This is a genomic window from Natrinema salaciae, assembly GCF_900110865.1.
In the GTDB taxonomy this organism is placed as follows: Archaea; Halobacteriota; Halobacteria; order Halobacteriales; family Natrialbaceae; genus Natrinema; species Natrinema salaciae.
Window position 1 is genome coordinate 115,344 of sequence record NZ_FOFD01000007.1, and the last position, 113,148, is coordinate 228,491.

Consider the following 113,148-nt stretch of genomic DNA (forward strand, 5'->3'; position numbering starts at 1 on the left):
TATATTATTGACACCCGCGGCGGCGACCGAGCGGCGTGTGACCCGGCACGATCGCATCGAGCGGCGTCCGTCGCCCGTCGACCGATCGGCTGCAGTTACTCGACGAGCGCCCACTCGTCGTCGCCGACCGACTCGAGGAGTTCGCGTCGTTCCATCTCGCGCAGGACCTCCGACAGCCGGTCGGGCTGGGCGATCTCCATCTCGATCCGTTCGATGCCGTGGTAGTCGGTGAGGTAGTGGCGGATCGCCTCGTTCGTGAACGTCTCCTGGTCGGCTTTCTCCATCGCACTGGAGATCAGATCGATCATGTCCTCGATGAAGTTCCACGGGTAGACGATCCAGGACCACGCCTCGAGTCGTTCCCCGACGTAGTCGGGCTGGAACTCGCTGGTGCCGAGCAACTGGAGCGTCGCGGTGCGGACCTCGCCGGCATCGCGGTCGTCGACGTACTCGTAGGCGCGCTCGATCGAGCCGCCGGTGTCGGCGATGTCGTCGATGATGAGCACGTCCTTGTCCGCGACGCTGCCTTCGGGCATCGGATAGCGGACGGTCGGCTCACCGGACTTCTGGGCGGTGCCGACGTAGTGTTCCATCTTCAGGCTCGTCAGGTCGTCCAGCCCGAGGAAGTCACAGAGACACCGGCCGGCGAACCAGCCGCCGCGCGCCAGAGCGACGACGACGTCCGGTTCGAACTCGTCGTCGCGGATGTCGTCTGCCACGTCCCCACACAGGCCGTAAATGTACTCCCAGTTGGTAATCGTACAGTCGAAATCGTCCGGTAAGTCGGACATCTGATGGCCACCTACCCGGTGTCTCGAGCGCAGCCCCCTTAAGTTGGCTGAAACGAGCCGCACCCTCGAGCGATCGCCGCGGGCTGGAACGGAACCGCCGTGGATTTATAACCTAGTGATACAACCTAGTTATCCATGGCACAGACACAGATTCAGGCCGCCCGCGAAGGGACGGTGACGCCCGAGATGGAACGCGTGGCCGAGCGAGAGAACCGCGATCCGGCGTTCGTGCGCGAGCAGGTCGCCACGGGGCAGGCCGTGATCCCGACGAACCGACACCACGACGCGCTCGACCCGATGGTGATCGGCCGGGAGTTCGCGACGAAGGTCAACGCCAACATCGGCAACAGCGAGACGACCAGCGACCTCGAGACCGAACTGGAGAAGCTCCACACCGCGGTCCACTACGGCGCGGACACGGTGATGGATCTCGGCACCGGCAGCGACTTAGACGAGATCCGGGAAACCCACATCGAGCACTCGCCGGTACCACTCGGCACGGTCCCGCTGTACGAGGCGGTCACGCAGGCGGGCAGCCCCGAGGACGTCACGACGGACCTGTTGCTCGAGATCATCGAGAAGCAGGCGAAACAGGGCGTCGACTACATGACGATCCACGCGGGGATTCTCGCCGAACACCTGCCGTTGACCGACGGCCGGAAGACCGGGATCGTCTCGCGGGGTGGCTCGATCATGGCCAAGTGGATGGAGGAGAACGGCGAGCAGAATCCGCTCTATCAGGTGTTCCCGGAGATCTGCGAGATCTTCGCCGAGCACGACGTCACGTTCAGCCTCGGGGACAGCCTGCGACCCGGCTGTCTGGCCGACGCCTGCGACGAGGCCCAGTACGCCGAGCTCGACACGTTGGGCGAACTCACGCGGGTCGGCTGGGACCGCGGCGTGCAGGTGATGGTCGAGGGGCCGGGCCACGTCCCCATGCACAAGGTCGCGGAGAACGTCGAGCGCCAGCAGGCGGTCTGCGATGGCGCGCCCTTCTACGTGCTCGGCCCGCTCGTGACCGATATCGCGCCGGGCTACGACCACATCACGAGCGCCATCGGTGCCGCGATGGCCGCCGAAGCCGGTGCCGCGATGTTGTGTTACGTCACGCCGAAGGAACACCTGGGCCTCCCCGAGGAGGACGACGTCCGCGACGGCCTCGCCGCCTACCGGATCGCGGCTCACGCCGGCGACGTGGCGACCGAACGACCCGGGGCACGCGACTGGGACGACGCGCTCTCGGAAGCCCGCTACGAGTTCGACTGGCGCGAACAGTTCCGACTCGCGCTCGACCCGGACCGCGCCCGCTCGTACCACGACCAGACGCTTCCCGGTGACAACTACAAGGAGGCCCGCTTCTGCTCGATGTGCGGCGCGGAGTTCTGTTCGATGCGGATCGACCAGGACGCCAGGGACGGTGGCGAGATGGAGCGGATCGAGGGCGAGGAGCGGACCGATCTCGAGTCCTCGCCCGCCGCGGAGGTCAACCGCCCGCCGGTCGGGACCCACGCGTCCGGCGACCTCCCGCCCGTGGCGGACCACGCCGAGTCGCTCGAGGAAGCCGACGACGATTGACTCGACGCGCGACGGCCTTCGCATATCAGCGGTCGATACAGTCACGGAGAATCGACCTCGTCTTTATCTGATAGACCGTGGTCGGTCCGGTATCGATGACTCCCCGACGGCGGACCGTACTGGCAGCGGTATCGACGGCGACAGCGTCGGCAGCGGCCGGCTGTGCCGATCTGCTCGCCGATACGACGGACGACGAATCCGACTCGCAGACCGCCGACGACGCGGCGACGGCGTTCGTCGACGATCTCGCGAACGAGCGGTTCGAACGGGCCAGCGAGCGATTCGCCTCGGATAACCGGGACCGGTACGGCGACCCCGGCCGACTCGAGCGCCTCTGGATGGGATATCAGTCGGTCGGCGGCTCGTTCGAGGAGACCGTCGACACGAGCGTGACCGAGGGCGACAGTCGCAAGGCGATCGACCTGACGCTCTCGTTCGCCCGCGGCGAACACGCCTGCCGCATCGTCGTCGACGACGAGTCGCGCCTCCTCGACTGCGGCATCGCGGACAGCTACGAACGACCGTCGTACGTCGACTCGAGCGCGATCGCCACCGAGGACGTCACGCTCGCGGTCGACGGCGACGGCTGTTCGCTCCCCGGGGTCGTCACGACGCCAGCGGACGGTGGCGGCGACGCTCCCGGCGTCGTCCTGGTCCACGACTCCGGCCCGGTGACCGCGAACACCGCTCGCGGCGGAACGCAGTTCTTTACGGATCTCGCCGAGGGGCTCACCACGCAGGGAATCGCGACCCTCCGGTACGACAAGCGCGTTCCCGCGTGCGATGTCGAGCCGGCCGACTACACCCTCGATCGCGTCACCGTCGACGACGCGCTGAGCGCGATCGAGCGACTCCGGGGGACCGACGGCGTCGACGCGGACCGGATCGTCGTCGTCGGCCACGGTCTCGGCGGGCGAGCCGCTCCCAGAATCGCCGCTCGAGACGGAGGGGTCGCCGGCGTCGTCGGGCTGGCCGCGCCGGCGCGCCCGTATCACGAGCTGACCCTCGAACAACTCGAGCACAAGGTGTCGGTCGGCGACCACGAGTGGAGCGACCTGGCGAACGTGTACGACCGGTGGAGCGACCAGATCGAGTCGGTCCGCGCGGAGGAGTACAGCGCGGACGACGTCCTGCTCAACAAGCCCGGGGCGTTCTGGGAGAGCCTCGCAGCGTACGACCACGTTGGCACCGCGGCGGAGACGGACGTTCCGCTCCGCTTCCTCCAGGGGACGCGGGACTTCCAGGTCGACGTCACCGACGACCTCGAACGATGGCGGTCCGAACTCGAGGGGGCGTCGAACGCGACGTTCGAGACGTACGACGGACTCAACCACCTGTTCATGCCGGTCGACGGCGAGTCGGTCGAGTTCGAGTACGCCGTCCGAAACAACGTGACCGAACGGGTCGTCACCGAGCTGGCGAACTGGATCGACGGGCTGTAGCGTGCCGACGCTCCGCCGACCGAGGATTCATACGCCAGTCGTCCGATCCACGTCGTATGGAGACGATTCGGGTCCTGCAGGTCGACGCCTTCACCGACGAACCGCTCACCGGCAACCCCGCGGGAGTCGTCCCGGACGCGGACGGCCTCTCGGACGGACAGATGCGAGCGATCGCCGCCGAGATGGCCGTCAGCGAGACGGCCTTCCTTCGCTCGAGCGAGACTGCCGACCGGCGGGTCAGGTACTTCACGCCCACCCAGGAGGTCGACCTCTGCGGACACGCGACGGTCGGAACGTTTGCACACCTCGCCGACGAGGGGCTCGAGCCCGGGACGACGACCCTCGAGACGAACGTCGGAACGCTCGAGATCGACGTGCGATCGGACGGGACGGTGTGGATGACACAGGACGAGCCGACGATCCGCGAAGTCGACGCGGGGTACGACCGCGTCGCCGACGCGCTCGGCGTCGATCAGGCTGCGCTCGAGGGCGCGAGCGCCGACATTCCGCTCGCGGTGGCCTCGACGGGGCTGCCGTTTCTGATCGTCCCGATCACCTATCTCTCGGACGTCGGGAACGCCGAACCCGACATGGCCGCGATCGACGCGCTCGCCGACGACGTCGACGCCGCGGGCGTCTATCTCTTCACGTTCGACGCACTCGAGCGCGACTCGACGCTGCACGGGCGCATGTTCGCGCCGGGAGCCGGCGTCCCGGAGGACCCGGTGACCGGGACCGCGAGCGGGGCCGTCTGCGCGTACCTCGACCGGTTCGGCGCGTTCGACGACGACTTGCCCGAGGAGCTCCGCCTCGAGCAGGGTCACTACGTCGACCGTCCGGGGATCGTTCGCGTCCGCCTCGACGACGCGGTGCGAGTCGGCGGCCGGGGCGTGACCGCCCTCGACGGCTCGATCGTCGTCCCCGAGGCCGACGAGGACGAGATCCTCGAGGCCTGAGCGGACTCGTGCGAGCGGCTCGTCGCGGTCGTCGAGTACGCCGAGTCCGCCCTGCACGTCGCCGGCGAGGAAATCGATCGCGATCAGCGCCAGTCGACCCCGGCGGGGCGACCGCGATCCATCGATCGACGAACGGCGACCCGACCGAGTGTCGACGGTCGGCACCGGTGACAATAACCGTAAATTTACTGTGCCGATAGCTTATATATTTACTCGACGAGACGAGCGGCGGTCGCCGCCGCGACTGACGTGTGACGGCCGTTCGCGGTGCGATTTCGCAATTCGACCGGTTCCGTGATCCCCTCGAAAACGACCGTCTGCCGGCCGAAAGCGCCAGAAACTCATTCAGTTCCGAGTTGCGATTCGGCGCGACTGTTCGCAACCTTCTTTATTCGTTCCAGTGACCACCTCACTAGAGATGGCTGTACTCTGGCTGGACGAGATCAGTGCCGGCGACCTCGAGAAGGTCGGCGGTAAAGGTGCCTCCTTGGGCGAGCTCACGGGCGCAGGGCTGCCCGTTCCACCGGGATTCGTCGTGACTGCTGGGACTTATCGATCGTTCATCGAAGATGCCGAAATAGACGAGGAACTGTTCGAGGCCGTCGACGTCGACGTCGACGACTCGAGTGCGCTGGCCGACGCCGCGGACCGCGCACAGGAACTCATCATCGAGACACCGTTCCCCGACGAGCTCCGCGAGGAGATCCTCGAGAGCTACCGCGAGGTCGGCACCGGCGAAGCGTTCGTCGCGGTCCGGTCGTCGGCGACGGCCGAGGACCTGCCGGACGCCTCCTTCGCCGGGCAACAGGAGACGTTCCTCAACGTCACCGAGGCGGACCTGCTGGACCGCGTCCGGGAGTGTTGGGCGTCGCTCTTCACGCAACGGGCGATCTACTATCGACAGGAGCAGGGGTTCGACCACTCGGCGGTGAACATCGCGGTCGTCGTCCAGCAGATGGTCGACGCCGAGAAGTCGGGCGTGATGTTCACGAGCCATCCCTCGACGGGCGACGCGACGATGATCATCGAGGCCGCGTGGGGGCTGGGCGAAGCCGTCGTCTCCGGTGCCGTCTCGCCGGACAACTACGTCATCGACCGCGAGGACCGGTCGGTCGACGTCACCGTCGCCGAGAAGAAGGTGATGCACGAGAAAGACGAGGCGACCGGACAGACCGTCGAGCGCGAGGTGCCCGAGGACAAGCGCGACGCGCGGGTCGTTTCCGACGACGAGATCGACGCGCTGATGGACCTCGGCGAGCGCGTCGAAGACCACTACGGCCAACCGCAGGACGTCGAGTGGGCGATCGTCGGCAGCGACGTCTACATGCTCCAGTCGCGCCCGATCACGACGATCGACGAGGCCGGCAGTGACGCCGCGGACGCCACCGGCGGCGTCGACCCCTCGAAGGGGCTGACCGACGGCAGCGGCAGCGTCCAGCCGGCCGAGAGCGCCAGCACGGGCGGAGCCGGGTCGGGCTCGAGCGGCACCGGCGACGTCCTCGTCGACGGGCTCGGCTCGAGTCCGGGGACGGTCAGCGGGCCCGCACGGATCGTGAAAAAGCTCGACGATCTGGCCAAGGTCGGCGAGGGCGACATCATCGTCACCGAGATGACGATGCCCGACATGGTGCCCGCGATGAAGCGGGCCTCGGGCATCGTCACCGACGAAGGCGGCATGACCAGTCACGCCGCGATCGTCTCCCGCGAACTCGGCGTTCCCGCCATCGTCGGGACGACCAACGCGACGACCGTCCTCGAGGACGGACAGGTCGTCACGCTCGACGGTGACAAGGGCTCGGTGCTCGAGGGGTCGGCGGTCGATCCCGACGAGGAGACCGAACCCGTCGAGGAGGTCCGCCCGCAGTCGCCGGTCAAGCCGATGACCGCGACGGAGGTCAAGGTCAACGTCTCCATTCCGGAAGCCGCCGAACGCGCGGCCGCGACGGGTGCCGACGGCGTCGGTCTCCTGCGGACGGAGCACATGATCCTCTCGCTGAACCAGACGCCCGAGACGTTCATCGAAGAGAACGGCGAGGACGCGTACATCACGGAGCTCGTCCAGGGCATCCGCGGCGTCGCCGACGAGTTCTACCCGCGTCCCGTTCGCGTGCGCACGCTCGACGCGCCGACCGACGAGTTCCGCCAGCTCGAGGGCGGCGAGAACGAACCCGACGAACACAACCCGATGCTCGGCTACCGGGGGATCCGCCGCTCGCTCGATCGCCCCGACGTCTTCGCCCACGAACTCGAGGCGTTTCGCCGGCTCTACGAGATGGGGTACGACAACGTCGAGATCATGTTCCCGCTGGTCAACGACGCCGAGGACATCTATCAGGCCAAAGCGTGCATGAAAGAGGCGGGCATCGACCCCGAAAAGCGCCACTGGGGTGCGATGATCGAGACGCCCGCGTCCGCGCTCTCGGTCGAGGAGATGGCCGAGGCGGGCATCGAGTTCGCCTCTTTCGGCACCAACGACCTGACCCAGTACACGCTCGCGGTCGACCGCAACAACGAGCACGTCGCCGACCGCTTCGACGAGCTCCACCCCGCCGTGTTACGGCTGATCGGCGACGTCATCGAGACCTGTCGCGAACACGGCGTCGAGACCAGTATCTGCGGACAGGCCGGGTCCAAACCCGAGATGGTTCGGTTCCTCGTCAACGAGGGTGTCAGCTCTATCTCGGCGAACATCGACGCCGTCCGCGACGTCCAGCACGAAGTCAAGCGGGTCGAGCAGAAGCTGCTGCTCGATTCGGTTCGGTAACGACCGTCGCGCGCCGGGTTCGGTTTTTCCGGTCCGATCCGCCTCGGGTCCCTTCGCGAGACGCACTCACGGCACCGACGCCGCCGCGGACGACACGACGCCGACCAGGACGAGCCCAAGGCCAGTCGCGACGAGGATGGCCGCGATCAACGCGATCAGCATCCGAATCGACCGGCGTACGTCGGCCGGCACGTCGAGCCGTGGCGCGAGTCGCCGAGCGGCGACGAGAACTGCGATCCCGGCCGTCAACGTCGCCAGCCCGATCGCGAACAGTTCGGCGTCCATGCCGTCCGGCTACCACTGAACCGGTGAAAAAACGGTCGTCTGCAACGGGCGCTCACCAGAGCGAGGCGACCGCCGCCACAGCGAGAAACGCCGCGCCGACGACGACGCCACAGATCGCGATTACGAGTCCGAGCAACCGCAACAGATCCGTCATCAGCGCCGGGTACTCGGGCTGGGGCTCGAGGTTCGCGACGAGAACGTAGACGAACGCCCCGGCACCGACCGAGAGCAGCCCGAACGTCGCCGTCCCGACCCAGGTCATGGGTTCGATCGGACGGCCGGCTACCTATACGCTGTGGCCCAGGGAAAGGCCCATGACGGAGGGTGGCCTCAGTTGACATATGAGCGACCGCTCGGACGAGATCACCGAGAGCCGGAACGGAGATCCCCCCGCAACTGACGACCTCCTGGAGGAGACGGATCGCCTGCTCTCGGAGTCGGGTACGTCCGGCGACGCGGCCCGCTCGGACGCGTCCCCGGGCCAGGGCTCGGACCCAGAGTTCGATCCCGAACGGGACGCTGCACTCGAATCCGACGGGGCGTCCGCGGGCGATGCCGACGCCGGGACCGGTTCGTCGCGGTTGTCGCCGTCGTCGTGGCTCTCGCCGCTCACGTCCCGCCTCTCGCTCGGCCGGTACTTCTCGCCGAAGGCCTACTTCGCACTCGTCCTCGTGCTCGGGGCCGGCCTGCTGGCCGGCGCGACCGCGCTGCCGTTCGGCGGCCGACTGGTCGGCATGTTCGCCACCGCCTTCGTCGTCGGCCTGCTCGCGTCGAAGCGCCGCTACCTCGAGATAGCGACGGCCGGCGTGTCGGTCGGCGGCGTCGCAGCCGTCCTCAACTACACGGTCCTGGCCGTCGCCGGCTCCGGACAAGCGGTCGTCGCCGTCGGGGCGACCGTCGGCCTCCTCGCGTCCGTCGTGGGCTACTACTTCGGTCGCGATCTGCGCGACGGGCTCTCGAGGGACGTCGACTGAGCTACCCGTTCGTCGTCAACTCCCAGCCGCGTTTGGTTCGGCGAACGACCCCGTTGTCGGCCATCACCTCGAGCAACTCGGCGACGACCTCGTGGGGGGCGTCGATGTCCTCGCTGAGTTCGCCGACCGATTTCGGCTCCGAGCGGACGCTCGCGAGCAGGTCGGCGTAGATTCGACTCTCCGGACCGGCGCCGACCGACTCGGAGATGCTATCGAGCACGTCGTGGAGCCGGCCCTGTACCCACCGCTGTGCCAGCGAGAGCTCGTTCTCGAGTTGTTCGAGGTCTTCCAGGGCGGCGAGGAGTTCGTCGAGGTCGTCGGTGTCGTCCCAGGAGACGTCGAAGGAGAGGTGACGACACGTCGTGATGTCGAAACTGTTGTTCGACGGATACGCACTCTTGCTCGCGAAGCCATACGGCGAGACGTTTACCTCGAGCCGAACGTTCCGAGCGATGTGAAAGTACTTCCGTCGTTGATCGTCGACCCGGCTCTCGATCAGCCCGGCCTCCTCGAGTTTCCGTAGGTGTTCGATAACCGCTTTGGGACTCACACCGATATACTCCGAGATTTCCGTCACATAACAGGGCTTGCGGGCGAGCAACCGGAGGATCCGCCTCCGGTTTTCGTTCCCGAGTAAATCCAACAACGCGGCGGAGTCCATCGTGGGAGGGTTAGTGATCGCCGCTGAAAAGCGTGTCTGCTCGCCGGACTCGCGGTGCCGGCCGCGACCCTAGCTGCCGGTGGCGTCCGCGCCGCCGGTCTCGGTTCCCGCTCCGGCGGCCGATCCGCCGTTCGGTTTCTCCGCTGGCTGCCCGGGATCGTCAGGTGCCCCCCCTGCGGACCGCTCGGGAGTCCCCTTGTCCGCGGGCCCGCCGCTCCCGTCGTCGCTACCGTTTCCCGGACCGGGCTCGGTGGGCGGACCGCGGTCGTCCGGTGGTCCCGCGCCGTGACCGGGCGGAGTATCGGCCTCGGCCAGGCCGCGAGCGACCGCCGCAGTGCCGGGGCCGGCCTCCGCGGAGGCGTTTTGCCGCATCGTCGCCGCGTTCCCGCGGAGGGCCGCGAGCCGATCCTCGCCGACGCCGACCTCGGCGGCGCGGCGTTCGGCCCGTTCGATCGATCGCTCCAGGCTCGCGATTTCGACCGTCAGCGTCGCCATTCGCGACTGATAGGCCCCCCGAGAGAGCGCGCCCCGTTGTGCACGGAGCTCGTCGCGCTCGGCCTCGAGCCGAGACACCTGCTCCGCGAGTCGCGTTGCTCGGTCGCTGACGATCTCCTCCCGGCTCTCGTTGTCGGCGGACTCGTATGCTGCCTCGAACATGCCGGACTCGACCGTGTTCTTCGTGTCGGCCGCGTTCGCCTGCATCAACGTTCCGACTGACGCGTTCGTCGTTTCGGCGTCGGACTGATCGGACTGACCGGTCTGGGCCCCGGTCAACGGGCTCACCACGGTACCGCTCGCGAGCGGCGCGACCGTGAGCCCGACGACGGCGAGCACCACGAGGAGGGCGACCGACCGAGTGGTAGTCATTACGGTACCCGTCGGACGAATTTACTAAAAAGACGGACCTTCGTTCGAACCGTTTACTCCGTTCTATCGACGTCCGAGATCCGTTTTGAGCGTTCAAGACGGCCGCAGTTCCCGCGACCGGTCCAGTCCCACGAGAACGATCCGTCCGCATCGTACGCCCCACTTTCGAACCGGTCATTCGGGTCGTCCTCTCGAACCCGCCGCTCACGTGCGACGGGGCTTCGGGGGGCCAACGGGTGTCCGACCGGAAACGGTATTCGACTGCTAACTCGTTCCACGACAGTCACGGATGCGTTCGATCCGCGGACGTCCGACGGGCCGGAAACTGGTCTGATAGCACGACGGTTTAAATATATCCGGAAACAGTTATGTCGGTTCGTCCCTTGGTACTAGTTAGCATGTTCGAGGTGTTTTCGCGAAGCTATTATCTCGGACGTCTCTACGTGACCCCTGTCGACGGGGACCACGCCCTCATGCACAGCGAGCAACACGAACAGATCAACGAGGAGGTGTACGCGACCGGCGACGGGCTCGAGCGACTCGATACCCCGCTGGTGATGAAACTCGAGTCCACGCACTTCCCGGTTCACGGGTCGGCCGACGTCCCGACGAACACGCTCGCGATTCCGGAGTCGATGCTCGCGGGAACCGGCGTGCGGAATCCACCCTCGCTCCGGGAGGTATTCCTCGCCCGGCGGGAGCGGGCCCGACAGTTGCTCTCGTTCACCGGCGGCTGGCGGGACCCCGACGGCGTCGACCCGGCCGACGACGATCTGCCGAGTGCCGGAATCTAGAAGTAGGCTCGCTTCCCGCTTTCGGCCGGATGCTCGACGAGTTGCTCGGCCGCGCATCGCTCAAGGACCGAATCGACGAACTCGAGGAGGAAAACGAGCGGTTGCGGAGCCGCTACGAGGCCGAATCCGATCGCCGGGCCGAGGCCGCCACCGCGAGACAGGACGCCGAGGAGCGGGTCAACCGGCTCGAGGACCGGATCGCCCAGCTCGAGGGCGAACTCGAGCGGACGAGTGAGGACGAGACCGGACTCAGCGTCCGTCACCGCCACCAGCTGCGGGGCGGGCGGCTCGAGGCAGTGCTCGATCGGCTGGAATCGTTCCGGACGGGAGCGGAGGGGGCGCTGACCGTCGGCGTGAGCGACGGCGGACTCTCCGACCCCGTCCGCGCGGACCTCGAGCCCGTCCTCGGCGATCGCGTCGCGCTCGTCGACGACGCTGCGCCCTGTCTGTGCTGTGTCGACGACGAGGGCCTGCTCGCGGTGACGCTGGACCCACCGCTCGTTCCCGACCGGGAAGCGACCTGGCGGGATCGGTTCGCGCTCGAGCGCGAGTGGTTCCTCCCGACCGGCCGGCACGCGGTCGCACTGATCCGGACGGATCTGTTCGCGCTCGGCACTTACGAGGGCGACGAGCGCGTCGACTACCGCGGCTTCGAGAGCGACGTCAAGGGCAGCCACTCGAAGGGTGGCTTCTCCCAGGCCCGGTTCGAGCGGATCCGCGACGGGCAGATCGACGACCACCTCGAGCGCTGTCGAGACGCCCTCGCCGCGTACGAACGCGGCGGGGAGAACGCCGACGTGGCGCTCTTCCTCGCGGGTCAACGCGGCGTCGTCGACGCGCTCGTCGACGAATCGGCGCTCGAGCCGGCCGCGACGGCCGCCGTCGACGCGACCGGCGATCCGGAACCGGCGCTCGAAGACGCCGTTCGATCGTTCTGGACGACCGAGTTACGAGTGCTGTAGAACGGATCGACGGTGTCAGTAGCCGCCCCCGTTCTCGAAGCAGCGACCGCACCGGTTCGCGCCGGTGTCGGTGACCGCCCGCTCGACGGGAATCAGTCGGAGGTGCTCGTGTGCGACGTGGGACGTCGCTCCGCAGGTCGTCTGAAAGTCGGACCGGCCGGATTCGTACTTGTGGATCTTGTTCGTCGTCTCGTTCAGAACGCCATTCATGCTACTCGTTATCATTGTCCGTGCACATAAGCGCATCGTCCGTTTTTCCGCGCGTGTTGGGCCGAATCCCCACCGTTTCGGCGATCGAACGATCAACTGTTCGATGAGAAACGACCGGCGGAATGAAACAGACTGTTACCGGTCTCGAAACGGTACGGTGCCGGCGGGTCATTCGCGCTCACGGAAACGGTTTCGAGACGGGTTCCGCTCCGAACGGCGAACAGTCAATCGAGCACGTCCGACTTCGAAACCGTCACGTGCGAGCAGTGTGGTGGCGATTTCGGCGCGTAGCCGGACGCCAACGCGGCCGAGCGCGGGGTCTGCAGTCCCCCTGCGCCCTCGAGGCGAACTGCGCCGCGGTCGGCTTTCTCGCATCGACGGGGACCGATCGAGCCGTCACTCGTCGCGACTCGCCGACGGCATCACGTCCCCCACGTCCATCGCGCGTCGAGCACGTACCGATAGACGCCGCTGATCGCGATGGCGAACCCGTTGGCGACCAGATACGAGACGTTCACCACCTCCACGAAGGCGAAGAGGACGGCGATCTGGATCGGGATCGCCGTTCCCCGGACGACGTTCGTCTTGAGCAATCCGACGAGGTACTCGCCGGTGCCGGTGTTCCGATGCGCCCGAAACGTCCACGCGTTGTTGAGCACGTACGAGAGGACGATCGTACACTCGATGGCCAGCAGCGCACCCAGCAGGTAATGCAGTCCGGCGTTGTCGACGAACGCCCACAGCAGGACGATCTGGACCCCGGCCGCGACGATTCCGACGGCGACGAACCGCCGTAACTGGGGCGCGAACGGACCGTCGACCAGACTGCGGAGGAACGATCGGATCATCTATCGATAGCCGAGCGCCGATAATCGTGCCTCGAGATCCTCACCGACGTCCTCGTCATCCTCGTCGTCGGACGTCTCGGAACCCCCGTCGCGAATCGCGCTCGCGTGGTCCGCGACGATCGGCGCGAGCGATTCGATCACGTCCCGCTGCTCGGGCGACGGGTCCGTCGCGAGGTTCGTCTGCTGGGTGGGATCGTCGGGCCGGTAGTACAGTTCGCGCTCGTCCGTCGCCGCGTTTTCGAGGTAGGTCCAGTCTCGGGTCCGGGCGCTGACGATGAGGGTCCCGTCGGCAGGCGATCGGGGAATCGGCTGGGTCGTCACCGCGCCGTCTCGGACGGTGACCGAGACGACCGGCCGGTCGGCCGGGGACTCGTCGCCGACGACGCTCGGAACGAGCGTCTCGCCGGTCCACGCCGACGGGGCGTCGACGTCCAGCAAGTCGGTCACCGTCGGCGGGATCGCGTCGAGGCCGACTTGTCCGCTCACCCGACCGCCCTCGGAGCCCGGAACGTCGACGACGAGCGGGACCCGGATCAGTTCGTCGTACAGCTTCGGATAGTGCGCGAGGTGGCCGTGTTCCTGAAACTCCTCGCCGTGGTCCCCCGCCAGCACGACGGCCGTCTCGTCCGCAAGGTCGTTCGTCGAGAGCGTCTCGAGGAGTCGACCGATGCTCGCGTCGACTTGCCGGACCGACGCCTGATAGAGCGTTCGGAGGTCCGCCAGAGTTCGATCGCTGACGTCTCGACCCAGTCCGGTTCGGGTGTGAGCGAGCAGCATTCTGTGCGTGCCCACCCGAGTGTCCGAGACCTCGCGGATGTACCGCGGTGCGGGAGCGTACGGCGTGTGGGCGTCCATGTAGTGGACCCAGAGGAAAAACGGCGACGACGTCTCTTCGACGAACGAACGCGCGGCGTGTTCGACGTCGAACAGCCGCGACGTGTCCAGAAACGGCCGATCGTCGGTTTCTCCGCGAAGCCACGAGCCGACGCGGCGGACCGGCGAGGCGGCCAACTGGAGCCAGGCTTCGACGGTCGGATGGGTCGCGAGATACCGACTGTACACGCTGGACCCGACGGTCGCGACGAAGGAGTCGAACTCGTCGAAGCCGTCGTCGTATCCCCAGTGGGTCGTGAGAAAGCCGTTGGCAGCGTTGAAGCCGCCGGTCGAGACGTCCGCGTCGGACACCGTCTCGGCGAGCGTCGGCGACTCCTCGACGCCGATTCGGCCGGTATCGGTGAAGACGGGACGCGAAGACAGGATCGACGGAAACGAAAACGGCGTCCAGTTTCCGGTCGCGAAGGCCCGCTCGAAGACGGTCCCGCGGTCGGCGAGGGAATCGATCACCGGCGTCTGCCGGTCGGCGTCGTAGGGGGCGACCGCGTCCGCCCGCAGCGAGTCGACGGTGACGAGTACGACGTTCGAAACGGCGGTGTCATGTCCCATATCCTTCGTGCTCCCTCACGGGGTAGTTTCGCGCCAGCGTGATCGGTCGGTCCCACCCGGAACCGACGGAAGCGTCGAGTAACGGCCCGACACTGCCCCGCTCGAATCGGGAGGACACCGTGTTGCAACCGAATCGGGGAGTTATCGGAATGAGCGTTTCGGTATCGACGAGATAATAAAAATGTGTTGATATAAATCTCTTTCGAATAGTATTCTCTCGAATTAAGATAAGTCCGATCCGAGAGTACGTATCGGCACGGTCGGAACCGAGACGCAGATATCACCGGTACGGAGCACCGATCGGGGGTGATAGCTCGCACGAGTACGGGCTTCGAAAGGCGAGCGCTCACGGGCGGCCGCCCGCGGTATTCTCTCCGTCGGCGACCGTCATGTTCGTCGAACTGTCGATCTCCCATCATACAAGTTCCGTGTCTGTATCGTTAAGTCATCCCTCGTCTATGTCCGGGTATGCGCGTCGCGATTCTCGCCCACGAGAAGTTTCCCGATCGAGCCAAGACCGCCCTCGGTATCCTCCGATACGCCGACCACGATACCGTCGCCGTCCTCGATCGAGCGACCGCCGGCCAGCGCGTCGCAGACCACGTTCCCGACGTGCGGGACGCGCCCATCGTCGGCGAGATGGCCGACCTCGAGCCCGAGGCTGTCGACACGCTCCTGATCGGGATCGCACCGATCGGCGGCGGCTTCGACGAGAGCTGGCGCGAAGACGTGCTGACGGCCCTCGAGTACGGCTGTGACGTCGTCTCCGGGCTGCACCACTTCCTCGCCGAGGACGAGGAGTTCGCCCGACTGGCGGCCGAACACGACTGCGAGATTCGCGACGTTCGGAACCCGCCGGCCGATCTCACGGTCGCCGACGGCGTCGCGGACGAGGTCGACGCCGAGGTGATCCTCACCGTCGGGACCGACTGCTCCGTCGGCAAGATGACGACGACGATGGAACTGGCTCGCGACGCCCGCGACGCCGGCCACGACGCGGCCGTGATCCCGACCGGACAGACGGGGATCATGATCGAAGGCTGGGGCAATCCGATCGACCGCGTCGTCAGCGACTTCACGGCCGGCGCGGTCGAGGAGATGATCCTCGAGAAAGGCGACGACCACGACTACCTGTTCGTGGAGGGGCAGGGCAGCATCGTCCACCCGGCGTACTCGCCGGTCTCCCTGGGGATCCTCCACGGGTCGATGGCGGACACGCTGGTGCTCTGTCACGAGGCCGGACGCGAGGCGATTCACGGCTACGAGTCGTTCTCCCTCCCGTCGATTCCGACCTACGTCGACCTCTACGAGAGCGTCGCCGCACCGGTCGCGGCGACCGACGTCGTCGCCGGCGCGTTGAACACCGCCGGCCTCGAGGACGACGCCGACGCCCGAGACGCCGTCGACGACTACGCCGACGCGCTCGGCGCGCCCGCGACCGACGTGCTCCGCTTCGGAACCGACGCCCTGCTCGAGGAGCTGTGCTGAGATGAGCCTCGAAACGTCCGTCGAGCGGCGCTCGCTGCCGCTCGAGTACCCTTTCGGGATCGCTCGCGGGACGACGACCGAGCGCGACGTCGTGTTCGTCCGGGTCGAGGACGACGGGGGTACGACCGGCATCGGTGCCGCCGCCCCGTCGAGACACTACGGCGAGACCGCCGGGACCGTCGAGGCCGCCTTGCCGGCGCTGTGTTCGGTCGTCGAAACCGTCGGCGATCCCCACCGCCTCGAGCGGATCGAACGACGCATGCGCGAGACGGTCCGGCGGAACCCGTCGGCACGCGCCGCGGTGAGCATCGCCCTTCACGACCTCGTCGCGAAACGACTCGACGTGCCGCTCTATCGGTACTGGGGGCTCGACCCCTCGAAGACGCTCGCGACCTCGTACACGATCGGGCTCGACGACCGCGAGACGATGCGCGAGAAGACGGAGACGGCCCTCGAGAGGGGGTACGGGACACTGAAGGTCAAACTCGGCACCGACCGGGACCTCGAGATCGTCCGGACGATCCGGTCGGTCGCCCCCGACGTCGAGCTGTTCGTCGACGCGAACGAGGCGTGGACGCCCCGCGAGGCGGTCGGGAAGATCGAGCGGCTCGCCGAGTTCGACCTCGCGTTCGTCGAGCAGCCGGTCCCCGCGGAGGATCCCGAGGGACTGCAGTTCGTGTACGAGCGCTCGGCGCTGCCGATCGCCGCCGACGAGTCCTGCGTGACGCTCGCGGACGTCCCGCGGATCGCGGACCGGTGTGACATCGCGAACCTGAAGCTGATGAAGTGCGGCGGGTTGCGGGAAGCGAAACGGATGATCGCCACCGCTCGCGCACACGGTCTCGAGGTGATGTGCGGCTGTATGACCGAATCGAACGCCTCGATCGCGGCGGCCTGTCACCTCGCGCCGCTGCTCGACTACGCCGACCTCGACGGCTCGCTGCTGCTGGCCGACGATCCGGCCGACGGCGTCCCGATGCCCGACGGTCGGATCGACCTCGCCGGCCTCGATCGGCCGGGGACGGGTGCCGTTCTCGAGTCCGCGTTCGACTGACGGGGCGGGGCGGCCGATCCCCGCCGTTCTTCCGGGGGAGACAGTCACTCCGGCCCGCAACTGGGTTTCATATCGGTCGTCGGTGTGGAACGCGTTGGTATGCACGACAGTGACGGCCATCTGAACGTGTCTCGTCGGACGATCTTGCGGGCCTCGGCCGGAACGACCGCGCTCTCGGCCGTCGGCAGTGCGCGAGCCGACGACTCCGACGCATCCGACGGAGACGCCCTCGGCGTCCCGCGACTCGATCGAGACTGTCCGGACGCGACAATCGAGCCCAGCACGACTCACTGCGAGGGGGCGGAGACGGCGGGCTGTGCGGACGATCACCCGGCGACGACCGAACTCCGATCGGCGGTCGCGGACTCCCTCGAGCGCCAGTACCCGGACGCGGACGCGTTGATCGACGCGGGGTACAAGCCGTATTTCGACACGCTCGAGATGGGGGACGACAGCTGGTCTCACTGGCTCAATCCGGCCTTCATCGGCGACGACGAGCTCGTCGATCCCGAACGGCCGGAATCGGTGCTCGTGGACAACGACACGTGGCGATCGATCGGCGTCATGTTCATCGCGACGAGCGACGGGGAGCCGGTCGACTCCCCGGCGGTGTACGGCGGTGACGACGACGAACAGCTGTGTTCGCCGTGGCACGCTCACACCGGAGTTCCCGGCCGGTTCGCGTGGTGGTTCTACCGGCTGGCCTACGAACGGGACGGCGACGCGGAGCGCCTCGAGTTCCCCTGCCGAACCCCCTGTATGCTCCACGTATGGACCGTCGATCACCCGGAGAGCGTCTACGCGCACGACGCGCCGCCGGAGTCGTATCGCGACCAGCCGCCCGCCGACGATCCCGGGTTCGACACCGATGCCGCACCCGGTGAGGACGAACTCGGCTGGGACGTCCTGCCGTCCGAGGTCGTCCCCGACCGTACGCCCGACGAATTGCTCCCGACCGACCCGTTCGGGTTCGATCTCGGCGTCTAGCGACGAGACTCGCTCTCGAGCCCGCGCGCCTGTCCCCATCCCGTCCCCGGTTCTCGTCGCGAGCCGTCCGGTGATCGACCGGCCCGGCTAGTCGAGGGCCGTTTTCATGCAGATCGCCGAGGCCGGGCAAAGCGCCGCGAACTCGGTCGTCCGCTGGATACGCGGCGGAACGGCCGCCCGCTCGATCGCCTCGTATCCCGCTCGACGGAAGAACGCCGCCGCGGTCGTGGTCAACAGGTACAGCGACTCGACCCCGTTGGCTCGCGCGTACTCCTCGAGCGCGTCCACCAGGGCCGCTCCGTAGCCCCGTCCGCGGTTCGGTTCCGTGACGACGACCGACCGCAGGAGCCCGTGCGAGCCGTACAGTTCGACGCCGCCGATGCCGATCCACGCCGTCTCGGAGACCGCGACGAAGAAACACTCCGGCTTCGTTCGCACGTCCCGAGTGGGCAGCCCGTTCGCGTCCAACAGCGCTTCGAGGCGGTCGAGGTCGGCCGCCGTTGCGTCCCGAAGGGTGATCGAAGCGTCGGTCATGCGCTTCCCTCGGACGCCACTTGCGGAGGTCGGTTTCGATGACCGTGTCGGTGCGGCCGTCTGGTCGGCGACCCGAACCGGCGGCTACCGCGAGTCATCGGTGTGCGGGTTCTCGACGGTGATTCGGACTCGGCTCCCTCCGTCGAACGAGACCCCGCCACAGTCGCGGAAGCAGCGGGCCACGCTCCGGAGGCGTCGGACGCCGAGGAAGAGTCCGACGACGGACGCGAGGGCGACGGTCGCGGTCGCCGACCGGCTGACGGCCCAGAGCGCGAGGCGGAACGCCGGGACGAGCGCGTCGCTCGCGAGCAGGCGCTCCCAACTGGGCGGTCGATGGCTGTGCGGTTTCGCGGATCGAACGGTGGGCTGGACATCGGACGGTGATCGAGTTATCGGTGACGGGTCTGGCTGTGCCGATCGATACGGGCCACGGTGCTCGCCGCCCCTCGCGGGCCGGGGAGCGACGAGTTACTGAGCAGCTGCTGTACCCCTTGGCTTCTCGGCCTTGATCGTCGCCGCGACGACGTAGTCACTCGGGTCGTGCTCGTCGTCCCACTCGCGGATGAACGACTCGCTGTCGGCTTTCGGCTCGATCGCGACGCCGACGAATCCGGCGTCGGACAGCAGCTCCGCTAACGCGGGTACCGGAGCGGCGCCGCCGATGCACGCGGCCACCGACGCCGGATCGGCCCGCCGGTCGGCCGGGAGGTCGGCGCTCAGGACGACGTCGGAGACGGCGAGCCGGCCGCCCGGTCGCAGCACGCGGAAGGCCTCGCGGAACACCTGCGACTTGTCCGCCGAGAGGTTGATGACGCAGTTCGAGAGGATCACATCCACGGACTCGTCGGCGACCGGGAGGTGTTCGATCTCGCCGAGGCGGAACTCGACGGTCGTCGCGTCGTTCGCGTCGACGTTCTCGCGGGCCCGCTCGACCATCTCCGGCGTCATGTCCACGCCGATGACGCGACCCGTCGGACCGACCTCCCGCGCCGCGAGGAAGCAATCGAACCCGGCACCGGAACCGAGGTCGAGGACGGTGTCCCCGTCCTCGAGGCCGGCGATGGCGGTCGGATTGCCGCATCCGAGGCCCATATCGGCACCCGCGGCGACGGCCTCGCGGTCGGCGTCCGAGTAGCCGAGTTCGGACGACCGGTCGGTCGGTGCGTCGGCGCAGGAGTCGGTGTCGCCACAGCACGACGACGACTCGGACGCGATTCGCGCGTACCGGTCCCGAACGGCCGCGCGCTGTTCCGCGGGGTCGAGACGGCTCCCGTTCCCGGCGCTCGGTGTGCTCTCGTCAGTCATCGTCGAGCCCTCTCGTCTCGTCGAGCACGCGGAGCAGTCGATCCGCGCGCGGCGTCGCGGAGTAGTACCGCCATCGTCCCTCTTTCCGCCGATCGACCAATCCGGCGCTGAAAAGCCGCGAGAGGGCCTGACTGACCGCTCCCTGACTGACCCCGAGCGTCGGCTCCAGCTCGCAGACGCAGACGGCCTCGTCGGCCGCGGCGATGCGTCGAAGCGCCTCGTACCGGGTGTCGTTCCCGAGCGTCGCGAGCGTCTGCACGTCGGCGGCGAGTTCCTCGTCCGCCAGCGAGCGGCCGACCGAGCAACAGTCGGACGTCCGCCGGTCTGTCGACGGAACCGGCCCGTCTGTCTGTCGTTCACTCATTTTAGCAATTGCTAATATTAGGGTCTGCTAATATAATCGTTCTGGTCAGCGGCGTCGCGGTCTGTAGGGAACGCAGCGTCGATTCCGTCAGCGGCCGGTCGTCCGACTGGCAACCGACAGCGCGGCCGCTACGCACGATCGGGCAGGAAGACGCTCGAACCGTCTGCGGACGGTAGCGTCACTCGAGCCACGCCTCGATCGTGGCTACGATCCGATCGGCCGCGTCGTCGGGGCTACACCGGTCAGTGTCGATCTCCAGTTCGGCGTCGGGCTCGTCGAACTCCCGGTAGACCACGTGGACGCCCCGCTCCGCGATCGGGTCCGCGCGCTCTCGGTTTCGCTCGAGGCAGGTCTCGAGGCTCGCCGTCACGCGGACGAAGTGGACGTCGCCGAGCGTCCGAAAGCGGGTCTGCCACTTCCGGCGATAGAACGTGCCGTCGACCAGCGTGACGCCGGTCGCCGGTGTCTCGCCGACCTGCTCGGCCAGCTGGTCGTACGTGCGACTCGAGAAGTCGTCGGAGTGAACCGACCGAACCGGCCGGCCCCGCGCCTCGAGCCGCTCGCGAACGCGGGCCGTGATCGTGGTTTTCCCCGCCCCCGGCGGCCCGCAGATGACGACGATCACGGGTGCCGATAGCGGCCGGGGTCATACCAATGGCGGGGATCGTGACCCGCCCGCCCGGGACCGAGTGGCGGACGTCAGAACGCCGGCGACCGAGCCGTTCTCGCGGGGAGTTCCTCGAGGCACTCCCGGCAGTAGGTGTAGAAGCGGTCGTTCTCGGTCCGGCAGACGGGACAGGTCTGTGTAGGCGGGTCGGACGACGTCGACATGAACGGTAGTTGGGGTCGACGGGAAATAGCCCCGGTGCCCACGTCTGCAAGCGTCCACCGGGGCGCGACGGCTGCCGGAACTGCGGCGACTCAGCCCAGATCCTCGTCGCGCTGGGACTCGCGAAGGATGAACGGCCCCATCGCGAGGGTTCGCTTCGCGACTGTCGCGATCCGGAGGATGTAGACGATGAAGACGACGAACGGCGCGATGCCGACGACGAACCCCGCACTGGTCACCCAGACGAGGTTGTCGACGCCCAGCGTGGTTCCCGGGAGTGCGCTGGCGTCGACGTACATCAGCATGCTCCCCATCACCGTCAGCGCCGGCACCGCAATGTATAACAGCGCGCGCGAGAGGTTGATCAGTTCCCACTGGAAGTACAGCGTCTTGAAGTGTTCGCGGGCCGGCCCGAAGAACTTGAGAACGGCGATCATCTCGTCGATTTCGTGGTTGGCATCGTCCGACAGTTCGTCGCCGTAGTCGGCTCGAATCTTGCGCGCATCGTAGATCTTCCGCGAGTAGTTGAAGTTGAGCGCGTTCCAGATCACCTCGAAGGTTCCGAACTGAGCGTCCTCGAGGTTCTCCTTGACGGTTCTGGCGTTTTCGGCGACGTCGTCCACGTAGTCTCTGACTTCTCGCTGTAGGTCGTCGGAGTGGCTGCTGTCGCCCGTCACCGTCTCTTCGAAGTCGGTCGCTTCGTCCTCGATTCCGTCGACGAGCTCGTAGAGAAAGCCCGAGGGCTCGGGCGGGGTCACGTCCTCCTCGAGCTCGTCTTCGATGTCCCGTCGGAAATCCATCGCCTGCTGCATCCGCTCGCGCTGGTCGCCGACTGCGCCGAGTTCCTGGGAGAGCACCAGCTGGTTGATCGTGACGACGATCGACGTCCCCGTGATGATCGCGCCGATGAAGGCGGAGAAGATCCAGAAGGTGCCGTTGTTGGCCGCGACGATCACGCGCAGCGGGGGAAGACCGACCTGACCGAGCCCGACGAGGACACCGAACACGACTGCGAGCACGAGCGCCGTGAGCAGCCAGCGGTTCATCCGAAGCAGGAGGTACAGCCGCGGGCCGGCGAGCCGACCGCTTCCCTTCCCGTCACCGTTCGAGTTCAGAACGTCCATCCGGGTATCGGGTTCGACCACGACGGCGGGTAAAAACGTCGGGCCGGGAGACGATGGGTCGGTTATGAACGCCGTCACTCGTCCGTCCCGGGGCTCACCTCGAACGGCCCTTCGTCGGGGTCCTTCTGGAGGACCGACGGGCCGACCGACGCGGTCCGACGCGTGATCGTCGCGGTCCGGAGGATGTAGGAGACGAGGAGCGCGAGCGGCGAGAGGACGACGACGATCAGCACGCTCACGACGGTGGGGAGCACGGCGACGTCGACGCTGGGTCCGGTGAGGTCGGCGTACAGGAGGCCGACGAGGATCGCCGACAGAATCGACGGCACGCCGCAGTAGATCGTCAGCTGTGAGAACCGGGTGAGTTCCCGCTGTAGATAGGTCGTCTTGAACTGTTCCCGGGCCACGTGGAACAACTTCAGTGAGTCGACCAGTTCGTCGAGGCGCTCGTTCGCGGCCGGCGACAGCGAATCGGCGTACTCGCCGCGCAGGTGCGTGCCGACGTACAGGTGCCAGGATTCGTCGTACGTGATCGCCGCGGAAACGGCCGTAAACGTATCGACGTCGGACCGGTCGATCCGGTCCTCGATCCGAGCCGTCCGCTGTTGGACGCCGTTCGTGTACCGAACGACCGTTTCGCGGACCGCATCGTCGTCGTGATCGGCAACCGCATCCGCCAGCTCGTCGGCGTTGTGATGGATCGATTCGACGACCAACTCGAGCACCCGGGTGGGCGAGGCCGGACTCGCGGGGATGGCCGCGGCGTCGGCCACCTCCTGTCGGAATTCCATGACGCCCTCGAGACGGTTGCGGGCCGTGCCGGCCGCGCCAAACTCCTGTGAGAGGATGAGCTGGTTGACCGAGACGACCAGCGTTACCAGCGAGAACGTCCCCGCGATCATGCCGCTGGCGACGCGCGTCACGGAGTTCGGATTGGTAAACGAGATGATCCCGACCTCGTGGAGGGCGAGCAGGAGGGCGAAGACGACGGCCGAGAGAGCCACCGCCACGCCCAACCGGTTCCCTTTGACCAGCACCCACTCGTGGAACCGCATTAGCACTCCCATCCGGGTACCGATGTCGGCTCCGTAGGACTCGAGCGTCTCGTCGGTCTCGGGCGTCCCCATATCGATACGTGCAATGGTCCCGACAATAAGGGCCTGCGTTGCACACCGCCGGGCCGTCCTCGAGACGGTCCCGACCGGTAGCCGGCTCCGAGCGACCCCGCTCGCCCTCGAGCGCCGGGTGCTGTCGCTTCAAGGCCTACACTGAAATGCGTCCGCGATGTCGATCCGATACATGCTCGGTGAGGGAACCAACGTGCGGACGACGGCTCGGCGGCGATGACGCGATCGGAGTCGACGAGCCGACGGCGAGTGCTCGCGTCGCTCGGTGCGGGCGTCGCAGTCGCGGCCGCCGGCTGTACCGGCAGTGGCGGACTCGACGGCCAGCCGAGATACGAGGAGGGGACCGTCGGCGACCGAAACGCCAGCAACGTCTCCGAGCGGAACGCGACCCAGATGTCCACGGCCGCTGCGCTCGCCCAGCAGGAGCCCAGCAACGCGGTGACGCCGCTCGATCCGCTCGAGCTGGTCGAACACGAGTTCGTCGTCGAGGACGGCTATCTCGGCTCCACGGTTCAGGGAACCGTCACGAATACGGGAGCCGACCGTATCCAGGTCGTCGAAGTACGAACGCGCATCTACGACGACGCTGGCAACCTGCTCGGCAGGTATTTCGCCAGCACCGGTGACCTCGACGGCGACGAGACGTGGGCCTTTCAGGTCGTCGTGCTCGAGTCACCGTCGGACGTGGCCAGCTACGACATCACCGTTCTCGGAACGCCGACGTGACCGTGCAGCCTCGGCTCCCCGCCGCGATTGCGCGGCCCCCGTGAGCGGTATCCCCGGCCGCGTGGCTCAGTCGGATTTCCGGTCGAGAAGGGCGTCGTCGACGCCGTCGTAGACCGCGTCGATACTCACGCCGAGCGTATAGGCCGGTCGACCTTTCCCCGTCGGCGACGTCGTCGACGGCTCGACTTCGTCGACGAGGTCCGCGTCTTCGAGTCGGTACAGCGACCGGATGACGTCCGCTTCGGTAATCGTCCCGACGACCTCCGTGTCGGCCTCCGGGAGGTGCTCCCGACAGTATCGCCGCAGGTCGTGGGTCTGAACCGGCGTTTCGTCATCGCTGGCGAGTTCGGCGACGCCGAGCAAAATTACCTGATCGGTCAGCGAGATGGCCCCGAACAGTGACTCATCACTCATAGTTCATACTGTGTCCGCGAACGATGGTAATCGTTTCTCTCCCTTCCAGAGGGACGGAATCGAGAATAAACAGTTCCAAGACATCGACGGCTGCACCGGCCGCTGGTGGACCGCTCGATCGCAGCCGCCCCGGAGCGGTTCGAGCGGATCGATCAGGCGTTCTCTTCGTCCTGTAACTCGGCGAGTTCGGCCTCGACGTCTTCCTGATCCTCGCCCTCGAGTTCGGTGAGTTCCGCCTCGTCGGCCTCGCTCGCGGCCTCGGTCTCGGTCTCGGTCTCGGATTCCGGCTCGGTTTCGCTCGCGCCGACGTCGGACTTGAGCGTCTCGAGTTCCGCTTCGACGCCGCTGTCGGTCGAGAGCTGCTCGAGTTCGCGGTCGATGTTATCCTTGTCTGACATAACGTCCTCGAACGCGCCGGACTCGTGGAGTTCGTCCATCGCGGCGGCGCGGGCCTCCATGTCCTCGGTCTGCTCCTCGGCGCGCTCGATGGCACGGCCGACGTCCTCGAACTCTTCGCCGGTTGCCGTCATCGCCTCCGACACGGTCGAACTCGCCTTCGCGGCCTCGTGGCGGGCCTTCATCGTCTCCTTCTTGGTCCGGAACTCCTCGATGCGGCTCTGGAGTTCGTTCTTCTGTTCGATCAGCCGGTCCTGCTGGCCCTGCAGGTCCGAAATCTGGCGCTCCAAGTCCTCGATCTGGTTCATCTTCGTTTTCTTCTTCTCGAGGGCGCGCCGCGCCAGATCCTCCCGGTCCTGTTGGACCGCCGTCCGTGCCTGATCGTTGTGTTTCTCGACGTTCTCCTCGAGCCGGCGTTTCTGCATCTCGAGGCGCTTTTTCTGCGTGGTGAGATCGGCGATACCGCGTTTGACCTGCTGGAGCTGGTCCCGCATCTGCTCGTAGGAGTAGTCCAGCGTTTCGGTCGGGTCCTCGGCCTGGTTGAGCACCGAGTTGAGTTTCGACCGGATGACGTAGGAAGTCCGAGAGAGGATACCCATATTCGATACGTATTGCTCCCCGGCCTTAAAAATGTCACTTCAGAAATATCCAAGGTCGAACCCGGTCGGGACGACTCGCCGATTTCATTATCCGTGGCGGCGTGTACCACGCCATGAGCGACGTTCTGCTCCCCGGCGGCCGCGACGTTCGGGGGACGCTGGAGGAACCGGACGACGAACCGGCGGCGATCGCGGTCGCCTGCCCGCCGCATCCCCGCCACGGCGGCTCGCGCAGCGATCCCCGGCTCGTCGCCGTCAGTGACGCCCTGTGCGACGCGGGCATCGCCTGCCTCCGGTTCGATTACGGCTCGTGGGACGAGGGGTACGGCGAGCGGGAAGACGTTCGTAACGCCGTCCGGTGGGCCCGCGATCGGGATACCGAGCTCCCGGTCGGCGTCTTCGGCTACAGTTTCGGCGCGTCGCTGGCGCTGCTGGCGGCGGCCGACGTCGAGCCGGAAGCCGTCGCCGTCCTCGCGCCCACCGCACGGCTCGCCGACGATCTGGACGCGATCGAGGCGGTAGAGACGCTCGAGGCTCCACTCCACGTCCTGTACGGCGACCGAGACACGACCGTCGACTGGGAGCCGGTCGTCGAGCGTGCGCGAGAGCGTGGCGACGAGGTCACCGCGCTGGCCGGCGACCACTTCTTCCTCACCAAGCACGACGAAATCGCGACGACGGTCCGGTCGTTCTTCGAGCGAACGCTACTCGAGTCCGCGGACGATAGCGAGACGGCCGATCGACACCGGTGACACTCTCGGGGACGAGACAGTCACTGCCGGACCCGAGAACCGTTTTCCGCGTGCCGCGAGTACGCCCGCCGATGCGGCACCGACGCTCGACCGAGACCGGGACGCCCGTCCGAACCGATGTCCGCTGATTGCCACCCGTCGGTCCAGCGAGCCGAAACCTGGACCGAGCTCCAGCAGCTGATCACGCAGGAGATGTGGACGGCCGACATCGGCCGCCACCGCTCGCCCTACGTGTTCCGCGGCGTATCGGACCAGTCGTTCACCCTCGAGACGTCGATCAAGCGCTTCGTCGGCGACTCGGGAAAGTGGCCCCTCGAGCTCCTGTTGCTCCGTAACTTCGCCCAGTACGGAGCGAACGAGATCGACGAGCCCCGATCCGTCTGGCACCTGCTCTCGCTCGCGCAACACTACGGGCTGCCGACGCGGCTGCTCGACTGGTCGTTTTCGCCGCTCGTGGCGGCGTACTTCGCAACCGTCGCCGGCGACACCGACCACGACGGGGCGATCTGGGCCGTCGACTACCGGCAACTGCACGCCGACCTCCCGGACTACTACCAGGATGTTCTCGAGATGACGGAGACCCACATGCTCGACACGCACCTCCTCTCGAACGTGACTCTCGAGTACCAACTGCACGGGGATCGTCCCGACGGTGACGGACTCCCGCCGGTCCGGAGCCTCAACGACGTGTCCCGCGTCGACGAACTGTGGCAGGAGCTGTGGGCTCCCGACGACGCCCGCGACGAGTACGTCATGTTCTTCCGGCCGCCCGCGATCGACGACCGCATCGCCAACCAGGCGGCCGTCTTCTCGTTTCAGTCCGATCCGCGGCTGGTCCTCGACCGCTGGCTCGCGGACCGACCCGATTGCTATCGGAAAATCGTCATTCCGGGCGAACGCAAGCTCGAGTTCCGCGACACGCTCGACCAACTGAACGTCAACCATCGAACGCTGTTCCCCGGGCTGGAGGGGCTGGCAACCTGGCTCAAGCAGTACTATCAGCCACAGGCCGGCGAGTGACAGCCGTCTGCCAGACTCGGGCCGCCGTCGCCCCAGTGTCTCAGCGGCAGCCCGCCTGATCCGGAGTGCGTTGTAGTCGATGCGGTCTCCCGAACGGCGCTCGCAGTTCGTCGCGGCACGTCGACTACCCACGGGAGCCCGTGCGAGACGTCTCGCGAGGGCTCGTCGGGCCGTGACTACTCGTCCGAGAGCCGCTGGATGGGCAGTTCGGCGGCGGGCGTCCGAAGGGACGACTCGAGGTCGTCGAAGACGTCCATGAGCACGACCGATTCCCGGTCGTAGCTGACGACGTCGTGCTCGGCGAGCCGCGGTAGGTGGTTGTGAACGAGCGAAACGGTAACCCGTCGCTGGGTTTCTCGGCCGACGTTCTCCGGGCGCACGTCTTCCTCTCGAGCGGCGATCCGACGGGCGAGCGCGTCGATATTCCCCGTTCCCTCCTGACGCAGGAGTGTCAGCAGGTGCAGTCGCTCGGAATCGGCGAGCAGCGCGTGGGCAGTGTCTTCCGCGAGTTCGGGTGACATCAGTAACAGCGGGTTACGTCCCGCTCAAGTCAACACTTACTCCAACACGATTTGGATGTGTAGTCGTCGATCGCGCTCACAATACGTTGGTAATCTGAAACCGTCTCCGCCAGCGAGGAATGGTCCGCAGGCGATCGCGCACGCGACTGGACGCCGTCGACGGCTATTCAGCACACGTTCGGCGTCAGTCGGTGGCGACGTTACTCCGCGTTCGAGAGCTGCTCACCGATGTACTGGTCTTCCCACTCCCGGCGAGCCGCGAGTTCCCGCCGACCACGAGCTGTGACCGAGTAGTAATTCGTCCGCCGATCGACCTCCCCCTTCTCGACGAGCCCCTTGTCGACGATCGTGTCCAGATTCGGATAGAGTCGTCCGTGGTGGATCTCTTTCTCGTAGTACTCCTCGAGTTCCGCTTTGATCGCGAGCCCGTGGGGTTCGTCCTGTCCAGCGATCGTGTACAACAGGTCGCGCTGGAAGCCTGTGAGATCGTACATATTAGACCTAATTTCTTTAGTTGTATAAGGGTTCCGAGATCCAGGAAGAATGCGCGGATCGCTCGCGTTCGGGTCGGATCAGAGACCGGCGCGAACGGCTGACGACCGGTTCGTATCGTGGACCTGGTGGTACCTCGGCACGCGTAATGACAGACATTTGAATGGTTGTTTCGGGGGCATCCGCGTCGAACGGTGATTCGTCGTCAACAGGTGCCGCGAGGTGATCGACTCTGGCCCGCGGAGCGGGCGGATACTGCGCCGACTGACGGAGCCGGCTAATTCGACTTCACGAACCGAACTCTCGGTTTCAAATATAGTTATGCACTCCGAGATGTCGGACACTAATCGGCGTTGAAAGGCGATCCAGGGTCAGGGACACGAGTGCATCGACGGACCGCAGCGACCCGTCTCCGAATCGCGTTGCGGTCGGCGAAATGGGGGTGCGGGTCGGTAACCATCGCGAATGGCAGTATCCCACCGTCGATCCGGAGCCGGACCGGCACACACAATCGGCGGCGTTCGACGCGAAAGGCAAATGCGTGGAATGGGACGGGTACGGGCCGTTCGAGAAAAACGCCCTCGAGACGCTGGAATTCCGCCGGTAGCCCTCGGCGGACCCGGTCGACGACCCTGCCATCGAGGGGTTCGATTCAGGAGGAACGACGCGGGATCGAAACGCTGCCGAAAACATAGTAGATGAGAGAGAACGATTGACTTCTCAGATCACAACTAATCTATCTCGTACGATTCCATCGAGCGGAAGCTCGCGAATGCTGCCCTCGGCAACTGGGAGGAACACACGGATCGAACGCGGTCCGCAATTCGTGGGCTCCCCGTCTATCCAGCGCGCGCGGGCCGGCAGGCGAGGGGTCGACCGGGACGCCCGGTTCGAACCACCCCCGATCGCCGACCGCAACGAGAGCGCGCCGGGGACTGCGGAGCGACGCTGGTTCGCCCCTCTTTTTTGCAAAAGGCTGAATAACGATTATTGTCGTTATGGAGGTATGGACAGGGACCCTCTCCGAGACGCGCTCCAGAACGCGGGGCTGACCTCGTATCAGGCCGACGCCTACATCACGCTGCTCGAGCGAGGAATGATGCCCGCCGTGGAGGTCGCCAACCAGTGTTCCGTCCCGGTGTCCCAGATCTACGACGTCCTCCGCGCCCTCGAGCGGATGGAGTACATCGAGACGTTCGACCAGGATCAGCTCCACGCCAGCCCCACGGAACCGATCGGCGTCCTCCGCGAACTTCGGTCTCGGGGCCAGCAGATGAACCAGGCGGCGGATGCGATCGAGGATCGCTGGGAGCGGCCGGCGGTCAGCGACCACAAAGTCAGCGTCGTCAAACACGAGGAGACGGTCGTCGACCGGACGCGCGACCTGATCCGGGACGTGGAGAGCTCCATCGAACTATCGGCGACCGTCGACCAGTTCCGAGCCCTGACGAACGCGCTCGAGGACGCCCACGACCGGGGCGTCGTCACGAAGGTGGCCGTCTACGGCGCCGATCTGGAGGAGCGACTCGAGGACGCCCCCCTCGAGGGGACGGTAACGGAACTCCGCGCGTGCCGTATCCCGGGGCCGTTCCTGTTCGTTGCGGATCGCTCGCGGACGTGTTTCACGCCGAACGACTGGGCCAACAGGCCCTTCGGCGTCCTGATCGACGACTACATCCTCTCGCTGATCTTCCACTGGTACTTCCAGACCGGCGTCTGGGCCCTCTGGGAGACGGTCTACGAGGACACCGAACCGCCACACGTCTACACGACCCTCGAGGAGTTCGTCCGCGACGTGGCACCGCTGTGGACGGACGGAGCGAACGTCGCGGTGACGGTCGAGGGGACGTGGGTCGACACGAACGAACCCTGCGAGATCACCGGAATCGTCACCGATATCGTCTATCCGGGTTCCTACCGCTCCGAGGGCCGTCCGTCCTTCGAGGACCTGGCCGGGTTCCTGCAGGTGCATCTCGCCGCCGACGGCGACCTGTACGACGTCGGTGACTGGGGCGCGGTCTACGAGGACATCGAAGCGGTCCGGATCACCCTCGAGGCCATCGAGTTCGACGAACCGACGACTGCGGCGGGTCGCGTCGACGTCGACGGTGCGCTGGACACCGAGCGCGAGTCGGCGGACGACTGACCGTCGGTTCGAGGATACTCGATATTGAACGCTTAATTTTATAACCGTCCACGGAATCAGGTGTCGTATCTCCCGGCGACCCGCCTCGACCCCCCGGTGACCCGCCTCGAGCCACCGCGTCGGCGGAGCGACGGTCCGGAACGACTCGGGGCGAGACCGCGGTCCGTCGGGAGGGGACGAACGAGACACATGACCGAGCAACGACGACTGACACACGACACGAGCGAATCGAGCGGCACGAACATACAGCGCAGGCGATTCATGAGCGCCGCTGTGGCGGCCGCGGCGGGAGTCGGCCTCGCGAGTTCGGTCGGGAGCGCGGCCCCGGGAGACGTCGTCTTCGCGGTCAACGCCGCCGGCGGCGCCTACACGGCAGCGGACGGGACCGAGTATCAGGCCGACGCGAACTACAGCGGCGGCACCGCCGCGAGCTCGAGCGAACCGATCGCCGGCACCGACGACGACACGCTGTACCGGACACACCGGTACGGCGATTTCAGCTACGACGTCGAGGTTCCCGACGGGACGTACGACGTCGAGATCCACGTCGCGGAGACGTACTGGAGCGCGGACGGCGATCGGGTATTCGACGTCTCCGTCGACGGATCGGAGTCCATCACCGACCTCGACGTCCACGCCGAGGTCGGCCACAACGCGGCGCTGGTTCGGACGATCAGCGGCGTGGACGTCTCGGACGGGACCCTGTCCGTCTCGTTCAGCACCGACGTCGACAACGCGATGGTCAGCGCGATCAGGGTCGTCGAAGCCGGCGACGAGCCGGCCGGCAAGCAGCCGTACGGCGGGTCGGCCTGGCGGCTTCCCGGCCGGGTCGAGGCCGAGGACTACGACGTCGGCGGCGAGGGCGTCGCCTACCACGATACCTCGTCGGGCAACACCGGCGGTGCCTACCGGGACGACGACGTCGACATCGAGTCCTCGACCGAAGGCGGCTACAACGTCGGCTGGATCGAGCCCGACGAGTGGCTCGAGTACACCGTCGACGTCGACAGCGACGGGACGTACGATCTGGCAACCCGGGTCGCCTCCGCGTCCGGCGGTGGTCAGTTCCACGTCGAGGTCGACGGCACCGACGTTACGGGTTCGGTCAGCTTCGGCGGGACCGGCGGCTGGCAGTCCTGGACGACAGTCGACGCCGGCTCGGTCGACCTGACTGCCGGCGAGCACGTCGTCCGCGTCTACTCCGAGGCCAGCGGCTGGAATATCAACTACTTCGAGTTCACCGATTCCGGCGGCAGCGGCGAGGAGTACCCGGACGACCCGGGCAACCTCGACGGCCGGTCGTGGAACGAGATTCTGGCCGACCACTTCGACGGCGGCTCGCTGGACACCTCGCTGTGGACGGACCAGACCGGGAACGGTCACGACTACGGCATCCCCGGCTGGGGCAACAGCGAAGAGCAGTACTACAGCGAGGACAACCGCTGGGTCGAAAACAGCGACCTCGTGGTCGAGATCCGGGAAGAGCAGGTCTCGGACGAGTACGGGACCTACGACTACACGTCGGGGAAGCTGGTGACCGAGGGCAACTTCGATTTCCAGTACGGCCGCGTCGACTTCCGCTCGCAGCTCGTCGAGGATCAGGGTCTGTGGCCGGCCCACTGGATGCTGCCGGCGGGTGGCACCTGGCCCGACAACGGTGAGATCGACATCATGGAACTCGTCGGCCACGAGCCCGCGACGGTCCACGGGACAGTCCACGGACCGGGCTACTCCGGTGGTAACTCGATCGGCGGGGACTACCACCTCGACAGCGGCGTCTTCGCGGACGACTACCACGTCTTCTCCGTCGTGTGGGACCCCGGCGTCATCAAGTGGTACGTCGACGGCGAGCACTTCTTCACCGTCACCCGCGAGGATGTCGAGAGCCAGGGCAACGAATGGGCCTTCGACGACAACCCCTTCTGGCTGATCCTCAACTGTGCGGTCGGTGGCGAGTGGCCCGGTTCGCCGGACGGGACGACGACGTTCCCGCAGCAGATGCGCATCGACTACGTACGGGTGTTCAAAGAAGCGTAGGTTCGACGGAAGACCGACCTCACCACCCGGGCCACAATCGCGGCCCACGTCTGTCCCCACCATCTGACCGGTCGCACGCGGGCGCTCTCGTCGACCGGACTGGACGAGCGAACGTCGCTACCGCGTGACGACCGGTCGTGACCCCGACGAGGGGCTGCGCACCCGGCCCAGTACTCTACCGGGGCACCGATAGCTGCGGGACCGAGAATAAAATTATTTTAATATATAATAAAATAATTTTAAGTTATAGCCATACGAAGTAGTCTTTGATGGCGGAAGAGCGCATCAGCGGAGACCAGGACGGACAGTCGATCGGAAAACCATACCTCTCGCGTCGGCGGTTGTTGCAGACCACGGGGACACTCGCTGCGTTGTCGGGACTCGGCTCGACGGCGATCGCCTCGGAACACGACACGGACGACCACCACGTCGCCGACCTCGTACCGGCGTCGGATGCGACGCACAGCGCGACGACGAGTGGCTCGTGGACCGACCCGGCGACGTGGGACAACGGGGTTCCGGACGACGGCGCGCGCGTCCACGTTCCGTCCGGCGTCACGGTGACGTTCGACGCGAACCCCAGCGCGCGCCTGCAGTGGGTCCGGATCGACGGGACGTTCAGGGCCGCGACGAGCCGGACGGCCGAACTGCAGGTCGACACACTGATCACGACCCAGAACAGCACGATCCAGCTCGGCACGGAGAGCGATCCGGTCAGGCCCTCAAGCGAACTGACCGTCACCTTCATCGACCGCGGACCGATCGACGAGAGCTGGGACTCGGAGCGGAAGACCCGCGGACTGGTCGCGGTCGGCACCGTCGAGGTCCACGGCGCGGCGAAGACACCACACACGACGCTGGCGCACCATCCGACGGCGGGTGAGGCCGTCCTCGAACTCGAGGCGGCACCGACGAACTGGCAGGCCGGCGACGCGCTGGTCGTCCCGGGCGTCTCGCCGCGGGAGAACCAGGACGAGGAAGTGACCGTCGCGAGTGTCAGCGGCTCGACGGTCCAGCTGGCGGAGACGCTCGAGTACGACCACGTGCCGCCGGCGAGCGACCTCGATACGTACGCGCTCAACCTCGACCGACACGTTCGATTGCGCTCCGAGAGCACCGAGATAAAGCGCCGTGGCCACGTGATGATCATGTCGCCGGGTTCGACGATCCGGTATGCCGGCCTCTACGACCTCGGCCGGACCGACAAGAGCATCCCGTTCTCGAATCCGGCGTACAAGGAAAGCGAGATCCGGAACGACGGCGTGTTCGACTTGGACGTCAACGACAATCGACGGGCCCGGTACGCGCTGCACTACCACGAGACTGGACCCCGAACGGACGTGGAACCCCACGACGCGACCGGCTGCGTGGTCGCGCCGCGGACCGACGGGAACGGCTGGACGGGCAGTCCCGGGTGGGGCTTCGTCAACCACCAGAGCTACGCCCACGTTCACGACTGTGTGAGCTACAAAGTGTTCGGTTCGCACTTCCAGACCGAGACGGGCGTCGAACTCGGCAGCTTCGTGAACAACTTCGCGCTGCGCTCGACGGGCAGCGGCGACGACCCCGATTTCCGCGAAGTCGTCGCCTGGGCCGATCACGCCAACCGGCCGCTGATCGACGACTACGGCCACAACGGGGTCGGCTTCTGGCTGCACGGGCCGCTCGTGTTGAACGAGGACAACGTCGCGGCGGGCCAGCGCAACCACGGGTTCGCGTACTGGACCCGGGCGATCGGCGACTACGTGCCCGACGAAGTCGACGATCCTGCGGTCCCACCCGCCGAACTCGATCGCGAGATCGAGGAGTCCGACATTGGCAGACACCGGGGGACGATCCCGAACGTGCCCGCCCCGTACGCCGACGACCGGCCGTCGGAACAGCACAACGTGGCACCGGAGTCCGCCGGCCCGAACGTCGCTGAGTTCGCCCACGCGACCGACACCGCCGACGACGGGACGGTCTTCGTCGACGAGGGGTCGATCCCGCTCCGGGACATCGGCAACACGGCCTTCGCCTGCGGGAGCGGCATGGAGGTCATGAATCACATGCGCGGTGCCGGCTCGCAGATGAATGGGCAGACCGACTACTACGGGCTCATCGAAGACTACACCGCGTGGAACATCGGCCGACGCGACGGCGAGAGCGACCTTCCGGACACCCGGATTTACCAGAACGGGGATCTCAGCTTCGAGTTCCCGCGGGGGACCGGTATCGGCCTCGCGATGCGGTACGCCAGCCACCTGAAGGTCGTGAACCCGCGGCTCATCGGCGTGGGCGAGGGCGTCGGCATCACCCACAACATGCGAGCCGAAGGGCTGGTGATCGAGGACGCGACCATCGAGAACTGGAGCAGCGGCATCGGCGCGCTGACGGACGGGCGCATGGAGATCCGGAACCCGACGTTCAGCAACATCCGGAACTACGAGATCAACATCCAGGGCGAGCAGATCCTCGCGGGCAATCCCACCACCAAGCTGTGGGACGTCGACGCCGAGGACGAGATCTACATGAACCCGACGGACGACGTCGACACCGACTGGGACCGGGAGTACTGGCTCGACGACAGGCGGGTCTACTTCGAGGACGCCGCCCCCGGTGACACGGAGACCGATCCGCGGCTCGTCGGCGGGCGGATCGAACCCGGCTCGAGTAGCGACCAGGCGGCACCGAGCACGCCCGCGAACCTCTCGTCGCCCGCTCACACCGAATCCTCGCTCGATATCGACTGGGACGCCAGCAGCGACACCGGCGGTACAGGTCTCGATCACTACAACGTCTACGTCGACGGCGCGCTGGATCACTCCGTGGCCGCGGGCACCACCGCGACAATGGTCGGTGGCCTCTCGGGCGGAACGACTTACGACGTCCATGTGACGGCGGCCGACGGTGCAGGCAACGAATCCGCCGCCTCGAACACCGTCACGGTCACCACCGACGACGCTCCGTCGAGCCAGTCTGCGTACAACGGACCCCACCCGATTCCCGGTTCGCTTCAGGCACAGGACTACGACACGGGCGGCGAGGGCGTCGCCTACCACGACACCACGAGCGGCAACACCGGCAGCGCCTATCGCGACGACGACGTCGACATCGAGCCCTCGACCGAAGGCGGCTACAACGTCGGCTGGATCGCCAGCGGTGAATGGCTCGAATATACGGTCCAGGTCGAGAGCGCCGGCGACTACGACGTGGCCGCGCGCGTCGCCTCGAACTCGAGTGGCGGGGGTCTCACCGTCGACGCCGACGGCGACGCCGCATCGGCGAGTTTCGGCGCGACCGGCGGGTGGCAGTCCTGGACGACGGTCGACGTGGGCACGCTGTCGCTCCCGGCGGGCGAGACGGTCGTCCGCATCGCGGCAGACGCCAGCGACTGGAATCTCAACTATCTAACGTTCGCGAGCGCCTCGAGCGACGCCGGCACGGCAGAGACGGCGATCGACGTCGGTGGTTCGAGTGACACCGCCGGTGACGGGACGGAGTTCCGGGCCGATATCGCCACCAACGGCGGGTACACCGCGTCGACCGGGGATTCGCACGAGTAGCCGTTCGTCGATCCCCGACGGAGACTCGACATACCCGCCCGTCCGTCGTCCCCTGCCGAGTTCTCTCAGGGAGACGACGAGCGGACGGTCGCTTCCGGTCACACATACGGGTCCGTTCATGTATTATTTCCAATTGCGAATCCGAGAATCGACGCACTGCAGTCGGGTGGAACGATCACAGTTCTGTTTATTAGCGGGCTACTAGACAGGGATCGGACACGACTCCGTCGGGGACCGGATGCTGACCCGAGCGACGAACGGATACCAGCCACAGCGGTGCAAGACACGAGTTCCACGCATCGTCTGCGAACCGTCGACGCGCTCACGGAGCGGATCGAGACCACCGTCGATGCAGCGGGAACGGAAATTATGATTCGACCGACAGAAGTCGCGGCATACCTATGACACAACTATGTCTGTAAACGAACGGACGTCCGATCCGTCGAGTCCTCGTACAGCACCCCCTCGATCGACGCGCCGATCGGTCCGGCCGGGCAGTCCCTCGAGTCGCAGTGCCCGGCCCCAGCGATCGTCGCCTTTGCGCTCGAATTGGCAACAGCACCTGACCAAAGTACCACTTTTACATTCATATATTGAAGCTGCTAATTTTGGACCAAGTTGCGCAATCGACGAGAGACGGCCAGAGAGAGCAGCGTTGTATACACCTCGCGAGCCGAAATAACAGGTTCGTATGAGCAGCGATGAAATCACGATCGAACACCTCGACCGCCGGTATCGGCTATACACTGCTGTCGGTTCAGGACTGCACAGCGTGCCTATTCGGCTCGTTGCGACGGTCGGGGCGCACTTCACGGCCCTCCTTTCCGAGCGTCACCCGAGAACCGCCACCTCGAGCTCGCCATCCCTCTCGCCGACGATGCCAGACGTGTGCAGACGATCGCTCTGTATCGGAGCGCCGAGATCGGGATGGAAACGAGAACGAAACGATCGTTCCTGACATGTGTGTATTCCGATCGGAGCCCATAAATTATTGATTTCATACTATTTCTACCGGGCGAAGTCCGCGACCGTAGAATCGACGTGTGGACCGGTCGGTATCTCGTGGGAAGTGGGAATCGGTCCACGACGGAGTTGCGACTACGGGACACCTGGCGAGGCCAGCCCGATATCGCTGCGACCCGCCCGTCCCCCGGCGGGAGACGCGATGCGGGCGAAAAACGGGCGACACGCGAGCCGACGGAACGGACGCCTCTCCGTCCGCTTCGGCTGCCAACTGGCGGCTATCCGTCGGCGACTGTCGACGCGTCTCGACTCACGCACACGCCGCTACGACCTCTCCGCTCACTCGCCGGGTACCCGACGACGCGATCGCCGACGACATCGATACCGTCACGGCGGCGATCGAATCCGATGGCGACTGCGAGTGCGAACGGTTCCGTCGCCGGCACATTCCGGACGACGCAGGAGCACAAGCGCGGTTTCTGGCGCTCTCGAGCCGAGGTCGGACCGAGCGAACCGCACCGTCTCACGGAGTCCGGCCGTCGATCAGTCCCTGCCGTGCCGAGTCAGACACTTCGGGAGCCCGATCAGTTCGACCGGCTCCGAATTATCGGGCGAGTAAACGACCATCTGCCCTTTCTCCATGTAGGGCACCTTCGACTCGAGGTTGCTCGGAATGTTGACGCTCTTGATGGCGTCCTCGTCGCCGAGGTTGAGCACGACGGTGGTGTTGATCTGTTTGAAGACGGCGTCGTGGATGTCCTGGGGGTCCTGCGTGATGAGGAATAGGCCGAGGCGCTCCTTCCGGCCCTGTTTGGCCGCCTCGGTGAACTTGGTGATGACCTTCCCGGCCTGCACCGAGTCGGCGTCGGTCAGGAAGTTGTGGGCTTCGTCCATCCCGAGCACGAGCGGGGTCTCCTTGATCCGGTCGTAGGCCGGATCGTTCGAGAGTTTCTGATCGATGATGAGCGAGGAGACGGCGAGGACGATGGTCTCGGTCGCCCGACTGTCGTTGATGTGGTAGGTCGGAACGACGGTGAGCCCGCCCGGGCGGACGAACTCGTGGACCAGCTCGGTGATCGGGCGCGCGTCCTGATCGAAGACGTGGCCGAACCCGAGGACGCGTCGCCGGACGGCGTCGAAGGTCGCCTCGTGGACCCGACCCGACTCGTCGAGTTCCTCGCGCAGCGCGGGGTCGTCGAGGAACGTGGTGAACTCCTCGTACGTGCCGCCATCGCCGTACTGCTTCCGGAATCGCGGGAGGAGCACGGTGACGAGCGCGCCGTACTGGTTGTCGTTCAACCCGCTGCCGGCGACCAGCCACGGGTTGTCGTGGACCATCGAGAACGGAATCGTGAACTCGACCTGCTCCGCGCGGTGGTGTCCCGCCGCGTACGACGCCGAGCCGACCTTCGGGACGAAGGCGGTCGTATCGTCGTGGCCGCCGTACGCGATCCCCTCGCGCTCGAGTCGGCGGGCGAACTCGTCGTCGAGGTCGGGGTTGTCGTCGTGCATCTGTGCGTACTCGTCCTGCGGGTCGAACTGGACGACGGCGGGCTGGACCGCGCGACCGTCGTCCATCGGGTAGGTCCGCTCCGCGGCGAGATACTGCCGCAAGATGTTCTTCGCGCCGTGGGTCTTCCCCGACCCCGTCCCGCCGGCGATCAGGGAGTGGCGGAAGACGAGCGGATCGCCCGCGTCGTAGTCGTCTTTCAGCCGGTAATCGATGGTCGGTGGGGTGGCCGCCGTCCGCACCTTCTCGCCGCCGACCGAGAGATGACCGAGGAAGACCCCGTCGTCGGGCATCTTCAGTCCGGTCTTGATCTCCTCGGTGTCGTCCGCCTGCCGGATCACCGTCTGCGGTTTCGGGACCCGGTCGGTCATCCGCCGTTTCAGCTCCCCGTCGTCGTCGTAGAGAACGGCGACGGGCTCGAGATTCGCGACGAACTTGTAATCGGCCTCGTCGATCTCGTCGGTCCGCATCGCCCGCCGCGCGTGGATCTCCGTCGCGTCGTCGGCGCGGTACTGCTGGGCGTACTCGAGGCCGGTGATTCGACAGAACAGCGTCTCGCCGTCGGGATAGGGCGCGAGCAGGTAGCTCCCGATCCGGATCGACGAGCGGTTCCCCTGGGTGACGTAGGCCCGCAGGGTCGTCTCCTCGCCGTCCTCGGCGATGCGCAGTCCCTGGGAGACGCAGATCGTCCCGATACCGACGTCGTCGCCGCTGGGTTCGACCGGCGTCGGTTCGAACGCGTCGGCGGTTCCGTCAGTCGTCGAACTCCTACTCGCGTCGCGCTCGGACCCCGAAGACGACGTCGACGAGTCCGCTGCGTCGGCCGCCGCGCCGTCTCCGGTATCGGCGTCGGCGTCGAACTCGCCGAAGTCTCCCAGATCGGTCATATCAATCCCATCAGACCGGTTCCTAAAACACGTTTCCCTCCAGCTGCGCGGACTGTTTATCCGTGGCGACCGTCACCGCCGGTCGACGACAGAATCGACAGGAGTCCCACAGCCACGACGGCCGTGAGCGCGAGGCCGACCGTAAAGCCCGGAATCGGCTCGCTTCCGTCGGCGTCGTTCGGCTCGTCGGCCCCGGCCGAGTCGTTCGCGCTCGACGCCGCCGCGTCGCGGTCGATGTCGTCGGGATCGGGGTGGTCGAACGACGCGAGCGATTCGTTGCCGCCGTCGATGGCGACGGTCGCGGACTCGTCGACGACGGCGATCGGCCAGTCGCCGGTGAGGTCGATCTCGCTCTCGTCGAACGAGATCGTCGTCGTCCCGGGCGGCGCGTCCTCGGCGACGCGAACCGTCAGCGTCGCGATCGTGCCCGACCCCGTCGTCCCGTTGGCGGCCGGTTCGCGGCGCTGCTCGAGGATCGCGGTTCCCCGCTCGTGAGCGATCGTTTCCGCCGCGCGGACCTCGGTCTCGTCGCCCTCGAGCCACGGGCCGCGCCTCACCTCGGTGATCTCGAGGTAGTCGGGATGGTATCGAGCGATCAGCGTCGTCGCTTCGACGCCCTCGCCGCCGTGGCCGCCCTGGCTCCGGAGGGTAACGTCGAGCTCGATCGTCTCGCCGGGTGCGGCCTCGATCTGGGTCCGATCGGGCGAGAGGATCGCGACCTGATCGATCGCGACGGCCGTTCCGGCGACGCCAGCGATCGAGAGCGAAAGCGCGAGCAGGGCGGCTACCGTGGAAACACCGACGACTCGGGCGGCACTCGGCGCGGCGCTACCGGATCGGCCTCCGTCGTCACTCCCAGCCATCGTGTCGTTCGTCTCGCCGTACGGCCGCGAGGATGCTTATCGTTTCGGCAAGCGTCGAAGAGAACGGTGTATCGAGAAGTGCTCGGACGCGGACCGGCGGGTCGGGAGCCGCCGGTCGGGACTCGGACGCGGTCGACGCCTACTGGACGATCGAGACGACCTGGTCGTATCGCGTGACCAGCTTGGACTCGGGGTCGTAGCCGACGACGCCGATCTCCGCCATCGCGGGCAGGTGGGAGTGGTGGAGCGCGATCTGCGCGCGCTCTGCGTCGGCGAACGGTCCGCCGTCGTGGGCGCTGAGCCGAGCGGCGAGCTGCTCGAGCGAGAGCGGCTGGTCGCTCGTCTCGAGCGCCGAGAGGAGACGCATCCGGACGGGATCGACGAGCGTCTGGAGCAGCGTCTCCGCGTTCTCGTCGTCACAGAGGTCGAGGAGGACGGAGAGATCCGCGGGATGAACGGGCGGTTCGTCGACGAGGGCGACGCCGTCGTCGTTCCAGTCGACGATGTCGTAGTCCTCGAGTCGCGGGAGGTGGTTGTGCACGAGACTGATCCGAATCTCGTGACGAGCCTGCCCGTTCGAGACGTCGGTCGACCCGTCGGCCAGCTCCGTCGTCAGATCCGACAGCGAGAGCCGCGTCCGCTGGCAGCCGAGCACCTCGAGGAGGCGAAGCCGGCGCGGATGGCGGAGGATCTCGTAACACTCCGTCGGGACGTTCGCGAGTGGGTCGGTCGTGCTGTCGCCGCCGAGGTGAGCGTCCGAACTCATTACTCCACCCAACTCCTGCAATGGGGATAAGGCCGTTTCCAAAACGATTTGGGCCGAAAACTCTGCCCTTACTCACGTAATAGCCTGATAACCCGTTGAATCGCTCGAGAACGGGGGATGAGGGGAAATTGTCCTTGGTAATAGGTGCGACAGACCCACTGAATATGGCGATTCGACGACATACCGCGGATCGAGAATAGTATGTGTAATGATAACATACTGGTCGCCGTTCCTCGGTCGGCAGGGCGATAGCAGCCCGATTCCGGTCGTCCGCGTCGTCGTTGGGAGGCGGCGAGCGACTGCGGTGCTCGCACGACTGCGACCGGCGCGCCGGTATCGGCCGCCGTGACTGACCGACGCCACCGTGTCGCACGCATCGATCGATGCCACGACATTTTTGCGTCCGCGAAGCGTACGATAGCGTATGCTTATGGTACGCGGTCGCGCGGGGGGGACGGAGCTCACCGGAACGCTGTACGAACGGGGTGAACGAGCACCCTCGTTCCGCGGCGCTCCCGACGAAGACGCCGCGTACGTCTGGGTCTGCGACGAGTTCTACGAGGTCGACAGTGGCGGGACGACCCAGCTCGTCGACGGCCGGGAAGTCAACCTCGCCTTCGAGTCGCCAATGCCCCGCGGTTTCGACACCCGAGAACAGGCCCTCGAGGGGGCGAAAGAACACGTCCGGACGCAGTTCGCCCGAATCGGCGTCGATCCCGACGACGTCTCGCTCGAGGTCGAGAAAAACGACGGCTGAAACTCGCAGCGGGGACTTCGGTCCGCTCTCCCCGGAGACCCGTCCGGCCACTGACCGAGCGGAGACTAACGGTCACAACTATGCTACTGGCGTGCGTACGATTACCATGCTATCTGGAGTGACAAGCACGCCACTCGAGGACGTCGAGTTCCTCGCGCGATCGGACCACCGCGTCGCTGCGCTCGAGTCACTGACCAGCGGCCCGCGGAGCCGGGCCGAACTCCGGGAGACGACCGGCGTTTCGCAGTCGACGATCGGGCGGACGCTGCGCGAGTTCGAAGCGCGACACTGGGTCAGGCGGGACGGACACCGGTACGAGGCGACGCAGCTGGGGGCGTTCGTCGCGACGGGGCTGCGGGAATTGATCGAGCGGCTCGAAACCGAGCGGCAACTCCGCGACATCTGGCAGTGGCTGCCGATCGAGGCGAGCGGGTTCGCGATCGAAATGTGTGCCGACGCGGTCGTGACGGTCGCCGAGACCGACGATCCGTACCGGCCGGTGAACCGATTCGTGTCGCTGCTCCGGGAGACGGACCGGTTTCGGTTCGTCGGATTCGACCTGGCCTTACTCGAGCCGTGCAAGGACGAACTCGCTCGACGGATCGTCGACGGGATGCGGACGGAGATCATCGACCCGCCGTCCGTCGCCAGACACGTCCTCTCGACATACCCGGAGCACTGTGCCGAGCCGCTCGAGAGCGGCCATCTCGAGATTCGGCTCCACGACGACCTGCCGTCGTACGGCGTCGCCATCTTCGACCATCGGATCGGAATCAGCGGCTATAACCCCGAGAGCGGGACGGTTCGAGTGCTGGTCGACACCGACGCGCCGGCGGCGCGCGAGTGGGCGAAATCGACGTACGAGCGCTACAGACGCGAGTCCCGACCGCTCGCGCTCGAGCCCACGGTCGACTGAGCGTACTCGAGCGGCGACCGCGGTTCCCGGCCGATCGGCCGCTTGCGGCGACTGCCCGCCGGGCACCGGCTGCACGACGGTCACCGGCTGCACGGGACCCGCTAGATGCCTACACGACCCCTCGTATCGTCCCCTCGAGTGCGGGGTGGAGAAACCATGACTGAAGACCTGCAATCGAACGACAGCGTACCGGGGATACAAGTAGCGTGTGACACGGCGGTTTCGGGCTGTGTCTTCCGCATGCGGACCGAGGTGGACGACAGGGAACGACTGCTGGAGATAGCGCGCGACCACGTCAGGGAACAGCACGGGAAGGAGTTCGGCCTGGACGAGATCGACGCGCGCCACGTGGAAACGGTCGAGGTCGATCTCGAGGAGGAAGACCGGTGAGCGTAAATCGGGCGACGGCCGACCGACACCGGACCGATCACGAACTCGAGCGAGGCGGACGGATCGGGGCGCTCCTGATGGCGCTCGCGGGCGTCGCCTTCGTCGGGTACGGGGTCGTCTTCCTCGCCAGAACGTTCGTCGGAACTGGCTTCGAGCTCGGTGTCGCGACCCTGAACGGGGTGACGCCGGCCGAACTCGACGCGATCGATCCGGCCATCATGCACTACATCACTCACCTCCACGTGGCCACGGCGGCGTTTATCATCGCCACCGGAATCGCCATCGCGGCGCTCGCGTGGTACGGCGTCCGTAGCGGGCAACTGTGGGCGTGGGCGACGGCGATCGTCGCCGCCGTGATCGGACTGGCCATCGCGCTCCCGATGCACTACGTCGATCGCTTCGCGCACGACTGGGTGACGCACCTCGGCCCCATCTACCTCGCGACGATCGTGTTCGTGGTGGGCGCCGCGCTCGCCTACCGCGGACTCAGAGTCGGGGCTCAGACGGCGGAGCACAGCACGAACGCGGAGGCGTAGGACACCGTCTCGTTCGTGGTCGTCGGGCGCGCCACCGAACGGCGACCCGACAACCGGACGCGTCTCCGGGGACGGAGAGAGCGATCCGGGTCAATACGGCTGTTCGTCCCACCGGTGGTCGTCGTAGCTCCGATCCTGGGCGGCGTCGAACCGCTCCTCGAGCGTCTCGCGGAGCGACGCCTTCTCCGAGTTGCTGATTCGGGCGAGTTCGTCGGCTTTCTCGACGATCGTCGGCGGGCCGTGCGCGACGGCGACGTCCTGGAGCAACTGCAACGTCAGGCGCTCCCGGAGTTCGGGGTCCGCCGTGAACGCGTACGGTGCCTCGATCCGATACAGCAGGTCGTCGCGCGGGTCGTAGATCACGAAGAAGGTGACCTCGTAGGCGTCCCGCTCGAGGCGACGCTCGACGCCGAGCGCGTCGCCGTCCGCCGACAGCGGCCGATCGACGCCGCCCCGCGACCGGAACCAGTTCGTGTACGTCAGCGCCGACGTGTCCCGGTCCCAGCGCTCGCCGTCGACGTCGTCGACGTACTCGCCACGCTCGAGCAGGCGGGTGAACAGCGCCGAGTCGTCGCTCCACGGGACGCTGACGTCGACGTCTCGCTTCGACTTGAGGGTCCGCGTGAGCACGCGCGTGGCCGGGTTTTTGACGAAGCCGACGAGCGGGACGCCGCGCTCGACGAACGCCTCGACCAGCCGGATGTAGTTCTCGAGGACCGTCGTTGGGCGGGGATCCTCGAGCAGGAAGTCGGCGAGGTCGGGGTGCTGGTCGGCCCAGCGAAGGAGCCCCCGGGGATACAGGGGGCCGTCGAGGACGAGCAGGTCCGATACCGCGTCCGCGTGATCGCGAGCGTGGGTGCTCTCGGCGAGGTACAGCGCCAGCGCGTGGACGACGCCCTCGGCGAACCGCGGCAGCGGCGGAATCTTGACCGCCCGGCTCCGACTGTACCCCTCGTCGAACTTGCCCCAGTTCTCGTCGACCACCATCGTCTCGTCGTTCGAGTGGACCGTCATCACGGTCGTTCGCGACCGATGGAGGTCGAGATCGCTCGGGGTCGCGCTCATGGCCGCCTGTGCGATGTCGATGACGAGCCCGTTCCGAAACGTCGTCGGATTGATCGTCCCCGCGTCGAGGCCGTGCTCGGTCGGGAACTCCCGCTCGCGCAACGCGACGGCTTCGCAGTCGACGAGCCGTCGCTCCTGTGTCTCGAGCGGCTCGAGGACGATCCGCCCGTCGTGAACCAGCGGGTCCAGAAACGAATCCCAGACGGTCTCGGCGAACGCCCGACGGTCCCGGTCGTCGGTCCCGTGGTCGATCCGCCCTGCGAGCCGCGCGATGCCGTCGAAGTGGACCGGATCGAGCGTCATGACAGGTGGCTCCCACCGGACCCGCAAAAAGCCAGTGATCGGCGGTAAGACGATGTTAACTCGAGGGCGGGTAAATTACTATCAGAAAACGTATATATGGGCGCGTCGAGTGTCTCCATGTCTCGATGACCGAGCGCGAAACGGCCGCGACCACCCCCGACGATCGTGCGATCAACTGGCGACAGAACAGCGGCGGCGTGACCCTCTACGAGGAGGGGAACCCCGACGCCTGGATTCACGCTCGATTCGAAGCCGGTACCGCGCCGGAAGACCGTCTCTTCATGATCTGCGACGAGTGTGGTGCCGTTTTCGCGCAGCGGAGTAAGCCCGGAAACGGCACCGTCTGTGGCGACTGCGGGACGACGTTCGATCACCGGTACGACGACTAACGACCCGACTTCGAGGGACGAACACGCCGCGGGTTTTCCGGGAAGCGGTCCCGTCGCTCCGTCCGGCCGGGCCGTCCCTCGGACGTGACTATTCGGTGATACGTCGGCGGCGGGTCGGCGTCGTCACCCGACGTCGACGGGAACCAGTGACACGTGCCGACGCGGAACAACGACAGTTAGTTACGGCGCGCCGAGTTCCGAATTCGTATGGAAGCTGCGCTGATCGTCCTCGACGGCTGGGGACTCGGTGACGGCGGCAGAGACGCGGTCAAAGCGGCCGAGACACCCGTCTTCGATCGACTTTCGGAAGCAGGGTCGTACGGCCGACTCGAGGTTGCGGGCCGACGCGTCGGCCTCCCGGACGGCCAGATGGGCAACAGCGAGGTCGGTCACCTCAACATCGGTGCCGGACGGGTCGTCTACCAGGAGTACACGCGCATCTCGGATTCGATCGCGGACGGCTCCTTCCGGGAGAACGACGCGATCAACCGCGCGTTCGACCGAGCGCGGGAGAACGACGCCCGCGTCCACTTCCTCGGCCTGGTCAGCGACGGCGGGGTGCACTCGGATCAGGAGCACCTGCACGCGCTGATCGAACTGGCCGCCGACCGCGACGTCGAAGCCGTCACTCACGCGATCACCGACGGCCGGGACACCTCGCCGACCGGCGGCCGCAAGTACCTCGGAACGCTCGAAGACGTGATCGCCGAGCACGGGACCGGCGACGTGGCAACCGTCACCGGCCGGTACTACGCGATGGACCGCGACCAGAACTGGGAGCGGACGAAGCGAGCCTACGACGCGATCGTCGATCGAGACGCGGAGTGGACCGCCGACTCGGCCGTCGACGCGGTCGAAGAATCGTACGACCGCGACGTGACTGACGAGTTCGTCGAGCCGACGTTGGTCGCGGATCAGCCGGCGCTCGAGGACGGGGACTCGGTCGTCTGGTTCAACTTCCGGTCCGATCGGGCCCGGCAGTTGACGCGGATGCTCGCCGATATTCGGCCCGAAGACTGGGCGAACACCCTCGAGACCAGCCCGCCGGACGCCGAGGTCGTGATGATGACGCAGTACGACAAGACGTTCGACCTCCCCGTGGCCTACCCGCCGAACCAGCCGGAACAGGTGCTCGGCGAGGTGCTCGCCGACGCGGGCCGGACGCAGCTCCGGATCGCGGAGTCGGAGAAGTACGCCCACGTCACCTACTTCCTCAACGGCGGCCGCGAAGTCGAGTTCGACGGCGAGATTCGGAAGATCGTCGAGAGTCCCGACGTGCCGACCTACGACCAGCAACCCGAGATGAGCGCGCCCGACGTCACGGACACGGCGATCGAAACCATCGAATCGGACGACCCCGACGTGCTCGTACTCAACTACGCCAACCCGGACATGGTCGGTCACACCGGCGACTACGACGCCGCGATCGAGGCCGTCGAAGCCGTCGACGCACAGCTCGGTCGGCTCGTCGACGCGCTCGAGGACGCCGGCGCACACGTCCTGATCACCGCGGACCACGGCAACGCCGACGACATGGGGACCGAGGACGATCCCCACACCGCACACACGTACAACGAGGTCCCGCTCGTCTATCTCGCTCCCGACGGCACCGATAGTGGCTGGACGGTTCGCGAGGGCGGGACGCTCGCCGACATCGCGCCGACGATGCTCGAGGCGATCGGCCTCGACCAGCCCCCCGAGATGACCGGCGAATCGCTGCTCGAGTGAGCGCGGCGTCGAACGATGTGACGCTGTGCGATCGGCTCGCGGTCGCGCCCGTGTAGCCACAACACGGAAGTCACTGTACTCGTACCGTCCGTAGCATGGGAGTCGTTCCGTGGCCGGCGGCCGGGTCGCTACTGGCTGGCGGCGGAACGCTGCTCTTGCTCTCCTATCTCCGCCAACACCGCGGCAAACCGGGCGCGAACTGGTTGCTGCTCGCGCTCGTCGCGCAGGCGCTGTGGTGTTTTTCGTACGGGGTATCGCTGCTCGTCTTCGATCCCGCGGTACGGTGGGTCTTCGAGGCCCTGACCTGGACCGGTATCGTCTGGACCGGCGTGCCGTTTCTGGCCTTCGGCCTCGAGTACACCGGTCGCGGGAGCCTCGTCCGAACGCCCTGGTTCGGAGCGGTGCTACTCGTCCCGGTGATCACGACGCTGCTGGTCCTGACGAATCCGCTGCACGAACTCGTCTGGAGCGGGCTTCGGCTCGATCCCGTCTACGGCGCGGCGACGGTCTCCTACGAACCCAACGCGTGGGCCTTCTTCGCGATCGTGACCGGGACCGTCTTCGCCGCGTCGGGGACGCTGCTCCTGTTCGATACCGTCGTCAGTTACGGACCGCTCTACCGAACGGAGGCGCTCGCGGTGGGTCTCAGTACGCTGCCGCCGGGCGTCGCCCTGCTCGTCTGGCTCTTCGGGATCGGACCGGTCCCACAGCTCAACCTCTCTGCGGTCATGTTCCTGCCCCACGTGGTCCTCGACGCGTACGCGTTCGTCGGCGGTGGCATGTTCACGTACAGCCCCGCCGTCCGGCGAACGGCCGATCAATCCGCGGTCGAAGACCTCGAGAACCCGTTTCTCGTCGTCGATACGGATCGGCGGATCGTCGACTGCAATCCGGCGGCGGAATCCCTGTTCGACATCACGGAGTCGGCGATCCTCGGAGCGCCGCTCGCAGACGCGACCGGCCTGACGATCGACGGCGCGGACGCGCGGGTGCTCACGGACGCCGATCGAAACGACCACCGGGAACTCGCGGTGTCGACGTCCCGGCTCCGGAACGAAGCGGGGCGGATCGTCGGCCACACCGTCATCCTCCAGGACATCACCGAGCAGCAGCGACGCGAACAGCGCCTCGAGATCCTCAACCGGGTGTTGCGCCACAACCTCCGGAACGACCTGACCGCCGTCCGCGGCTACCTCGGTATCGCGGCGGATCGCGTCGACGACGACGAACTCGCGGCCATGCTCGAGGGGATCCACGACGACGTCGACGGCGTGCTCGAGACGAGCGAGAAGGCCCGCGACTTCGAGCGGGCGATCGAGTCGACCGGCCGGTCGCCGTCCCCGCTGGCCGCCCGTGACACGCTCCGTTCGCTCGCAGCCGCCCTCGAGACCGAACTCGAGGGCCGCGTCGACGTGGTCGTTCCGGACGACCTCGCCGTGCAGGCGAACGAGCAACTGTTCGAACTCGCCTTCGAGAACCTCGTCGAAAACGGACTCGTTCACACCGACGCCGACGAGCCCCGCGTGACGGTCGGATTCGAGGAACGCGGCGATCGAACCGCCGTCTTCACCGTCAGCGACGACGGTCCCGGGATCCCGGCACACGAACTGGCCGTCCTCGAGCGCGGCGAGGAGACGGCCCTGGAACACGGCAGCGGGCTCGGACTGTGGGTCGTCTCGTGGTCGGTCGGGGTCCTCGGCGGCGACCTCTCGTTCGAGACGGGGGAGAGCGGGACGACCGCAACCGTCCGTCTCCCCGAGAGCGTCGTTCCGGCGGCGACCGCGGCCGAGATGTCGAAACCGGAGCAGTCGGCGGAACGACCCCCGTGAGCCCCGCACCGCGCCGCACACAGTAGTCTCGGTATCGATCCGAACGGATCCCGAGAGCTATAGACGGCACATACGAAGGTTCAATGTCCCGATAGGAGTGGATTCCGCCGGGCCGTTTCGATATGTCCCAGTCCACACCTACCCCCGACACCGACGAATCAGTCGTCGACGCCTACGTTCTCGGCGTTCGCATCGTCGAGACCGACGCGGCCGACGGCGACCCGCGGTACCGATTCGAGGCGCCCGACCACACCGAGATTGCCTTCGCCGACCTGGCGGACGCTCGGCTCTACGCCGACGTCTACTTCGACGTCAACGGCTTCGTCGAGGAGAACACCGGCGAACGCGGCGTTCCACCCGAGGTCGTCCAGTCCGGCAAGGACACCCTCGCGGCGTATCTCGTCACGTGCCGGTGGGCCGACGTCAACTGGGTCGCCTCGTTCTACGGCACGACGCCAGAGACCATCGAGCGCTACTGTTCGTGGGTTCGCGACCGCGCCGACGAGATCCGAACGCGGGCCAGTACGGCCGATCTCGAGTAGGACGGCGGTTTCGGACTACCCCAGCCACGCTCCTCCCGTCGCTTTTCTCGGACCGACCGTCGTCGACGAGCCCTCGCCGAGCCACCGCTGAATCTGTCGCCCAGCGATCCCCTGACGGACCCGTCCGAGCAGGACGGGAGCGGAAACGCGAAGCGGTCGATCGTGGAACGACCGATTCCGGACGGACGGGACGGCTGACCGGGGACCGCCGGTCCGCTCGAGACGCCGATAGACCGAACAGTACGACAATAGACCGAACAATAGAACACATATCTCTCAGATCGCTCGGGAGCGGTCCGTAGCAGTTCTCGGCGTTCATTCGTCTCGATACGAATATTATAAAATCTAACTAAAACGCGGATGGTCGATCCCATCGCATGGTCGAATTTACCAGGCGGAAGCTGATGGCAACGTCGGCGGCGGCCGCGATCGGCGTCGGCGCGGTCGGAACGGCGAGTGGAGACGACGGGGACACGCCGGGTGCTCCGACGGTACGGGGGAGCCTCGATCGACTCGCGACGACGGCCCGCGGGGCGGAGGTCACTGGCCCGTTCGTCTTCGAGAACGGGGAAGTGCTGTTCAGCCTGCAACATCCGAGTCGGGAGAATCCGAGCCCGTACGATACGGCGGCGGTCGGCGTCCTCGCCGGCCACCGGTTCGAGTTCGACGGCCGGAACGACGAGTTCGACGAACTCGAGCCGCCGCGCTCGAACGAGGCCCAGGGCCGGGTCCAGGTCGCCGGCGGCGAGTACGAGATCCTCGTCCAGGAGGGCGACGAGATCAACGGCGGCGCGGAGCGATGGGGGCATCCCCAGACGCCCGACGGCACCGACATCGGCTCGTTCGTCGGCAGCCAGTACGGCGATGTCGGCTACAACCCCGACATGAACTTCTTCGTTCCGACCGACGAGGAGGGGCTCGAGGGGTACCTCTTTACGAACAACGAGACGAGTCCGGGCTGTATCAGCCGGACGCCGATCAGCCGCGGCGACGACGGCTGGGACGCCGATCCCGAGGGCGCGATGGAACTCGAGAACCGCGAGTCGTTCCGCGAGATCGGCGGGACGCGGATCAACTGTTACGGCGACCTGAGCCCGTGGGGGACCCCGATGTCCGCCGAGGAAGACTACAGTCACCCGCGCGTTTCGGGATCGGCGACGGTCGGCGACGTCGTCGAGGCCGGGAGCGGCGTCGGTCTCCGAGGCGCGGCGGCGTTCTGGAACCGGCCGAACCCGACCGAGATCACGGATGCGCTGGACGAGCTGTTCGACGAGAGCTGGTATCCGCAGGGGGGCTGGGCCCTCAGCGGCGTCGAGCTGCAGGCCTATTACCTCGGCGCCGACCCGGTCGATCAGGACGGCGAGACGAACACGACGGAGCCGATCGGCGACGGCTACCCCAACCGCTACCGGTACGGTTACATCGTCGAGGTGACCGAGCCCGCGAGCGCGGAACCGACGCCGGTCAAACACTACGCCATGGGCCGGGCCGCCTTCGAGTGTCCCGGGTTCATGCCCGACGAACGGACCGTCTACCTCACCTCCGACGGGGCGAACAAGGGCTTCTACAAGTTCGTCGCCGACGAGCCGATCCCGAGCTACGACGATCGGATGGACGTCCGCGGGACGCTGTACGTCGCCCGCGTGACCAACGAGGCGGCCGCAAAGAACGACCCGCCGGCCGAGGTCGACCTCGAGATCGAGTGGATCGCCCTCGGCACCGCGAGCAACGCCGAGGTCGCGTCCTGGATCGCCGACTACGACGATATCACGCAGATCGACTACCTCGAGACCCACGCCGAGACCGACTGGGAGACGGACCTCGAGACCGCGCTCGCCGAAGCCGACGAAACGGTCGCAATCGGGGGCAACCGGGACTACGTCACCGACGAGGAGGTCCTCGAGTGGGCCAGCCAGTACGAGGCGAACGGTCCCGACGGCGTCGACGAGGAACTGCGTCGGGTTCCCTTCCTCGAGACCCGCGCCGCGGCGAAGGCGGTCGGTGCGAGCGTCGAGTTCCGCAAGGCCGAGGGGATCGACGCGGTCGACGACGCCGACCCCGGCGACTTCCTCTACGTCGGGATCTCGGAACTCAACGACGGCATGGCGGACGAGAGCGGCGACATCCGGATGGACCGGGTCGACGGCGGCGTCGTCTACCGGGCCGAACTCGAGTCCGACTACGATATCTCGACGCTCGAGCCGGTCGTCGTCGGTCCCGACGCGACGGACCGCGAGTCGATCGTCGACGCCGCGCCCATCAACGTGGACAACCTGCTGGTACTGGACGACGGCCGCGTCCTCCTCTGTGAGGACAAGGGGAGCTTCGGCCGCTCGTACCCCAACGACGCCCTGTGGGTCTACGAGCCGCCGACGTCGCTGTCCGTCGACTCCGTCGCGGTCGGGCAGGAGGCGACCGGGACCGCCGAACTCACGCTCTCGTCGGTCCCGGACGGGCTCGCCGGCGGTCGCGTCACCGTCTCCCTCGAGCACACCGACGTCGCCGAAATCACGGGCGCGAGCTACCACGGCGCGATCGAACTCGCCGCCGACCCGACGATCAGCGCCGACGGCTCGACGGTCGAGTTCCAGTTCGCCGACCTCGACGACGAGATCCAACCCGGCGCGACGAACGTCCGGCTGGCGACCGTCGAGCTCGAGGGCATCAGCGCCGGAACGACCGATATCACGGCCGATATCCACGCGCTGGACGCCGACGACGGGAGCGCGATCGACACCCGGTCGCACACCGGTGTCGTGGTTACCGGACCGCCACCGATCGGCGACGGCTCCGGCGGCCGCCCCCCGACCGACGTCGACGGCGACGGACTGTACGAGGACGTCAACGGCAACGGCCGGCTGGATTACGACGACGTGGTGGTCCTGTTCGAACACATCGAGAGCGACTCGGTCACGCTCAACGTCGACGCCTACGACTTCAACGACAACGGCCGCATCGACTACGACGACGTCGCCGAGCTGTACGACGAGCTGTGAGGTCGATGGGACGACCACCACGACGGACCGCCCTGACGGCCGCCGTCTGCGTCGCGGTCGGTCTGGCTGTCGGCCTCGCGAGCCCGGGGATGGCCGCGAGCGGCGCGAGTGCCGACGCTGGGGCGACCCCGGCGGCGGCCGAGAGCCGCCTCGTCGTCACCGACGCGACCGTCGAACCCGGGGAGACGGCGAGCCACCGGATCGCGCTCACCGACGCGCCGAACGGACTCGCCGGCTTCAAGCTCACCCTCGAGCTGTCGACCGACGACGCGACCATCTCGGACGCCGCGTACCCCGACACGTACGGGAAGACGACCCCTCCCCACGTGAGCGACGACGGGCAGTCGGTGACCGTCGAGGCCGCGGATCTCACCGACGAAGTGACGGCGGGTGCGACCGACGTCACGCTCGCGACGGTCGAGGTACACGGGACCGACGCCGGCTCGACGGCGCTCGAGGTGACCGGGATGCAGGCCGACGCGGACGGCGGCGACCGTATCGCACCGTCCCTCGAGGCGGGGACGCTCACTGTCACCGATGACGGGTCCGCACCCACCGAGACCCAGAGCGGGCGATCGGCCGACGGGACTGAACGCGACGATTCCATCCCCGGCTTCGCGGCCGGAACCACGATCGTCGCGCTCGCCGCCCTCGTGGTCGCCCTGCTCGCGCGGTCCCGGCGCGACCCGCGGTGAGCCTTCGACCGGCCTCGTCGGCTCACGAATTCGATCGAGCCCTCGCGTTCGTATAGCCCGTTTTATACGATCGGCGGGGAAACCCGCACCTATGATCGAGGTCGCCACGCTGCTCCTGATGGCAACCGCCGGGACGGCGATCGTCTGGAAGGGAAGCGGCTGGCTCGAGGAGTCGGCGAACAAACTCGCGGTCGCGTACGGACTGCCGGCGGTCGTTCAGGGGGCCGTAATCGCGGCCGTAGGCTCGAGTACCCCGGAACTGGCGAGCGTCATTCTCGCGACGCTGATACACGAGGAGTTCGAACTCGGTGTGGGGTCGATCGTCGGCTCGGCGGTATTCAACCTCCTCGTGATTCCGGGGCTCTCGGTGCTCGTCGGCGGCGGGATCGACACGACGCGCGAACTGGTCTACAAGGAGTCGCTGTTTTACATGCTCGCAGTCGCGTCGCTGTTGTTGACGTTCTCGCTGGCGGTCATCTACAACCCGGCCGACGTGGCCGGCGGCCGAATCGGCGGGAGCGTCTCGAGACCGCTCGCCCTGTTTCCGATCGCGCTGTACGGACTCTACCTGTTTACCCAGTATCTCGACGCCACGGAGGCCGACAAGGCGGCCGACGCATCGATCGAGCTCGCCCGGGCGTGGTTCTGGTTCGTCGTCGGACTGGCGTTCATCGTCGTCGGCGTGGAGGCACTCGTCCGCGCAGCGATCGGGCTCGGTGCGGCGTTCGGGACGCCCACGTTCCTCTGGGGCATGACCGTCGTGGCCGCTGGCTCGAGTCTGCCGGATACGTTCGTCAGTCTCACGGCTGCGCGGGCCGACCGGCCGACAGTCACGCTGGCGAACGTCCTCGGGAGCAACACGTTCGACCTGCTCGTGGCCGTGCCGGTCGGCGTTCTCATCGCGGGATCGCGGACGGTAGACTTCGGCCACATCGTCCCGATGATGGGGTTTCTGGTGCTGGCGACGATCACGTTCTTCGCGATCTCGCGGACCGGAATGCGGCTCTCTCGACGGGAAGCGTGGTCGCTGCTCGTGCTCTACACAGCGTTCGTCTGCTGGCTCCTGCTGGAGAGTCTGGGCGTCGTCAGCGTGCTCGGGCTCTGAGAGAGCGGCTCGCTCCGTCCCGGATCGCCAGCCAGTCACCGATCGACGGTGTTCCTATCCGAACGGAATCTTCTAGTGGTTTTACTTAGACCGCCTGCAATGAGCCGGGTATGAGTGACGACTCGGACTCTGAGGGACACAGATTCGCCACGAACAGCATCCACGCCGGCCAGGAACCAGATTCGGCCACGGGTGCCCGCGCACCGCCGCTGTACCAGACGACGTCCTACGAGTTCGACGACACCGACCACGCCGCCGCACTGTTCGGGCTCGAGGAAGCGGGCAACATCTACTCGCGGATTATGAACCCGACGAACGCGATGCTCGAGGAGCGCATCGCGACGCTCGAGGGCGGCGTCGGCGCGCTGGCCACCGCCTCGGGAATGGCCGCGTTCGACCTCGCGACGTTCATCCTCGCGGAGGTCGGCGACAACATCGTCTCCTCGTCGTCGCTGTACGGCGGGACCTACACCTATCTCACCCACACCGTCGAAAAACGCGGGATCGAGACGAAATTCGTCGACACGCTGGACTACGACGCCTACGACGCGGCGATCGACGACGACACCGCCTTCGTCCACCTCGAGACGATCGGGAACCCCGCGCTCGTGACGCCGGATATCGAACGCATCGCGGATATCGCCCACGACCACGACGTACCGTTGTTCGTCGACAACACCTTCGCCACGCCGTACCTCTGTCGGCCGCTCGAGCACGGCGCGGACCTGGTCTGGAACTCGACGACCAAGTGGATCCACGGCGCGGGGTCGACGGTCGGCGGGATCCTCGTCGACGGCGGCTCGTTCCCCTGGGCCGACGGGGACTACCCCGAGATCGCCGAGCCGAATCCGGCCTACCACGGGATCAACTTCGCCGAGGCGTTCGGCGACGCCGCCTTCTCGGCCGTCGCCCGAACCCGCGGGCTGCGGGATCTGGGCAACCAGCAGTCCCCCTTCGACGCCTGGGTGACCCTGCAGAAACTCGAGTCGCTCCCGCTGCGAATGGAGAAACACTGCGAGAACGCCATGGCCGTCGCGGAGTTCCTCGCGGATCACTCGGCCGTCGAGTGGGTCAACTACCCCGGCCTCGAGAGCCACGAGACCCACGAGGAAGCGAGCGAGTACCTCGAGGGCGGCTACGGCGGCATGATCACCTTCGGACTCGAGGGTGGGTACGACGCCGCGGAGACGGTCTGCAACGAGGTGGAGCTCTCGAGTCTGCTCGCGAACGTCGGCGACGCGAAGACGCTGATCATCCACCCCGCGAGCACGACCCACCAGCAGCTCACCGAGGAGGAGAAGCTGGCCAGCGGCGTGACCGACGACCTCGTGCGCCTGTCGGTGGGGATCGAAGACGTCGACGACGTGATCGCGGACCTCGATCGGGCGATCGACCAGGTGTAAGCTCTCGCTCGACGGCCGCTTCGACCGCGGCTGCGACGGCGGCCGGGAGCAGTCGTGACCGGTGACGATTGCAGCTCGCTGTAACTAGCCCACGTCGTTAAGGTCACGGGGTTCGACTGTTTCACTATGCCGACCGGGATACTCACGTCAGAGGCAGCGGAGCAGATCGTCGCAACCTGTCGAACGGCCATCGGCGACAGCCTCCGTTCGGTCACCTACTTCACGCGCGACGACTTCGAGCAGGTCTACCTCCGCGAGGACCTGGAGCGCGACGCCGACCTCTCGACGTTCATCGGCCACGAGTGGCGCGGGTTCAAGACCACCCAGACCGCCTACGAAGGGTCGGAACTCGGCGCGTACGACTACACGATTCGCGTCTTCGACAACGGCTTCCTCATCCGCGTAACCAACGACAGCGAGGGCGTCTTCGTCACCACTGACGGGCTGACGGTCAAAGACTTCGAAGAGGTCGCGACGGCGCTCGATTCGTTCCTCAGCAGCCGCGAGATTTCGTAGTCGCGTCGTCGCTCGAGCGGTCGATGTCGCGGTCGTCCGCAGCCCGATCGTCTTCCTCGCCGTCGGCATCCCGCCCGCCGATGGGCAGGCCGGATCCCTGCTCGCCGTCGGTTCCGAGGAGGCGAGCGAAGCGACGGCGTTCCGCAGCGTGTCTGTCCAGACTCATGCCACCACTAGAGGCAGGTTTCCCTTGTAGTAATGCAGGCCGTTTTGGGGAGAAACACGGTACTTCCCACATGAAACGGTCCCGACGCAGTCTCGCGATTTTCGCGGTGTAACGGGTTCGTACGAATCGGCTTCCAGCCGACCGAACAGCGTAACACCCTTTTCCGCCACGCTCGTGGTGTCGACAATGACCGACCTTCCCGACGCCGTCGCACGCGAACTCGACTCTCACGACGCGTTCGCCCGGCGCGACGACGGCTACCGCCTCACGACGACCGTCTTCGAAACGACCGTGACGGCCGACGACGCCGACGGAAAGCGCGACGGCCGCTTTCGCATCACCGTCTTCCTCCCGACGCTCGACGCGGCCGTCGCCGACGAGGTCGTCGCCGACGTCGTCGAAGAGGGTTGGTTCGAGACGCTCGAGCGGCGACTGCGTGACGTGTTTACCGTCGCGCGCACGGACACGCACGACGACCCCGTCGTCGACCGGGACGCCGGCGAGGTCCGAGTTCGACTCGAGTACACCGCCTGGGACGCCGGCGAGGGCGTCGACGACGCCAAAGCCCTCATCGAGTTCGTCGAAGGGACATTCGCACAGGGGATCATCCCGGGCTACGAGTACCGCGGCGAGGCGGCAACGCTGCTCGAGAACGCCCAGAACAGAGGGCAGCAGGCTGCAGACGGCGACAGAAACGGAACCAGTGGCGGCATGCCGCTGTAAACCGAAATTTTACTCTGCGGTCTGCCGCGCTGGTGGCTTCGCCACACAGCGCGGCGTCCCTCGGTAAAATTTCGATCAAAAGCACTCCTCCTTCCCCTTCACACCGTTCCGGGTCAGTCGTCGGCCCGCTCGCTCACTGGCTCACGGCACTGCCGTTCGCCTTCCCGCGGCGCTTCGCGCCGCGCATCCGTTCACTCGCGGCGAGTGACGGTGAGTCGCCTGCCCTTCCCCGAGTCGCGGGGCTCTCACGTCTGCTCGAGCCCCGCTCCCGGCCATCGAAGTAGGTAACTCGTCTGATAGGACGAACACACTCACTGCGAGCAACTGATGGGAGCGAGCGTGTTGATCGTGAACCGATCATCAAGTGTTGTCTCAGCGAGCGAGCGGTTCGGAGAACCCGAGTGACGCTGTTCACCGAGCGCGTCGCGCTCGGGCCGACGAGCGACCAACGGGAGCGAGGAGTGCTTTTGATCGAAATTTTGCCGAGGGCGCGGCTTCGCCGCGCCCGCAGAGCAAAATTTCGGCACTAGTCCATCGCGATGTACGTTTGCGTGTCCTCGATGCCCTCGATGGCCTGGATGCGAGTGGCCGCGATCTCCTTTACCTCGGCCGGCGTCTCGACCTCGGTCTTCGCGATGAGGTCGACGTCGCCCGCGACGATGTGGGCCGACTGAACGCCGTCGATGGATTCGATGCTGTCTTTGAGTCGATCCGCCTCACCCGTGTTCGCCTTGATCATGATGAACGCTGTAACCATCAGTTGACACCTCCAGTGTCGGATTCGGACTCCCGATCCGGTCTCGAGTCCGAGTCCGCCTCGGAGTCCAATAGCTCCGCCGCCGAACTCGAGCCCGACCCTGCGTTTGCGGCCGCTCGGGTCGGCGACTCGCCGACCAGGAGCTGGCGCACCTGACTCAGGACGTCGAAGTCCGCGAGGACGACGAGCCGGTCGCCGTCCTCGATCGAAAGATCCTCGGTCGGGATCTCGAGGTGGCCCTCGCCCTTCCCGAAAGCGAGGAGGGTCGCGTCGGCGGGCAGGTGCAGTTCGCTGATCGTGTACCCGTTGACGGGGGCCGCGTCGGTGATCGTGAGTTCGACGACCTGCAGGTACGGGGCGATGTCGGCGATCGCGCGGATCGTGCCGCCCAGGAGGGCGTTTTTCGCGCCGATCGCGCCGAGCCGTTCGGGGTAGATGACCTCGTCGACCTGATCGGCGTACTTGCGGTAGATCCCCTCGCGGTAGGACTCGTCGATCCGCATGACCGTCCGACAGTCGTAGTGGTTGGCGATCATACACGCCGTGAAGTTGACGTTGAGGTCACCCGTGAGCGCACCGACGGCGTCGGCCTCGGTGACGCCGGCCTCCTCGAGGACCGTTTCGCGCGAGCCGTCGCCCTCGACGGTGGTGAACTCCTGATCGCGAGCGCGTCTGAGCGTCGGCTCGTCGCGTTCGACGATCGTCACCTCGTGGCCTTCGTCACGCAAGACGCGTGCTGTGCGCAGACCGACCCGTCCGGCCCCGATAATCACGAACCGCATGCAGAGGCGTACGCCGGCCCCAGTGAATAAGTTTGCCCCGAGTTACCGTGTGTCCAGATCGAACGGACGCGTGACTCGGACGACGACGGTTCCGGAAGAAGAGGCGATAAACGCCGCACTGACGGCCGCAGGAATCCGCAGCTAGTCGCTACGCCATCGCGATGTACGTCTTCGTATCGGTGACGCCACCGAGCCCCTGTAGACCCGAAGAGACGGTCTGGAGCACGTCGTAGACCTCCGGTGCGTCGATCTCAGCGATGATGTCGTAGTTGCCCGCGACGATGTGGGCGTCGGTGACCGATTCGAGGCCGGCGATCTCAGCGAGCAGCCCCTCGGACTTTCCGGCGGCCGTCTTCACCATGATGAACGCGTGGACCATCGGAGGTGTGGTACACTCTGCCACGACTAAAGCCTTTGCCCGAAGCCGACGTGCGGCGTCGGGCCATCGATCACCGACGGTCCGACACCCGCGCGGCCAGTGCGTCCGCCACGGCCTCGAGTACCGCCTTCGGCGACGCGGTCGCGTCGACGCGGACGAACCGGTCGGGGTCGCGCTCGATCAGCCGCTCGTAGTTCTCGCGAACCGACGAGAGGTACTCGGCCCGCTCGAACTTGTTCGTCGTTCCCGCGCGGGTCGCGGCGGTCTCGGGGTCGACGTCGAGGTAGATCGTCAGGTCCGGCTCGATCGAGAACGGACGGTGGACGTCGACGACGTACTCGAGCGGATCGTCGATGTCGTGGCCCGTGGCCGACTCGAGGGACGCACCCTGATAGGCGAAGCGGGAGTCGGAGTAGCGGTCGGAGATCACGAGGTCGCCCCGCTCGAGGGCCGGTTCGATCAGCCGCGAGAGGTGATCGGCGTGGTCTGCGGTGTAGAGGAACAGCTCCGCCAGCGGATCGGCGTCGTCGTCCTCGATCGAGCGGTAGACGGCGTCGCCGTACCACGAATCGTTCGTGGGCTCGCGCGTGAACACGGCGTCGGGGTACCGGTCGTGTAGGGCCTCCCAGACCGTCGTCTTGCCGCTGCCGTCCAACCCCTCGAGCGTGACGAGCATGGTCGCACCTCGTCGTGACGGGTACTACAATCTGTCGAGAGCCGCGAGCGGCCCTTACAGGGTAGCCGCCCACTATTTATCGTTGCGGAGTCATGTTCCGCGTATGAAGATCCTCGTCGCTGGCGGTACCGGCTTCATCGGGACGAACCTGTGTGCGGAACTGGCCGAGCGCGATCACGAGGTGACGGCGCTCTCTCGGTCGCCGACCAAAGCGGAGCTACCGGCGGGTGTCGAGTCGGCGATCGGCGACGTCAGTGCGTACGATTCGATCGTCGAGACGGTGGCCGAGCACGACGCCGTCGTCAACCTCGTCTCGCTCTCGCCGCTGTACAAACCGCCCGCGGGGACGAGTCACGAGGAAGTCCACCTCGGCGGTACCGAGAACCTCGTCCGGGCCGCCGAGGAGGGTGACGTCGACAGATTCCTCCAGATGAGTGCGCTCGGAGCCGACCCGGACGGTGCCACTGCCTACATCCGCGCCAAGGGGGAGGCTGAAACGGTCGTCAGGGAGTCGACCCTCGAGTGGACGATCGTCCGTCCGTCCGTCGTCTTCGGCGATGGTGCGGAGTTCCTCGAGTTTACGAAAACCCTGACGACGCCCTACGTAACGGGGCTTCCGGGGGGCGGACAGACGCGGTTCCAGCCCATCTGGATCGGCGACCTCGTCCCGATGCTGACCGACGCGCTCGAAGACGCGTCCCACATCGGCGAAACGTACGAACTCGCCGGGCCCCAGGTCGCCACGCTCGCGGACGTGACGGAGCTGGTCTACGCGGCCGAGGGGAGAGACGTGACGGTCCTCTCGATCCCGATGGGACTGGCGAAACTCGGGCTCTCCGCCGCCGATTCCCTGCCGTTCGTGCCGTTTGGCCTCGATCAGGCGCGCTCGCTCGAGTTCGACAACACCGTCGCGGACAACGACGCGACCGCGTTCGGGTGCGACCCCGCAGCGTTCGTGACGCTCGGATCGTACCTCGGACTCGAGGGGACCAGTCCGCGAAAGAAACCGGCAGAAACGGCCGGATAATCGCTGTGGAAGCGACCCACGCGTACCACCTCACTTCGTGGAAAACGTACTATGAAAATATAATCAAACGGAGTGAAAAACAGTTTCACTGGGGCAAAACGGGTCGTAGACCCCTTCAAACTCTCGATCAACGATAATACTAAATTAAGACGGAAAGTCAGTTTAGCACAAGACTTATATCCTCCATCGCACTGTTACCAATCCAACGGAGCCCCCTGACAAACAATGAAGCTGGCGATGATCGGATTCGGACAGGCCGGTGGCAAAATCGTCGATCGATTCCTCGATTACGACGATCGGACGAACGGCGGAATCGTCCGGGCAGCGATCGCTGTCAACTCCGCGAAAGCGGACCTCATCGGCCTCGACAATATTCCTCAGGAGAATCGCGTACTCATCGGCCAGGCCCGAGTAAAGGGCCACGGCGTGGGTGCTGACAACGAACTCGGCGCGGAAGTCGCCGAAGAGGACATCGACGAGGTCCAGAACGCCATCGACTCGATCCCGACCCACGAGGTCGACGCCTTCCTCATCGTTTCCGGGATGGGCGGCGGCACCGGGTCGGGCGGCGCGCCCGTCCTCGCGAAACACCTCAAGCGAATCTACACGATCCCCGTCTACGGACTCGGCGTCCTGCCGGGTACGGACGAGGGCGGGATCTACACGCTCAACGCGGCCCGCTCGTTCCAGACGTTCGTCCGCGAAGTGGACAACCTGATGGTCTTCGACAACGACTCTTGGCGACAGACCGGCGAGTCCGTCGAGGGCGGCTACGACCAGATCAACGAGGAGATCGTCCGGCGGTTCGGCATCCTCTTCGGCGCGGGCGAGGTCGGTGACGGACAGGAAGTCGCCGAAAGCGTCGTCGACTCTTCCGAGATCATCAATACGCTCTCCGGCGGTGGTGTCTCGACCGTCGGCTTCGCGAGCGAGGAGGTCGAACTGAACACCAGCGGCGGACTACTCTCCCGGTTTACCGGCGAAAGCGGCGGTTCCGACGACGACCTCGACGCCGCGAACACGACCAATCGCATCACGAGCCTCGTCCGCAAGGCCGCGCTCGGCCGACTCACGCTTCCCTGTGAGATCGAAGGCACCGAGCGCGCCCTGCTCGTGCTCTCCGGTCCCTCGGAGTATCTCAACCGGAAAGGCATCGAGCGCGGCCGCAAGTGGCTCGAGGAGGAAACGGGCAGCATGGAAGTCCGCGGTGGCGACTTCCCGCGAGAGGAGCCCGAAGTGGCCGCGGCGATCCTGCTGTCGGGCGTGACGAACGTCCCGCGGATCAAGCGCCTCCAGCAGGTCGCGATCGAGGCACAGGACAACATCGACGACATCCAGCAGGAGAGCGAAGAGAACCTCGAGGAACTCGTCGAGGACGACGAGGACGAGCTCGAGCCGCTCTTCTAGGCTCCCCTTCGTTCGGGATTTCACGGCGCGAGCGGCCGCACTCGTGTCGGGGGGCGCGAGACCGCCTGCGATCGCGGGACGGCGTCCGATCGCACGCGACTCCGACGTACTTTTGAACGCGCCCGGAGTACCGTAATTAGATTCAGATGCGCGTCGTCGTTCCGTTCGCCGCCGAGACGCCGAAGACTCGACTCGAGTCAGTGCTCACGCCGGCCGAGCGGTCGGCGTTCGCCCGCGCCATGCTCGCGGACGTCCTGCGTGCCGTCGTCGAAGCGGGCCACGAACCGACGGTCGTCTCGACCGCGCCGCTCGACCTCGCGGGCCTCGAGCTTCCGGGCGAGGTCGCTGCGTCGGCGTCGGTCACCGCCGACGACCGCCCGCTGACGGAGGCGGTCAACGCGCGGCTTCCGGGGGGCGACGCGGAAACGACCACGGACGAGCCCGCTCCCGTCGCCGTCGTCATGGCGGACCTTGCGCTGGCGACGCCGGATGCGCTCGAACGACTCTTGACGTCGACGGCCGACGTTGCGGTCGCGCCGGGACGGGGGAGCGGAACGAACGCCCTCGTCGTCCGCCACCCCGAGTTCCGCGTGGATTACCACGGAACCTCCTACCTGGACCACCGTGAGACCGCTCGCGAGATCGGTGCCACCCTCGAGACGGTCGACTCGTTCCGACTGGCGACCGACGTGGACGAGCCGGCGGATCTCGTCGAAGTGATCGTTCACGGGCGCGAGAGCAACCGTGCGCCGGCGTGTCTGCGAGAGTTCGGCTTCGCACTCGACGAACGGGATGGGCGGGTCGATATCGTTCGCAACGAGGACTGCGCGGCAGAGTAGTCCGACATCGGCCGGGTTGCCCGCGACGAAGTGAAGCCCTTATGTGCCGAGCGACGACATCCAGAGGTAATGTTCCCCGGGGCGAGCGAGTACGGTGTCGACATCGCGGTCGACGACGAGGCCGTCGAGGAACTCCTCCAGGTCAGCCCGAACGACGTCGACGCGCCTCCGGCGCTGACGTTCTCGCGCAACGTGTTCGTGCCGCTCACCACGGCCTGTCGCTACACCTGTACCTACTGCACCTACTTCGACCCGCCGGGGCAGGCCTCCCTGCTCTCGCTCGAGGAGGTTCGCGAGATCTGCCGGCGCGGGGCCGACGCGGGCTGTACGGAGGCGCTATTCACCTTCGGCGACGATCCGGACGACCGCTACACCGAGATTCACGACCAGCTCGCGGCGTGGGGGCACGACTCGATCCACAGCTACCTGCGCGAGGCCTGCGAGGTGGCGCTCGAGGAGGGGTTGCTCCCCCACGCGAACCCGGGCGACCAGACCCGCGAGCAGATGGCGACCGTCGCGGACGTCAACGCCAGCATGGGCGTGATGCTCGAGACGACCGCGGAAGTCGGGGCCCACGCCGGTCCACGACGGAAGGTGCCCGGCCAGCGGCTGCGGACCCTGCAGAACGCGGGCGAACTGGACGTCGCCTTCACGACCGGGATCCTCGTCGGCATCGGCGAGAAGTGGCGCGACCGCGCGGAGAGCCTGCTGGCGATCCGCGCGCTTCACGAGCGCTACGACCACATCCAGGAGGTGATCGTCCAGCCCGTCGTCGACAACGAGCGCTGGTCGGATGGCTCGCCCGATCTCGCGACGATGCGGCAGGTGACTGCGATGGCCCGCGTCGCCCTCCCCGAGGAGGTGTCCGTGCAGGTGCCGCCGAACCTCGCCCCCGCCGCGGATCTGATCGACTGCGGCGTCGACGATCTGGGCGGCGTCTCGCCGGTCACCGACGACCACATCAATCCCGACTACACGTGGCCGGCGCTGCGCGAACTCGAGGAGATCGCCGCCTCGGCGGGCTTGCCGCTGGGCGAGCGGCTCCCGGTCTACGAGCGGTTCCTTCCACCCGACCTACGAACGGACGGGTTCGACGGCGCGGTGGCCGACGGCGCGGACGGCGGCGACGGCCGAGCGTGGATCTCGTCGACGATCCGCGACGCGCTCGCAGCCGACGATTCGGCGGGCGAGCGCTATCGGGCGGTGCTCCGGGGCGAGACGGCGACTGCCCCGCGCTGAGTTCGCTCGCCGACGCGGTCTTCGGTCCACTGACAACCGGCACGAGAACGTCGGTTTCAGGCTCGACCGTTCAGTTTTCGAGGGGGTGATCGTCGAGACGCGTGATCGAGCTGATCGGCTCGTCGGGACGCTATCGTCACGACGCCCTGACAGACGCTACTACGAAGAATAGTTGTAAAATTCACAATTCGGATATATTCGAACGATAATATTATCGCCGGCAGACGCTGCCACCGGTATGCCAGACTGGAATCGCCGTTCGGTCCTCGCGACTGGCGCAGCGCTTTCGACCACCGGAATACTCGCCGCCGTCGGGTCGACGGTCGCCGAGGAGGACGCGTCCACGGAAGGAGTTGCGACTGGCGATCCGCCCGGTTGGTCCTCGGTTCACGGGAACGCCGCGAACTCCCGCTATCTGCCGCTGGACGATGGGTTCCCGGAACCGAACACCATCGCATGGCGGTCCGACACCTTATACGGCGTCAGCAACGACGGCGATATCGCCGTCGTCGACGGGCGAATCTACATCGTAGGGGAGTTCGAATCGACCGACTACGAGCAGACCGAACTCCGCGTGGCTTCCACCGACGACGGGACGCTCGAGTGGAAGACCGAAGTAACCGGGAGACAGCGGCCGACGGTCGCCGACGGAACGGTCTACGTCAGCGGCGTGGATCGCGTCACGGCGTTCGACACCGAGGACGGCTCGCTCCAGTGGGTTCGCGAGTTCGATTCCGAGCAGTGGATTTCCAACGCGACCGCTGCCGACGGGGAGATCTACGTCGTCACTGGCGGGACCCGCTTCAACGCCGACGCGACCCTGTACGCACTCGACGGCGAGGACGGGTCGATCCAGTGGAAACGCAAACAGGTCGAAGCGAGACAGGAGAACCGGGAAACGGCCGATCCCGCCCCGGTGGGGTTCAAATCGGCACCGGTCGCCGTCGCGAACGGATCGGTCTACGCGATAACGGGCGGCGGCGAATTCAAAGGAAGCGGTTCGAAACCCGGCCTCCAGTGGAACGGTGGAGTCACCGCACTCGATGCGAAGACGGGCGAGAAGCAATGGGGTGTCGTGCTCGAGGACGGCGCTTTCATAAAGATCATCGCGACCGACGCGTTCGTCTGCGTGCAGAATATGCCGGACGGGTTAGAGGAGACCGTCCTCGATTCCGAGACGGGTGAAACCGTCCTGACGTCGAATTCCACGAGAGCCGCAACGGCCGACGTCCGAGTGACCCACGACACGTTCCGCCCCAGTAGCGGCCCCATCACCGTCTCCACGTACGGCACCGATGATAGCTGGACCGCCTCCGACATATATTATTTCCCGCCGCTCATCGCCGGTGATACCCTGATAGCTACCCGCACCTCCGAGAGTTCGATCGTCGGATTCGACCTCGAGAGCGGGACGGAGAAGTGGAACTGGGAGTTCGACGGCACGCCCCACGCGCTCGCCGGTGTCGACGAGAACACGCTGTATTTCAAGTTATACAAAGCCGATAGGCCCACCGAGCTCATCGCGTTGCGTGCGTCTGACGACCGGGGCGAGGGACGAGAGGGCGACGATCGGGACGAAACGGAACCGGACGACGACACCGAGGACGGCAGCGACGAGAGCGATTCCGACTGCTGAACCACGGCGGTCGTCGCCTCGGCAGACCTACCGCCGGACGAGGGGCACCCTGTCTGGGAACGGTGCTCCCCGTCGGACCTGCGAACGAACGAATTCGACGCGATCTCCGCTGCGAAGTCTCGACCGACCGCGGGAACCAGCGGGATCAGTACCGACTGAAACGGGGTCACAGCGGAGTGCCAACGGTGCCTGACAGCGATCACATGGCGGACCGTCTCCGCACCCGCTCGGCTACTGAAAGTACGCCTCGTGGACCGCGAGCCCCTCGTCCTCGAGCACCGGCCCCTCCACGGTTGTCGACCCACCGGCTCGGTCGACGACCTCCTCGCAGGGAATTTCGATCACGCCATCGTTCCGCAGGGACGCGAGCGAGTCGACGGAGACGCTGTAGACGACCCGCCCGAGACCCGCGTAGACGATCGCGCTCGCACACATCGGGCACGGTTCGGTGCTGGTGTACATGGTACACGATTCCCGTTCGGCCGGCTCGAGTTCGCTCGCGGTCCAGCGAGCCAGCTCGAGCTCGGGGTGGGCAGCGATGTCGTCGTCGGTGAGGGTCGTGTTCTCGGCCGTCCGGATCACCTCGTCGTCGACGACGAGCAGCGAGCCGAAGGGCGTGTTGCCGTGCTCGACCGCCGACTCCGAGAGCTCGATCGCGCGCCGCACGTAGGATTCGTCCGTCGTCATGACGGAGTCTTCCGTCGCCGAGACCGAAATACGTCCTCTCGCCACCGGCGTTGGCCGTCTTCGAGGTAGTATCCCGCTCGAATCTTGAAGCTCGATGACCGCCCGAACGTACCGGATCCGGTCGGGAATCGACGGGTGCATGTGGTGGAACGTCGCCTACTACGGATGGAACGGGTTCGACCGATTCTCGGCGGAAAGACGGTTACGAGAGGACGCCAACGAATCGATTCGCATATATTATCGCCGGATACGTCGCGACGAACGGAAGGATGAATCCGTTTAGGCCCATGAAAATCGCCGCTCCAACGTGGAACGAGAACCCGAGGAGCAGGAACGCGAATACGTATTCAGACGGTGCAAGGAGAACCGATGGAAACAGACATTCGAACGCGATCGTCGCCCAACAACCGACAGTACCGAGTTGTGGGTAGTCCTGCAACCGCTCGTACACCCACTGGTGGCCGTAGATAGACGTTCCGAAAATGCCGGTCAGAGCGCCCCCATCTCGCCAGATATCGGAACTCGCTTTGCTCACTCCCGCGACGAGATAGGAGAGGATGGCCTGTGCAGCGATGAACAGGATGGCGAGATCCCGTTCGATGCTTCCCTCGGGAAACAGACTCGCGATAAACAGCGCGCTGAAAACGATGAACGACATCTGGAACCCGCCTTCGAGTCCGTACGGATGCCGAAACGAAATGGCGAACGTCGTGGCGACGATGCCAGCCAACAAAATGGGCGACTGCGTGCCAGAGAGTGCGAGGATCCCTGCGAACGCGCCCAGGAGTAATCTGCTGGCTAGCAGGCCCAGAAACCGAGGGTACGGAAATATCGCGTCCGATACGTGCGAAACGAACGGGTACGAAAATACCGGTCGCTGTTTCGAGACCTTCCAACTCAGAATGTCGTCGTCCTGCAGTCGGTCCCGAGCCGCGAGATACTCGGCCGACGACAGGACGACGTACCCACTGGCGAGGACAGTGATCGCTCGCAGAACCGTTTCGCTAGTTGAGAACAGCGCCGTCGTCATACTGTATGGTAGTCGGACGTGAATATCGGCTCTAGTGTCCCGTCGACACCGGCTTCTCGCATGATCAGAAACTGCGTCGCCACGCTCATTTCGGACCGCTGGACGGATGACACGTAGTTCAGAAGTACGATGTACGCCGTCGTGAGTTTGATCGCGTCGGATCGGACGGGCGTCAGTTCGCGTTCGTCGGATGATTCCGCGTCGTACTCGCTTTCGGTCTCGGGTTGGGACCGCAGTAGCTCCTGTGTCAAATCGAACAGCGCCTTCTTGCCGTGCTTGTCCGGGTGCCAGATGGGGGCTGTTACGTCTCGCGGCTCGTGGAATCTAGAAACCTCCTGCCACGGTCCGACTCCGCCGTCGACGAACGTATCGCGGTAGAGGAGATGATAGTCCGCTACACCCGGGTCCGGTGCGAAAAAGTTCCACCGGGGAATGAAATGGTGGACTTCACGCCCGCCGAGCTTTCGAAACCCCCACGGAGTGGAGTTGATCACCGTGGCGACGAGCCACACGCTCAACACAGTCCCGAGAGCGATCACGGTCCAGCTACCAGTCGCGGTCATCTCACGCGAACCCGTGCTCGTGCAGGACCTCCCGGCGCATGTCCAGTAACTCACCGACCGCGGCCCTGCTCCCGAGTTGGTTGACCGTATCGTCGGGCAGACTGACTTCCCGCAAATCCTCGTGGACCCCCGGCGACGTGGACGTAGCAACGGCTACCGCGACCACCACGGCCGCTACCAGAACGGCGTCACTCACCGGTCCGTTAGGGAGGATGTTTGCCTCGTCGACGTCCGACGGGATGGTCTCCATCGCTCGCCGTTCGATATCACTCATTTCCGGCGGCGATGCGACGACCAGGTAATCGTAGAACCCGTTCGGTGGGAACGGACCGTCTGGACCGTCAGGCCAGGGGAAATCGTCCGGCCACGGCGGCGATGGTGGACAGTCGGGTCCGCACGGACACTCCCGAATGGTGAACTCGTCCGGATCGAGTTCACCACCGGTGTACGGAAACGTCATCGCCCCCAGCGGGAGCTCTCTGAGTGCGAGGTTTCTGCCGAGTTCACGCGACCCGTAACTGAAATCGAAGATCGCCGGTGCCTCGAGTGCCTTCTCGACACCCTCGTGCGGAGTCGGTAACTCCCGGGACAAGAGCTCCTCGTTTTCGAGTAGCATCTCGCCGACCTCCGAGAACGCGTCGAGGTCGTCCTTGACGATCGCGGTTTCGATGTCGTCGATCAGATCGGTTCCGGTCGCGCCCCAAAAGAGCATGACGGTCCCCTGGGGTGGCCTGAAGGGATTGCCGTCAAGCGCGTCTTCATCCGGGTCGAAGGTAACCACTGGGGGGGTTTTGTGATGTGTTTCTCGGCGAGCCTTCGCACTCTGAATGGCTTCGAACGGATCGTCTTCTTCCTCCGGTATTCGAGTCGCTCGAGAGAGCTGTTCACCCACGTTTTCATCGAAGTCGATATCTCCTAATTGCATGTAGTCCGTTCCCACATTATTGGTAATGGTATTAAAATATGTCTATTGGAAATTATAAATAGGTTTGTTATTGCTTGTCTCCTGTTCCGAATACGACCCCTGAGGTTGACCCGTCGATCGATCGCCCACAGTGCCGGATGACGACCGCGATCGGACAGCGATCTCTACCAACTACTCGGTGCAGACGACCGGTGCGGGGACGCGGTTCTCGAAATCATCGGGACGGTCAATCAGCGCCGCTCGCGCCCGGAGGCGATGTCTCGCTCGAGCCATCGGTCCCGCTGATCTCACGGATGTACCGAATCCGGTCGGGAATCGGCGGGTGCGTGTCGCGGAAGGTGGCGTACAACGGATGCGGGAAGGGGTTCGCGAGGTGTTCGCTCGTGAGCCGGCAGAGCGCGTCGACCAGCGGCTCGCCGTCCGCCATCACGGCGGTTGCGAAGGTGTCGGCCTCGCGCTCGTGGGCCAGCGAAAGTCTGTTCTCGAGCGGGCTGGTGGGTATGGCTACCGGCTGGAGCCAGAGCGCACCCATTACGAGGCCGACGTAGGTGGTTTCCGGCAGTGCGAACAGCTCGTAGAGCCACGGTGCCTCGAGCAGGTACCAGAGGATGGTGAGCATCGCTCCGATTCGCACAAGCCCGGCGGTGAATCCCTTCCAGACGTGGCGTTTTTCCAGTGGGCGAGCTCGTGTGCGAGGACTGCCTCGATCTCGGCGAGCCCCATCTGGTCGACGAGCGTATCGAACAGGACTATCCGTTTGGTCCGGCCGAAGCCGACGAAGTAGGCGTTGGAGTGGGAGGACCGCTTGCTCGCGTCCATGACGGAGACGTGTCGCAGGTGAAGCCGGCGCGCTCGAAGACGCGCTCGACGGCAGCCCGCAACTTGCCGGCGTCGACGGGCTCGAAGTCGTTGAACAGCGGCGCAATCACCCGCGGGTAGAGCACGAGCATCGCGAGCGAAACGGCCGTGAACAGGGCGGTCGCCGCCAGCGGTCAGTAAGTCGGCAGGCGAACGACGACCCAGAGGACGGCGGCGAGAACGGCCGTGAAGACCGCCGCGAGAACCGTCCCGAGCAGGAGGTCCGTGACGAACAGCCCGGTGACGCCTCGTTGAAGTCGAATCGCTCCTCGATCACGAACGTCTCGTAGGCGTCGAAGGGGACCGAGACGAGCCGGATTCCGACAACCGCCGCGACGAAAAAGGCCGCCCCCGTCTCGATCGGCCCGTATCCAAGCCCCTCGAGCCACTCGACGGCCGTCGCCAGCGCGCCCGAGTAGAGGACCGCCAGTACGAGCGCCAGAATCACCCAGGGCTGTCCCTGCGAGAGTATCGTCGTCGCGCGTTGGTAGTCGACTACCCGGTCGGTGTCCTCGAGATCGAGCCGTTCGGCGACCCAGTCGGATTCCCGCTCGAGCGCCCGTCTCCCGTGGCGAACGTTGAGCACGGACAGGACGGTGAAGAACGCGGTTGTCCCGGCGAGCACGGCGAGAAAGAGCACGTGATACGCGAGCATATCCGTAGTACGGCGTGCAGACCGATTAACGGTTGCTCCGCGCTCGAGCGGGGACGGCGACCGACGGGGCCGATCAGGTACAGGAGAAGCCGCCGTCGACGACGAGCGCCTGGCCGGTGATCCAGTCGGCGTCGTCGCTGGCCAGGAACAGCATCGCGTTGGCGATGTCCTCGGGTTCCCCGAGGCGTTTGAGCGGGTAGTGACGAGCCATCTCCTCTTTGGTCGCTTCCCACTCCGCTTCGGTCTGCCCTTTCCGGGGCATCGGCGTGTCGGTCACGCCCGGGCAGACCGCGTTCGCCCGAACCCCGGCCGGCCCGACCTCCGCCGCGACGGTGCGGGTGAAGTTGACGACCGCACCCTTCGACAGCGAGTAGGCCCCGAGTTGCGGCGCGCCGATGACGCCGGCCAGCGACGCGGTGTTGACGATCGCGCCGCTTCCCTGTTCCTTGAAGTGGGGAATCACGGCGTGGCAGCCGTTCCAGACCCCCTTGACGTTCACGTCGATGATCCGATCGCGTTCGCCCTCGTCGATATCCTCGATCCGCGCACGCTGGTGGCTGACCCCCGCGTTGTTCACCATGATGTCGAGGCCGAACGTCGAGACGGCCTCGTCGACGGCCGCGTGGACTGCGTCGGCGTCGCGGACGTCCAGTTCGACGGCAGTCCCCGCTCGCCCCGCGTCCTCGACGCGGTCGATCGTCTCCTCGGCCCCCTCCAGATCGACGTCGGCCGCGACGATCGTCGCACCCTCGCCGGCGAACAGTTCGGCCGCTTCCCGGCCGAGGCCGGAGCCCGCTCCCGTGATAAACGCGGTCTTGTCTTCGAGTCGCATACCCACACATTGTCGAGCGGGAGTATAAACGCTGGTCACGGACGGGCGGATTGCCTCGAGCCGCTCGGACGCGAAACGGAGAAGCGACCGCCGGTGGCGATCCTTACTCGGCGAACTGCCGCTCGAGCAGCGTCGTCACCAGGTACGCGGCCAGCCGCGCCGTGTCGTCGGTCGGATCGTACGGCGGCGCGACCTCCATCAGGTCGGCCGCGCCGACAGCGGGGTGTTCGCCGAGGGTTTCGACGACGGCGAGCGCCTGCGAGGCCGAGAGCCCGCCGGGCTCCGGGGTACCGGTGCCGGGAGCGACCGAGGGGTCGACCGAGTCGATGTCGAAGGTGACGTAGACGGCGTCGGTCTCGGCGGCGGCGTGCTCGATCGCGTCGCGGACGACCGGTCGAACCCCGCGCTCCTCGACGTCGCGGATGGTGGACAGTCCGAGGCCGGTCTCCTCGGCGAACTCGAAGAACTCGGGGGACTCGTAGCCGCGGATCCCCACCTGCGCGACGTGCTCGAAGTCCGTGTGAGGCGATTCCGCGATGTGGTGGGTCGGCGATCCGTGGAAGTCGGTTCCGAAGACCGGGCTCTCGGCCGCGGTGTCGGTGTGAGCGTCGATCTGGACCAGTCCGACGGTATCGTGCTCGGAGCCCTCCGCGAAGCCCCGGAACGCGGGGAACGTACAGTAGTGATCGCCGCCGATGAAGAGCGGCATGACGCCCTGTGCGGCCACGGTCGCGACGTGGGCCGTGATCGACTCGGCGGTCGTCTCGAGGTCCATCGGGAAGACCGGAACGTCGCCGCAGTCGACGACCTCGAGCGAGCCGAAGTCGACCTGTTTGCCCGTTCGCATGTTCGTCAGTCCGCCCTTGTAGCCCGAGAGGTAGGCGAGCCAGCCGCTGGCGCGGCGGACGGCCCGCGGGCCGTACCGCGCGCCCGGGCGATTGCTCACGGCCCCGTCGTAGGGCGCGCCGAGGACCGCGACGTCGGCCCCCGCGACGTCCTCGATCTCGCCGGGGTCGCTCTTGAGGAACGTATCGAAACCGGCGTAGGCGAGTTCGACCTCGCTGCCGGGCGTCGACTCGCGGAACGCCGCCGCGCGGCTCCGGTCGTTCGCCGTCATCGGTCGTCCTCCAGTTCGGCGTCGATCGACTCCCGGATACCGGCGACGCCCCGCTCGAGCTGCTCGCGGTCGATCGAGAGCGGCGGCTGGACCCGCAGGACGTTCTTGTAGTAGCCGCCGACGCCCGCAACGATACCCCGCTCGCGGAGGCGCTTCCCGACGTGTTTCGCGAACTCGGCGTCCGGTTCGGGCGCGACGCCCGCCGGGCCGGTCCCGGCGTCGGGGTCGACGAACTCGAGGCCCCGCATCAGCCCGAGTCCGCGCGCGTCGCCGACGACGTCGTACTCGTCCTCGAGCGTGGCGAGTTCGTCGCCGAGCCACGCCCCCTGTTCGCGGGCGTTCGCGAGGACCGCCTCCTCGAGGCGGTCGATCGTGGCCAGCGCGGCGGCGCAGGCGACGGGGTTGCCGCCGAACGTCGAGAGGTGATCGCCCGATTCGAACGCGTTCGCGATCTCGGCCGGCGCGGTGAACGCGCCCAGCGGCAGGCCGTTCGCGATCCCCTTGGCCTGCGTGAGGATGTCCGGAACGGCGTCGTAGTGGTCGCTCGCGAAGAGCTTCCCGGTGCGGCCGTAGCCGGACTGGACCTCGTCGACGATCAGGAGCGCGCCGTGCTCGCGGGCGATCTCCTTGAGCCGACGCAGGTAGCCCGTCGGCGGAACGATGATCCCGCCCTCGCCCATCACGGGTTCGACGACGATCGCCGCCAGATCGTCCGCAGTGTGGGTGCCGATCACGCGCTCGAGGTCGGCCCCGGTTCGCTCGACGAAGGTCTCGTCGTCGGCCTCCCGGGAGGGGGAGCGGTAGCGGTACGGCGCGGGCGTGTGCGCGACGTCGTTGATCGTCGGGGCCATGTCGGCCTTGTACGCGTTGTTGCCGGTGAGCGCGAGCGAGCCGAGGGTGCGGCCGTGAAAGCCCATCTCGAGGGCGACGACCTCCTTCGAGCCGGTGTACTTCCGGGCGAGCTTGATCGCGCCCTCGACGGCCTCGGTTCCGGAGTTACAGAAGAACGACTTCTGCAGGTCGCCGGGGGTGATCTCGGCGAGCCGTTCGGCGAGTTCGGCGGCCGGTTCGTGGGGATGAACGTACGTGCACCCGTGGACGAACTCGTCGAGTTGGGCCTTCGCGGCCTCGACGACGGCGTCGTCACCGTGGCCCACGTTCGTCACGGCGATCCCCGAAAAGAGATCGAGGTACTCGTTGCCCTCGAAGTCCTCGAGCGTACAGCCCGAGGCGCGCTCGACGGGAACGTGTAGATCCTTCCAGATGGGCATCAGGTACTCGTCGTACTGGCCCGTGAGCTGTTCGTTGGTCGCGATCGCGTCTGTCTGGCGTGCCATGGTGAAGTGTGTGGCATGAGTATGCCACCCTTGTACGACGGTACGAGGTGCGGACCAAAAGCTTTGAGGTCTCGAATTCCGCGAATCAGATCACAACTGGCTCCCATCTCGAGTTCGCCGATCGCGTCTACTGGGCGGACGAGGCGGTAATATCTGGAAATTCTATTCCACCACAGAGGGATGCGGTTGCACCGGCCGGTCGACAGGAATTTTTATCCGGGGCGGGAAACCCCCGAACGAATGGTCCCGAACGACGACCGGCGTACCTACGACCTGCTGCGTCTGATCGGCGACAACGAGCCGATCGGAAGCATCCGACTCGTCGAGCAGATGCAGCGTCGCGGCTACTCCATCAAGGGCCGGACGATTCGACTCGTGCTCTCCGACCTCGACGAGGCCGGACTGACGGAGAAGGTCGCCGGAAAGGGCCGCCGACTGACCGACCGGGGTCGGGACGAGCTCGAGCGCGGCGACGTCGGCGGCCGGCTCGAGAGCGTCCGCGAGCGGATCGCGACGCTGACGAGCCGCGTGACGTACGACCCGACCGACGACGTCGGCGAACTGGTCGCCGGCACGGCCGTGGTTCCCGAGGCCGAGCTCGAACCGGCGTTCGACGCCCTCGAGCGGCTGCACGACTCGAGCCTCGGCCCGCTTCTGGTGTCGGTGACCGACGACGGGACGCGGGACGGCATCGAACTCGCCTTTCCCTCGAGTATCTCGGTGGACGGCGTCTTGCTCTCTCACGGCATCGACTCGCGACTGATCACGGCGGGGCTGGTCGAGTACGACGGCGAGGTCCGACGGTACATCGACGCGATCAGCGGTGAGAACGCGACGATGGACGTAACCAGTCTGCTCGTCGAGGCGGGACGGACCGACGTCGAACGGTACCTCGAAGGTGGAACCGGCGTATTCATCGTCGACAATCGGGAGTTCCCCGTCACGCGTTTCGAGGAGGGGCGAGACCTCGCGACCGCGACGTGCGACGCGATCGGCGGCGCGGTCGATCTGCGGCGACCCCGCGAGTCGGGGCCGTTTCCGGCGGGCAATCCGAGCTGGGACTTCGCCTCGCTCACGTATCTCGGAGCCAGCGAAACGGCGATCTCCCTGCTGTACGAACGCGGGCTGGCGACCGACTGGGAATCGCTCGGCGGGATACGACCGCGCAGCGCGTTCGAACCCGCGCCGACCGCCCGTCGGCGACCGTAACCGCGTCGCCCGACGCGGCAGCACCCGCCGTCGGCGACGGCTCGAAACGAGCGTCGGCGCTCCGATGCGAGCAAGATCCGTACAGACTGACGAAGACGACGGCGACGTGGGCGCGTTTGCCGAACCGTTCGGTGACGTACTCGCTGGAGTGCAGTCCCTGCGGGAAGCGGCGGGCATCCGGAGTGCGACGGGGATGCCGAGGATGTCCCCCGCCCACATCCACGTCGCCGCGACCGACGCGGTCGGCAGACCGACCTGCGCGCGACCGCCCAGAGGCCGAACGGTACGCACCCGATTCCCGGACTACTCGTCGCCGTCACCTCGAGGCCGAACCGATCCGGCGATCCCGTCCCCACGGTGGCATGTGTGTTCATCTCTCGCCCGACACATCGGGCCCGCCTCGGAGGGATTGTGGTAGAGAATATCGCACACTGTTATGCGTGTCGATCACCGGATACCGCGTATGGCCGTCGATCTGACCCACCCGATCGAAACCGGCATGCAGACCTATCCCGACGATCCCGCCGTCGCCGTCCGGCGACACGCGAGCCACGAGGACCACGGTGTCCGCGTCGACGCCCTCGAGTGTGGGAGCCACACCGGTACGCACGTCGATGCACCCGCCCATACGGAGCCGGACGGGAAGACGCTCGAGTCGTATCCGGTCGAGCGATTCGTTTTCGACGCGGTCCGGGTCGATTGCCGCGATTTCGTGGCCCGCGAGCCGATTCCAGCGGCCCGAATTCCGGACGCGGACGTCGACCTCGTGGCCTGCTGGACCGGCTGGGACGACCACTGGGGGACCGAGACGTATCTCGAGCATCCGTACCTCTCGCCGGCGGCGGCCGACGCCTGCGCCGACCGGGGATTCGACGTCGCCGTGGACGCGCTCAATCCCGATCCGACCCCGACCGAGAACGCCGCCGCGGACGAACCCGAGGGGTTCCAGGTCCACCACGCGCTGCTCGGCAACGACCTGCTGATCCTCGAGAACCTGACGAACCTCGGAGCGGTCGGGGATCGGTTCGAACTCCGGGCGTACCCGCTGGCGCTGGCGAGCGACGGCGCGCCGGTGCGGGCCGTCGGCGTCGAACACGTGGAATAACGCTTCCACCCGTTCGCGCCGTTCGCGGCGTCGGAGCGGCGACGGATCGACTGTCGACGTCGACGAGAGACGCCGGGACGCGTCGACGCGGAACGGCCGCTCGCTGCTCGCGTCAGGCCGGTCGAAACCCGCGGCTACGCGTCGCGGAGCAGCTGTCGAACGGCGGTGGCCGCGTCTTCGAACGCGTTGACGTCCATGCTGTCGATCGTCAGGAGGACCCCCGCATCGCCCTGTAGCACCCTGACGACGAACCCATCCTCGTGGAACCGGACGGTGAACTCGTACGGGCCGATTTCCGACCCGTCTTCCCGGTCAGTGATCGCCGTTCGAACCGGACGCTCCGCAAACCCGACCCGCTCGAGTTCGACGAGCTGCGTCTTCGCCGGCCGAGCCTCTTCCATCGAGTCGTAGAGGCCCTGACGGAGGTACAGGATCTCGAGCGCCGACGGCGTGAAATACACGACGCTCCGGAGGGTGTCGCCGAGGCTGGTGCGTGCGGCGCTGACGATCCCGGTCGCCAGATCGTCGCCAATTTCCGTACTGAATGTGTCGGTGCTCATCGGAGTCTCTAGACGCGGTGCGATATCAAGCGTGTCGGTCGTCGCAGCCGTTCCGCGATACCGCCCGCCGGCCATCTCGAGAGCGGCCCGGGTACGCGAGCGGACGATGACGAGAACGCCGAGGGGGGACGAGCCGCTCAGTCGTCGGCGGGAACGGCCCGCGCGTCCCGCTCCTCTCGAGTCAGCAGCGGCGTTCCGTCGGCGTTCGGCCCGAGCCGCGGACCGAACGGCGGTTCGTCGGGGTCGATGACGCGCCGGGTCTCGTAATCGGTCGACCGTTCGACGGGGACCCGACCGATCGAGGAGATCATTTCGACGTAGTCCTCGAACGACCGGAACTCGCCGTAGCCCCCGCCCGCCCGCTTGGTGATCTCTTCGGAGAGGATCGTCCCCATGTAGTCGTCGGCCCCACACGAGAGCATCTTCAGTCCCTGCTCGTCGCCGTACTTGACCCACGAGGACTGGATGTGCTCGACGTTGTCGAGGAACAGTCGCGAGACGGCGATCAGCAGTTCGTCCTCGTCGATGCTCGGGCCGCCGCTCACCACGTCGTGTTCGAACAGCGGCGTGTTCTGGTGGACGAACGAGAGCGGCACGAACTCCGTAATCGTCCCCGTCCGATCCTGCAGGTCGCGGACCCGTTTCAGGTGCATCGCGCGGTGGGCCTCGTTCTCGACGTGGCCGTACATGATCGTCGCCGTCATCCCGAGCCCGACGTTCGCGGCCGCCTCCATCGCCTCGAGCCAGCCCTCCGTACTGATCTTGCCGGGACAGATCACCTCGCGGACCTCCTCGACGAGAATTTCCGCTGCGGTCCCGGGGACCGTATCGAGTCCCGCGTCTTTCAGCCGGCGGTAAACTTCCTCGTAGGACCAGTCGGTACCCCGCCGAGCGTGGTAGGCCTCTTCGGGCGTCATCGAGTGGACGTGGACCCCGTCGACGCTCATCGCCGACAGCTGAGCCGCGTAGGTGCCGGGATCGGTCTCGTAGACCGCAGGTGGCTTGTAGTTGACCGCCTTCGGGTTCGGGTGGTCGTCGAGGATCTCCCGGTGTTCCTCGTCGAGCGCGAACGCGGGGTGGAGACCCGAGACCGACGTGACCTCGTAGATCCCTCGTTCGACGGCGTCGGCGACGATTTCGCGCGATTCAGCGGGCGTCTTCGTAAAGCCGGCCGTCTCGCTCTCCGCGTCGCTCTCGAAGGTGTGGGCGGCGTCTTTGAAGTTACAGAAGAGACAGCCCACGTTGCAGGCGGTCGTGACGTTGTTGTTCAGGTTCGCGACGAAGGTGACCTCCTCGCCGACCATCTCGGCGCGACGGCGGTCGGCCGCCTCGAGGACGCGCTCCTTGCGCCGGCGGTCGATCCCCTCGCTCTCGGTTCCCGTCGTGAGTAACTCGATCGCGTCGTCGACCGCGAGCCGGTCGCCGTCGCGCGCCTTTGCCAGTGCGTTCTCGAATGACTGGTCGGTCTCGGGAACGTGGTCGAACGTGAGGTCGGCCTCGGTCACCGGTCGCTCCATCGGCGTAACGATACCAGTACAGCGAGAAAAGCATGGTGGATTGAGAGCCCCGGTGCGCCCGCACCGGAGCGCACGGACGCCGGACGCCGGACGCTGGAAGCGTGCGTCGCCCTCGCGGCGTTCGTGACGGGCCGGTGAGAGTCGACGCTTCGCGAACTCGTCGACGTCGGGTCGCTCGAGGCCTCGCTCCGTCGGGACGCGGACGGGACCCTCGAGTCCGTCGAAACCGGCCGAGAGCGGGCGGGTATCGATCCGAACGCGGGGGGACCGCTCACCGACCTCGGGCCGGTTACCCGATATTGAAACCTTCTTAGGGTCCGGCCACGGCAACTGGAGTATGAACTGCGGCGGCGGACACGTCCCGAGGTGTCTCGAATGACGAGCGTCAAGGAGTTCCGCATCGAGGAGCCGGCGACCGACGAGGAGTTCGGCCGCGGCGCGTTCGTCTTCACCGACGATTACTCGGTGTTCGACTGGGGGAAGATGCCCGACCAGATCCCCCAGAAGGGCGCGAGCCTCTGTACGATGGGCGCGTTCAACTTCGAACTGCTCGAGGCCGAGGGCGTCCCCACCCACTACCGCGGCGTGGTCGAAAACGGCGACGTCGTCTCGCTCGAGGACGCCTCCCACCCGCCCTGGGAGATGGCCATCGACCTCACGCAGGTACCCGACCTGCCCCACGAGGGCCGGGAGTACGACTACGACAGCTATCACGACGCGGCCGGCGAGAACTACCTGATCCCCCTCGAAATCGTCTTCCGCAACCGGGTCCCCGTCGGCTCGAGCCTGCGGGATCGAACCGAGCCCGCCGATCACGGCCTCGAGTTCGATAGCTGGCCGGACGAGGCCGTCGACCTGGCGGAGCCGATCGTCGAGTTCACCACGAAGTACGAGGAGAGCGACCGCCAGCTCGAGCGCGACGAGGCCGACGCCATCGCCGGCGAGGCGTCGATCGACGACCTCGAGTCGACCGCCCGCGAGGTCAACCGGATCGTCACCGAACAGGCCGAGTCGGCCGGACTGGTCCACGAGGACGGCAAGATCGAGTGTTGCTACTACCGAGGCGAGATTCGCGTCGCCGACGTCGTCGGCACCTTCGACGAGAACCGCTTCAGCTACGAGGGGGTCCAGCTTTCGAAGGAGGTCCTCCGCCAGTACCACAAGCGGACCCAGCCCGACTGGGTTCGGGCCGTCGACGCCGCCAAGACCGAGGCGAAGCGAGCGGGCGTCGCCGACTGGAAGTCGCTCTGCGACGCGGAGCCCGCCCCCCTCGACGAGGCCGTCGTCGAGACCGCACGGGACCTGTACTGTGCCGGTGCCAACGCCTACACCGGTCGGGAGTTCTTCGACGCCCCGCCGCTCTCGAGCGCGATCGGTGCGGTCCAGCGGCTGTAAGGTCACGACGGGCCCGCGACAGCGGCCGCGATCCGATCGAATCCGGTGACGCCCCGCTACGCTACCTGGTATCGAGCCGCATCCGCGATCGCACAAAGTAACCCTCATATGGAGGGGGTCGCCACATTCGGACGACCGCAAATGAGCCTCGCCACCAGTGGAGCCGCAGCGGGTATCGTCCTGTTCAACCTCACCACCGGGATCACGGCCGTCGCGGGCGTCATGCTGACGGTGTTCGTGCTCGTGATGCTCGCGTTCGCCGTCGCCCCGCTGTTCTCGTCGACGTGGATCGGCCAGCAGGACGTGGCGTCGACTGCCGGGTCCCGCGCCGAGCCGAGCGACGACTAACCCACGACCCCTTCTCCGCTCGCCGTTCACCCCTGCCGGAGCGCCGGCCAGATACTTGTGCGGACGAGCCGAGTATCGACCATGGAGACCGAGGTCACGGTGTACGGCCCCTTGCGGAGCGCGACTGGGGCGAAAACGATGACGCTCGAGTGGTCGGGCGGGACCGTCGCCGACGCGATCGCGGCCGTTGTCGACGCCTACCCCCGAGCGGAGCCCCACCTGTACGACGGCGACGACGTTCGGCCGAGCGTCAGAGCATCGCTCGACGGCGGCCGCGCCGGACTCGCGGATCGGGTTCCGGATGGAGCGTCGCTGTCGATTGTTCCTGCGGTGCAGGGCGGAGCCGAGGAGGGGACAGGGGAGACGGACGATCGGGGTCCGGGTGCGAGGGCGAGTGGTTAGGAAAACAACTATTGTTCCGGCGACCGGCTACGTGGGATATGCCCTCCGGAGTACACCGAACGCATCACCTCGAGTGCGACGGCTTCGCCGAGGAGTGCCGATCCCTCCTCGAGTCGGTCCTCCCGGACGCGACGACTGCAGTAGTCTGGCTTCAGGAAGACGAACTGGAGATGGAGCCGGACGGCGACGACTGCCGGCGGACGTGGACCGCCGTTCGCGATCGGTTCGAGCGGTTCCCCGGCGCGGATCGAAACGGCACCACCGCGTGGCGCGTTCCGACGACGACCGCCCCGGGACGGGACGCGCTGTTCGAGCTGGTCGCACTCACGGACGGGATCGCCGGCTCGCACTTCGTGTTTCGGTTCGAGCTCCGCGACGGTGACACGCCGGTCCTCGACGCGATCCCGCATCACGCGGACGCGGGGGTGGACGCGACGCTGCTCGGCGACGAGATCCGATCGGGCGAAATCGTCGGACTGTCGGAACACGACGCGTGTCTGGTTCCGACCGAGACACGGTTCGAATGGGTCGCCGAGGATCGGCGGTGGGCGATCCGGGGCGGCTCACTGTGCGTCGAGACGCTCGACGGACGGACGGAGAGTTGCTACGGATTGACGAACGTCGAGGGGGCGAGGATCGGCGACGACGGGACGGTGCTGGCGCTCGCCTGGGACCCGGGTGAGTTGCCGGACGACGCCGTGGGGACGCTGCTCTCGTGGATCGCGGACAAGCTGTACAATCCGCCGCCGGCGGTGTCCTGCGAGACACTCGAGCGTGCGAGGGCGGTCGAAGCGTATCTGCAGGAGTTGCTCGCGGCCTACGACGGGCGTGAGATCTAGACGAACGGCGAACACATCGGACTGGCCGACGGGCGCGCGGCGGAACGACCGATCCGCACTTACAGATCGTACTGCTCGCGCACCAGGTGGTCGATGCCACGTTCCTCGAGCACGGCCATCGGCGCGAGCACGTCGAGCTGGACGACGCCGGGGAGCCGACCGATCTGGACGCCGCCGGTGAACGTACACCGAGAGCGGACCTCGCCCTCGCTCATGTCGAGCAGTTTCGTGGCGCGGTCGAACGCGTTCTGCGTCGCGTCGTTGACCGTCGCGCCGGAGCCGATGACCTGGATCGGTCCCATCTCCGTTTCGACGTCGACGCCGTGTTCCGCGCCGAGGGCGCGCCCCGCCTCGCGCTCCTCGTCGCTGTAGGGGCTGCTGATGAAAGGCAGGTCCGCTTCGTTCGGCAGGAGGACCGGCCCGTCGAGCTCGAGCCCCTCGATGACCTCGACGTCCATCCGGACGGTGCCGCTCACGTCGGTCGTGTGCAGGGAGAGTTCGCCGTCGCCCTGGTTGGCGTGCAGGTCGCCGACGTAGACGCCGGCCCCGTCGACCTTGACCGGGCAGATGAGCGTCGCGCCCGGCCGGACCTGCGGGACGTCCATGTGGCCGTCGGTTCGGGCCTCGAGGTCGGCCTCACTCTCGACGCCGTAGTCGTGTTCGGCCCCAATGAGGTACTGGCCGAAGTCGCCGGCGTTGTGCGAGTCGGGCATCGTGACCGGCGGTGTCGTCCCGACGTTTCCGATGAACGGACGCAGCCGCCCCAGCGTGCCGGGCATCTCGCCGGGTTCGTACAGCAGGATGGGGTGCTGGCGCGAGTGGTCGGGGATGTCCATCACCTCGTCGGCGTCTTCGGCGAGTTCGTGCGCACCGTCCTCGTCGAGCGTGATCCCGACCGTGTGATCGTCGTCGAAGGCGACGGTGTAGCCGTACTCGAAGCCGAAAGAGGAGGCGTTCGCGCCGCACTCGGCGCACGTGATCGATTCCGGACCCGTGCCCTCGACGACCGTCTCCGGCCACTCGGTGCCACACTCCGGACAGCGGTGATCGACGAACGGGTCGTCACCGAAAGCCCCCTCGCGTTCGGCCATCGACCCCGTGCTCGTCGCCATGCTCGTCACGTCGACGTCCCGGATGTGGAGCGCGACGGCGTCGCCGACCGAGGCCCCCTCGACGCGGATCGGCCGGGTCACCTCGTGGCCGCCGCGGAACTCGGGCGTGATCATCGGACCCCAACAGCCCGGCGGCGTGTACGTCTCGATCGTCCCGCCGTCAGCGACGGTCCCCGCCCACTCCTGATCGGGGCCGACGAGTCCGAGCGTGTACTGGTCGACGGACAACTCCTGTTCGATTTCTTGTTGTGCCATAACATACCAATGTACGACGGTGCCGGCGATAAGGTTGCTGTTCGCGGGACCGGCGGGGGCAGGCTCCGGACCCGAACCGATCTCGGAGCCACGTCGGCGCTCCGGCCGTCGTTCGCTTCGGGTTCGGAGCGAAGACCGAACGAATCCGTTCGCCATCCGTGGCCGAATACGCCGCAATGGATTCGTTCAAGTGGGTCTCGTCCCACCTGTCAACCGATGACTGATTCGACGGACGAGGACTCACCGGAATGTCGAACGTGCGGCGACCCCGTTGGACCGGCTTCCGAACAGCGCGTCGTGACGACAGTCGAAGACGGGGCGGCCGTCTACCGCTATTTCTGTACCGACGACTGCCGCGAGCAGTGGGAGTCGTCGAACTCCGCCTGAGCCGGACACCGGTTGCTCGTACGGCATCGGCCGGAGGATCGTGCGACGGCGTCGTTCCGCGCTGGTTCTCGGGACGGACGACGGGTGTCAGCCGCGCTAGCCATCCGAACAGTCAACCGTCTGCGACGCGCACCGCTGGATATGACGCCCGACGGGACCCACACCGTGACCGAGATCCCCGTCGACGAGGTGACGCTCGAGGGCGAACTCGTCGTGCCGCCGGAATCGACCGGGCTCGTCGTCTTCGCCCACGGGAGCGGGAGCAGTCGGCACAGTCCGCGAAACAACTTCGTCGCCGAGCGGCTCCGCGAGCGCGGGCTCGCCACGCTCCTGTTCGATTTACTGACCGAGGTCGAGGATCGGCATCGGGAGAACCGGTTCGACATCCCGCGCTTGACCGACCGCCTCGTCGCGACGACCGAGTGGGTCCGCGAGCGGCCGGAGACGAGCACGCACTCGATCGGCTACTTCGGCTCCAGTACGGGTGCCGCGGCAGCCCTCCGCGGTGCGGCCCGGCCGGAAACGGCGATCGACGCGGTGGTCTCGCGCGGCGGCCGGGTCGACATGGCGGCCGATATCGTCGACGACGTGACCGCGCCGACGCTGCTCGTCGTCGGCGGCGAGGACGAGTCGGTCCGGAAACTGAACCGAGAGATCTACGAGGCGCTCGCCGTCGAGCGGGACCTCCGAATCGTCGAGGGCGCGGGCCACCTCTTCGACGGACCGGGCGAACTCGAGACGGTCGCCGACCACGCCGCGGACTGGTTCACGACGCATCTCGAGTGACCGGTTCGAGCAGGGTGGTAGTACCGAAGCGTAACACAGATCTTTACCGCTGGAACGTAACTGCTGGGACGATGGCTACCGAGGCGACGTTCACGATACCGTCCGACCAGTTCCCGCTCGGGAGCGTGTTCGAACAGTTGCCGGGCGTGACCGTCGAACTCGAGCGGATAATTCCGGCACGGGACGTGGTAGTGCCGTACTTCTGGGTTCGAGGGACCGTGGTCGACGACATCGAGAGCGCGTTCACCGATCACCCGGGTGTACGGAATATCAAATTCGTCGATTCCGTCGCGGACGAGTATCTGTTGCGCGTCGAGTGGGCGCTGGAGCACGACGGCGTGTTGAGCACGCTGACCGAGACGAAGGTTCCGCTCGTCAAAGCGGTCGGCACGAGTCAGCAGTGGACGTTCGACGTTCGCGGGGACGCTCGAAGCGACATCGCCGCCTTTCAAAATCGCTGCCGAGAGCTGGACATTCCGATCACGCTGACGAAACTCAACGCGCTCACGCCGATCGGGACGGATACCGGAGCCGCGCTGACCGAACCCCAGCGGGAGGCGCTGGTACTCGCCCACGATCGCGGCTACTTCAATTCGCCGCGTGACGTGACGATGGGAGAGCTCGGCGACGAGCTCGGGATCACACAGCAGGCGGTGGCGTCTCGGCTCCGACGCGGTATCGATCGCGTGCTCCGGAGTACGCTCCCGGAACTGTCGGGCTCGAGTCAACAACCCTCTTAAAGGAGTTGTATATTAAAAAGCGCCCCTGAACAGGCTCGCCGGTCATGTGAGACGTAGTGGTTGGGAACTCCAGTCGGCTCGGCGAGAGTCTCGAATCGTACGTGCGCAAACTGAGCCGCTGGCACGGCGCTATCCCTGCACTGGGTGTGCTAATTCTTCTCGGTGCAATGGGGAAATCGGTCCACACGTTGGGTACCACCGGTATCCTCCTGGAAGCGATACTCGATTTGATCCTGATCGGCGCGCTCGGAGTCGTACTGGTATCCGTCTGGAACTGGTTACCGAACAGTGACGTTCCGCCGAGATTCTATCCCCGTATCGTAACGCGAGTCTTCGGGGGTATCGCCGTCATGGCGGTCGTTTTCGGCCTGCGTGTCCTCCATCCCGGCGTTACCGTTCAGTTCACGTTCGGGACGCAGGCGGTCCTGCTAGCGATCGGCACGATCGCAGGGCTGGCGATCGGCGTTTACGAGACCCAGACGCTCATTCAAGCCGAGCAGCTCGAAGCGCAAAACGACGAGTTGAAAGAGGCCGAAGAGCGCCTCGAGGAGGCGGTCATCGAGCTGGAAGCGTCGAACGAGCGGCTCGAACAGTTCGCGTACGCCGCCTCGCACGATTTACAGGAGCCGCTTCGGATGGTGACGAGCTATCTCCAACTCGTCGAAGACCGATACGGCGACGAACTCGACGAGGACGGGGCGGAGTTCATCGAGTTCGCGGTCGACGGGGCCGACCGGATGAAGGCGATGATCGACGGACTGCTCGACTACTCGCGGATCGAAACCCAGGGCGACCCGTTCGAGGCAGTCGACCTGGACGGGGTTCTGGACGACGCGCTCGTGGACCTTCAGTGTAAGATCGAAACGACGGACGCCGAAATCACGCGAGAGTCGCTCCCCACCGTCGGCGGCGACGAACGGCAGCTGTACCAGCTCTTCCAGAACCTGCTGAGCAACGCGATCGATTACAGTGGCGACGACCGCCCCCGAATACACGTGTCGGCAGCACGGGAGGGGGACGAATGGACGGTTTCGGTTCGCGACGAGGGAGTCGGTATCGCTGCCGACGATACGGACCGTGTTTTCGACATCTTCCAGCGCCTTCACTCGAGCGAAGAGCAGACCGGTTCGGGGATCGGACTGGCCCTCTGCAGGCGGATCGTCGAGCGCCACGGAGGAGACATACGAGTCGACTCGGAACCCGGAGTGGGTTCGACGTTCTCCGTTTCGCTTCCGCCCGGTGACGAACCGCCGGAAACTCCGGAGATCGTCACTCGGCCGGCGGAAGCGAACGGTCGAGCCGAAAACTAACGCGCCCGAGAGCGACCGATCGGTGACGGTACCGGTCGTCCTGCGGGGGGAGAGAGAGAGAGCCGGTCGGTCCCAGCGCGGCTACTGGTCCTCGGCGACCGCGCTGCCGATCCCGTCGACCGGTCGATCGGGGGTGAATTCCTCGATCTCGCCGGGCAGGCCGAGCTGGTACTGGGTGCCGTTCTCCCGAACCGAGGTCCGGCCCCGGTGGACCGAGACGTCGCCGTTCAGGTGCAGTTGGACGGCCTCGAGCAGGGCGTCGGCTTCCAGCGGCTGGCCGCGGCGTTTCATCTCGTCGAGGTCTGCGTCGTCGGGGACGTCGAACGCGCGCTGGGTGATGATCGGGCCCTGGTCGAGGTCGGTCGTGACGTAGTGGGCGGTGACGCCCGCGACACGGACCCCCTCCTCGACGGCCTGCCGGTAGGCCTCCGCGCCGGGGAACGCCGGCAGCAGGGACGGATGGACGTTGATGATACGGTCCTCGTAGCGGAAGACGACGTTCGGGCTGAGGATCCGCATGTACCGCGCGAGGACGATGAGGTCGACGTCGTACTCGGCGAGCAGATCGAGGAGTTCGTCCTCGTTTTGCTGGCCGCCCTCGTCGCCGATGTCGTGGAAGGGCACGTCGTAGTGCTCCGCGAGGGGTTGCAGGTCGTCGTGGTTGCCGATGACGACGCCGATGTCCGCACCGAGGTCGTCGTTCGCCCAGGCTTCGAACAGGGCCTCGAGGCAGTGGCTCTCCTTCGTGACGAGGACGGCGATCTGCTGAGTCTCGCGGTCGGCGGGGAACCGGACCTGGACGTCCAGTCCGAGGTCGTCGCCGAGGTCGTCGAGGTCCTCGCGAAGCGTCTCCTCCGTACAGACCATCTCGGAGGTGTCCACGGCGAGGTACATCCGGAAGACGCCGTCGCGAACCGCCTGATCCAGGTCCTCGATGTTGATTCCGCGCTCGAACAGGAGGCTGGTCACGTTCGCGACCAGTCCGGTGTCGTCGTCTCCGATCACCGTGATCTCCGTTACGTCGGTCGTCACCGCTGCCACCTCCGCTCGAGCGAATGTCGATCCATCACGACGGAGTGCAGTTTACCGGCGGCTAAAAGTCCTGCTTTCCGAGGAGGTGCGTGCGAATCAGTCGCACAGAATTTGTTATTATACATTACGGCTGAAAAATTACGCCAGGGAGAAATGAAACTGACGATCAGTTCGACCGCGACCGATCGACAGTCCCGATCGTCGCCGATCGCCTCGGTCGAACGTATGACGACCGCTCGCCGCCGACCACCCGCCCGTCCCGGAAACGCGTTTATTTTGTCCTACAACCCGATGTAATATGTCTGACAGGGTTTTATACACGGGACTGTCGTACGGCTGTTCAGTCACGCACAGTGACAGTCGCCAGCCGACAGGTGAATACGATGACGGTAACTTCCGACGACAACGGCCGATCACGAATCGATCGCGAACGAAAGACGGCGTTCGTCTCACACGACTGGGCAGACACCGACTCGCTGACGTCTACCATCGTCTCGACGGTCGCAGCGCTCTCCGGGAGCGATCCGACCGAGGTCGAGCGGCTGTACGACCGAATCGATCCCGAGAGCCTCGAGACGCTGTTCGCGCCGACGAGCGGACCCGCGACCCGGAACACCGGACAGGTGTCGTTCCGGCTGGACGCGTACACGATCACCGTCCACGCGACGGGGGACATCGTCGTCGTGCGAGCGGCGTGATCGGTCGCCGAGCGACTGCCGGCTCGCGAACGGCGGCGAGGACCGCACGGAGCGAGGGTCGCGGTACGGCCGGCCGACGGCGGGGCGAGCATCGGTCGCGATCCCGTCGCCGACAGCAGTATCCACGAACGTGCATTACGGAGCCAAGGCGAAAGCGTTTTTGAGCACGGTTACGGGGTATCAGGTGATGACCGCGTACACCGCGACGGTGACGGTTCGACTCAAACGGGGCGTGCTGGACCCCGAGGCCGAGACCACGAAGCAAGCCCTCGAGCGGCTGGGCTTCGAACTCGAGGATCTGCGGTCGGCCGACCGCTTCGAGGTCGACCTCGAGGCCGACTCCGCGGACGGCGCGCGCGAGCGCGCCGACGAGATGGCCGAACGGCTGCTGGCGAATCCGACCATCCACGATTACGACGTGGAGGTCGACGAGCGGTAGATGACGGTCGCAATACTCCGATTCGGCGGTTCGAACTGCGACCGCGACGCCGAACGCGCCCTCGCGCACCTCGATATCGACGCCGAGATCGTCTGGCACGAGGACGGCCTCCCCGCAGACGCGACCGGCGTCGTCCTTCCCGGCGGGTTCTCCTACGGCGACTACCTCCGCGCGGGAGCGATGGCGGCCCGCTCGCCGATCATGGCCGAGGTCCGCGAGGCTGCGGCCGAGGGCGTTCCCGTCCTCGGTATCTGTAATGGCGCCCAGATCGGCTGCGAGTCGGGGCTGACCGAGGGCGCGTTCACGACCAACGAGAGCGCGCGCTTCCAGTGCGAACACGTCTTCCTGCGCGTCGAGCGCGCGGACACACCTTGGACCGCCGCCTACGACGAGGGCGACGTCATCGAAGTCCCGATCGCCCACGGCGAGGGCCGCTACGAGATCGACGACGAGCGACTCGACGACCTCGAGGACGATGACCGGATCCTCTTCCGGTACTGTGACGAGGACGGCGAGACCGGCCCCGACGTCAACCCGAACGGCTCGAAACACAACGTCGCGGGCGTGCTCGGCGACCGCGAGACCGTCGCGGTGTTGATGCCTCACCCGGAGCGTGCGACCCTGCCCGACGTGGGGCCAACCGACGGACAGGGAGTCCTCCGTGGGTTCGAGTCAGCATAACACATCGCACAGGCTCGGAAACGGCCGTTTTCGGGCCCTGTGCGAGCCGCGATCGCCACGACTCAGTTCGTGAGTCGAATCGAAGAGTAATAGTACCGGGGTTCGTTGGACTCGACCGGAATACAGGGGATGGGCACGAACATCGGACCGAACACCACTGTCGTCGCCGTCGGTTCTGACACCGGGGGCGTCGTCGAACGCGCCCTCGAGGAGCGTGGCGTCACGACCGAGTCGGTTCGGACGATCGATGCGTGTCTCGAGCGGCTTTCGAACGCCGATTGCGTCGTGGTCGGGAGTCCCAGTCCGGACGGCGATCCCGTCGACTGTTGCAGACGGATTCGGAGCCACCGATCCGACGTCCCGGTCGTCGTTTTCCCCGACGACGGCAGCGAAGCACTCGCAGGCGCGGTCGTCGCGGCGGGAGCCGACGGGTACGTTCCCCGTTCGCAAGGCGTCGAGACGCTTACGGAACGGCTGCGAGCGTTGCTCGCCGAGCGACGGACTGACGGCTGCGCCGGAGACGCGCGTCCCGACGCCACCGACTCTCGTGCAGCGGCGTCGACGGACGATCACTCGGACCGGCTCGAGTTACTCGTCGAACAGTCGCCGCTCGCGATCGTCGAGTGGTCCCTCGAGTTCGAGGTGCAAAGCTGGAATCCGGCGGCGACCGAGCTGTTCGGCTACACCGCCGACGAGGTCATCGGGGAGTCGATTGTCGAGTTGCTCGTTCTGGACGAAGACCGGCAAGCGGTACGGGAGTACCGGAACGATCTCGTCGACGGTGAGACCGACGGCGAGCCGTTTCGGCGGGTGCATCGTACCGTCCGCGAGGACGGCACAACGGTCACCTGCGAGTGGTTCAACGCGCCGCTGATCGAGGACGGGGAGGTCGTCAGCGTCCTCTCGTTCGGACAGGACGTCACGGCAGACGTCAAACGGGCAAACGCGCTCGAGGCGCTGCAGGAGACGAGCCAGGCGTTACTGCGAGCCGAGTCGACCGACGAAATTGCCGACATCGTGATGGCGGCGACCGAGGACGTGATCGACCAGCCGCTGGCCGGGATTCGATTCTACGACGAGCGGACGGAGACGCTCGAACTCGCGGGGGTCACGTCGACGCTCAGCGAACACGCCGATACCGTCGCGTCGGTCGGGTCCGGGGAGTCCGTCTTTTGGGACGCCTACGCCGCGCAGGAACGGACGATCGTCGAGACCGTCGAGACGGAGCGGATTCCGTACGATATCGCGGCCGAAGTCGGGCCGACGATCTTCCAACCGCTCGGTCGTCACGGGCTGTTGACGGTTGCGTCGTCGGGCGAGACGGCTCTCGACGACGCCGAGATCAACCTCATTCACGTCCTCGCCGCGACCGCGGAAGCGGCGCTCGATCGGGCGGCACGCGAGCGCGAACTCGAGCGGACGCGGACCGTCGTCGAGACGGTCGGCGACTGCGTCTACCAGCTCGACCGAGAGGGTCGGTTCGTCACCGTCAACGAGACGATGATGGCCGAAACCGGCTACGACCGCGGCGACCTCCTCGGCGAACACGTCTCGCGGATTCTCACGCCAGAGAGCGTCGAACGCGGCGCCCGTCACATTCGGTCCCTCACGGCCGACAACGAGCAGCGGGTCGCGACCTACGAGATCACGTTGATCGGTGCCGACGGGACGCGAACGCCGGCCGAGGTCAGCATGTCGTTGTTGCACTCCGACGGCGAACTCGTGGGGACGGTCGGCATCGCTCGCGACATCAGCGACCGCAAGCGCATGGAGCGGAAACTGGTCAGCCGGAAGGGGAAAATCGAGGGGCTTCACGACGTCGCCTCCCGTCTCGATAGCTGCGAGAGCCACGAGGAAATATACGAAGAGACCGTCGAAGCGGCCGAAGACGTGCTCAATTTCGACATCTGTTGCGTCGATAGGGCCCGCGGGAAGGAGCTCGTCACGCAGGCCATTTCGTCCAGCCTCGAAGCGGACCCCGACGGGACGCTGGGAATCGACGAGAGTATCGCCGGAAAGACCTACCGGACGGGCCGGTCGTATCGAACCGGCGACGTCACCACAGACGACGACGCGTCGCCGGCCGTCGACGGCATCAGATCCGTGCTGAGCGTGCCGATCGGCGACCGAGGCGTGTTTCAGGCCGTCTCGACGGAGCCCGACGCGTTTACGATCGCCGACGAAGAACTGGCGGAGCTGTTGCTGTCCCACGTTACCGACGCGCTGGATCGGATCGACTTCGAAAAACGGCTGCGGACCGAACGCGACCGGTTCGCGGCGCTGTTCGAAAACGTTCCCGACGCCGTCGTCAGCGTCACGCAACTCGCGGACGGCCCGATCGTCGAGGCGATCAATCCAGCGTTCGAACGGATATTCGGATACGACGAAGCGGAGCTCGTCGGAACGCCGGTCGACGAGACCATCGTGCCACCCAACAGGACGGCCAATGCGGAGACGCTCAATCGACAGGGGAGCCGCGGCGAAATCGGGACGGCCGAGGTCAAACGGCGGACCGCGGACGGGTTACGCGATTTCAGGCTCCGCGTCGTTCCGATAGAGACGGACGGCTCGTCGGATCGGGCCTTCGCCCTCTATACCGACATCACCGCCCAGAAACAGCGACAGAAACGGCTCGAGATCCTCAATCGGGTCCTGCGTCACGACCTGCGCAACGGCATGAACATCATCAACGGCTGTGCCGAGATACTCGCGGACGCCGTCGACGGCTCGGATCGCCAGTACGTCGAGACTATCCGGAATCGGGCGAGCGAACTCACCGGGCTCGCGGAGAAGACGCGGTCCGTCGAACGGGTGCTCGACCGCGACGAAATCCCGGCCGGCCCGATCGATCTCACCACGGCCGTCGAGCAGGCAGTGACCCGCCTCGAGAGCACCCACGACGTGGACGTCGACTGCTCGCTCCCGGACCGAGCCTTCGCTCGCGCCGACGAGTACCTGCAGGCGGCGCTCTTCCAGGTGCTCGAGAACGCCGTCGAACACAACGACCGATCGCGACCCGCCATCGACGTGACGCTGCGCGATCGGCCGGACGACGACGTGCTGACGGTGACGGTGGCCGACGACGGCCCCGGCATTCCCGAGGAGGAGCGCGAACTCCTCGAGGGGGATCAGGAGATTACGCAACTCCGCCACGCCAGCGGGCTCGGGCTCTGGCTGGTCAACTGGGTCGTCACGCAGGCGGGCGGGACGCTCTCGTTCGTGGACAACGAGCCCCGCGGGACCGTCGTCAGACTCGACATCCCCCGTGCCGACATGGAGTCGGTTCGGTCGACGTCGGACGGGACCGCCGCCGGCGACTAGGCGCGTCTAGCGACCCCATTCGTAGAACCACCAGCTACCGCCGAGCAGCATGAGTCCCGCGCCCAGCGCGGAGGTCGCGGGCTCGGGAAAGACGAACAGCAGGAACCCGACGACGATCAACAGCGTCGGTTCGAGCTCGTTCCAGTAGTCCGAGAACGACGGGAGTACCATGTAGGAACTGTCGTTCGACAACACCGTAAGTACCCCGAAGTCCCGCCGCGCGGCGCACGGCGCTATCGAGTCAGCGGCTGGTTGAAGCTTCGTTCGCGCTCGACGACGGTCTCCCAGGTCAGTTCGCACTCGCAGGAGACCTGCTCGAAGACCGACGGGTCCTGCCGAAGGTCGAAGTCCTTGATCGCTTTCTGGACGTTGTCGTCGCACTCCTGGCAGTTGTGCGGGCCTCGATCCGAGCCGTGACCGACCGGGTCCGAGACGACGATGGCGTCGACGTCGGCCGTCTCCTCGAGGATGTGGGCGACCGACCAGAGCCACGGCGGCCGGTAGCCGTCCTCGAAGTAGAGGTCGTCGACCATCGTGTAGCGCTGGACGTTACAGGGGTTCATCGAGACGGTGTGACAGCCCGCGACGGCGGCACAGCGCTCGATCGACGAGATCATGTCGTCGACGGCCTCCGATTCCGTGAGGAACGGCGGTTTCAGCAGGAGGTAGGCCTTGATCCCGGCCGCGGCGTCGCTCGCGGCGTCGTCCGCAGCGGCAGCTTCAGCACAGGCGTCTTCGAAGTCCGCGAAGTCGAAGTACTTGTTCACGCAGTCGTGGCGCACGCGGTCGGTCGCCGTCTCGAGCCCGATCGCGACGTCCGTGTCGATGCCGTGGCGGGTGAAGTCGGCGATCTTCTCGCGGTCGACGAAGTCCGGCAGCGACTCGACGACGAAGCGCTCGCGGTCGGCGAAGGTGTCGGCGATCGCCCGACGCGTTTCGGCGCCGACCTCGCGCTCGTCGAGGAACGAGCCGGAGGTGTAGATCTTGATGAGGTCGGCGGGCTCGTCCGCGTTGTCGGCCTCGTGGGCGAGACAGACGTCGATCTGGTCCATCAGGGCGTCGTGGGAGACGGAGCCGCCGTCGACGCTCTCCGCGACGTAGCCGCACATCGTACAGCCGCCGGCGCGGGCCCACCGGCAGCCGCCGGTGTTCAGGATGATCGTCAGGCTCGATTTGACGCCGTCGGGGGTGTTGTCCTCGTCGAGCCAGACGCGGGTGGGTTCGTGCGGATCGTAGCTGGCCTCCTTGCGCGAGCGAATCTCCCGCATCGCCTGATTGTGGGCGTCCATGCCCTTGCCCTGCTCGTACACGTCGGGCGTGGGTTTACTCATTACCGCTCGGTAGCCTCCCGATCGGTAAAGGCCCGTCGCCCTCGCCCGGACAGTTCCGTAGGGACACGTCTCATCGGCAACGAGAGACGTCAGATAAATATGTTGTGTCGATAATCACCTATTGAAGTACTGTTTAGAAATAGGTACTATTATTATTCGTGAACTATTGGTTTTGGATGATGTCGGAAGACAATCGTGACGGTAATATTGCTCGAGAACAGCTGACGACTCGACGCGGTGCGCTCGCGACGTTCGGGACGGCCGCAGGTGTGCTACTCGGTACGAGTGGGACAGCTAGCGCAGCGAGCAGTGACGTGACGATTGCGGTCGATCCGACCCAACCAGTGGTCGGTGAAGCAGTATCGTTTATCTGTACGAGGGCATTCGCAGAGTACGAGTGGGTCATCGTCGGTCCGACCGGCTTCGAACAGTACACCGGTCAGACTGCCTCTACTACGTTCGAAGAAGCCGGGGAGTACACGGCACACCTCACGATTAAACGGTCCGATGGAGAATCGACGTACGTGAGCAAAAGCGGTCAGGTGCTGGACTCACGTGACACGACTCCGACCGCAGAGATCGACTTCTCGCCGCAGGACCCGGTGTACAATCCGATCGAGTTCGACGCGAGCGGATCCACGACCCCAACGGGCGAAATCGAGAGCTACGACTGGTACTGGCGGAACATCGACGCAAATCCCGACTGGGATGTCTTCGACGGGGAGCCGTCCCTTTCCGGCGAGACGGTCGAGGAGAGCTTCTCCGAACAAACTACCTTCAAAGTCGGGCTCGAGGTCACCAACACGGCCGGTAACACCGACCGAGACACGGTAGAGTTTACCCCACAAAAGAACCCCGACGCACCGACACCAGTAATCAACATCTATCCGGACGAAATCACCCCGAAGAACCCGGTGACACTGGACGCAAGCGAGTCGACGACGCCCGTCGGCAGCATCGAGAGCTACGACTGGTTTATCAACAAATATGACGACAGCGGGGGCAAGACCGAGGAACTCCAGCGGTCCGGGGAAGTTGTCGAAGAACACTGGGAGACCGACGTCTTACACACTGTCACGCTTCGCGTCGAGAACAGTGAAGGCGTGAGCTACCAAGCAAACGATAGCTTCCGTCCGGAAGAATAGTCGCTGTGGGTTTGCTCGACTGAGAGCGGCACTCCCGGTAGTGTCACGAATACACATCCGATTTTCTGCGGTCGAAAACCGTCACGACTTACGTCCGACGGTCCAACTGCGGGTCAATGCGCGAGTCCTTCGAAGTCCGGGACACCGACGCCGGCGGCCGCATCGGCGAACTCACCGTTCCCCGTGCGGAGACCACCGTCGAAACCCCGGCGCTGCTACCGGTCATCAATCCGAATTTGGACACGATCAGCCCGCGCCGACTCGACGCGGAGTTCGGCGCGGAGATCCTCATCACGAACTCCTACATCATCCACGGCGACGACGATCTTCGGGAACGAGCCCTCGAGGAGGGGCTGCACGACCTGCTCGAGTTCCCGGGCGCGATCATGACCGACTCCGGCTCCTTCCAGCTCTCGGAGTACGGCGAGATCGACGTCACGACCGAAGAGATCCTCGCCTTCCAGCGCGAGATCGGCTCCGACATCGCCACGCCCGTCGACATCCCGACCCCGCCGGACGTCTCCCGCGAGCGCGCCGAAGCCGACCTCGAGACCACGCAGGAGCGACTGCAGGTCGCCGAAACCGCCGAGACGGGCGAGATGCTCGTCAGCGCGCCGGTGCAGGGGTCGACGTATCCGGAGCTGCGCGAGCGGGCCGGCCGCCACGCCGAGGGGACCGACCTCGACGTCTTCCCGGTCGGCGCGGTCGTGCCGCTGATGAACGAGTATCGGTACGACGACATGGTCGACGTCGTCGCCGCCGCCAAACGCGGACTCGGTGCCGACGCGCCGGTCCACCTCTTCGGGGCCGGCCACCCCATGATGTTCGCGCTCGCCGTCGCGATGGGCTGTGACCTGTTCGATTCGGCCGCCTACGCGCTGTACGCCCGCGACGATCGCTACCTGACCGTGCGGGGCACCCGGGCGCTCGACGACCTCGACTACCTCCCCTGTTCCTGTGCCGTCTGTACCGACTACTCGCCGGACGAACTCCGCGCCCTCCCGGACCGCGAGCGAGAATCCGAACTCGCCGCGCACAACCTCCACGTTACCTTCGCCGAGATCCGCCGGATCAAGCAGGCGATCCGCGCCGGCAACCTGCTGGAACTCGTCGAACAGCGCGCCCGCGCCCACCCGACGATGCTCGACGGGTACCGCACGCTGCTCGATCACGCCGCGCAACTCGAGCGCTCTGACCCCGTCTCGAAGGGGTCGTTCTTCTACACCTCCCACGAGAGCGCCCGCCGACCCGAAGTCGTTCGCCACCACCAGCGCCTCGAGCGGCTCTCGGTTCCCGACTCGCTGCTGCTCACGGAAGGCAGCGCCCCACGGAGCGACGAGTTCGACGACGCCTGGCGGGTCGAACCGCCCTTCGGCCCCTTCCCGCGGGCGCTCTCGAAGACCTATCCGCTCACCGCGGAGGTGCCCGAGCGGACCGACCAGGCGGCACTCGCGGCCGCGGCCGACGGCGTCGCTCGCCTCGTCGAGGTGAATCCGGACAGTACGTTCACGGTCGCCCACCGTGGCTGGCCCGCGGCCGTCCTCGAGCGCGTTCCGGACGGCGTGTCGCTCGTCGATCTCACCGCCGAGTGAACGCGAGCCGTCGCTGGTCGGTCGCAGGCTGAACGGCGAAAATCCGCGCGTCGACGTCAGCGGGTTGCGGTGACGGGCCGGTCAGGCTTCGGTTAGGAACCCGTTTTCCGATCTGGCGACCGAGTCGACGACCGGCGACCCGTCGACGGTGATCGACACCTCGTCGCCACAGTCGACGACGACCGCGTGACCGTCGTAGGTGAACTCGAGGCGGCCGCGACGGGGCCCACCCGTTCGCGTGGGGGCGAAGAGTGCATCCAGCGCGTCGGGATCGACCCACTCGTAGAGGGGCGGCAGTTCGGTCGGATCCAACTCGCGGTGTGTCGCAACCGCGTTGACGACGGTTACGCTCACCGACTCCGAGACTCCGTCGCTGGATGATCCGCTGACTGAATTACTCACGATGTACCCCAGCGGACGAGCAGATAAAAGGGTGCCGGCGACACCCACGGTACCGAAATCGTGCGCCAGTACATTTAGCTATCCGAAATCCTCGGCCTCGAGAGTTCGGATACCGCTCCGCGGGGGCGGGTTCGGATCGGGAGCCGAATCGCGACGAGCACTCGACGACCGACTCAGTCGCCGGCGGTATCGGCCCCGAAGTGATCGAACGGCTGGCGGTGCTCTGCCTTGAGCAGCTCCTGTTCGCCGACGTCGATCCCCTGCCGTTGCAGCCGGCTCACCGCCGCCGTGATCTCGTCGGTGTCGCCGGCGACGAGGTCGATTCGGAGATTCCGACGGCCGGTCATCACTTCCCGCACTGCGACGACGCCGTCGATCGCCAGCGCCGTCTCCGCCAGCTCCTCGCGTTCGTGGATCGGGACCGTACACTGGACGATCACGTGCATCGACTTGTCGGTTCGCTCGTAATCGATGACCGGGACGTAACCGTTGATGATCCCCGCGTCCTCGAGACGGCCGATTCGATTCCGGACCGTGTTTGGGGTCACGTCGACTTCGTCGGCGATGTCCGTCGCCGTGTTGTGGCGCGCGTCCTGCTGGAGCAGGTGCAAAATCCCCCTGTCGACCGAATCGAGCTCGAGCCCCATGGCGACCCGTTGGACGCCCATCGGCAAGCGCTTGCTGGTTCGGGATCGACGGGCGACGGCGGCGCGGGTCCGCGTCCGCCGAGACCGGAACAGCGAAGGCCCGGGCGATGCCCGGTTGCGGTATGTTCGGGCCAGCAGTACTCGGCGGCGGCGCGCTCGTCGTCCTCGTCATCGGATCGTGGCTGTTCAGGCGGGTCCGCGGTGGGTCGGCGGCCGAACGGCAGTCCCGGAACCGCCACAGGGAGGCCCAGGAGCGGGAGCCGCCGGTCGACATCGGCGACGTCGAGACTATCGCGATCCGCGAATTCACCGATCACCACTCCGGCGAACGGCGGGCGGTCGGCAAGGTCGAGGGGTTCGTCGTCTTCGTCGAAGACGTCCCCGATCGGTGCGAGACGACCGACGTGATTCGGGTGAAGATCCTCTCGTTCAACCGCGGGGAGACGTCCGCGACGGCGACGTTCCTCGAGCACGCCTAGACGGGACGGAACCGACGCGGAAAAAAGACGGTCGCGGCGACTGCCGAAATCGACCAGCGGTCGTTCGACAGCCGTTACGCTCGCCGTCGGATGGCGACCGTCGCCAGCAGCCCGGCGATCGCAGCGATTCCGACGCCGGCTCCGAAGCCGGGAACGCTGTCGGATTCGTCCTCGTCCGTGTCGGCGGTGGTCTCGAGACCGAGGTAGCGCTGGATGCTCGCCGTGTCGACCTCGGGGAACTCCTCGTCCCACTCGCCGGCCTGGTGAACCGTCGTCTCGCCGTCGACGACGCCGAGGTGCTCGATGTCGGATTTCGTCGCCGACGACGCGTCGACGTCGCCCATGGAGTCGACGTAAACGTACGTCGACGCGTCGTCGGTGTCGGTCGCGATACCGCCGATTGCGACGGTGTCGCTAATGCTGTCCGTGACCGCGCTCATGTTCTCGAACTTCGCCCCGCCTTCGACGCGAACCGTATCGTCGGTAATGCTGGCGTCGACGCGGGCGACTTCGAGTTCCGATTCGGCGACCGTCGAGACGAACTGGTTCGCTTCAGCGGTCCCCGACCCGGCCGTCGGACTGCTTCGCGTGGACTGCGCCATCGCTTCGACGGCCTGAGTCGCGAGGTCCTCGGCCTCGAAGTCGAACTGGCCGTCGACCGCGAGCTCGTCACCGTCAGTTTCGGCCGTCACGCTGAACGTGACGTCGTTGGGGGTCTCGATATCGTTCGCCTCGAGTTCGTCGATGTACGCCGCCCAGTTCTCGGTGTCGCTCGTGAGTTCGGCGTCGAGCTCGAGCGTCCCGGACGACGTCTGCTCGATCGACCCGTCCCAGTTGAGTTCCCAGGTGAGGTCGGCCGCCTGCTGTGCCTCGATGGTCGTCCGAGCCGTCTCGATGTCCGCCTGTCCGAACCCGCCGTCCGCGGCGGACGATTCGGCCAGATCGAGCATCGCGAGAGTGAGTTCGTCGTAGTTCGCGATCGCGAACTCCCACTCGACGGTCATCGAGCCGTCGCTCTCGCGCATCGTGAATTCGAGGGTCTCGATCTCGAGGTCCGTGACGCTGGTCGCGATCGACTCGGCTTCCGACCGACTCAGATCCATCGACTGATCGGTCGCGAGTTCGTCGGCGAGTCGCCGCTCGACACTGTCGTCGATCCCGGAGTACTCGACGGTGAACGCGATGTCGAGCCGGTGTTGGCCGGTGGCTCGCTCCTCGAAGTCGTACCGCGTGATCCGTACCTCGCTCGTTCCGCCGAGTTCGGTCGAGAGGTTCCCGTACTGGCGCTGGAGGGTTCGTTTCGCCTGGTCTCGAGTCTCCCAGTCGCCGGCCTGCCAGTCGAAGAGGGTTCGTTCGCGGGCCACGTCGACGACGTAGCCGTCCGCCGTGTCCTGCAGCGAGACGTTCATCGACGTCCCCTCGCCGGAGAAACTCGTCGACGATTCGACGGAGACGGTGCCGGCCGTCTCGAGCCTGTCCGGCGTGGCGGTCACGTAACCGTCCGTGCTGACCGACCCGGTGGAGACGGCGTCACTCTCGAACGTTCCGGTGGCGGTCGCCTCGAACTGGTTCGTCTCGTCGGTGACTTCGCCGTTGATGTCGACGGAGAGGTCGTCGACGCCCTCCGGTCGTTGCGCGACGAGAGAGCCGTCGCCGGAGAGTCCGCTCTGGTCGAGGACTGCGGAGAAGTTCGCCGACTCGACGTCCTCGCTCCCGCCCTCGAGGTCGTCGGCGACGAGCATGTGGATCAGTCCTTCGTTGGCGTCCATGCTCAGGTCGAACCGGTCGACGTCGGACTCGTCGCCGTTGTCGTAGCGGAGGACGGCACCGCCGTCCTCGCGGAGGTAGACCTCGTCGGCCGCGCCGAGTTCCGACTCGGCTTGCGCGACCGTCTCGTACGATTCGACGGACGGCCCCGCCGCGTCGGCGGTCGTCGTCATTCCGCCGTAGACGGCCGGCAGGCCGATCGACGCGATCCCGACCGCTGCAACGATCACAACGGCGAGAAGCGTTTTCGTTCGATCTCTCGATTCCTCGTTCGACGATGGTTCCCCACCCATATCTTGAGTCTTCGACTAGAGCGGCATAAAGGTTAGTTTTCCATAATGTGGTAGACTGAATCCGTCGTGAGCGCGGACTGAATACGGACGGCGACGATCACGACGAACGACGGCTCTCGGCGAGGCCTCGATCGCCCGCTATCGACAACCTCTTTCGCTCGCCCCGGTCATATCCAGTATGACCGACTATTTCGAAGTACACGAGCGCGACGGGGCCGCGCGCGTGGGCGAACTCCGCCTCTCGTCGCCGCGTTCGACGCCCGCACTCGTCGACGACGTCCTCGAGGACGCGGGCTCGCTCTGGAGCGGCGAGCGCGAACTCCCCGAGGGGGACGACTCTCGGCTCACCGTGCTCCCGCACCGGGCGTTCCCCGGCGGCACCGCCGACGAAGTCCAGGAATCGTTCGCCGTCGACTACCCCGACGTCGACTACCCCAGCGTGGCCGTCGTCTCGAGCGAAAGCGCTTCGGCCCATGAGACGGACGCGTACGCGGTTTCGAACGTCCAGTCCGTGATGGGCCACGGGGCGGCGCTCGTGGACGCCGTCGTCTCCGTCCGCGACGCGATCCCGGCCGACACCGCCCTGCTGTTCTCGGGGGTCGCCACGCCCCGGAACGTCGCACTCCTTGCCTACGCCGGCGTCGACCTGTTCGACGAGACCGCCGCCGTCGTCAAGGGCACCGACGGCCGCTATCTGACGACCGACGAGGCGTACTTCCTCGAGGACCTCGACGAACTCCCCTGCTCGTGTCCGGCCTGCCAGAAGCCGCGCGAGGAGTTCACTCGCGAGGACTGCGCCGAGCACAACGGCAACGCCCTCGCGTCCGAACTGGCGATCGTCCGCCGGCGGATTCGAGACGGCCGGCTGCGGGACTACGTCGAAGGCCAGGCTCGCCACGACCAGTGGCTCACGGCGGCGATGCGCGAACTCGACGCCCAGTGGGGGTATCTCGAGGAGCGGACGCCGATCCTCCGCGACGCGCGGATCGACGCCGCGACCGCGGATACCCTCCGTCGGGTGGAGATCCAGCGCTTCGCCGACCGGGTGACGACGCGGTACCGCAACCGCTTCCAGAACCCGCTCGTGCTAGTGCCCTGTTCGGCTGCCAAGCCCTACAGCGAGTCCCAGAGCCACCGCCAGTTCCACGACGCCATCCAGTGGCGCGCCCACCTCGTCTCCATGACCAGCCCCATCGGCGTCGTCCCGCAGGAACTCGAGACGACATACCCCGCCCAGCACTACGACACCGTGGTGACGGGGCGCTGGTCGGAAGACGAGAAGCGGTTCGTCAGCGAGGTGCTACAGCGCTACCTCGAGCGCAACGACTACCCGTCCGTCATCGCGCACGTCCCCGACGAGGGCTACCGCGACATCGTCGAGCGCGTCGAGGAGCGGCTCGAACTCGATATCACCTACACCGTCGCACAACACCCGACCGACGACGAGTCGCTCGCGAACCTCTCCGAGGCGCTGTCGGGCGAGCTGAAGTACTCCAAGCGCGAGCGCGAACACAACACCGTCCGCGCGATCGCGGACTACCTGCTCGGCGACGAGGCCGGCGACGACCTCTTCGCGGACATCCGGACGACCAGCCGGTACCCGAAAATTCAGGTTCGCGATCCCGACGACACCCAGCTCGCGACGATGGTCCCGCAGTACGGGACGCTCTCGTTCACGCTCGCCGGCGCGCGTCGCTGGGTCGAGAGCGACGCGCCGGAAAAGCGGGTCGAGATCGACGGCTTCGTCCCCCACGGCAGCGTGCTCGCGCCCGGCGTCGTCGACGCCGACGAGGACATCCGCGTCGGCGACGAGGTGATCGTCGAGGGACCGCAGGCCTTCGCCGTCGGCCGCGCCGAGATGTTCGGCCGCGAGATGGCCGAGAGCACGCGCGGCGTCGCCTGCGAGATCCGCCACGTCGAGGAGAAGTAACCAGTACGGACGGCGGCTACCGCTCGTCCACCCCGCACCGACCGTCGGACCGATCGAAGACGAATTCCCGACAGGACGGACACCGATCGCCGTTCACGAATCCGTTGACGGACCGGCCACACTCCGGACACTGCCAGAGTCTCGCATGCTGCCTCACTGTCTCCCGGTAATTCCGACGAGACGGAAAGCTGTTTTCCCGGGTCTCATCGCGTGCAACCGGCCGCCCAAAACCGCGTTGGAGACGGCCGACTCGAGCCTCGAGAACGGGTATCCGCGAATCGACGCCTCGCTCACCGACCGGGACAGGCCTTGAGCAGGTGTTCGCGATAGACCGCTTCGGGGACCCGCTCGCCGCAGAGTTCGCAATCGCGGTGGTCGCCATCGCCGCCATCGCCGTCGTCGGTCACGATCCGACGTTCGCACTCCGCCCGAATAACGGCCGCGCTTCGGTGGTCGCCGTCCTGCGGTTCGTCCGCCGTCTCCCCGCGCTGTCTCCCCGCTCGAGTCCGCCGCGACCGTCCGTTCGTCCGGGTTTCGGACCGGTCCGTTTCCGCGAGTTACTGTCAAACCATCTACGTGTATTATATACTGAGACGACGTACGTAGTATCGGTGAGTTCAATGAGCACTACTTCCACATCCACAGACGGTGTACACGACGAGGAATACTCCCTCGAGAACGAATGGCGCACCCTCGCGCTCGCGGGCGGGGTCGTCGGCCTACTCGGGCTACTCGCGATGACGATTCCGTTCGCGACGGGGCTCTCGATTTCGATCGCGCTCGGGATTCTGCTCGTCGCGGGCGGAATCGTCCACGGCGTTCACGCGTTCGCCGCGGGCGGCTGGCGCGGGACGGCCTGGCAACTGGCCCTCGCGATCGTCTCGGTGATCGCCGGCGTCGCCGTGATCGCAGCACCGACGATCGCGCTCGTCACCCTGACGCTGGCGCTCGTCGCCTACCTGGTCGTCGACGGGCTCGTCGAACTGGGGACGGCCGTCCGGATGGCCGGCACGCCCGGTCGGCTCTCGGTCGGCGTCAGCGGTGCGATCTCGCTCGTCCTGGCCGGGCTGCTCTGGATCGGCTTCCCGGCCAGCGCGGTCTGGGCGATCGGCCTGCTCGTCGGCGTGAGCCTCCTCATGACCGGCCTCTCGATGGTGGCCGTCGCGATGGCCGCCCGCCCGATCGACGACGTCGCGCCGCCCGCGACCGAACCTCGCGGCGCGTGAGCACTTTTTTGCCTCGGCGTTCGACCCGTTTTCGCACCGCTCTCGAGCGGCGCGGAACGAACGGTTATTCAGCGCGTATCTCCAACCGCCCGGTGTGAATCTCTCGATCGTCGATCTCGCGCCGGTTCCGGCGGGCGGTACCGCGACCGATGCCTACGAGAATACGCTCGAGCTCGCGCAACGCGCAGAGGAACTCGGCTACTCGCGGTTCTGGGTGGCCGAACACCACGGGATGGCCGACTCGATCGCGAGCACGACCCCGGAGACGCTGCTCCCCTATCTCGCGGCCGAGACCGACCGGATCAGGATCGGCTCCGGAACGATCCTGCTCAACCACTACCGGCCGTTCAAGGTGGCCGAGACGTTCAGTTCGCTCGACGCGCTAGCCCCGGGCCGCGTCGACCTCGGACTCGGTCGGGCGACCGGAATTCCGGCCGCCGACCGCGCGCTGGGGACCGACCGGACGAAACGGAACCCCGACGAGGACCACGCCGAGAAGATCGAGGCGACCGTGACCCACCTCGCCGACGGCTTTCCGGACGACCATCCCTACGCCGAACTGCAGCTCCCCCGGTCGGGGAGCGACGGTCCCGAGGTGTGGGTCCTCGGTTCGAGCCCATCGAGCGCCGAAATCGCCGGCCGACTCGGCCTCCGGTACTGTTTCGCCGGATTCATCAGACCGACTCTCGCCGAACGCGCGTTCGAGACGTACCGGGACGAGTTCGAACCCTCGCCGCTCGGCGCGGGGCCGGACGAGCCGACGGGGATGCTCGCGACGAACGTCGCCTGCGGTGACACCGATCGGGAAGCGGCCAGGCTCCGGGCGAGCGCCGAAGCCTCCTACCAGCGAATGCGACGCGGCGTCGTCGGCTCGCTACCGCCCGTCGACGAGGCGATCGACGAACTCGGCGGCGTGCCGGAGCCGACGCCGAACCCGCTCCCCGACGGCGAGTGGCCGCGCGCAATTTCCGGCAGCCCGGAAACGGTGGCCGCTCTGCTCGAGGAGCTGACCGATCGGGTCGGCGTCGACGACGTCGTCGTCCAGAACCTCATCGCGGACCACGACGACGTGATGCGGTCTCACGAACTGCTCGCGGACGGCGTCGGTCTCTGAAAACGGCGACCGCGCTACTCGCCGAATACCGAGTTGAAAAACTTCCGCTCGGCCGTCCGGAGGTGCTGATTGAAGGTCGCGGGCGCGATACCGAGGCGTTCGGCGATCTCCTCGCCGGTGCTCCCGCGGGGCCAGTCGAAGTAGCCCGCGAAGTAGGCCGTCTCGAGAGCGGCCCGCTGCTTGTCGGTGAGTTCGTCCTCGAGCACTGACGTCGACCCGGAGTCGCTGCGGTCGCTGCGTTCGGTGGTCCGCTGGGCGAGGTAGGTGACGTCGTCGCGCTGGGAGCGGATGAGTTCGATTATCCGGCGGGTGTCCCGGCCCCGCGGGAGTTCGACGACGAACCGGAACTCCCCGTCGGTGATCGTCGCCGACGCGACGCGGCCGCCGTGCGTGGCGATCGTCTCGAACAGCGAGACGGCCGCCGGCGCGACGAGTTCGAACTCGAGTTCGTCGCGTCTGACCGAGAGGAACCGAACGTCGTCGATTCCGCCGGTTTCGTCGATGGCGTCGCTGAACGCCTCCTGTGAGACCCCGTGTGCCGAGCCGTAGGCCAGCAGCGATTCGTCGCCGCTGACCAGTTGCTCGAACTCGATCGTACACGACTCGCTGGCCGAGAGTTCGACCAGCTCCTCGGCCATCGACTCGACGCGGAACTCGAGTTCGACGACGGCGTCGCTGACCAGCGCGTCCTTGCGTTCGATCGCCGTGATCGCGTGGGCGATGACGTCGCCGATCCGGGCGAGGACGCTGGTCTCCGGGCCGTCGAACGCTCGCGGTGACGACGAGTAGATGTTCAAGACGCCGTAGACGAGATCCTCGTGCACGATCGGGATCGCCGCCGACGACCGATACCCGCGGGCGCGTGCCGCCTCTTGCCACGGCTCGAAGTCGGAGTTCCCCCGAACGTCGCTTACCACCTGCACTCGCCCGGCCCGGATCGCCGTTCCCGCCGGACCCCGGCCGCTCTCGTCGTCTTCGTCGGCGCTGATATCGATCTCGTCGAGATAGCCGTCCTCGACACCGGCCGCCGCTTTCGGGACGACGCGGTCGCTGCCCGGATTGACGCCACCGATCCACGCGAACCGGTAGGCGTCGGACTCGGCGAGCCGGTCGCAGACCTGCTGTTCGAGCTCCGCCCGCGTCTCGGTCGTGATCACCGCGTGGGTGATGTCGTGACCGATCCGATTGAGCCGGTTGAGCGCCTCGAGTTGCTCGCGTTGCTGCCGGCGCTCTCGCTCCTGTCTGGCCCGCTCGATCGCGTGATGGATCGTCCGCACCAGCAGCTCGCTGGTCACCTCGTCTTTGACGAGGAAGTCCTGGGCACCGCGCTGGATCGCCTGAACGCCGACCTGCTGGTCGCGGACGCCGGTCAGGACGACGATCGGCGTCTCTCCCGCCTCGGCGTAGACCGTCTCGAGGGTCGTCAGCCCCTCGCTGTCGGGAAGGTTCAGGTCGAGCAGGACGATGTCGGTGCCGTCCGATTCGATCGCCTCGAGTCCGTCCTCGAGTCGCGTTTCGCGCGATATCTCCGGTGTCTGGCCGGTCGCCTCGCCGGGACTCACTCGCTGGGCGAGCTCCTCGGTGTCCCGGAGCATCTCCTGAATCAGACGGGCGTCGCCGGGGTTGTCCTCGATGAGGAGTATCCGGAGCTCGTCGGCCGTCTCCGCGCTCTGCTCGCTCTCCGTTTGCGTGTCCGTCTCGCTCATGAGTTATCGACCTCGGGCGGGAGCCGCACGACGGAGAACCAGAACTTCTCGAAGGCCCGGACCGTCTCGATGAACTCGTCCGGATCGACCGGCTTCGTCAGGTAGGCGTTGGCGTGGAGCTCGTAGGACTTGACGATGTCTTCCTCCGCCCGCGAACTCGTCAGCACGATCACGGGAATGGAGCGCAGCGACGAGTCGTCTTTGAGCTCGGCGAGAACCTCCTCACCGTCCTTGCCGGGCAGGTTGAGATCCAGCAGAATGAGGTCCGGCCGCGGGGCGTCGGCGTACTCGCCGCGCTGGGAGAGGAAGTCCAGCGCTTCGGTGCCGTCGGTGACGACGTACAGGTCGTTCTCGATTCGGCCCTGTTTGAACGCCTCTTTCGTCAGGCGGACGTCGCCGGGGTTGTCCTCGACCAGGAGGATCTGTGCCGGCTCGCCGCGGAAGCTCTCTGATTCACTCATCGGTCGGTGTTTCCGCGGCCGCATCGGTCGCGGCGTCGGTCTCGTGACTCGTCGCTGGCTCCGTCTCCGCGTCCGACACCGCCGGTAGCGTGACCGTGAACGTCGATCCCTCGCCGGGTTCGGAGTCGACGGCGATCTCGCCGTCGTGGCGCTCGACGATGCGTCGACAGAGCGCGAGCCCGATCCCGGTGCCGGCGTACTCCTCGTGACTGTGGAGTCGGTCGAACACCCGGAAGATGCGATCCGCGTCGTCCGGCTCGATCCCGATCCCCCGATCGCGAACTGAAACCGTCCATGTTGGCCCATCGTTCTCGGCGAATACGGATATACGTGGGGTTCCGTCACCTGAATAGGTAATCGCGTTGTCGACCAGGTTCTGGAACAGCTGCCGGAGCTGTCCGGGATCGGCGTGGACACGAGGCAGCGGGCCGACGTCGATCTCGGCGTCGGTCTCGTCGATCCGCACCTCGAGGTCGGCCAGCACGTCGTCCAGGACGGCCTCGCAGTCGACGGCGCGGAACGGATCGCCCTGCGTGTCGACGCGGGAGTAGTCGAGCAGCCCGTCGATCATCTCCTGCATCCGGTCGGCCCCGTCGACCGCGAACTCGATGAACTCCGCCCCGTCCTCGTCGAGGGCATCGGCGTACCGGCGCTCGACGAGCGTGAGATAGCTCGAAACCATCCGTAACGGCTCCTGCAGGTCGTGGGAGGCCGCGTAGGCGAACTGTTCCAACCGACGGTTGGACTCCTCGAGATCGTCGACCAGCCCCTCGAGCTGGCGCTGGTACTCCCGCTGATCGGTCACGTCCCGGCCGATTCCGGTCACGACGGGATCGCCGGCGGGGTTCTCGAGCGTCGACGCGACGAACTCGTAGGGGATCCCCGTCCCGTCTTTCGTCTGGACCGTCGCTTCGACGCGCGTGCTCCCCGTCTCGAACGCCTCCGCGACCGCGGTCGCGATCCTGTTCGCGTCCGCCCCCTCGAAGAACTCGAGGGCGTGCATCGACTCCATCTCGGCGTCGGTGTAGCCCGTCACGTCGGCGAGGGTCTCGTTCCATCGGTTGAGATCCCCCGTGTCGTCGAGCACGTAGAACACGTCGTCGACCGTGTCGAGCACGTCGTCGGTGTACTGCTTGAACCGCTCGAGGCGGGCCTCCCGCTCGCGCAGCTGGCGCTGTTTCCGCTTCGCCTCGGTGACGTCCTGGACCATGAGCATCCCGGCGAACACGTCGCCCCGGTCGTCTTCGACCGGGACCGCGTGCGCGTTCCACTCGCGGTCGTGCATGCTGAACTCGAACGAGCGGTGCTCGCCGGCGAGCGCGGCGTCGAAGTTCGTCTCGAACGTCTCGCGGGTCTCCCCGTCGTACCGTTCCCGTACCGTCTGCCCGACGAACTCCGAGACGGAGAGATCGATCTCCGCCAGGATCTCCCCGCCGGCGAGCGTGTACGCCATGTCCGCGTCGAACAGCGCGACGATTCCGTTCGGGAAGTGCTCGACGAGCGTCCGGTATCGCCGCTCGCTCTCCTCGAGATCGCGCTGCCGGGCCTGTCGCTCGAGTTCGTAGCTGATCCACTGGGCCGCGAGTTCGACGAACGAGCGCTCCGCCGGCGTAAACGGTTCCGAACGGGGCGACGCGTCCTCGAAACAGAGGGTGCCGTACGGTTCGCCGTCGACGGTCACACGTCCACCGAGGTACGCGTCCAGCTCCCACTCCGCGTAGGCGTCCTCGTCGATGCCGTGCGCGAGCGGCGAGTCGGTGAACGCGAGCAGGTCGTCGGTCGCGACGGTCCGCTTACAGTAGGCGGTCGACAGCGACGCGACCGTTCCCGGCCGGAGCTCATCGTTCGGTCCGCTCGCGTGTGTCACCTCGAAGCGATCGGCGTCCTCGTCGATCCGGGCCAGAAAGCCGCCCTCGAGCCGGAGTCGGTCCCGCCCGAGCGCGAGCAGGTCGTCGATCTTCTCGTCGAACGTCCGCTCGCTGTCGGCGGTGATCGCGTAGAGGCGCTGCAAGGTGCGATTGGTCGCCGCCAGTTCCCGCTCGGTTCCCGTTCGATTCGTTCCGTCCCGGAAGATGACCGACAGCCCCGTCTCCGAGGGGGAGGCGTGGACGTCGTACCACGCCTCGAGTGGCGGGACGGACGCGTCGAAGCTCGTCGGCTCCTGCGTGACCATCGCCCGCCGGCACTCCGTCTCGAACGTCGAGCCGACCGCGGCCGGAAACGCCTCCCAGAGGGGCTCGCCGACCAGCCCCTCGTCGTCGGGATCGAGCAGCGCCCGCGCCCGCTCGTTGACGTACGTCACGGTCCACTCCGCATCCAGTCCCAGGAAGCCGTCCGCAACCCGGTCGAACGACGGCTCGACGATGCCGTCCGTGACCGCGCCGGCCGCCGGACCGCGCTGCCCTGCCCGATGGTTCTCGACCGCCGCTGCGAGGAGGTCCGCGACGCTCGCGACGAAATCGAGCTCGCGGTCGGTGACCTCTCGGTCCGTCCCGCGGACGTCGAGCGTCCCCCACGGCTCGGTCGGCGCGTCGATCGCGGCGGCGATTCCCCCGGCCCCGCCGCCGTCGGCGAGCGAACCGCGGTCGGCGGAATCGGGTGCTCGGTCGGCGCGCCCGAGGTCCGTCACGATCGGGTCCGCGGACTCGAGGACGGCGTCGACCCACGAATCGGCGTCGGTCGGCACGGTGACCGACCCGACGGCGTCGTCGCGCCACCCGGCGTCCGCACGCAACACCGCTGCGTCGCCGTCGGGCCGGAGTTCGAAGACCGAACAGGCGTCGGCCTCGAGCACGTCCCGGACGGTCGCGGCCGCGTCGGTCAACAGCCGGTCGAGGTCGCTCGACTCGAGGGCCAGCTGGCCGAGATCCGCGACGGCCTCCTGATATCGAACGCGGGAACGGAGAGAGTCTGACGAAGAGTCGGCGGCAGCCATAGTACCGTCTAAAAGATCGGCGATCGGTGTAAAGCTAGCGTTCAACCGTCTGTCACGACACACTGTCAGCGCAGCGTACCGGTTGCGAGACGGGAGCCGCGCCGGCGGCCGTCAGTCGGTGAACGTCGACAGCCGAACCGTCCGTCCGTCGCGCAGCGACCGCCGAATCCGTGCGCGATCCCAGCCCAGCGGCGACACGACGCTCTCGCAGGCGCGGACGAGCAGCGTCGCGTAGTAGTCGGCGTCGTACCCGCGTGGCTCCTCGAGCAGGAGTCGGACGCGCTCGGGGCCGCGGGCGTCGTCGTCGACGACGACGTACTCCACCGACTGTCCGGGATGGCGGTCGATCCCTCGGCGCTCGTATCGCCGGAGCGCCGCCGTCGTGTGCGTCCGCTGGTAGTACGCTCCGAGGGGCTTCGAGACGCGTTTCGTGATCGCGAGGGCGGTCGGCTCGACCGCCCCCGATCGGAGGTCGGTCAGTCGCCGGCCGAGGACGTCGCAGACGGCCTCGGGATCGCGCTCGCGGTCGAGCGCCTCGACGAACGCGCGCTGGCTGTCCGCGACGAACGCCGGCGTCTGCCGCTGGCGCAGTTCGATGCCGCGGAACGTGTACCCGCCGTCGGCGCGCTTGCCGAAGTACTTCGTGAGCGCGCCCGCCGATGCGGTCGCTCCCGCCGGATTCGTGTCGGCGACAGCGCTGCCGACGGCGTCCCGCAACGGGACGAAACACACCCACTCGTAGCTGCCGTCGTGCTCGAGCGGAACGCCGACGGCCTCGGAAACCTCACCGATCACGTCCGCGAGCGGCTCCGGCTCGTCGACCCGCGGCGTCACCCAGAGGCTGTCGACGATCCCGTGGACGATCCGCCACCCCGCGTCCTCGAGCCGGCGTTTGGCCGTCAGGGCGATCTCGCGAGCGTAGGCGTTGATCGCCTCGTGGCACTCGATTCGGCCGAACGTGGCGTTGCGATATCCCTGGTACCCGAACGAGGAAACGAGCACCCACTTGATCGCGCCCGACTCGGCACGGAGCCGGGCGGCCGCCGGTTCGGGCGGATCGGCCTCGAGTCGGCGTTTGATGGCCGCGCGATCGGCGATCAGCGGCTCGAGGACGGCCGGGAGGAACCCGTCGGCGTCGCAAATCTCGTACTCGAGTTCGGGGACGCGGCGGCTGCCGACGGCGTCCTCGCCCGTTCCGTCGCCCGAGTCGCAGTCGCAGCCGACCGTCTCCGGACTCACGTTTCGTTCGCAGATGAGCCGCGGATACAGCGAGGCGAAATCGATCTCGTGGACGTCCGCGTGGAAGCCGACCACGGGCGCGAACGTGAACCCGCCGCGGTCGGCCGCGTGCAGCGTCTCGACGTCGGTGAACCGCTCGGGCTCCCACTTGTTCCACGGGGCGAGCACGCCCCGTTCCCGACGTGCGAGCCGAACCTGTCGCGACGTCAGTAGCGTCCCGATGCTCCCCCACGCGGCCTCCTGCAACGGGCGGCCGGTCCGCTCGACCATGTAGCGAATCCCCGCCAGCCCCGACTGGTGCCAGAGGAAGCTGTTCGACGCGTCGACGATCGCCCGCCCCGGCACCCGATACCGCGCCGGCGAGTGGCCCACTCGCCCGTCACTCGCGTAGGTGTTCTCGCTCGCCAACTGCGTCCACCCCGGCCGCCGACCGAGGTGCCAGTCTGCCAGTCCCAGCGCCGCGGCCCGTCGCTCGAGCAGCGGGACGAGGGCGGCGTGGCTCACCGCGAGGACATCCGGGTCCCGCCGCTCGAGTCGCCGCCGGAGCGTCCGAAGCGTTCGCGCCGCATCACCGTCGACGGACTCGCCCGCGATCGAAAGCGCCGCGACGTCGCCGTCGGCCAGCGCGGCCTCGTCGAGTTCGAGCCGGAGCGTCCGGAGTTCGCGGGCCGGCGTGGGATCGATCCCGCGGTCGAGGCAGTACCGAAAGCCCGGCGCGAGATCCGCGTCGAACAGCCGGAACGTTCCGGGGGCGTGGCTCTCGCGCTCGTGGACGCCCCGAACGTCGCGGGCCAGCGACCGACACTCGCCGACGCGCTCGAGGTCGACGCGCAGCACGCGGGACCGCTCGCCGGCGTGGGCCTCGTGGAGGCTGGTCGCCCACCGCTCGAGCCGCGTCGCCGTGACTTTGGGGTCCGTCTCGAGGCGCTCGCGCAGGTCCGCCAGCGCGTCGTCCGGGCCGGCGACGAACAGCGACGGCGCGTAGTCCGCGACGGTCGTCGGCTCGGCGCTCTCGTCGGTCAGCGACCACTCTCGGACGAGCCCGTCCTCGAATTCGAACGCGTACGGACTCATCGCGCGTGATCCTCCTCGCCGCCCGCACTCCCGTGGTCGCCACCGTCGGACGGGCGGGGACGGCCGTCACTCACGGCGGTCACGTCGTCGATCTCGCGGGCCGCGCGCTCCTCGCGCAGCCGCCGCAGTTCGACCTCGTGAGCGAGCAACAGCGACAGCAGGAGGGCTCGTTCGGGGTCCGGCTGATTGGCGTACCCCGCCGCGTCGGCGAACGACCGCGCCCGGTCGAACAGCCGGTCGAAGTCGTCCTGGTGCGCCCGGCGGAGCGCCCGTCGCATCGGCTCCCACTCGGACTCGAGCCGCCGGAGGGCGTCGCGGTAGGTCGGGTTCGTTCGCCCCATCAGCCCTGCACCTCGAGGAGACCCCGATCGTGGGCGGCGACGACGGGATCGACCGCGTCGACTGCCCCGCAGATGTCGACCCAGTAGGGAATCGTCGTCTGCCAGTCGGTCCCGTGCCAGTATCCCGCGGTCGCGTCCCCGTCGCCTGCACGCTCGAGCCGAAGCCCTTCGCGCGTGCGAACGCACTCGAGGACGGTGTCGGCGTAGTCGGCGGCCGGTCCCGAATCGGCCGCGGTATCGCCGTCGCCGGTCGTCGTGAGCAGAACCGGACAGCCCAGAACCCGCCCCAGTTCGGCGAGGACCTCGAGACTCGCGATCAGCAGCGTCTCGCGCTCCCAGCACGCGAGGTCGTCGTCCCGGTAGAGGGACGCGACGTTCGGCGCGACGAGCAGGGTCGTCGCCGGCTCCGCCCGCCGGGCGACGTCGCGCACCAGCGAATGGTGCTGGTACGCGGTGAACGCCCGCGCGATCCGCAGGCGCTCGAGGGTTCGCCGGCTCCCCGCGCACTCGTACAGGGCGTGGGTCGACGCCGCCGCCCGCGCGTCGATCCAGTAGGCCGCCCCGCCGGCGTCCGCTCCGGCCGTCAGGTGCTCACAGACCAGCCGGTGGACGATCTCCGATCGCGGCGACGGCACGTTCAGCAGCGTGGTTCCGGGCTCGAGTTCGAACTGATGCATAGGCGATCTCTCGAGCGATCGAGCCATAAGCGACGGAACCCGGTTTCCGACAGTTCCGAAACAGGCTCGACTGCCCGTACCGGTCGCGACGGCGGTTCTCGAGCGCCGATTCGGTTTCCGACGGGGATTCCGAAACGAGCGCGGCCGTCACTCCGTGGCTCGGATTCGGATCGCGATCCCGTCCGGGTCCGCGACCTCGATGCCGCCGTCGACGTCGCCGACTGCCGCCTCGCTCCCGCGCAGTCGCTCCCGGACGGTCTCCACCGCCGCCGGCTCCGGAACGACCAGTTCGAACCACGCCAGTCCCAGCCCGTCCGCCGGCGTCGACCGCTCGTTCCAGACGTTCGCCCCGACGTGGTGGTGGTAGTCGCCCGCCGCGAAGAAGAGCGCACCCGGCGCGTACGACATCGTCACGTCGAGTCCCAGCGTCTCCGCGTAGAACTCCCGGGTCGCCTCGAGCGAGGATACCTCGAGGTGGACGTGGCCGACGGTCGTCCCGTCGGGGACCAGTTGCGGACCCGTCGGCGTCGGATCGGCCGCCGCGGTCGCGAGATCGGCGAGGGCCAGCGGCCCGCCGGTCGCTCGAACGGATCCGTCGTCGGTCCGCGGCCACGCACCCCGTGGTCGGTCGCGATAGATTTCGACGCCGTTCCCCTCGGGGTCCGTACAGTAGAGCGCCTCGCTGATCCCGTGATCGGAGGCCCCGTCGAGCGTCCACCCGTCGCGAACCCGCTCGAGCGCGGCCCCGAGCGCCCCGCGCGACGGAACCCTGAACGCGGTGTGGTAGAGTCCCGTTTCCCGCTCCCCACGCGGGTCGGCGTCCGAGT

General features: G+C 66.6%; 110 protein-coding genes (1 of these 110 cut by a window edge). 56 read left to right on the forward strand and 54 right to left on the reverse strand.

Annotated elements, in window-relative coordinates; genetic code table 11:
* Positions 1-95 precede the first annotated feature (95 nt).
* Complete coding sequence (locus BMX07_RS20490) at positions 96-791, reverse strand: phosphoribosyltransferase (protein ID WP_090621686.1); 696 nt, start codon at positions 789-791, stop codon at positions 96-98.
* A 135-nt stretch (positions 792-926) separates the two neighbouring features.
* Between BMX07_RS20490 and thiC the strand changes: the two genes are divergently transcribed.
* The 4 genes from thiC (at position 927) to ppsA (ending at position 7,528) form a co-directional block, all read left to right on the forward strand.
* Positions 927-2,366, forward strand: coding sequence for a phosphomethylpyrimidine synthase ThiC (gene thiC / locus BMX07_RS20495; protein WP_090621688.1), 1,440 nt, complete (start codon positions 927-929; stop codon positions 2,364-2,366).
* 95 nt (positions 2,367-2,461) lie between these two features.
* Positions 2,462-3,808, forward strand: coding sequence for an alpha/beta hydrolase family protein (locus tag BMX07_RS20500; RefSeq protein WP_090622134.1), 1,347 nt, complete (start codon positions 2,462-2,464; stop codon positions 3,806-3,808).
* 56 nt (positions 3,809-3,864) lie between these two features.
* Positions 3,865-4,764 (forward strand): PhzF family phenazine biosynthesis protein, encoded by a 900-nt coding sequence (locus tag BMX07_RS20505; RefSeq protein WP_090621691.1) that lies wholly within the window; start codon positions 3,865-3,867, stop codon positions 4,762-4,764.
* A gap of 418 nt (positions 4,765-5,182) precedes the next feature.
* Complete coding sequence (ppsA, locus tag BMX07_RS20510; protein ID WP_090621694.1) at positions 5,183-7,528, forward strand: phosphoenolpyruvate synthase; 2,346 nt, start codon at positions 5,183-5,185, stop codon at positions 7,526-7,528.
* A 66-nt stretch (positions 7,529-7,594) separates the two neighbouring features.
* On the opposite strand, the gene BMX07_RS20515 is transcribed toward ppsA, so the two are convergent.
* Together BMX07_RS20515 and BMX07_RS20520 are read right to left on the reverse strand one after the other, a co-directional pair.
* Positions 7,595-7,813, reverse strand: a complete 219-nt coding sequence (locus BMX07_RS20515; protein WP_090621698.1) for a hypothetical protein — start codon at positions 7,811-7,813, stop codon at positions 7,595-7,597.
* 52 nt (positions 7,814-7,865) lie between these two features.
* Positions 7,866-8,075 carry a hypothetical protein gene (locus BMX07_RS20520; protein WP_090621702.1) on the reverse strand — a complete coding sequence of 70 codons (210 nt, stop codon included), beginning with the start codon at positions 8,073-8,075 and terminating at the stop codon, positions 7,866-7,868.
* Positions 8,076-8,154: 79 nt separating this feature from the next.
* On the opposite strand from BMX07_RS20520, the gene BMX07_RS20525 reads away from it, so the two are divergent.
* A complete protein-coding gene (locus BMX07_RS20525) occupies positions 8,155-8,787 on the forward strand; it encodes a hypothetical protein (RefSeq protein ID WP_090621704.1) in 633 nt (210 codons plus the stop codon).
* 1 nt (position 8,788) lies between these two features.
* Here BMX07_RS20525 and BMX07_RS20530 read toward each other — a convergent pair whose 3' ends face one another.
* Together BMX07_RS20530 and BMX07_RS20535 are read right to left on the reverse strand one after the other, a co-directional pair.
* A complete protein-coding gene (locus BMX07_RS20530) occupies positions 8,789-9,448 on the reverse strand; it encodes an ArsR/SmtB family transcription factor (protein ID WP_090621706.1) in 660 nt (219 codons plus the stop codon).
* Between the two features lie 69 nt (positions 9,449-9,517).
* Entirely contained in the window at positions 9,518-10,315 is a 798-nt protein-coding gene (locus tag BMX07_RS20535) for a hypothetical protein (protein ID WP_090621708.1), read from the reverse strand.
* Positions 10,316-10,713: 398 nt separating this feature from the next.
* On the opposite strand from BMX07_RS20535, the gene BMX07_RS20540 reads away from it, so the two are divergent.
* Together BMX07_RS20540 and BMX07_RS20545 are read left to right on the forward strand one after the other, a co-directional pair.
* Entirely contained in the window at positions 10,714-11,109 is a 396-nt protein-coding gene (locus tag BMX07_RS20540; protein ID WP_090621711.1) for a DUF5802 family protein, read from the forward strand.
* A gap of 29 nt (positions 11,110-11,138) precedes the next feature.
* Complete coding sequence (locus BMX07_RS20545) at positions 11,139-12,071, forward strand: Vms1/Ankzf1 family peptidyl-tRNA hydrolase (protein ID WP_090621714.1); 933 nt, start codon at positions 11,139-11,141, stop codon at positions 12,069-12,071.
* A 15-nt stretch (positions 12,072-12,086) separates the two neighbouring features.
* Here BMX07_RS20545 and BMX07_RS20550 read toward each other — a convergent pair whose 3' ends face one another.
* From BMX07_RS20550 to BMX07_RS20560, 3 genes are all read right to left on the reverse strand, one after another.
* Positions 12,087-12,281, reverse strand: a complete 195-nt coding sequence (locus BMX07_RS20550) for a hypothetical protein (protein ID WP_090621717.1) — start codon at positions 12,279-12,281, stop codon at positions 12,087-12,089.
* 422 nt (positions 12,282-12,703) lie between these two features.
* A complete protein-coding gene (locus BMX07_RS20555; RefSeq protein ID WP_090621721.1) occupies positions 12,704-13,129 on the reverse strand; it encodes a GtrA family protein in 426 nt (141 codons plus the stop codon).
* A complete protein-coding gene (locus BMX07_RS20560; RefSeq protein WP_090621724.1) occupies positions 13,130-14,572 on the reverse strand; it encodes a sulfatase in 1,443 nt (480 codons plus the stop codon). It abuts the gene before it with no gap.
* Positions 14,573-15,040: 468 nt separating this feature from the next.
* On the opposite strand from BMX07_RS20560, the gene BMX07_RS20570 reads away from it, so the two are divergent.
* The 3 genes from BMX07_RS20570 (at position 15,041) to BMX07_RS20580 (ending at position 18,101) form a co-directional block, all read left to right on the forward strand.
* The gene (locus BMX07_RS20570; RefSeq protein ID WP_090621728.1) at positions 15,041-16,060 is read left to right on the forward strand and encodes an N-acetyltransferase DgcN family protein; all 1,020 of its coding nucleotides are present in this window, start codon (positions 15,041-15,043) and stop codon (positions 16,058-16,060) included.
* 1 nt (position 16,061) lies between these two features.
* Positions 16,062-17,114: a dipeptide epimerase gene (locus tag BMX07_RS20575; protein ID WP_090621730.1), complete on the forward strand. Its 1,053-nt coding sequence runs from the start codon at positions 16,062-16,064 to the stop codon at positions 17,112-17,114.
* Between the two features lie 99 nt (positions 17,115-17,213).
* Positions 17,214-18,101: a hypothetical protein gene (locus BMX07_RS20580; RefSeq protein ID WP_090621733.1), complete on the forward strand. Its 888-nt coding sequence runs from the start codon at positions 17,214-17,216 to the stop codon at positions 18,099-18,101.
* A gap of 87 nt (positions 18,102-18,188) precedes the next feature.
* On the opposite strand, the gene arsN2 is transcribed toward BMX07_RS20580, so the two are convergent.
* The gene (arsN2, locus tag BMX07_RS20585) at positions 18,189-18,635 is read right to left on the reverse strand and encodes an arsenic resistance N-acetyltransferase ArsN2 (protein ID WP_090621736.1); all 447 of its coding nucleotides are present in this window, start codon (positions 18,633-18,635) and stop codon (positions 18,189-18,191) included.
* 102 nt (positions 18,636-18,737) lie between these two features.
* Between arsN2 and BMX07_RS20590 the strand changes: the two genes are divergently transcribed.
* Entirely contained in the window at positions 18,738-19,019 is a 282-nt protein-coding gene (locus BMX07_RS20590; protein ID WP_090621739.1) for a hypothetical protein, read from the forward strand.
* A gap of 84 nt (positions 19,020-19,103) precedes the next feature.
* On the opposite strand, the gene arsM is transcribed toward BMX07_RS20590, so the two are convergent.
* From arsM to BMX07_RS20615, 6 genes are all read right to left on the reverse strand, one after another.
* Positions 19,104-19,940: an arsenite methyltransferase gene (gene arsM, locus BMX07_RS20595; RefSeq protein WP_090621742.1), complete on the reverse strand. Its 837-nt coding sequence runs from the start codon at positions 19,938-19,940 to the stop codon at positions 19,104-19,106.
* Positions 19,933-20,304, reverse strand: coding sequence for an ArsR/SmtB family transcription factor (locus BMX07_RS20600; protein ID WP_090621745.1), 372 nt, complete (start codon positions 20,302-20,304; stop codon positions 19,933-19,935). The genes arsM and BMX07_RS20600 overlap by 8 nt, the downstream gene beginning before the upstream one ends.
* A 178-nt stretch (positions 20,305-20,482) precedes the next feature.
* Entirely contained in the window at positions 20,483-20,929 is a 447-nt protein-coding gene (locus BMX07_RS20605) for an ATP-binding protein (protein WP_090621748.1), read from the reverse strand.
* Between the two features lie 74 nt (positions 20,930-21,003).
* Complete coding sequence (locus BMX07_RS25505; RefSeq protein WP_281246986.1) at positions 21,004-21,135, reverse strand: DUF7577 domain-containing protein; 132 nt, start codon at positions 21,133-21,135, stop codon at positions 21,004-21,006.
* 90 nt (positions 21,136-21,225) lie between these two features.
* A complete protein-coding gene (locus tag BMX07_RS20610) occupies positions 21,226-22,257 on the reverse strand; it encodes a DUF7972 family membrane protein (protein ID WP_090622136.1) in 1,032 nt (343 codons plus the stop codon).
* Between the two features lie 74 nt (positions 22,258-22,331).
* Positions 22,332-23,384 carry a DUF7972 family membrane protein gene (locus tag BMX07_RS20615; protein ID WP_090621751.1) on the reverse strand — a complete coding sequence of 351 codons (1,053 nt, stop codon included), beginning with the start codon at positions 23,382-23,384 and terminating at the stop codon, positions 22,332-22,334.
* A 216-nt stretch (positions 23,385-23,600) separates the two neighbouring features.
* On the opposite strand from BMX07_RS20615, the gene BMX07_RS20620 reads away from it, so the two are divergent.
* Entirely contained in the window at positions 23,601-24,110 is a 510-nt protein-coding gene (locus tag BMX07_RS20620) for an FxLYD domain-containing protein (RefSeq protein ID WP_090621754.1), read from the forward strand.
* 66 nt (positions 24,111-24,176) lie between these two features.
* Here BMX07_RS20620 and BMX07_RS20625 read toward each other — a convergent pair whose 3' ends face one another.
* On the reverse strand, positions 24,177-24,524 hold the full coding sequence (locus tag BMX07_RS20625; RefSeq protein ID WP_090621756.1) for a hypothetical protein: 348 nt from the start codon (positions 24,522-24,524) through the stop codon (positions 24,177-24,179).
* A gap of 152 nt (positions 24,525-24,676) precedes the next feature.
* Positions 24,677-25,519, reverse strand: coding sequence for a PspA/IM30 family protein (locus BMX07_RS20630; RefSeq protein ID WP_090621759.1), 843 nt, complete (start codon positions 25,517-25,519; stop codon positions 24,677-24,679).
* Between the two features lie 113 nt (positions 25,520-25,632).
* On the opposite strand from BMX07_RS20630, the gene BMX07_RS20635 reads away from it, so the two are divergent.
* On the forward strand, positions 25,633-26,271 hold the full coding sequence (locus tag BMX07_RS20635; protein WP_090621761.1) for an alpha/beta hydrolase: 639 nt from the start codon (positions 25,633-25,635) through the stop codon (positions 26,269-26,271).
* A 117-nt stretch (positions 26,272-26,388) separates the two neighbouring features.
* Entirely contained in the window at positions 26,389-27,291 is a 903-nt protein-coding gene (locus tag BMX07_RS20640) for an FRG domain-containing protein (protein WP_090621763.1), read from the forward strand.
* Positions 27,292-27,467: 176 nt separating this feature from the next.
* Here BMX07_RS20640 and BMX07_RS20645 read toward each other — a convergent pair whose 3' ends face one another.
* Together BMX07_RS20645 and BMX07_RS20650 are read right to left on the reverse strand one after the other, a co-directional pair.
* Positions 27,468-27,812 (reverse strand): DUF7344 domain-containing protein, encoded by a 345-nt coding sequence (locus BMX07_RS20645; protein ID WP_090621765.1) that lies wholly within the window; start codon positions 27,810-27,812, stop codon positions 27,468-27,470.
* Between the two features lie 200 nt (positions 27,813-28,012).
* A complete protein-coding gene (locus tag BMX07_RS20650) occupies positions 28,013-28,306 on the reverse strand; it encodes a PadR family transcriptional regulator (protein ID WP_090621768.1) in 294 nt (97 codons plus the stop codon).
* Positions 28,307-29,310: 1,004 nt separating this feature from the next.
* On the opposite strand from BMX07_RS20650, the gene BMX07_RS20655 reads away from it, so the two are divergent.
* From BMX07_RS20655 to BMX07_RS24925, 3 genes are all read left to right on the forward strand, one after another.
* Complete coding sequence (locus BMX07_RS20655) at positions 29,311-30,450, forward strand: TrmB family transcriptional regulator (RefSeq protein WP_090621772.1); 1,140 nt, start codon at positions 29,311-29,313, stop codon at positions 30,448-30,450.
* A gap of 261 nt (positions 30,451-30,711) precedes the next feature.
* Positions 30,712-32,487: a malectin domain-containing carbohydrate-binding protein gene (locus tag BMX07_RS20660; protein ID WP_245742180.1), complete on the forward strand. Its 1,776-nt coding sequence runs from the start codon at positions 30,712-30,714 to the stop codon at positions 32,485-32,487.
* Between the two features lie 269 nt (positions 32,488-32,756).
* The gene (locus BMX07_RS24925) at positions 32,757-36,032 is read left to right on the forward strand and encodes a carbohydrate-binding protein (RefSeq protein WP_090621779.1); all 3,276 of its coding nucleotides are present in this window, start codon (positions 32,757-32,759) and stop codon (positions 36,030-36,032) included.
* Between the two features lie 1,506 nt (positions 36,033-37,538).
* On the opposite strand, the gene BMX07_RS20670 is transcribed toward BMX07_RS24925, so the two are convergent.
* The 3 genes from BMX07_RS20670 to BMX07_RS20680 form a co-directional block, all read right to left on the reverse strand.
* On the reverse strand, positions 37,539-39,392 hold the full coding sequence (locus BMX07_RS20670; RefSeq protein WP_090621781.1) for an ATP-binding protein: 1,854 nt from the start codon (positions 39,390-39,392) through the stop codon (positions 37,539-37,541).
* Positions 39,393-39,448: 56 nt separating this feature from the next.
* A complete protein-coding gene (locus BMX07_RS20675) occupies positions 39,449-40,255 on the reverse strand; it encodes a cohesin domain-containing protein (protein WP_090621784.1) in 807 nt (268 codons plus the stop codon).
* 139 nt (positions 40,256-40,394) lie between these two features.
* Positions 40,395-41,021: a DUF7344 domain-containing protein gene (locus tag BMX07_RS20680; RefSeq protein WP_090621787.1), complete on the reverse strand. Its 627-nt coding sequence runs from the start codon at positions 41,019-41,021 to the stop codon at positions 40,395-40,397.
* 424 nt (positions 41,022-41,445) lie between these two features.
* Here BMX07_RS20680 and BMX07_RS20685 point away from each other — a divergent pair, with 424 nt between their 5' ends.
* The 4 genes from BMX07_RS20685 (at position 41,446) to BMX07_RS20700 (ending at position 43,620) form a co-directional block, all read left to right on the forward strand.
* Complete coding sequence (locus BMX07_RS20685) at positions 41,446-41,778, forward strand: DUF7113 family protein (RefSeq protein ID WP_090621790.1); 333 nt, start codon at positions 41,446-41,448, stop codon at positions 41,776-41,778.
* A 106-nt stretch (positions 41,779-41,884) separates the two neighbouring features.
* The gene (locus BMX07_RS20690) at positions 41,885-42,694 is read left to right on the forward strand and encodes a helix-turn-helix transcriptional regulator (protein WP_090621793.1); all 810 of its coding nucleotides are present in this window, start codon (positions 41,885-41,887) and stop codon (positions 42,692-42,694) included.
* A 156-nt stretch (positions 42,695-42,850) separates the two neighbouring features.
* Entirely contained in the window at positions 42,851-43,084 is a 234-nt protein-coding gene (locus BMX07_RS20695) for a DUF1059 domain-containing protein (protein WP_090621796.1), read from the forward strand.
* Entirely contained in the window at positions 43,081-43,620 is a 540-nt protein-coding gene (locus BMX07_RS20700; protein WP_090621799.1) for a hypothetical protein, read from the forward strand. Before BMX07_RS20695 ends, BMX07_RS20700 begins: the two co-directional genes overlap by 4 nt.
* Positions 43,621-43,710: 90 nt before the next feature.
* Here BMX07_RS20700 and BMX07_RS20705 read toward each other — a convergent pair whose 3' ends face one another.
* A complete protein-coding gene (locus BMX07_RS20705) occupies positions 43,711-44,988 on the reverse strand; it encodes a DNA double-strand break repair nuclease NurA (RefSeq protein WP_090621801.1) in 1,278 nt (425 codons plus the stop codon).
* A 125-nt stretch (positions 44,989-45,113) separates the two neighbouring features.
* Here BMX07_RS20705 and BMX07_RS20710 point away from each other — a divergent pair, with 125 nt between their 5' ends.
* The 9 genes from BMX07_RS20710 (at position 45,114) to BMX07_RS20755 (ending at position 56,191) form a co-directional block, all read left to right on the forward strand.
* Positions 45,114-45,377 carry a hypothetical protein gene (locus BMX07_RS20710; RefSeq protein WP_090621804.1) on the forward strand — a complete coding sequence of 88 codons (264 nt, stop codon included), beginning with the start codon at positions 45,114-45,116 and terminating at the stop codon, positions 45,375-45,377.
* Between the two features lie 207 nt (positions 45,378-45,584).
* Positions 45,585-47,105, forward strand: a complete 1,521-nt coding sequence (gpmI, locus tag BMX07_RS20715; protein ID WP_090621807.1) for a 2,3-bisphosphoglycerate-independent phosphoglycerate mutase — start codon at positions 45,585-45,587, stop codon at positions 47,103-47,105.
* 95 nt (positions 47,106-47,200) lie between these two features.
* Entirely contained in the window at positions 47,201-48,934 is a 1,734-nt protein-coding gene (locus tag BMX07_RS20720; protein WP_090621810.1) for a histidine kinase N-terminal 7TM domain-containing protein, read from the forward strand.
* Between the two features lie 122 nt (positions 48,935-49,056).
* Positions 49,057-49,476, forward strand: a complete 420-nt coding sequence (locus BMX07_RS20725) for a hypothetical protein (protein ID WP_090621813.1) — start codon at positions 49,057-49,059, stop codon at positions 49,474-49,476.
* 377 nt (positions 49,477-49,853) lie between these two features.
* Complete coding sequence (locus BMX07_RS20735; protein WP_090621818.1) at positions 49,854-52,472, forward strand: alkaline phosphatase PhoX; 2,619 nt, start codon at positions 49,854-49,856, stop codon at positions 52,470-52,472.
* Between the two features lie 5 nt (positions 52,473-52,477).
* Complete coding sequence (locus tag BMX07_RS20740) at positions 52,478-53,167, forward strand: hypothetical protein (RefSeq protein WP_175480228.1); 690 nt, start codon at positions 52,478-52,480, stop codon at positions 53,165-53,167.
* A gap of 91 nt (positions 53,168-53,258) precedes the next feature.
* On the forward strand, positions 53,259-54,272 hold the full coding sequence (locus BMX07_RS20745; protein ID WP_090621820.1) for a sodium:calcium antiporter: 1,014 nt from the start codon (positions 53,259-53,261) through the stop codon (positions 54,270-54,272).
* A 110-nt stretch (positions 54,273-54,382) separates the two neighbouring features.
* Entirely contained in the window at positions 54,383-55,675 is a 1,293-nt protein-coding gene (locus BMX07_RS20750) for an O-acetylhomoserine aminocarboxypropyltransferase/cysteine synthase family protein (RefSeq protein ID WP_090621823.1), read from the forward strand.
* A 126-nt stretch (positions 55,676-55,801) separates the two neighbouring features.
* Positions 55,802-56,191 carry a DUF7522 family protein gene (locus BMX07_RS20755; RefSeq protein ID WP_090621826.1) on the forward strand — a complete coding sequence of 130 codons (390 nt, stop codon included), beginning with the start codon at positions 55,802-55,804 and terminating at the stop codon, positions 56,189-56,191.
* On the opposite strand, the gene BMX07_RS20760 is transcribed toward BMX07_RS20755, so the two are convergent.
* Positions 56,169-56,357, reverse strand: coding sequence for a hypothetical protein (locus tag BMX07_RS20760; protein WP_090621829.1), 189 nt, complete (start codon positions 56,355-56,357; stop codon positions 56,169-56,171). The genes BMX07_RS20755 and BMX07_RS20760 overlap by 23 nt on opposite strands.
* 186 nt (positions 56,358-56,543) lie before the next feature.
* Here BMX07_RS20760 and BMX07_RS20765 point away from each other — a divergent pair, with 186 nt between their 5' ends.
* Positions 56,544-57,080 (forward strand): DUF5813 family protein, encoded by a 537-nt coding sequence (locus BMX07_RS20765; RefSeq protein WP_090621832.1) that lies wholly within the window; start codon positions 56,544-56,546, stop codon positions 57,078-57,080.
* A gap of 526 nt (positions 57,081-57,606) precedes the next feature.
* On the opposite strand, the gene BMX07_RS20770 is transcribed toward BMX07_RS20765, so the two are convergent.
* From BMX07_RS20770 to tmk, 4 genes are all read right to left on the reverse strand, one after another.
* Complete coding sequence (locus BMX07_RS20770; RefSeq protein WP_090621835.1) at positions 57,607-57,837, reverse strand: Lrp/AsnC family transcriptional regulator; 231 nt, start codon at positions 57,835-57,837, stop codon at positions 57,607-57,609.
* Positions 57,837-58,619 (reverse strand): potassium channel family protein, encoded by a 783-nt coding sequence (locus BMX07_RS20775; protein WP_090621838.1) that lies wholly within the window; start codon positions 58,617-58,619, stop codon positions 57,837-57,839. The genes BMX07_RS20770 and BMX07_RS20775 overlap by 1 nt, the downstream gene beginning before the upstream one ends.
* Positions 58,620-58,767: 148 nt before the next feature.
* Positions 58,768-58,998 carry an Lrp/AsnC family transcriptional regulator gene (locus BMX07_RS20780; protein WP_090621841.1) on the reverse strand — a complete coding sequence of 77 codons (231 nt, stop codon included), beginning with the start codon at positions 58,996-58,998 and terminating at the stop codon, positions 58,768-58,770.
* 70 nt (positions 58,999-59,068) lie between these two features.
* Complete coding sequence (gene tmk / locus BMX07_RS20785) at positions 59,069-59,674, reverse strand: dTMP kinase (RefSeq protein ID WP_090621844.1); 606 nt, start codon at positions 59,672-59,674, stop codon at positions 59,069-59,071.
* A 103-nt stretch (positions 59,675-59,777) separates the two neighbouring features.
* Here tmk and BMX07_RS20790 point away from each other — a divergent pair, with 103 nt between their 5' ends.
* The 5 genes from BMX07_RS20790 (at position 59,778) to BMX07_RS20810 (ending at position 65,822) form a co-directional block, all read left to right on the forward strand.
* Positions 59,778-60,701 carry a complex I NDUFA9 subunit family protein gene (locus tag BMX07_RS20790; protein WP_090621847.1) on the forward strand — a complete coding sequence of 308 codons (924 nt, stop codon included), beginning with the start codon at positions 59,778-59,780 and terminating at the stop codon, positions 60,699-60,701.
* Between the two features lie 225 nt (positions 60,702-60,926).
* Positions 60,927-62,108 (forward strand): tubulin/FtsZ family protein, encoded by a 1,182-nt coding sequence (locus BMX07_RS20795; RefSeq protein WP_090621853.1) that lies wholly within the window; start codon positions 60,927-60,929, stop codon positions 62,106-62,108.
* Between the two features lie 146 nt (positions 62,109-62,254).
* Positions 62,255-62,947 (forward strand): 2-phospho-L-lactate guanylyltransferase, encoded by a 693-nt coding sequence (gene cofC / locus BMX07_RS20800; RefSeq protein ID WP_090621856.1) that lies wholly within the window; start codon positions 62,255-62,257, stop codon positions 62,945-62,947.
* Positions 62,948-63,016: 69 nt separating this feature from the next.
* A complete protein-coding gene (gene cofG, locus BMX07_RS20805; protein WP_090621858.1) occupies positions 63,017-64,186 on the forward strand; it encodes a 7,8-didemethyl-8-hydroxy-5-deazariboflavin synthase subunit CofG in 1,170 nt (389 codons plus the stop codon).
* A gap of 238 nt (positions 64,187-64,424) precedes the next feature.
* Positions 64,425-65,822 carry a PQQ-binding-like beta-propeller repeat protein gene (locus BMX07_RS20810; protein WP_090621860.1) on the forward strand — a complete coding sequence of 466 codons (1,398 nt, stop codon included), beginning with the start codon at positions 64,425-64,427 and terminating at the stop codon, positions 65,820-65,822.
* A 231-nt stretch (positions 65,823-66,053) separates the two neighbouring features.
* On the opposite strand, the gene BMX07_RS20815 is transcribed toward BMX07_RS20810, so the two are convergent.
* The 10 genes from BMX07_RS20815 to BMX07_RS20850 form a co-directional block, all read right to left on the reverse strand.
* Positions 66,054-66,509 carry a nucleoside deaminase gene (locus BMX07_RS20815; RefSeq protein ID WP_090622139.1) on the reverse strand — a complete coding sequence of 152 codons (456 nt, stop codon included), beginning with the start codon at positions 66,507-66,509 and terminating at the stop codon, positions 66,054-66,056.
* A 202-nt stretch (positions 66,510-66,711) separates the two neighbouring features.
* Positions 66,712-67,539 (reverse strand): hypothetical protein, encoded by an 828-nt coding sequence (locus tag BMX07_RS20820; RefSeq protein WP_090621863.1) that lies wholly within the window; start codon positions 67,537-67,539, stop codon positions 66,712-66,714.
* A complete protein-coding gene (locus BMX07_RS20825) occupies positions 67,536-68,102 on the reverse strand; it encodes a hypothetical protein (RefSeq protein WP_090621866.1) in 567 nt (188 codons plus the stop codon). The genes BMX07_RS20820 and BMX07_RS20825 overlap by 4 nt, the downstream gene beginning before the upstream one ends.
* A 1-nt stretch (position 68,103) precedes the next feature.
* Positions 68,104-68,883, reverse strand: coding sequence for a hypothetical protein (locus BMX07_RS20830; protein WP_139210972.1), 780 nt, complete (start codon positions 68,881-68,883; stop codon positions 68,104-68,106).
* Between the two features lie 370 nt (positions 68,884-69,253).
* Positions 69,254-69,646, reverse strand: a complete 393-nt coding sequence (locus BMX07_RS25320; protein WP_281246987.1) for a M48 family metalloprotease — start codon at positions 69,644-69,646, stop codon at positions 69,254-69,256.
* Positions 69,559-69,846, reverse strand: coding sequence for a M48 family metalloprotease (locus tag BMX07_RS25510; protein WP_281246988.1), 288 nt, complete (start codon positions 69,844-69,846; stop codon positions 69,559-69,561). Before BMX07_RS25510 ends, BMX07_RS25320 begins: the two co-directional genes overlap by 88 nt.
* 106 nt (positions 69,847-69,952) lie before the next feature.
* The gene (locus tag BMX07_RS25325; RefSeq protein WP_245742181.1) at positions 69,953-70,540 is read right to left on the reverse strand and encodes a M48 family metalloprotease; all 588 of its coding nucleotides are present in this window, start codon (positions 70,538-70,540) and stop codon (positions 69,953-69,955) included.
* A 73-nt stretch (positions 70,541-70,613) separates the two neighbouring features.
* Positions 70,614-71,372: an SDR family NAD(P)-dependent oxidoreductase gene (locus BMX07_RS20840; protein WP_090621872.1), complete on the reverse strand. Its 759-nt coding sequence runs from the start codon at positions 71,370-71,372 to the stop codon at positions 70,614-70,616.
* A 103-nt stretch (positions 71,373-71,475) separates the two neighbouring features.
* Positions 71,476-72,489 carry an agmatinase gene (gene speB / locus BMX07_RS20845; protein ID WP_090621874.1) on the reverse strand — a complete coding sequence of 338 codons (1,014 nt, stop codon included), beginning with the start codon at positions 72,487-72,489 and terminating at the stop codon, positions 71,476-71,478.
* Positions 72,486-73,826, reverse strand: a complete 1,341-nt coding sequence (locus BMX07_RS20850) for an aspartate aminotransferase family protein (protein ID WP_090621877.1) — start codon at positions 73,824-73,826, stop codon at positions 72,486-72,488. The genes speB and BMX07_RS20850 overlap by 4 nt, the downstream gene beginning before the upstream one ends.
* Positions 73,827-74,066: 240 nt before the next feature.
* Between BMX07_RS20850 and BMX07_RS20855 the strand changes: the two genes are divergently transcribed.
* Positions 74,067-75,035 carry an NrpR regulatory domain-containing protein gene (locus BMX07_RS20855; RefSeq protein ID WP_090621880.1) on the forward strand — a complete coding sequence of 323 codons (969 nt, stop codon included), beginning with the start codon at positions 74,067-74,069 and terminating at the stop codon, positions 75,033-75,035.
* 463 nt (positions 75,036-75,498) lie between these two features.
* Positions 75,499-76,140, forward strand: a complete 642-nt coding sequence (locus BMX07_RS20865; RefSeq protein WP_090621883.1) for a cyclase family protein — start codon at positions 75,499-75,501, stop codon at positions 76,138-76,140.
* A gap of 134 nt (positions 76,141-76,274) precedes the next feature.
* Here BMX07_RS20865 and BMX07_RS20870 read toward each other — a convergent pair whose 3' ends face one another.
* Positions 76,275-76,700: a DUF7522 family protein gene (locus BMX07_RS20870; protein WP_090622142.1), complete on the reverse strand. Its 426-nt coding sequence runs from the start codon at positions 76,698-76,700 to the stop codon at positions 76,275-76,277.
* A 137-nt stretch (positions 76,701-76,837) separates the two neighbouring features.
* Entirely contained in the window at positions 76,838-78,217 is a 1,380-nt protein-coding gene (cofH, locus tag BMX07_RS20875) for a 7,8-didemethyl-8-hydroxy-5-deazariboflavin synthase subunit CofH (protein WP_090621885.1), read from the reverse strand.
* A 375-nt stretch (positions 78,218-78,592) separates the two neighbouring features.
* Between cofH and BMX07_RS20880 the strand changes: the two genes are divergently transcribed.
* The 4 genes from BMX07_RS20880 (at position 78,593) to BMX07_RS20895 (ending at position 81,201) form a co-directional block, all read left to right on the forward strand.
* Positions 78,593-79,612 carry a phosphoribosylaminoimidazolesuccinocarboxamide synthase gene (locus BMX07_RS20880; RefSeq protein WP_090621888.1) on the forward strand — a complete coding sequence of 340 codons (1,020 nt, stop codon included), beginning with the start codon at positions 78,593-78,595 and terminating at the stop codon, positions 79,610-79,612.
* Positions 79,613-79,753: 141 nt separating this feature from the next.
* Positions 79,754-79,960, forward strand: a complete 207-nt coding sequence (locus tag BMX07_RS20885) for a hypothetical protein (RefSeq protein WP_090621891.1) — start codon at positions 79,754-79,756, stop codon at positions 79,958-79,960.
* Between the two features lie 81 nt (positions 79,961-80,041).
* Positions 80,042-80,362 carry a MoaD/ThiS family protein gene (locus BMX07_RS20890; protein ID WP_090621893.1) on the forward strand — a complete coding sequence of 107 codons (321 nt, stop codon included), beginning with the start codon at positions 80,042-80,044 and terminating at the stop codon, positions 80,360-80,362.
* Positions 80,363-80,400: 38 nt separating this feature from the next.
* Positions 80,401-81,201, forward strand: a complete 801-nt coding sequence (locus tag BMX07_RS20895) for a hypothetical protein (protein WP_090621896.1) — start codon at positions 80,401-80,403, stop codon at positions 81,199-81,201.
* Positions 81,202-81,260: 59 nt separating this feature from the next.
* On the opposite strand, the gene BMX07_RS20900 is transcribed toward BMX07_RS20895, so the two are convergent.
* Positions 81,261-82,568 (reverse strand): acetamidase/formamidase family protein, encoded by a 1,308-nt coding sequence (locus tag BMX07_RS20900; protein ID WP_090621899.1) that lies wholly within the window; start codon positions 82,566-82,568, stop codon positions 81,261-81,263.
* A gap of 216 nt (positions 82,569-82,784) precedes the next feature.
* On the opposite strand from BMX07_RS20900, the gene BMX07_RS24750 reads away from it, so the two are divergent.
* The 4 genes from BMX07_RS24750 to BMX07_RS20915 all read left to right on the forward strand — a co-directional run bounded on the left by BMX07_RS24750 (position 82,785) and on the right by BMX07_RS20915 (position 85,791).
* Positions 82,785-82,955 (forward strand): DUF7576 family protein, encoded by a 171-nt coding sequence (locus BMX07_RS24750; protein WP_175480229.1) that lies wholly within the window; start codon positions 82,785-82,787, stop codon positions 82,953-82,955.
* 141 nt (positions 82,956-83,096) lie between these two features.
* Complete coding sequence (locus BMX07_RS20905; RefSeq protein ID WP_090621901.1) at positions 83,097-83,741, forward strand: dienelactone hydrolase family protein; 645 nt, start codon at positions 83,097-83,099, stop codon at positions 83,739-83,741.
* A gap of 71 nt (positions 83,742-83,812) precedes the next feature.
* On the forward strand, positions 83,813-84,481 hold the full coding sequence (locus BMX07_RS20910) for a helix-turn-helix domain-containing protein (RefSeq protein WP_090621904.1): 669 nt from the start codon (positions 83,813-83,815) through the stop codon (positions 84,479-84,481).
* Positions 84,482-84,831: 350 nt separating this feature from the next.
* Entirely contained in the window at positions 84,832-85,791 is a 960-nt protein-coding gene (locus BMX07_RS20915; protein ID WP_342708198.1) for a sensor histidine kinase, read from the forward strand.
* 81 nt (positions 85,792-85,872) lie between these two features.
* On the opposite strand, the gene BMX07_RS20920 is transcribed toward BMX07_RS20915, so the two are convergent.
* The gene (locus BMX07_RS20920) at positions 85,873-86,832 is read right to left on the reverse strand and encodes a formyltetrahydrofolate deformylase (RefSeq protein ID WP_175480230.1); all 960 of its coding nucleotides are present in this window, start codon (positions 86,830-86,832) and stop codon (positions 85,873-85,875) included.
* Positions 86,833-87,206: 374 nt separating this feature from the next.
* Here BMX07_RS20920 and BMX07_RS20925 point away from each other — a divergent pair, with 374 nt between their 5' ends.
* From BMX07_RS20925 to BMX07_RS20940, 4 genes are all read left to right on the forward strand, one after another.
* Complete coding sequence (locus BMX07_RS20925) at positions 87,207-87,521, forward strand: HalOD1 output domain-containing protein (RefSeq protein ID WP_090621909.1); 315 nt, start codon at positions 87,207-87,209, stop codon at positions 87,519-87,521.
* Positions 87,522-87,708: 187 nt separating this feature from the next.
* The gene (gene purS, locus BMX07_RS20930; protein ID WP_090621912.1) at positions 87,709-87,960 is read left to right on the forward strand and encodes a phosphoribosylformylglycinamidine synthase subunit PurS; all 252 of its coding nucleotides are present in this window, start codon (positions 87,709-87,711) and stop codon (positions 87,958-87,960) included.
* Positions 87,961-88,641, forward strand: coding sequence for a phosphoribosylformylglycinamidine synthase I (gene purQ / locus BMX07_RS20935; RefSeq protein WP_090621915.1), 681 nt, complete (start codon positions 87,961-87,963; stop codon positions 88,639-88,641).
* 129 nt (positions 88,642-88,770) lie between these two features.
* Positions 88,771-91,962 carry a PAS domain S-box protein gene (locus BMX07_RS20940; RefSeq protein WP_090621918.1) on the forward strand — a complete coding sequence of 1,064 codons (3,192 nt, stop codon included), beginning with the start codon at positions 88,771-88,773 and terminating at the stop codon, positions 91,960-91,962.
* A gap of 6 nt (positions 91,963-91,968) precedes the next feature.
* Here BMX07_RS20940 and BMX07_RS24755 read toward each other — a convergent pair whose 3' ends face one another.
* Together BMX07_RS24755 and BMX07_RS20945 are read right to left on the reverse strand one after the other, a co-directional pair.
* Complete coding sequence (locus tag BMX07_RS24755) at positions 91,969-92,133, reverse strand: hypothetical protein (protein ID WP_175480231.1); 165 nt, start codon at positions 92,131-92,133, stop codon at positions 91,969-91,971.
* Positions 92,134-92,195: 62 nt separating this feature from the next.
* The gene (locus BMX07_RS20945; protein WP_090621921.1) at positions 92,196-93,293 is read right to left on the reverse strand and encodes an archaeosine biosynthesis radical SAM protein RaSEA; all 1,098 of its coding nucleotides are present in this window, start codon (positions 93,291-93,293) and stop codon (positions 92,196-92,198) included.
* 314 nt (positions 93,294-93,607) lie between these two features.
* Here BMX07_RS20945 and BMX07_RS20950 point away from each other — a divergent pair, with 314 nt between their 5' ends.
* Complete coding sequence (locus BMX07_RS20950; protein WP_139210973.1) at positions 93,608-94,438, forward strand: PKD domain-containing protein; 831 nt, start codon at positions 93,608-93,610, stop codon at positions 94,436-94,438.
* A gap of 116 nt (positions 94,439-94,554) precedes the next feature.
* Positions 94,555-96,030: a tRNA guanosine(15) transglycosylase TgtA gene (gene tgtA / locus BMX07_RS20955; RefSeq protein WP_090621927.1), complete on the forward strand. Its 1,476-nt coding sequence runs from the start codon at positions 94,555-94,557 to the stop codon at positions 96,028-96,030.
* 81 nt (positions 96,031-96,111) lie between these two features.
* Here the strand turns inward: tgtA and BMX07_RS20960 are convergent, their stop codons facing one another.
* Positions 96,112-96,432: a DdfA family disk-determining factor gene (locus BMX07_RS20960; RefSeq protein WP_090621929.1), complete on the reverse strand. Its 321-nt coding sequence runs from the start codon at positions 96,430-96,432 to the stop codon at positions 96,112-96,114.
* 173 nt (positions 96,433-96,605) lie between these two features.
* Entirely contained in the window at positions 96,606-97,079 is a 474-nt protein-coding gene (locus tag BMX07_RS20965) for an Lrp/AsnC family transcriptional regulator (protein WP_090622148.1), read from the reverse strand.
* A 122-nt stretch (positions 97,080-97,201) separates the two neighbouring features.
* On the opposite strand from BMX07_RS20965, the gene BMX07_RS20970 reads away from it, so the two are divergent.
* The gene (locus BMX07_RS20970) at positions 97,202-97,558 is read left to right on the forward strand and encodes an RNA-binding protein (protein ID WP_090621932.1); all 357 of its coding nucleotides are present in this window, start codon (positions 97,202-97,204) and stop codon (positions 97,556-97,558) included.
* Positions 97,559-97,632: 74 nt separating this feature from the next.
* On the opposite strand, the gene BMX07_RS20975 is transcribed toward BMX07_RS20970, so the two are convergent.
* Entirely contained in the window at positions 97,633-99,618 is a 1,986-nt protein-coding gene (locus BMX07_RS20975) for a hypothetical protein (RefSeq protein ID WP_090621935.1), read from the reverse strand.
* A 178-nt stretch (positions 99,619-99,796) separates the two neighbouring features.
* Between BMX07_RS20975 and arcS the strand changes: the two genes are divergently transcribed.
* From arcS to BMX07_RS20990, 3 genes are all read left to right on the forward strand, one after another.
* Positions 99,797-101,548, forward strand: a complete 1,752-nt coding sequence (arcS, locus tag BMX07_RS20980) for an archaeosine synthase subunit alpha (RefSeq protein ID WP_090621938.1) — start codon at positions 99,797-99,799, stop codon at positions 101,546-101,548.
* A 620-nt stretch (positions 101,549-102,168) separates the two neighbouring features.
* Positions 102,169-102,774 (forward strand): HdeD family acid-resistance protein, encoded by a 606-nt coding sequence (locus tag BMX07_RS20985; protein WP_090621941.1) that lies wholly within the window; start codon positions 102,169-102,171, stop codon positions 102,772-102,774.
* Between the two features lie 94 nt (positions 102,775-102,868).
* Entirely contained in the window at positions 102,869-103,888 is a 1,020-nt protein-coding gene (locus tag BMX07_RS20990) for an LLM class flavin-dependent oxidoreductase (RefSeq protein WP_090621943.1), read from the forward strand.
* Positions 103,889-103,902: 14 nt separating this feature from the next.
* Here BMX07_RS20990 and BMX07_RS20995 read toward each other — a convergent pair whose 3' ends face one another.
* From BMX07_RS20995 to BMX07_RS21025, 7 genes are all read right to left on the reverse strand, one after another.
* On the reverse strand, positions 103,903-105,594 hold the full coding sequence (locus tag BMX07_RS20995) for a bacterio-opsin activator domain-containing protein (RefSeq protein WP_090621946.1): 1,692 nt from the start codon (positions 105,592-105,594) through the stop codon (positions 103,903-103,905).
* Positions 105,591-106,055 carry a response regulator gene (locus tag BMX07_RS21000; RefSeq protein WP_090622150.1) on the reverse strand — a complete coding sequence of 155 codons (465 nt, stop codon included), beginning with the start codon at positions 106,053-106,055 and terminating at the stop codon, positions 105,591-105,593. The genes BMX07_RS20995 and BMX07_RS21000 overlap by 4 nt, the downstream gene beginning before the upstream one ends.
* Entirely contained in the window at positions 106,048-108,990 is a 2,943-nt protein-coding gene (locus BMX07_RS21005; protein WP_090621951.1) for a PAS domain-containing protein, read from the reverse strand. The genes BMX07_RS21000 and BMX07_RS21005 overlap by 8 nt, the downstream gene beginning before the upstream one ends.
* A gap of 111 nt (positions 108,991-109,101) precedes the next feature.
* On the reverse strand, positions 109,102-111,303 hold the full coding sequence (locus BMX07_RS21010) for a type B DNA-directed DNA polymerase (RefSeq protein ID WP_090621953.1): 2,202 nt from the start codon (positions 111,301-111,303) through the stop codon (positions 109,102-109,104).
* The gene (locus BMX07_RS21015) at positions 111,300-111,644 is read right to left on the reverse strand and encodes a DUF8156 family protein (RefSeq protein ID WP_245742182.1); all 345 of its coding nucleotides are present in this window, start codon (positions 111,642-111,644) and stop codon (positions 111,300-111,302) included. The genes BMX07_RS21010 and BMX07_RS21015 overlap by 4 nt, the downstream gene beginning before the upstream one ends.
* A complete protein-coding gene (locus tag BMX07_RS21020) occupies positions 111,644-112,321 on the reverse strand; it encodes a hypothetical protein (RefSeq protein ID WP_090621956.1) in 678 nt (225 codons plus the stop codon). The genes BMX07_RS21015 and BMX07_RS21020 overlap by 1 nt, the downstream gene beginning before the upstream one ends.
* 147 nt (positions 112,322-112,468) lie before the next feature.
* A protein-coding gene (locus tag BMX07_RS21025; RefSeq protein WP_090621959.1) for a VOC family protein crosses the window boundary here: on the reverse strand, positions 112,469-113,148 show its 3' portion. 181 nt of this gene lie beyond the right edge of the window; the window shows 680 of its 861 coding nt (coding positions 182-861); the start codon falls outside the window, past its right edge; it ends in the stop codon at positions 112,469-112,471.

Coding starts and splice junctions, on each gene's coding strand:
- BMX07_RS20555 (WP_090621721.1), bottom strand. CDS start 13,129: ATGATCCGATCGTTCCTCCGCAGTCTGGTCGACGGTCCGTTCGCGCCC.
- BMX07_RS20910 (WP_090621904.1), top strand. CDS start 83,813: ATGGCTACCGAGGCGACGTTCACGATACCGTCCGACCAGTTCCCGCTC.
- BMX07_RS21020 (WP_090621956.1), bottom strand. CDS start 112,321: ATGCATCAGTTCGAACTCGAGCCCGGAACCACGCTGCTGAACGTGCCG.
- purS (WP_090621912.1), top strand. CDS start 87,709: ATGACCGCGTACACCGCGACGGTGACGGTTCGACTCAAACGGGGCGTG.
- BMX07_RS20685 (WP_090621790.1), top strand. CDS start 41,446: ATGCTTATGGTACGCGGTCGCGCGGGGGGGACGGAGCTCACCGGAACG.
- BMX07_RS20690 (WP_090621793.1), top strand. CDS start 41,885: ATGCTATCTGGAGTGACAAGCACGCCACTCGAGGACGTCGAGTTCCTC.
- BMX07_RS20865 (WP_090621883.1), top strand. CDS start 75,499: ATGGCCGTCGATCTGACCCACCCGATCGAAACCGGCATGCAGACCTAT.
- BMX07_RS20760 (WP_090621829.1), bottom strand. CDS start 56,357: ATGAGTCTGGACAGACACGCTGCGGAACGCCGTCGCTTCGCTCGCCTC.
- BMX07_RS20895 (WP_090621896.1), top strand. CDS start 80,401: ATGCCCTCCGGAGTACACCGAACGCATCACCTCGAGTGCGACGGCTTC.
- BMX07_RS25510 (WP_281246988.1), bottom strand. CDS start 69,846: ATGGACGCGAGCAAGCGGTCCTCCCACTCCAACGCCTACTTCGTCGGC.
- arcS (WP_090621938.1), top strand. CDS start 99,797: ATGACCGACTATTTCGAAGTACACGAGCGCGACGGGGCCGCGCGCGTG.
- thiC (WP_090621688.1), top strand. CDS start 927: ATGGCACAGACACAGATTCAGGCCGCCCGCGAAGGGACGGTGACGCCC.
- BMX07_RS20970 (WP_090621932.1), top strand. CDS start 97,202: ATGTTCGGGCCAGCAGTACTCGGCGGCGGCGCGCTCGTCGTCCTCGTC.
- purQ (WP_090621915.1), top strand. CDS start 87,961: ATGACGGTCGCAATACTCCGATTCGGCGGTTCGAACTGCGACCGCGAC.
- BMX07_RS20915 (WP_342708198.1), top strand. CDS start 84,832: ATGGCGGTCGTTTTCGGCCTGCGTGTCCTCCATCCCGGCGTTACCGTT.
- BMX07_RS20550 (WP_090621717.1), bottom strand. CDS start 12,281: ATGAATGGCGTTCTGAACGAGACGACGAACAAGATCCACAAGTACGAA.
- BMX07_RS20750 (WP_090621823.1), top strand. CDS start 54,383: ATGAGTGACGACTCGGACTCTGAGGGACACAGATTCGCCACGAACAGC.
- BMX07_RS20940 (WP_090621918.1), top strand. CDS start 88,771: ATGGGCACGAACATCGGACCGAACACCACTGTCGTCGCCGTCGGTTCT.
- BMX07_RS20525 (WP_090621704.1), top strand. CDS start 8,155: ATGAGCGACCGCTCGGACGAGATCACCGAGAGCCGGAACGGAGATCCC.
- BMX07_RS20850 (WP_090621877.1), bottom strand. CDS start 73,826: ATGGCACGCCAGACAGACGCGATCGCGACCAACGAACAGCTCACGGGC.
- BMX07_RS20670 (WP_090621781.1), bottom strand. CDS start 39,392: ATGACCGATCTGGGAGACTTCGGCGAGTTCGACGCCGACGCCGATACC.
- BMX07_RS20985 (WP_090621941.1), top strand. CDS start 102,169: ATGAGCACTACTTCCACATCCACAGACGGTGTACACGACGAGGAATAC.
- BMX07_RS21010 (WP_090621953.1), bottom strand. CDS start 111,303: ATGAGTCCGTACGCGTTCGAATTCGAGGACGGGCTCGTCCGAGAGTGG.
- BMX07_RS20660 (WP_245742180.1), top strand. CDS start 30,712: ATGAGCGCCGCTGTGGCGGCCGCGGCGGGAGTCGGCCTCGCGAGTTCG.
- BMX07_RS20810 (WP_090621860.1), top strand. CDS start 64,425: ATGCCAGACTGGAATCGCCGTTCGGTCCTCGCGACTGGCGCAGCGCTT.
- BMX07_RS21015 (WP_245742182.1), bottom strand. CDS start 111,644: ATGGGGCGAACGAACCCGACCTACCGCGACGCCCTCCGGCGGCTCGAG.
- BMX07_RS20905 (WP_090621901.1), top strand. CDS start 83,097: ATGACGCCCGACGGGACCCACACCGTGACCGAGATCCCCGTCGACGAG.
- BMX07_RS20705 (WP_090621801.1), bottom strand. CDS start 44,988: ATGACGCTCGATCCGGTCCACTTCGACGGCATCGCGCGGCTCGCAGGG.
- BMX07_RS24755 (WP_175480231.1), bottom strand. CDS start 92,133: ATGGTACTCCCGTCGTTCTCGGACTACTGGAACGAGCTCGAACCGACG.
- BMX07_RS20520 (WP_090621702.1), bottom strand. CDS start 8,075: ATGACCTGGGTCGGGACGGCGACGTTCGGGCTGCTCTCGGTCGGTGCC.
- ppsA (WP_090621694.1), top strand. CDS start 5,183: ATGGCTGTACTCTGGCTGGACGAGATCAGTGCCGGCGACCTCGAGAAG.
- BMX07_RS20650 (WP_090621768.1), bottom strand. CDS start 28,306: ATGTACGATCTCACAGGCTTCCAGCGCGACCTGTTGTACACGATCGCT.
- cofH (WP_090621885.1), bottom strand. CDS start 78,217: ATGGAGCGACCGGTGACCGAGGCCGACCTCACGTTCGACCACGTTCCC.
- tgtA (WP_090621927.1), top strand. CDS start 94,555: ATGCGCGAGTCCTTCGAAGTCCGGGACACCGACGCCGGCGGCCGCATC.
- BMX07_RS20500 (WP_090622134.1), top strand. CDS start 2,462: ATGACTCCCCGACGGCGGACCGTACTGGCAGCGGTATCGACGGCGACA.
- BMX07_RS20855 (WP_090621880.1), top strand. CDS start 74,067: ATGGTCCCGAACGACGACCGGCGTACCTACGACCTGCTGCGTCTGATC.
- BMX07_RS20740 (WP_175480228.1), top strand. CDS start 52,478: ATGGGACGACCACCACGACGGACCGCCCTGACGGCCGCCGTCTGCGTC.
- BMX07_RS20770 (WP_090621835.1), bottom strand. CDS start 57,837: ATGGTTACAGCGTTCATCATGATCAAGGCGAACACGGGTGAGGCGGAT.
- BMX07_RS20745 (WP_090621820.1), top strand. CDS start 53,259: ATGATCGAGGTCGCCACGCTGCTCCTGATGGCAACCGCCGGGACGGCG.
- BMX07_RS24750 (WP_175480229.1), top strand. CDS start 82,785: ATGACTGATTCGACGGACGAGGACTCACCGGAATGTCGAACGTGCGGC.
- BMX07_RS20655 (WP_090621772.1), top strand. CDS start 29,311: ATGGACAGGGACCCTCTCCGAGACGCGCTCCAGAACGCGGGGCTGACC.
- BMX07_RS20900 (WP_090621899.1), bottom strand. CDS start 82,568: ATGGCACAACAAGAAATCGAACAGGAGTTGTCCGTCGACCAGTACACG.
- BMX07_RS20610 (WP_090622136.1), bottom strand. CDS start 22,257: ATGGACGTTCTGAACTCGAACGGTGACGGGAAGGGAAGCGGTCGGCTC.
- BMX07_RS20820 (WP_090621863.1), bottom strand. CDS start 67,539: ATGACGACGGCGCTGTTCTCAACTAGCGAAACGGTTCTGCGAGCGATC.
- BMX07_RS20615 (WP_090621751.1), bottom strand. CDS start 23,384: ATGGGGACGCCCGAGACCGACGAGACGCTCGAGTCCTACGGAGCCGAC.
- BMX07_RS20560 (WP_090621724.1), bottom strand. CDS start 14,572: ATGGGACATGACACCGCCGTTTCGAACGTCGTACTCGTCACCGTCGAC.
- BMX07_RS20735 (WP_090621818.1), top strand. CDS start 49,854: ATGGTCGAATTTACCAGGCGGAAGCTGATGGCAACGTCGGCGGCGGCC.
- BMX07_RS20600 (WP_090621745.1), bottom strand. CDS start 20,304: ATGAGTGAACGACAGACAGACGGGCCGGTTCCGTCGACAGACCGGCGG.
- BMX07_RS20795 (WP_090621853.1), top strand. CDS start 60,927: ATGAAGCTGGCGATGATCGGATTCGGACAGGCCGGTGGCAAAATCGTC.
- BMX07_RS25325 (WP_245742181.1), bottom strand. CDS start 70,540: ATGCTCGCGTATCACGTGCTCTTTCTCGCCGTGCTCGCCGGGACAACC.
- BMX07_RS20870 (WP_090622142.1), bottom strand. CDS start 76,700: ATGAGCACCGACACATTCAGTACGGAAATTGGCGACGATCTGGCGACC.
- BMX07_RS20710 (WP_090621804.1), top strand. CDS start 45,114: ATGACCGAGCGCGAAACGGCCGCGACCACCCCCGACGATCGTGCGATC.
- BMX07_RS20680 (WP_090621787.1), bottom strand. CDS start 41,021: ATGAGTTCGGACGCTCACCTCGGCGGCGACAGCACGACCGACCCACTC.
- BMX07_RS20880 (WP_090621888.1), top strand. CDS start 78,593: ATGACGAGCGTCAAGGAGTTCCGCATCGAGGAGCCGGCGACCGACGAG.
- BMX07_RS20890 (WP_090621893.1), top strand. CDS start 80,042: ATGGAGACCGAGGTCACGGTGTACGGCCCCTTGCGGAGCGCGACTGGG.
- BMX07_RS20780 (WP_090621841.1), bottom strand. CDS start 58,998: ATGGTCCACGCGTTCATCATGGTGAAGACGGCCGCCGGAAAGTCCGAG.
- BMX07_RS20695 (WP_090621796.1), top strand. CDS start 42,851: ATGACTGAAGACCTGCAATCGAACGACAGCGTACCGGGGATACAAGTA.
- BMX07_RS20975 (WP_090621935.1), bottom strand. CDS start 99,618: ATGGGTGGGGAACCATCGTCGAACGAGGAATCGAGAGATCGAACGAAA.
- BMX07_RS20625 (WP_090621756.1), bottom strand. CDS start 24,524: ATGAGTGATGAGTCACTGTTCGGGGCCATCTCGCTGACCGATCAGGTA.
- BMX07_RS20775 (WP_090621838.1), bottom strand. CDS start 58,619: ATGCGGTTCGTGATTATCGGGGCCGGACGGGTCGGTCTGCGCACAGCA.
- BMX07_RS20720 (WP_090621810.1), top strand. CDS start 47,201: ATGGGAGTCGTTCCGTGGCCGGCGGCCGGGTCGCTACTGGCTGGCGGC.
- BMX07_RS20755 (WP_090621826.1), top strand. CDS start 55,802: ATGCCGACCGGGATACTCACGTCAGAGGCAGCGGAGCAGATCGTCGCA.
- BMX07_RS20505 (WP_090621691.1), top strand. CDS start 3,865: ATGGAGACGATTCGGGTCCTGCAGGTCGACGCCTTCACCGACGAACCG.
- BMX07_RS20570 (WP_090621728.1), top strand. CDS start 15,041: ATGCGCGTCGCGATTCTCGCCCACGAGAAGTTTCCCGATCGAGCCAAG.
- BMX07_RS20885 (WP_090621891.1), top strand. CDS start 79,754: ATGAGCCTCGCCACCAGTGGAGCCGCAGCGGGTATCGTCCTGTTCAAC.
- BMX07_RS20945 (WP_090621921.1), bottom strand. CDS start 93,293: ATGAGTAAACCCACGCCCGACGTGTACGAGCAGGGCAAGGGCATGGAC.
- BMX07_RS20825 (WP_090621866.1), bottom strand. CDS start 68,102: ATGACCGCGACTGGTAGCTGGACCGTGATCGCTCTCGGGACTGTGTTG.
- BMX07_RS20765 (WP_090621832.1), top strand. CDS start 56,544: ATGACCGACCTTCCCGACGCCGTCGCACGCGAACTCGACTCTCACGAC.
- BMX07_RS20995 (WP_090621946.1), bottom strand. CDS start 105,594: ATGAGCGAGACGGACACGCAAACGGAGAGCGAGCAGAGCGCGGAGACG.
- BMX07_RS20620 (WP_090621754.1), top strand. CDS start 23,601: ATGACGCGATCGGAGTCGACGAGCCGACGGCGAGTGCTCGCGTCGCTC.
- BMX07_RS20925 (WP_090621909.1), top strand. CDS start 87,207: ATGACGGTAACTTCCGACGACAACGGCCGATCACGAATCGATCGCGAA.
- BMX07_RS20725 (WP_090621813.1), top strand. CDS start 49,057: ATGTCCCAGTCCACACCTACCCCCGACACCGACGAATCAGTCGTCGAC.
- BMX07_RS20540 (WP_090621711.1), top strand. CDS start 10,714: ATGTTCGAGGTGTTTTCGCGAAGCTATTATCTCGGACGTCTCTACGTG.
- BMX07_RS25320 (WP_281246987.1), bottom strand. CDS start 69,646: ATGCTCACCATCCTCTGGTACCTGCTCGAGGCACCGTGGCTCTACGAG.
- speB (WP_090621874.1), bottom strand. CDS start 72,489: ATGACGGCGAACGACCGGAGCCGCGCGGCGGCGTTCCGCGAGTCGACG.
- BMX07_RS20535 (WP_090621708.1), bottom strand. CDS start 10,315: ATGACTACCACTCGGTCGGTCGCCCTCCTCGTGGTGCTCGCCGTCGTC.
- BMX07_RS20575 (WP_090621730.1), top strand. CDS start 16,062: ATGAGCCTCGAAACGTCCGTCGAGCGGCGCTCGCTGCCGCTCGAGTAC.
- BMX07_RS24925 (WP_090621779.1), top strand. CDS start 32,757: ATGGCGGAAGAGCGCATCAGCGGAGACCAGGACGGACAGTCGATCGGA.
- cofC (WP_090621856.1), top strand. CDS start 62,255: ATGCGCGTCGTCGTTCCGTTCGCCGCCGAGACGCCGAAGACTCGACTC.
- BMX07_RS20675 (WP_090621784.1), bottom strand. CDS start 40,255: ATGGCTGGGAGTGACGACGGAGGCCGATCCGGTAGCGCCGCGCCGAGT.
- BMX07_RS20840 (WP_090621872.1), bottom strand. CDS start 71,372: ATGCGACTCGAAGACAAGACCGCGTTTATCACGGGAGCGGGCTCCGGC.
- BMX07_RS21005 (WP_090621951.1), bottom strand. CDS start 108,990: ATGGCTGCCGCCGACTCTTCGTCAGACTCTCTCCGTTCCCGCGTTCGA.
- BMX07_RS20580 (WP_090621733.1), top strand. CDS start 17,214: ATGCACGACAGTGACGGCCATCTGAACGTGTCTCGTCGGACGATCTTG.
- BMX07_RS20635 (WP_090621761.1), top strand. CDS start 25,633: ATGAGCGACGTTCTGCTCCCCGGCGGCCGCGACGTTCGGGGGACGCTG.
- BMX07_RS20815 (WP_090622139.1), bottom strand. CDS start 66,509: ATGACGACGGACGAATCCTACGTGCGGCGCGCGATCGAGCTCTCGGAG.
- BMX07_RS21000 (WP_090622150.1), bottom strand. CDS start 106,055: ATGAGTGAATCAGAGAGCTTCCGCGGCGAGCCGGCACAGATCCTCCTG.
- gpmI (WP_090621807.1), top strand. CDS start 45,585: ATGGAAGCTGCGCTGATCGTCCTCGACGGCTGGGGACTCGGTGACGGC.
- tmk (WP_090621844.1), bottom strand. CDS start 59,674: ATGCTCGTCACGCTCGAGGGGTTGGACGGCAGCGGCAAGACGACGGTC.
- cofG (WP_090621858.1), top strand. CDS start 63,017: ATGTTCCCCGGGGCGAGCGAGTACGGTGTCGACATCGCGGTCGACGAC.
- BMX07_RS20645 (WP_090621765.1), bottom strand. CDS start 27,812: ATGTCACCCGAACTCGCGGAAGACACTGCCCACGCGCTGCTCGCCGAT.
- BMX07_RS20545 (WP_090621714.1), top strand. CDS start 11,139: ATGCTCGACGAGTTGCTCGGCCGCGCATCGCTCAAGGACCGAATCGAC.
- BMX07_RS20640 (WP_090621763.1), top strand. CDS start 26,389: ATGTCCGCTGATTGCCACCCGTCGGTCCAGCGAGCCGAAACCTGGACC.
- BMX07_RS20515 (WP_090621698.1), bottom strand. CDS start 7,813: ATGGACGCCGAACTGTTCGCGATCGGGCTGGCGACGTTGACGGCCGGG.
- BMX07_RS20530 (WP_090621706.1), bottom strand. CDS start 9,448: ATGGACTCCGCCGCGTTGTTGGATTTACTCGGGAACGAAAACCGGAGG.
- BMX07_RS20490 (WP_090621686.1), bottom strand. CDS start 791: ATGTCCGACTTACCGGACGATTTCGACTGTACGATTACCAACTGGGAG.
- BMX07_RS20630 (WP_090621759.1), bottom strand. CDS start 25,519: ATGGGTATCCTCTCTCGGACTTCCTACGTCATCCGGTCGAAACTCAAC.
- BMX07_RS25505 (WP_281246986.1), bottom strand. CDS start 21,135: ATGTCGACGTCGTCCGACCCGCCTACACAGACCTGTCCCGTCTGCCGG.
- BMX07_RS20790 (WP_090621847.1), top strand. CDS start 59,778: ATGAAGATCCTCGTCGCTGGCGGTACCGGCTTCATCGGGACGAACCTG.
- arsN2 (WP_090621736.1), bottom strand. CDS start 18,635: ATGACCGACGCTTCGATCACCCTTCGGGACGCAACGGCGGCCGACCTC.
- arsM (WP_090621742.1), bottom strand. CDS start 19,940: ATGACTGACGAGAGCACACCGAGCGCCGGGAACGGGAGCCGTCTCGAC.
- BMX07_RS20965 (WP_090622148.1), bottom strand. CDS start 97,079: ATGGGGCTCGAGCTCGATTCGGTCGACAGGGGGATTTTGCACCTGCTC.